Source organism: Paenibacillus arenilitoris (assembly GCF_014705655.1).
GTDB classification, from domain to species: Bacteria; Bacillota; Bacilli; order Paenibacillales; family Paenibacillaceae; genus Pristimantibacillus; species Pristimantibacillus arenilitoris.
In genome coordinates this window covers 1-114,659 of the sequence record NZ_JACXIY010000028.1, presented here as the reverse complement: position 1 = coordinate 114,659, position 114,659 = coordinate 1, and the positions used below count along the sequence as shown (strand labels likewise).

The 114,659-nt window shown below is 57.3% G+C and carries 95 protein-coding genes, 3 pseudogenes and 1 other annotated feature; of the genes and pseudogenes, 71 read left to right on the top strand and 27 right to left on the bottom strand.

The window, feature by feature from the left end; translation table 11 throughout:
* Positions 1-498 precede the first annotated feature (498 nt).
* Positions 499-708: pseudogene (locus IDH41_RS22235) on the bottom strand (DMT family transporter); the annotation flags it as partial.
* A 15-nt stretch (positions 709-723) separates the two neighbouring features.
* The gene (locus IDH41_RS22230; RefSeq protein ID WP_190864973.1) at positions 724-1,506 is read right to left on the bottom strand and encodes a 3'-5' exonuclease; all 783 of its coding nucleotides are present in this window, start codon (positions 1,504-1,506) and stop codon (positions 724-726) included.
* Positions 1,507-1,713: 207 nt separating this feature from the next.
* On the opposite strand from IDH41_RS22230, the gene IDH41_RS22225 reads away from it, so the two are divergent.
* The 8 genes from IDH41_RS22225 to IDH41_RS22190 all read left to right on the top strand — a co-directional run bounded on the left by IDH41_RS22225 (position 1,714) and on the right by IDH41_RS22190 (position 7,625).
* Positions 1,714-2,538 carry a sugar phosphate isomerase/epimerase family protein gene (locus tag IDH41_RS22225; protein WP_190864971.1) on the top strand — a complete coding sequence of 275 codons (825 nt, stop codon included), beginning with the start codon at positions 1,714-1,716 and terminating at the stop codon, positions 2,536-2,538.
* Positions 2,535-3,662 (top strand): Gfo/Idh/MocA family protein, encoded by a 1,128-nt coding sequence (locus IDH41_RS22220; protein ID WP_190864969.1) that lies wholly within the window; start codon positions 2,535-2,537, stop codon positions 3,660-3,662. Before IDH41_RS22225 ends, IDH41_RS22220 begins: the two co-directional genes overlap by 4 nt.
* A gap of 57 nt (positions 3,663-3,719) precedes the next feature.
* A complete protein-coding gene (locus IDH41_RS22215) occupies positions 3,720-4,916 on the top strand; it encodes an MFS transporter (RefSeq protein ID WP_190864967.1) in 1,197 nt (398 codons plus the stop codon).
* 77 nt (positions 4,917-4,993) lie between these two features.
* Positions 4,994-5,674, top strand: coding sequence for an S-layer homology domain-containing protein (locus IDH41_RS22210; protein WP_190864965.1), 681 nt, complete (start codon positions 4,994-4,996; stop codon positions 5,672-5,674).
* Between the two features lie 107 nt (positions 5,675-5,781).
* Complete coding sequence (locus IDH41_RS22205; RefSeq protein ID WP_190864963.1) at positions 5,782-6,138, top strand: ArsR/SmtB family transcription factor; 357 nt, start codon at positions 5,782-5,784, stop codon at positions 6,136-6,138.
* Positions 6,135-6,632 carry an SRPBCC family protein gene (locus IDH41_RS22200; protein WP_190864961.1) on the top strand — a complete coding sequence of 166 codons (498 nt, stop codon included), beginning with the start codon at positions 6,135-6,137 and terminating at the stop codon, positions 6,630-6,632. The genes IDH41_RS22205 and IDH41_RS22200 overlap by 4 nt, the downstream gene beginning before the upstream one ends.
* 12 nt (positions 6,633-6,644) lie before the next feature.
* Positions 6,645-7,193 (top strand): hypothetical protein, encoded by a 549-nt coding sequence (locus IDH41_RS22195; RefSeq protein ID WP_223829954.1) that lies wholly within the window; start codon positions 6,645-6,647, stop codon positions 7,191-7,193.
* Between the two features lie 36 nt (positions 7,194-7,229).
* Positions 7,230-7,625 carry a VOC family protein gene (locus tag IDH41_RS22190; protein ID WP_190864959.1) on the top strand — a complete coding sequence of 132 codons (396 nt, stop codon included), beginning with the start codon at positions 7,230-7,232 and terminating at the stop codon, positions 7,623-7,625.
* 293 nt (positions 7,626-7,918) lie between these two features.
* Here IDH41_RS22190 and IDH41_RS22180 read toward each other — a convergent pair whose 3' ends face one another.
* On the bottom strand, positions 7,919-8,884 hold the full coding sequence (locus IDH41_RS22180; RefSeq protein ID WP_190864958.1) for a helix-turn-helix transcriptional regulator: 966 nt from the start codon (positions 8,882-8,884) through the stop codon (positions 7,919-7,921).
* A gap of 153 nt (positions 8,885-9,037) precedes the next feature.
* Here IDH41_RS22180 and IDH41_RS22175 point away from each other — a divergent pair, with 153 nt between their 5' ends.
* A complete protein-coding gene (locus IDH41_RS22175; RefSeq protein WP_190864956.1) occupies positions 9,038-9,622 on the top strand; it encodes a type 1 glutamine amidotransferase family protein in 585 nt (194 codons plus the stop codon).
* Between the two features lie 544 nt (positions 9,623-10,166).
* On the opposite strand, the gene IDH41_RS22170 is transcribed toward IDH41_RS22175, so the two are convergent.
* Complete coding sequence (locus tag IDH41_RS22170; protein ID WP_190864954.1) at positions 10,167-10,844, bottom strand: class I SAM-dependent methyltransferase; 678 nt, start codon at positions 10,842-10,844, stop codon at positions 10,167-10,169.
* A 213-nt stretch (positions 10,845-11,057) separates the two neighbouring features.
* On the opposite strand from IDH41_RS22170, the gene IDH41_RS22165 reads away from it, so the two are divergent.
* Both IDH41_RS22165 and IDH41_RS22160 read left to right on the top strand, forming a co-directional pair.
* Positions 11,058-11,513, top strand: a complete 456-nt coding sequence (locus tag IDH41_RS22165; protein ID WP_190864952.1) for a RidA family protein — start codon at positions 11,058-11,060, stop codon at positions 11,511-11,513.
* 1 nt (position 11,514) lies between these two features.
* Positions 11,515-11,752 (top strand) — a binding site (T-box leader).
* A gap of 45 nt (positions 11,753-11,797) precedes the next feature.
* Positions 11,798-12,982, top strand: a complete 1,185-nt coding sequence (locus IDH41_RS22160) for an aminotransferase class I/II-fold pyridoxal phosphate-dependent enzyme (protein WP_317890798.1) — start codon at positions 11,798-11,800, stop codon at positions 12,980-12,982.
* A 199-nt stretch (positions 12,983-13,181) separates the two neighbouring features.
* Here IDH41_RS22160 and IDH41_RS22155 read toward each other — a convergent pair whose 3' ends face one another.
* Entirely contained in the window at positions 13,182-14,315 is a 1,134-nt protein-coding gene (locus IDH41_RS22155; protein ID WP_190864950.1) for a winged helix DNA-binding domain-containing protein, read from the bottom strand.
* A gap of 217 nt (positions 14,316-14,532) precedes the next feature.
* Here IDH41_RS22155 and IDH41_RS22150 point away from each other — a divergent pair, with 217 nt between their 5' ends.
* The 5 genes from IDH41_RS22150 to IDH41_RS22130 all read left to right on the top strand — a co-directional run bounded on the left by IDH41_RS22150 (position 14,533) and on the right by IDH41_RS22130 (position 20,114).
* Positions 14,533-14,850 (top strand): Dabb family protein, encoded by a 318-nt coding sequence (locus IDH41_RS22150; RefSeq protein ID WP_190864948.1) that lies wholly within the window; start codon positions 14,533-14,535, stop codon positions 14,848-14,850.
* Positions 14,851-14,936: 86 nt separating this feature from the next.
* A complete protein-coding gene (locus tag IDH41_RS22145; protein WP_190864946.1) occupies positions 14,937-15,605 on the top strand; it encodes a bifunctional 2-keto-4-hydroxyglutarate aldolase/2-keto-3-deoxy-6-phosphogluconate aldolase in 669 nt (222 codons plus the stop codon).
* Positions 15,606-15,892: 287 nt separating this feature from the next.
* Positions 15,893-17,278: a class II fumarate hydratase gene (fumC, locus tag IDH41_RS22140; RefSeq protein ID WP_190864944.1), complete on the top strand. Its 1,386-nt coding sequence runs from the start codon at positions 15,893-15,895 to the stop codon at positions 17,276-17,278.
* 201 nt (positions 17,279-17,479) lie between these two features.
* Positions 17,480-19,423: an ABC-F family ATP-binding cassette domain-containing protein gene (locus IDH41_RS22135; protein ID WP_190864942.1), complete on the top strand. Its 1,944-nt coding sequence runs from the start codon at positions 17,480-17,482 to the stop codon at positions 19,421-19,423.
* Positions 19,424-19,481: 58 nt separating this feature from the next.
* Positions 19,482-20,114, top strand: coding sequence for a fumarylacetoacetate hydrolase family protein (locus IDH41_RS22130; RefSeq protein ID WP_190864940.1), 633 nt, complete (start codon positions 19,482-19,484; stop codon positions 20,112-20,114).
* 91 nt (positions 20,115-20,205) lie between these two features.
* Here the strand turns inward: IDH41_RS22130 and IDH41_RS22125 are convergent, their stop codons facing one another.
* The 3 genes from IDH41_RS22125 to IDH41_RS22115 form a co-directional block, all read right to left on the bottom strand.
* A complete protein-coding gene (locus tag IDH41_RS22125) occupies positions 20,206-20,649 on the bottom strand; it encodes a Dps family protein (RefSeq protein ID WP_397328401.1) in 444 nt (147 codons plus the stop codon).
* A 339-nt stretch (positions 20,650-20,988) separates the two neighbouring features.
* Positions 20,989-22,932 (bottom strand): glycoside hydrolase family 15 protein, encoded by a 1,944-nt coding sequence (locus tag IDH41_RS22120; RefSeq protein ID WP_190864937.1) that lies wholly within the window; start codon positions 22,930-22,932, stop codon positions 20,989-20,991.
* A gap of 9 nt (positions 22,933-22,941) precedes the next feature.
* Entirely contained in the window at positions 22,942-23,970 is a 1,029-nt protein-coding gene (locus IDH41_RS22115) for a LacI family DNA-binding transcriptional regulator (protein WP_190864935.1), read from the bottom strand.
* Between the two features lie 130 nt (positions 23,971-24,100).
* On the opposite strand from IDH41_RS22115, the gene IDH41_RS22110 reads away from it, so the two are divergent.
* The 5 genes from IDH41_RS22110 to IDH41_RS22090 all read left to right on the top strand — a co-directional run bounded on the left by IDH41_RS22110 (position 24,101) and on the right by IDH41_RS22090 (position 29,725).
* Positions 24,101-24,325: a hypothetical protein gene (locus IDH41_RS22110; RefSeq protein ID WP_190864933.1), complete on the top strand. Its 225-nt coding sequence runs from the start codon at positions 24,101-24,103 to the stop codon at positions 24,323-24,325.
* A gap of 136 nt (positions 24,326-24,461) precedes the next feature.
* A complete protein-coding gene (locus IDH41_RS22105; RefSeq protein WP_190864931.1) occupies positions 24,462-25,781 on the top strand; it encodes a sugar ABC transporter substrate-binding protein in 1,320 nt (439 codons plus the stop codon).
* Between the two features lie 130 nt (positions 25,782-25,911).
* Positions 25,912-27,225, top strand: a complete 1,314-nt coding sequence (locus tag IDH41_RS22100) for a carbohydrate ABC transporter permease (protein WP_190864930.1) — start codon at positions 25,912-25,914, stop codon at positions 27,223-27,225.
* A gap of 2 nt (positions 27,226-27,227) precedes the next feature.
* On the top strand, positions 27,228-28,067 hold the full coding sequence (locus IDH41_RS22095) for a sugar ABC transporter permease (protein WP_397328409.1): 840 nt from the start codon (positions 27,228-27,230) through the stop codon (positions 28,065-28,067).
* Positions 28,068-28,072: 5 nt separating this feature from the next.
* Positions 28,073-29,725 (top strand): alpha-amylase family glycosyl hydrolase, encoded by a 1,653-nt coding sequence (locus IDH41_RS22090; protein ID WP_317890797.1) that lies wholly within the window; start codon positions 28,073-28,075, stop codon positions 29,723-29,725.
* An 85-nt stretch (positions 29,726-29,810) separates the two neighbouring features.
* Here IDH41_RS22090 and IDH41_RS22085 read toward each other — a convergent pair whose 3' ends face one another.
* Both IDH41_RS22085 and IDH41_RS22080 read right to left on the bottom strand, forming a co-directional pair.
* Positions 29,811-31,064 (bottom strand): MFS transporter, encoded by a 1,254-nt coding sequence (locus IDH41_RS22085; protein WP_190864924.1) that lies wholly within the window; start codon positions 31,062-31,064, stop codon positions 29,811-29,813.
* 318 nt (positions 31,065-31,382) lie between these two features.
* Positions 31,383-32,306 (bottom strand): LacI family DNA-binding transcriptional regulator, encoded by a 924-nt coding sequence (locus IDH41_RS22080; RefSeq protein WP_190864922.1) that lies wholly within the window; start codon positions 32,304-32,306, stop codon positions 31,383-31,385.
* Between the two features lie 431 nt (positions 32,307-32,737).
* On the opposite strand from IDH41_RS22080, the gene IDH41_RS22075 reads away from it, so the two are divergent.
* The gene (locus tag IDH41_RS22075) at positions 32,738-33,295 is read left to right on the top strand and encodes a GNAT family N-acetyltransferase (protein ID WP_190864920.1); all 558 of its coding nucleotides are present in this window, start codon (positions 32,738-32,740) and stop codon (positions 33,293-33,295) included.
* A 133-nt stretch (positions 33,296-33,428) separates the two neighbouring features.
* Here IDH41_RS22075 and IDH41_RS22070 read toward each other — a convergent pair whose 3' ends face one another.
* The 4 genes from IDH41_RS22070 to IDH41_RS22055 form a co-directional block, all read right to left on the bottom strand.
* On the bottom strand, positions 33,429-33,944 hold the full coding sequence (locus IDH41_RS22070; RefSeq protein ID WP_190864918.1) for a GrpB family protein: 516 nt from the start codon (positions 33,942-33,944) through the stop codon (positions 33,429-33,431).
* Between the two features lie 133 nt (positions 33,945-34,077).
* Complete coding sequence (locus IDH41_RS22065) at positions 34,078-34,980, bottom strand: dihydrodipicolinate synthase family protein (protein ID WP_190864916.1); 903 nt, start codon at positions 34,978-34,980, stop codon at positions 34,078-34,080.
* Positions 34,981-35,043: 63 nt separating this feature from the next.
* Positions 35,044-35,562: a GNAT family N-acetyltransferase gene (locus IDH41_RS22060; protein ID WP_190864914.1), complete on the bottom strand. Its 519-nt coding sequence runs from the start codon at positions 35,560-35,562 to the stop codon at positions 35,044-35,046.
* 26 nt (positions 35,563-35,588) lie between these two features.
* Positions 35,589-36,041 carry a MarR family winged helix-turn-helix transcriptional regulator gene (locus tag IDH41_RS22055; protein ID WP_190864912.1) on the bottom strand — a complete coding sequence of 151 codons (453 nt, stop codon included), beginning with the start codon at positions 36,039-36,041 and terminating at the stop codon, positions 35,589-35,591.
* 288 nt (positions 36,042-36,329) lie between these two features.
* Between IDH41_RS22055 and arfA the strand changes: the two genes are divergently transcribed.
* A complete protein-coding gene (gene arfA / locus IDH41_RS22050) occupies positions 36,330-37,868 on the top strand; it encodes an arabinosylfuranosidase ArfA (protein ID WP_317890796.1) in 1,539 nt (512 codons plus the stop codon).
* A gap of 128 nt (positions 37,869-37,996) precedes the next feature.
* Here the strand turns inward: arfA and IDH41_RS22045 are convergent, their stop codons facing one another.
* On the bottom strand, positions 37,997-38,380 hold the full coding sequence (locus IDH41_RS22045) for a hypothetical protein (protein WP_223829953.1): 384 nt from the start codon (positions 38,378-38,380) through the stop codon (positions 37,997-37,999).
* Between the two features lie 387 nt (positions 38,381-38,767).
* On the opposite strand from IDH41_RS22045, the gene IDH41_RS22040 reads away from it, so the two are divergent.
* Positions 38,768-39,244 carry a DinB family protein gene (locus tag IDH41_RS22040; protein ID WP_190864910.1) on the top strand — a complete coding sequence of 159 codons (477 nt, stop codon included), beginning with the start codon at positions 38,768-38,770 and terminating at the stop codon, positions 39,242-39,244.
* A 588-nt stretch (positions 39,245-39,832) separates the two neighbouring features.
* Here IDH41_RS22040 and pepT read toward each other — a convergent pair.
* Positions 39,833-41,065: a peptidase T gene (gene pepT, locus IDH41_RS22035; RefSeq protein WP_190864908.1), complete on the bottom strand. Its 1,233-nt coding sequence runs from the start codon at positions 41,063-41,065 to the stop codon at positions 39,833-39,835.
* Between the two features lie 171 nt (positions 41,066-41,236).
* Between pepT and IDH41_RS22030 the strand changes: the two genes are divergently transcribed.
* The 8 genes from IDH41_RS22030 to IDH41_RS21995 all read left to right on the top strand — a co-directional run bounded on the left by IDH41_RS22030 (position 41,237) and on the right by IDH41_RS21995 (position 48,936).
* On the top strand, positions 41,237-41,890 hold the full coding sequence (locus IDH41_RS22030; protein WP_190864906.1) for a response regulator: 654 nt from the start codon (positions 41,237-41,239) through the stop codon (positions 41,888-41,890).
* Positions 41,891-41,965: 75 nt separating this feature from the next.
* Positions 41,966-43,018: a sensor histidine kinase gene (locus tag IDH41_RS22025; RefSeq protein WP_190864993.1), complete on the top strand. Its 1,053-nt coding sequence runs from the start codon at positions 41,966-41,968 to the stop codon at positions 43,016-43,018.
* A gap of 119 nt (positions 43,019-43,137) precedes the next feature.
* Positions 43,138-44,073: an ABC transporter ATP-binding protein gene (locus tag IDH41_RS22020; protein ID WP_190864904.1), complete on the top strand. Its 936-nt coding sequence runs from the start codon at positions 43,138-43,140 to the stop codon at positions 44,071-44,073.
* A 37-nt stretch (positions 44,074-44,110) separates the two neighbouring features.
* Positions 44,111-45,223 carry an ABC transporter permease gene (locus IDH41_RS22015; protein WP_223829961.1) on the top strand — a complete coding sequence of 371 codons (1,113 nt, stop codon included), beginning with the start codon at positions 44,111-44,113 and terminating at the stop codon, positions 45,221-45,223.
* On the top strand, positions 45,224-46,372 hold the full coding sequence (locus IDH41_RS22010; protein WP_190864900.1) for an ABC transporter permease: 1,149 nt from the start codon (positions 45,224-45,226) through the stop codon (positions 46,370-46,372).
* 219 nt (positions 46,373-46,591) lie between these two features.
* Positions 46,592-46,966, top strand: a complete 375-nt coding sequence (locus tag IDH41_RS22005) for an ArsR/SmtB family transcription factor (RefSeq protein WP_190864898.1) — start codon at positions 46,592-46,594, stop codon at positions 46,964-46,966.
* A 53-nt stretch (positions 46,967-47,019) separates the two neighbouring features.
* Complete coding sequence (locus IDH41_RS22000) at positions 47,020-47,532, top strand: SRPBCC domain-containing protein (RefSeq protein ID WP_223829952.1); 513 nt, start codon at positions 47,020-47,022, stop codon at positions 47,530-47,532.
* A gap of 174 nt (positions 47,533-47,706) precedes the next feature.
* On the top strand, positions 47,707-48,936 hold the full coding sequence (locus tag IDH41_RS21995; RefSeq protein ID WP_190864989.1) for an aminopeptidase: 1,230 nt from the start codon (positions 47,707-47,709) through the stop codon (positions 48,934-48,936).
* A 97-nt stretch (positions 48,937-49,033) separates the two neighbouring features.
* Here the strand turns inward: IDH41_RS21995 and IDH41_RS21990 are convergent, their stop codons facing one another.
* The 3 genes and pseudogenes from IDH41_RS21990 to trxB all read right to left on the bottom strand — a co-directional run bounded on the left by IDH41_RS21990 (position 49,034) and on the right by trxB (position 53,918).
* Entirely contained in the window at positions 49,034-50,122 is a 1,089-nt protein-coding gene (locus IDH41_RS21990; protein ID WP_223829951.1) for a nitric oxide synthase oxygenase, read from the bottom strand.
* Between the two features lie 998 nt (positions 50,123-51,120).
* Positions 51,121-52,740, bottom strand: a pseudogene (locus tag IDH41_RS21985) (glycoside hydrolase family 13 protein); the annotation flags it as partial.
* Between the two features lie 233 nt (positions 52,741-52,973).
* On the bottom strand, positions 52,974-53,918 hold the full coding sequence (gene trxB / locus IDH41_RS21980; protein WP_190864894.1) for a thioredoxin-disulfide reductase: 945 nt from the start codon (positions 53,916-53,918) through the stop codon (positions 52,974-52,976).
* A gap of 159 nt (positions 53,919-54,077) precedes the next feature.
* On the opposite strand from trxB, the gene IDH41_RS21975 reads away from it, so the two are divergent.
* From IDH41_RS21975 to IDH41_RS21940, 8 genes are all read left to right on the top strand, one after another.
* Positions 54,078-54,752: a response regulator transcription factor gene (locus tag IDH41_RS21975; protein WP_190864892.1), complete on the top strand. Its 675-nt coding sequence runs from the start codon at positions 54,078-54,080 to the stop codon at positions 54,750-54,752.
* Complete coding sequence (locus IDH41_RS21970; RefSeq protein WP_190864890.1) at positions 54,749-56,146, top strand: sensor histidine kinase; 1,398 nt, start codon at positions 54,749-54,751, stop codon at positions 56,144-56,146. The genes IDH41_RS21975 and IDH41_RS21970 overlap by 4 nt, the downstream gene beginning before the upstream one ends.
* Positions 56,147-56,234: 88 nt before the next feature.
* Complete coding sequence (gene galU, locus IDH41_RS21965) at positions 56,235-57,113, top strand: UTP--glucose-1-phosphate uridylyltransferase GalU (RefSeq protein ID WP_190864888.1); 879 nt, start codon at positions 56,235-56,237, stop codon at positions 57,111-57,113.
* A gap of 857 nt (positions 57,114-57,970) precedes the next feature.
* Entirely contained in the window at positions 57,971-59,080 is a 1,110-nt protein-coding gene (locus IDH41_RS21960; protein ID WP_190864886.1) for a GntR family transcriptional regulator, read from the top strand.
* A 167-nt stretch (positions 59,081-59,247) separates the two neighbouring features.
* Positions 59,248-59,943: an L-ribulose-5-phosphate 4-epimerase gene (gene araD, locus IDH41_RS21955; RefSeq protein ID WP_317890794.1), complete on the top strand. Its 696-nt coding sequence runs from the start codon at positions 59,248-59,250 to the stop codon at positions 59,941-59,943.
* Positions 59,944-59,959: 16 nt separating this feature from the next.
* The gene (locus IDH41_RS21950) at positions 59,960-61,630 is read left to right on the top strand and encodes a ribulokinase (protein ID WP_190864884.1); all 1,671 of its coding nucleotides are present in this window, start codon (positions 59,960-59,962) and stop codon (positions 61,628-61,630) included.
* A 622-nt stretch (positions 61,631-62,252) separates the two neighbouring features.
* A complete protein-coding gene (locus IDH41_RS32010; RefSeq protein WP_190864882.1) occupies positions 62,253-63,494 on the top strand; it encodes an FxLYD domain-containing protein in 1,242 nt (413 codons plus the stop codon).
* A 12-nt stretch (positions 63,495-63,506) separates the two neighbouring features.
* Positions 63,507-64,625, top strand: a complete 1,119-nt coding sequence (locus tag IDH41_RS21940; protein WP_190864881.1) for a S1C family serine protease — start codon at positions 63,507-63,509, stop codon at positions 64,623-64,625.
* Between the two features lie 381 nt (positions 64,626-65,006).
* On the opposite strand, the gene IDH41_RS21935 is transcribed toward IDH41_RS21940, so the two are convergent.
* The gene (locus tag IDH41_RS21935) at positions 65,007-65,219 is read right to left on the bottom strand and encodes a hypothetical protein (protein ID WP_190864879.1); all 213 of its coding nucleotides are present in this window, start codon (positions 65,217-65,219) and stop codon (positions 65,007-65,009) included.
* A 55-nt stretch (positions 65,220-65,274) separates the two neighbouring features.
* Here IDH41_RS21935 and IDH41_RS21930 point away from each other — a divergent pair, with 55 nt between their 5' ends.
* Positions 65,275-65,832 (top strand): hypothetical protein, encoded by a 558-nt coding sequence (locus tag IDH41_RS21930; protein ID WP_190864877.1) that lies wholly within the window; start codon positions 65,275-65,277, stop codon positions 65,830-65,832.
* A gap of 170 nt (positions 65,833-66,002) precedes the next feature.
* Here the strand turns inward: IDH41_RS21930 and IDH41_RS21925 are convergent, their stop codons facing one another.
* Complete coding sequence (locus IDH41_RS21925; RefSeq protein ID WP_190864875.1) at positions 66,003-66,614, bottom strand: superoxide dismutase; 612 nt, start codon at positions 66,612-66,614, stop codon at positions 66,003-66,005.
* 354 nt (positions 66,615-66,968) lie between these two features.
* Here IDH41_RS21925 and IDH41_RS21920 point away from each other — a divergent pair, with 354 nt between their 5' ends.
* The 7 genes and pseudogenes from IDH41_RS21920 (at position 66,969) to folE (ending at position 71,235) form a co-directional block, all read left to right on the top strand.
* Positions 66,969-67,391 carry a GNAT family N-acetyltransferase gene (locus tag IDH41_RS21920; RefSeq protein ID WP_190864873.1) on the top strand — a complete coding sequence of 141 codons (423 nt, stop codon included), beginning with the start codon at positions 66,969-66,971 and terminating at the stop codon, positions 67,389-67,391.
* A gap of 119 nt (positions 67,392-67,510) precedes the next feature.
* Entirely contained in the window at positions 67,511-68,068 is a 558-nt protein-coding gene (locus tag IDH41_RS21915) for a DUF402 domain-containing protein (RefSeq protein ID WP_190864871.1), read from the top strand.
* A 2-nt stretch (positions 68,069-68,070) separates the two neighbouring features.
* The gene (lepB, locus tag IDH41_RS21910; protein ID WP_223829950.1) at positions 68,071-68,664 is read left to right on the top strand and encodes a signal peptidase I; all 594 of its coding nucleotides are present in this window, start codon (positions 68,071-68,073) and stop codon (positions 68,662-68,664) included.
* Positions 68,661-69,101, top strand: a complete 441-nt coding sequence (gene rnhA / locus IDH41_RS21905; protein ID WP_190864868.1) for a ribonuclease HI — start codon at positions 68,661-68,663, stop codon at positions 69,099-69,101. Before lepB ends, rnhA begins: the two co-directional genes overlap by 4 nt.
* A pseudogene (gene queG / locus IDH41_RS21900) lies at positions 69,098-70,291 on the top strand (tRNA epoxyqueuosine(34) reductase QueG); the annotation flags it as partial. The gene rnhA and the pseudogene queG, both read left to right, overlap by 4 nt.
* An 89-nt stretch (positions 70,292-70,380) precedes the next feature.
* The gene (locus tag IDH41_RS21895) at positions 70,381-70,602 is read left to right on the top strand and encodes a YneF family protein (RefSeq protein ID WP_190864983.1); all 222 of its coding nucleotides are present in this window, start codon (positions 70,381-70,383) and stop codon (positions 70,600-70,602) included.
* A 39-nt stretch (positions 70,603-70,641) separates the two neighbouring features.
* Positions 70,642-71,235 carry a GTP cyclohydrolase I FolE gene (gene folE, locus IDH41_RS21890; RefSeq protein ID WP_190864865.1) on the top strand — a complete coding sequence of 198 codons (594 nt, stop codon included), beginning with the start codon at positions 70,642-70,644 and terminating at the stop codon, positions 71,233-71,235.
* A 60-nt stretch (positions 71,236-71,295) separates the two neighbouring features.
* Here folE and IDH41_RS21885 read toward each other — a convergent pair whose 3' ends face one another.
* Entirely contained in the window at positions 71,296-72,384 is a 1,089-nt protein-coding gene (locus IDH41_RS21885) for a Fe-Mn family superoxide dismutase (protein WP_190864862.1), read from the bottom strand.
* Positions 72,385-72,651: 267 nt separating this feature from the next.
* Complete coding sequence (locus IDH41_RS21880; RefSeq protein ID WP_190864861.1) at positions 72,652-73,692, bottom strand: alpha/beta hydrolase; 1,041 nt, start codon at positions 73,690-73,692, stop codon at positions 72,652-72,654.
* A gap of 216 nt (positions 73,693-73,908) precedes the next feature.
* On the opposite strand from IDH41_RS21880, the gene IDH41_RS21875 reads away from it, so the two are divergent.
* The gene (locus IDH41_RS21875; RefSeq protein WP_190864859.1) at positions 73,909-74,652 is read left to right on the top strand and encodes an IclR family transcriptional regulator; all 744 of its coding nucleotides are present in this window, start codon (positions 73,909-73,911) and stop codon (positions 74,650-74,652) included.
* Positions 74,653-74,723: 71 nt separating this feature from the next.
* Here the strand turns inward: IDH41_RS21875 and acnA are convergent, their stop codons facing one another.
* Positions 74,724-77,435 (bottom strand): aconitate hydratase AcnA, encoded by a 2,712-nt coding sequence (gene acnA, locus IDH41_RS21870; protein ID WP_190864857.1) that lies wholly within the window; start codon positions 77,433-77,435, stop codon positions 74,724-74,726.
* 262 nt (positions 77,436-77,697) lie between these two features.
* Here acnA and IDH41_RS21865 point away from each other — a divergent pair, with 262 nt between their 5' ends.
* The 7 genes from IDH41_RS21865 (at position 77,698) to IDH41_RS21835 (ending at position 85,635) form a co-directional block, all read left to right on the top strand.
* The gene (locus tag IDH41_RS21865) at positions 77,698-79,008 is read left to right on the top strand and encodes an amidase domain-containing protein (RefSeq protein WP_190864855.1); all 1,311 of its coding nucleotides are present in this window, start codon (positions 77,698-77,700) and stop codon (positions 79,006-79,008) included.
* 24 nt (positions 79,009-79,032) lie between these two features.
* Positions 79,033-80,151, top strand: coding sequence for a D-alanine--D-alanine ligase (locus tag IDH41_RS21860; RefSeq protein ID WP_190864853.1), 1,119 nt, complete (start codon positions 79,033-79,035; stop codon positions 80,149-80,151).
* Between the two features lie 1,010 nt (positions 80,152-81,161).
* A complete protein-coding gene (locus IDH41_RS21855; RefSeq protein WP_190864852.1) occupies positions 81,162-81,479 on the top strand; it encodes a hypothetical protein in 318 nt (105 codons plus the stop codon).
* A gap of 3 nt (positions 81,480-81,482) precedes the next feature.
* Complete coding sequence (uvsE, locus tag IDH41_RS21850) at positions 81,483-82,502, top strand: UV DNA damage repair endonuclease UvsE (protein WP_190864850.1); 1,020 nt, start codon at positions 81,483-81,485, stop codon at positions 82,500-82,502.
* A 120-nt stretch (positions 82,503-82,622) separates the two neighbouring features.
* Positions 82,623-83,441 (top strand): sulfite exporter TauE/SafE family protein, encoded by an 819-nt coding sequence (locus IDH41_RS21845; protein WP_190864848.1) that lies wholly within the window; start codon positions 82,623-82,625, stop codon positions 83,439-83,441.
* A gap of 109 nt (positions 83,442-83,550) precedes the next feature.
* Positions 83,551-84,405, top strand: coding sequence for an inositol monophosphatase family protein (locus tag IDH41_RS21840; RefSeq protein WP_190864846.1), 855 nt, complete (start codon positions 83,551-83,553; stop codon positions 84,403-84,405).
* A gap of 78 nt (positions 84,406-84,483) precedes the next feature.
* Positions 84,484-85,635: a PQQ-dependent sugar dehydrogenase gene (locus tag IDH41_RS21835; protein ID WP_223829955.1), complete on the top strand. Its 1,152-nt coding sequence runs from the start codon at positions 84,484-84,486 to the stop codon at positions 85,633-85,635.
* Positions 85,636-85,780: 145 nt separating this feature from the next.
* Here IDH41_RS21835 and IDH41_RS21830 read toward each other — a convergent pair whose 3' ends face one another.
* Positions 85,781-87,091 (bottom strand): glutamate-1-semialdehyde 2,1-aminomutase, encoded by a 1,311-nt coding sequence (locus tag IDH41_RS21830; RefSeq protein WP_190864844.1) that lies wholly within the window; start codon positions 87,089-87,091, stop codon positions 85,781-85,783.
* Between the two features lie 291 nt (positions 87,092-87,382).
* Positions 87,383-88,474, bottom strand: a complete 1,092-nt coding sequence (locus IDH41_RS21825) for an LCP family protein (RefSeq protein WP_190864839.1) — start codon at positions 88,472-88,474, stop codon at positions 87,383-87,385.
* A gap of 358 nt (positions 88,475-88,832) precedes the next feature.
* Between IDH41_RS21825 and IDH41_RS21820 the strand changes: the two genes are divergently transcribed.
* The 11 genes from IDH41_RS21820 to IDH41_RS32205 all read left to right on the top strand — a co-directional run bounded on the left by IDH41_RS21820 (position 88,833) and on the right by IDH41_RS32205 (position 104,667).
* Positions 88,833-89,861: an ABC transporter ATP-binding protein gene (locus tag IDH41_RS21820; RefSeq protein ID WP_190864837.1), complete on the top strand. Its 1,029-nt coding sequence runs from the start codon at positions 88,833-88,835 to the stop codon at positions 89,859-89,861.
* Positions 89,858-90,652, top strand: coding sequence for an ABC transporter permease (locus tag IDH41_RS21815; RefSeq protein WP_190864834.1), 795 nt, complete (start codon positions 89,858-89,860; stop codon positions 90,650-90,652). Before IDH41_RS21820 ends, IDH41_RS21815 begins: the two co-directional genes overlap by 4 nt.
* A 5-nt stretch (positions 90,653-90,657) precedes the next feature.
* Positions 90,658-91,449, top strand: coding sequence for an ABC transporter permease (locus IDH41_RS21810; protein WP_190864832.1), 792 nt, complete (start codon positions 90,658-90,660; stop codon positions 91,447-91,449).
* A 33-nt stretch (positions 91,450-91,482) separates the two neighbouring features.
* Entirely contained in the window at positions 91,483-92,046 is a 564-nt protein-coding gene (gene bcp, locus IDH41_RS21805) for a thioredoxin-dependent thiol peroxidase (RefSeq protein ID WP_190864830.1), read from the top strand.
* 327 nt (positions 92,047-92,373) lie between these two features.
* Complete coding sequence (locus IDH41_RS21800; protein WP_190864979.1) at positions 92,374-93,375, top strand: methionine ABC transporter ATP-binding protein; 1,002 nt, start codon at positions 92,374-92,376, stop codon at positions 93,373-93,375.
* On the top strand, positions 93,375-94,034 hold the full coding sequence (locus tag IDH41_RS21795; protein ID WP_190864827.1) for a methionine ABC transporter permease: 660 nt from the start codon (positions 93,375-93,377) through the stop codon (positions 94,032-94,034). The genes IDH41_RS21800 and IDH41_RS21795 overlap by 1 nt, the downstream gene beginning before the upstream one ends.
* 54 nt (positions 94,035-94,088) lie before the next feature.
* Positions 94,089-94,937 carry a MetQ/NlpA family ABC transporter substrate-binding protein gene (locus IDH41_RS21790; RefSeq protein WP_190864823.1) on the top strand — a complete coding sequence of 283 codons (849 nt, stop codon included), beginning with the start codon at positions 94,089-94,091 and terminating at the stop codon, positions 94,935-94,937.
* Positions 94,938-95,284: 347 nt separating this feature from the next.
* Positions 95,285-97,597, top strand: a complete 2,313-nt coding sequence (locus IDH41_RS21785; protein ID WP_223829948.1) for an RCC1-like domain-containing protein — start codon at positions 95,285-95,287, stop codon at positions 97,595-97,597.
* 14 nt (positions 97,598-97,611) lie between these two features.
* Positions 97,612-103,833 (top strand): RHS repeat domain-containing protein, encoded by a 6,222-nt coding sequence (locus tag IDH41_RS21780; protein ID WP_190864821.1) that lies wholly within the window; start codon positions 97,612-97,614, stop codon positions 103,831-103,833.
* A gap of 12 nt (positions 103,834-103,845) precedes the next feature.
* Positions 103,846-104,154: a hypothetical protein gene (locus tag IDH41_RS21775; RefSeq protein WP_190864820.1), complete on the top strand. Its 309-nt coding sequence runs from the start codon at positions 103,846-103,848 to the stop codon at positions 104,152-104,154.
* Between the two features lie 159 nt (positions 104,155-104,313).
* Entirely contained in the window at positions 104,314-104,667 is a 354-nt protein-coding gene (locus IDH41_RS32205) for an RNA 2'-phosphotransferase (RefSeq protein ID WP_190864819.1), read from the top strand.
* 367 nt (positions 104,668-105,034) lie between these two features.
* On the opposite strand, the gene IDH41_RS21765 is transcribed toward IDH41_RS32205, so the two are convergent.
* Positions 105,035-108,022, bottom strand: coding sequence for a S8 family serine peptidase (locus IDH41_RS21765; protein ID WP_190864817.1), 2,988 nt, complete (start codon positions 108,020-108,022; stop codon positions 105,035-105,037).
* Between the two features lie 432 nt (positions 108,023-108,454).
* Between IDH41_RS21765 and IDH41_RS21760 the strand changes: the two genes are divergently transcribed.
* The 4 genes from IDH41_RS21760 to IDH41_RS21745 all read left to right on the top strand — a co-directional run.
* Entirely contained in the window at positions 108,455-109,759 is a 1,305-nt protein-coding gene (locus IDH41_RS21760; RefSeq protein ID WP_190864815.1) for a polysaccharide deacetylase family protein, read from the top strand.
* Positions 109,760-109,847: 88 nt separating this feature from the next.
* Positions 109,848-110,879, top strand: coding sequence for an AAA family ATPase (locus IDH41_RS21755; RefSeq protein ID WP_190864814.1), 1,032 nt, complete (start codon positions 109,848-109,850; stop codon positions 110,877-110,879).
* A complete protein-coding gene (locus tag IDH41_RS21750; protein ID WP_190864812.1) occupies positions 110,876-112,354 on the top strand; it encodes a DUF58 domain-containing protein in 1,479 nt (492 codons plus the stop codon). The genes IDH41_RS21755 and IDH41_RS21750 overlap by 4 nt, the downstream gene beginning before the upstream one ends.
* Positions 112,341-114,659: transglutaminase-like domain-containing protein (locus tag IDH41_RS21745; RefSeq protein WP_223829947.1), on the top strand; the 2,319-nt coding region annotated here is incomplete at its 3' end. The genes IDH41_RS21750 and IDH41_RS21745, both read left to right, overlap by 14 nt.

The window sequence follows — 114,659 nt, the reverse complement described above, 5'->3', positions numbered from 1 at the left end:
TGAATGGGAGAGGGGGACTGAATTTGTTTAACGGCATGATGGGCGGTGGGTTAGAGGGGGATAGAACTTGCTAGGCGGATGGAGATAGGCTGGAGAGGATGGGCTAGTTAAAGGGGCTGTTACGGGAGATCGCGACGGGAGATCACCGTTTGAATGGATTTCATCCAGTCAAATGGCTGGCTAGTCGACGTAGGAGCAGGTTTGGGTGGAAAAAATCCAATCAAAATAGCCATTTCCGGCCAAAAGGCGGGGAAATGGCCGATTTGATTGGATAAACTCCAATCAAACGGGAGTGCGGCACGGTGCGTGGCACTTTTGACTGTATGAAATACAGTCAAATCGTTCTCGGCGGGAGTCGTCCGGCCCCGGCCCCCCGGTGCCTCGCAGCGCCCCGCCTCGCAGCGGCCAGCGGCCCCCCGCCCTCGGCCACCGCGCCTCGCAGGACGCCGGCGTCCTGCGAGGCGCCGCCTTCCGGCCTCGCCGCCGCCTTCCGGCGCGCCACTGCCGCGCCGTAAGGCGGAACAGCTCCTCGCGGTGCTTCCATACGAGCGGCAGCATGAGCAGATTCGTCAAGTAGAGCCGGTACATGGCGATCACGGCGACGTCGGCGCTGGACCAGCGGATGAAGATCGACGAGAACGAGATCGCGATAATGCCGACGATATAGAGCAGCTCGTAGGTCGGAAGCGAATTCGGATTCCGGTTCATCGCGGCGGGCTTGTCCTAGCCCGTCTGTCCGGAGGAGGAAGCCTTCCCGGCGGCTTTCGCCAGCTCGGCTTCGAACACTTGCTGGAGCTCGGCCACTTTGCGGACGTCCTCGAACGTCGCTTTGCCCGCCAAATATTTCTCGGCGAACGTTTCCCACTTCGGCACTTGCTTCTGCTGCGTCATCGTCCGAATCGCGTTTTTCACCATTCGGCGTTCCTTCGCGTTCGTGTAGCTGTCCTTGAACTGCTGCTTCAGCCCAAGGTCGAGCTCCTTGAAAATTTTGCGGAACACCTCGGCCGTCATGATCGCGTCGTCCAGCGCGCGGTGCGCCGAGCCTTCGGCCGGTATTTCGAGGTCGGCGAGCGCGGCTTCGACGCTGACGTCGTTCGTGACGTTTTTGTAGCGGATATAGCCCTTGAGCAGGTCGAAATAGTCCGCGGCCAGCCAGAAGCCGTCGTCCAGCTTATGCATTCTCGTATCGAATACGATTCGCTTCAAATCCTCGCCGCCCCATGTAATAAGCAGGAACGATTCGCTCTTCCCCAGCCAGGCGACGAAGTCGGCGATCACCTTCGGGAAGCGGCTCGCCCGGTCGATGTCCTCCTGCGGGATGCCGGTTTTTTTCTTAATGAAGCTGTTCAGCTTGGCGAAGTAGACCGGCTTGATGAGGGCGGTGAACACGTCCGTCTGCTCCAGCTCGCTATTTAAGCGGACGGCGCCGATCTCGATCACTTCCATCGGCAGCTCGCTCGCGAATTTGCGTCCGTTAAACTCGATGTCCAGTACGATGTAATCCAATTGCGTAACCTCCGTGTATAGGCATGTGTTTACCATTCTATCAGAAAACGGGCCAAGCCGTGGCATACAATTTTGGAAAAGCGAACGGGCCCTTATAGTAGAAATTTCCCCCTGCCGCAAGAAGATCATTCACCGCATTTCGCCGGAGGGGTGGATTATAATGAAGTCGGGACGGCTATTCCAATGACGAAGGAGAGGGAACAAGCGATGAACATTTCAATCGGGGGCTATTCTTTCAACAACACGTATTTGGATGGGAAAATGGACGTATTCGGCTATTTGGAAACGGTAAAGTACCGTTACCGCCTGGATTCGGTCGACTTATGGAACGGATTTTTCGTCGACAGGGAGAGCAAGCCCGTCATGAAATTGGCCGACCGGAGCTATATCCGGAAAATTCGCGAAGCGCTGGACGAGAAGGGGATGCGGGTCGCGAACATCGCGATCGACGGCGCGCATCTATGGGATGCCGACGCGGAGATGAGGCGCCACCTGTACAATAACGCGCTCGAGCATCTGGAGGCGTCGGTTGTACTGGGAGCGGAAACGGTGCGCATCGATACCGGCGGGAGCTATTCGAATTGGGAGGCGATGGGGGAGGAGCAGTTCGGGTATACGGTGCGGATCTACCGGGAATTCGCCGCGTTCGCTGCGGACAACGGCTTCCGGATCGGGCCCGAGAACCATATGGGCGCGTCGCTGAACCCGCGCGAAATGAAGCGCCTGGCGGAAGCGGTCGACCATCCGTCCTTCGGCTTCCTCGTCCACTTGGGGCGCTGGAAAACGGATCAAGAGGAAGGCGACCGCCTCGTCGCGCCGTGGGCGTACCATACGCATTTCGACGAGAAGACGGCGGACGGCGAGAAGGGGATCGAGACGATCCAAACGATGCGCGCCGCAGGCTACCGGGGCTACTGGGGCGTGGAATACAACGCGCCGCGCAATCAATACGCGGAGACGGAGCTTCTGATCGCGAAGGTAAGGAGGCTGCTGCTGGAAGCGGATCGGCTGGAGGCGGGAGACGCGCAATGAACATGATCAGAATCGGGATTATCGGGACCGGGCAAATCGGCAAAATGCACATCGAAAAATATAAGCCGATCGCCGGCGCGGAAGTCGTCGCGGTGTGCGACGTCAATGAAGCGGAGGCGGCCCGCGTCGCGGCCGCGCACGGCATTCCGCACGCGCACGCAGACTTCAGGGAGCTGCTGAAGCGGGACGATCTGGACGCCGTGGACGTATGCCTGCATAATCACTTTCACGCGCCGGCGACGATCGCGGCGCTCGAGGCGGGCAAGCACGTCTACTGCGAGAAGCCGATCGCCGGCACGTACGCGGACGGGAAAGCGATGGCCGATGCGGCTGCGAATTTCGGGAAGCGGTTGCATGTCCAGCTGTTTACGCTGTATGGTAAGGATACGAAGGCGGCCAAGGCGTTAATCGACGGCGGCATGCTCGGCAACATCTACCATGCGCGCTCGACGGGCTTTCGCAGACGGAACCGCCCGTTCGTCGACGGCTACGGCACGCCGCATTTTACGCGGAAGGAGACGGCGGCGGGAGGGGCGCTGCTCGATATGGGCGTCTATCATATCGCCCAGCTCCTCTATTTGCTCGGCAATCCGAAGGTGGAGAGGATGACGGGCAAGCTTTACCAGGAAACGGAGATGCTGCCGGAGAGGCGCGAGGCGAGCGGCTTCGACGTCGAAGAGCTGGCGACGGGCTTCGTCCGGTTGGCGGGCGGCGCGACGCTCGATTTGATCGAAGCGTGGGCCATTCATCTCGGCGGCTTCGAGGGGAGCAGCATCGCGGGCTCGAAGGGCGGCATCCGGCTGCCGAACGAGCTGCCGGGCACCGGGGCCCGTCCGTTCAGCTTCCACAGCACCGTATGCGACATGGATTTGGACAGCACGATCGATCTCGACGCGATGGACCTGCGCAGACGGCGGCTGTACGAGAACGAGGACGCCTACGACTCTTCGCAGCATCACTGGATCGCTGCGCTGCAAGGGAGAGTGCCGCTGCTCCCGACGGCGGAATTGGCGCTAAATACGATGCTGATCAGCGAGGGCATTTACTTGTCTCATGAGCTTGGACGGGAAGTCGGCGCGGAGGAGGTTATACTGCGCTCCCGCCCGGCGGCCGCCCGGCTCTGACGCGGCAAACGCCCGGCCGCCGCGGCCTCGCTGACGGCAGGATGAAGGACGGAAGAGATGAATAACGAGAGATCTTTGCATTTCGTCAAAGCGTTTAACTTTTTCGTATACGGCTCCATCGCCGTATACAGCACCTTCTTCGCCCTCTATTTGCAGTCGGTCGGCATGACGACGCTCGAGATCGGCGCCTTGATGGCGGGCGGGCCGGTCGTTTCCATCTTCGCGAACCCGCTGTGGGGGTATCTGAGCGACCGCTTCCGCAACGTGAGGCTCATTCTGATCGTCATGCTGGCGGGCAGCATGCTCGCGATGCAGGTCGTTTTTCTGTTTCAGTCGTATACGGTCATTTATGCGTGCATGCTGTTCTTTTTCTTCTTCCAAATGCCGCTCTTCTCGCAGAGCAACAGCCTCATTCTGAACAGCATCGAAGGGACGAAGCACAAATTCGGCGCGTTCCGGCTGTTCGGCTCGCTCGGGTGGGCGCTGATGGCGGTCGCCGCCGGGCCCGTCATCGGGCAGATCGGCATCAAGCGGCTATGGCTCGTTTATACGGTTATGATGCTGATTACGCTCGCTTTCGCGTTCACGCTGCCGAGGGGCGAATCGAAGGGGACGTCGTCGGCGGGCAAAGTCCGCTACCGCTCGATGTTCGCGAACCGCTCTTTTCTGCTGTTCTTAATCGTGGGTCTGGTCATCTCCATCCCGAACTCGATGAACACGACCTTCATTTCGCTGTACATTACCGAGCTCGGCGGCCATGCGTCGCTTATCGGGTGGTCGGCCTTCTGGTCGTCGATCTTCGAAATTCCCGTTTTTCTGCTGCTGGACCGGTATTTGAAAAAGAACGCGACGACGATGACGCTGTGCGTCGTCGTCATCAGCGCGCTCTTCTCGCTGCGCTGGTTCCTCATGTCGGCGGCGGCCGGGCCGGAGCAAATTATTTTCATCCAGGTCCTTCATTGCTTGACGTTCGGGGGCTACTATTACATCGGCACGCAGCTGACGGTGCTGCTCGTGCCGGCCGAATTCCGGGCATCCGGCCAAGCGGTATACGCGCTTACGTGGGGCGGGCTGTCCGGCATCGCGGCCGGCGTGCTCGGCGGCTGGCTGTTCGAGCAAGCCGGTCCCGACGCGATGTACCGCGTCGGCGGCTTCTTAGCGGCTGCGGGAATCGCCGGCTTCTCGCTGCTGTACGCGCATTTGCGCAGAAGCAAGCCGGCCAGGAGCAAGGACGAGGCGCTAGGCGCCCTGTGACGCCCGCCGCTGCAACCTTTTGCGCCGTCCGAGCGTTCAAGGGGTAGAACACATGAAGGAAGAAGAGGTGGACGACCATGAAGAAACGTATTCGAACGGCGGTTGCGGCGACCGTCGTCATGCTGACCGCGTCGTTAGGGTCGCAGGCGCTCGCGGCCGACGCATTCGGGGATATCGCGAGCTCGCCGAACAAGGCGCAGATCGAGGCTTTGCAGGAGAAGGGCATCGTCAAAGGCGTTAGCGCCGCGGCTTTCCATCCGGAGGACAGCCTGACGGCTGCGCAAGGCATCTCGCTGATCGTCCGAACGACGCAAATCAGCCTTGCGGCCATCAGTTTCATGGAGGCGCCGACGGCCGAGGGCATCTTTTTGAAGGTGAGCAACGACGCTTGGTATGCCGAGGATTTCATCATCGCCCATTTCAACGGGCTTGGCATTCCGGCGGACATCGACCCGCAGGCGCCGCTGACCAAGGAGCAGTTCGTTCATTACTTGATTCAAGCCGTCGAGCTGACCGGCGAATATCCGCTCGTGAAGATGTACGTCCCGATCGCGGACGAGGCGGACATCAACGTCGATTATCAAGGCACGATCCAGCGCGCGCTGCTGTACAAAATCGCGTCCCTGGACGAGGAAGGCAACTTCGATCCGGCGCATGTCCTGACGAGAGCGGAAGCGGCCGGCATGCTGTACGAAGCGTACGAGTTCATCGAAGCGCATCGGGACAACGCGGTGATGGAGCCCGAGCCGGAAGCTTGACCATGAAACGAGCAGCTGGGCATAGCGTTTGCAGGCTGCTTTTTTATCATGCAAATATTCAACCAAATGGTTGACAATTGGAAGGCCTATCCTTTATACTCAACCACATGGTTGAATGTAGCGAAGAATCATTAAACAATATTTTTCATGCGCTGGCGGACCCGACCCGGCGGGCGATGATCGGCCAGCTGGCCGCAGGGGAGCGCACCGTGGCGGAGCTGGCCGAGCCTTATCCGGTGTCGCTGGCGGCCGCTTCCAAGCATATTAAGGTGCTCGAGAAGGCGGGTCTGCTGAGGCGCCGGGTGCAAGGCCGCACGCATATTTGCCGCCTCGATCCGGCGACGCTGTCGGCCGCCAACGCCTGGATTCGCTTCTACGAGCGGTTCTGGGACGATCAATTGGACATGCTGGAGAGGGAGCTTAATCGGCTTAACGAAAACGGAAGCGAGGAGGAAAGGGAATGAACGAGGAGAACCGTTATGCGTACGTAACGGCTCGGGTGACGCGGCAATTCAACGCCTCGCCCGAGCAGGTTTTCGACGCATGGCTCAATCCCGAGCGGATGCGCGGATGGCTGTTCACCTCCGCAACGAGCGATCCCGCCGGGCGGACCGTCGTGAACGACGCGCGGATCGGAGGCAAGTGGAGCATATCGGACCGGCGGAACGGCAACGACTACAGCGGAGACGGGGAATACGTCGAGATCGACCGGCCGAGGCGGCTCGTGTTCACGTTCCGGATGCTGCAGTTCAGTCCGACCGTCGATCGGGTCGTCATTGAGATCGCGCCGCTGGAATCGGGCTGCGAGCTGACGCTGACGCAAGAAATTACCGTTCCTCGCGACGATCGCATGACGCCGGCGGATATCGAACGCATGCTGGAGGAGTACAGAAGAGGCACCGAGCACGGCTGGAACGAAATGTTCGATTTGCTTGCGGCAACGATTTTGGAACGATAAGGAGCTTGCACCATGGAGGATCAAACGATGGCGGCCAGCATGAGCAACCTGCAATCGAATGACCGCTCCTTGACGAGCGAGGCGTTTCACCATTTGCATCAATTAACGGACGACCAAGTAAATTGGGCCTATGAAATCTGGGACCGCCTGAGGGACGATCTCCGCCATAAGGACAATCTCCGGCGCGTGCATGCCGCGCAGCTTCTGTGCAATCTGGCCAAGAGCGATCCCGAAGGGCGAATCGTCGGCGACCTTCCCCTGCTGTGGGAGATCACGAAGGACGAACGCTTCGTAACGGCCAGGCACTGCATTCAGGCGATTTGGAAAATCGGGCTCGCGGGCCCGAAGCAGAAGGAAAAGCTTCTGCAAGGCTTAACCGAAAGGTTCCGCGATTGCAGGGAGGAGAAGAATTGGTCGTTGATCCGGTACGACCTGATCGTCGATCTTCGCAAGCTGTACGATCACGAGCAAGACGAAGCCGTCAAGCGGCTGGCCCTTGACCTGATTGAATCGGAAGAGGATTTGAAATACCGTAAAAAATACGCGTCGGTTTGGAAATAAGCCCGACCGCGACCAAACGTGAAGGAGCCTGCGGAAATGACAAAGGTTACGCCGTTTTTGATGTTCCAAGGAAAAGCGGAGGAAGCGATGAATTATTACGTCTCGCTGATCGAAGACTCGGAAATCACGAGCATTACGCGCTACGGCGCGAACGAAGCGGGAGCGGAAGGGAGCGTCATGCAAGCTGCCTTCTCCCTCAAGGGACAAGAATTTATGTGCATAGACAGCAACGTGAAGCACGACTTTACGTTTACCCCGTCGTTCTCCATCTTCCTCACCTGCGACACGGAAGAGGAGATCGACCGTCTATACGCGGCTCTGATCGAGGGCGGCGGAGCGCTCATGCCGATCGGCGACTACGGCTTCAGCCGGAAGTTCGGCTGGCTCGTCGATCAGTTCGGCGTCTCCTGGCAGCTTACTCTTCCGGCGTAATGGATCTGAAACAAAGATAGGCCTTCCGGCGGCAGCCACGGACGCGATATTCGCGCTCATGGCTGCCGCCTTTTCGTTACGGGTCGGCTTCGGGCGGGAAAGGCTAGCATTTGCAGATCATGAGCAGGTTCCCGTCCGGGTCTTTGAAATTAAACCAGTGGCCGTTCTCGATCGCGGTAACCGGCTCGGCGCCTAGCCGCTTAAACGTCATTCGGATGAGGCATTGCATGGCCGCCAGTCCGGCACGTCTGGCCGAGGCGCATCACAAGCAGGATCCTTCGCCACGCGAAAGATTAAGCGCCATAAATAGCCGCGAGCGCCCGCGCCGCTTTACTAACTTCCCGCACCAGCTCCGGCGGCTCCGCCGCGCGGACGGACGGACCGCAGCTCAGCAGCAGCGACGGCAAATGCTTCAGCATCGTATCTTCGTCGATCCGCAATTCGAGCGAGCCGGCGTCGCGCTTCAGGACGCAGCCGCGCAAATACCAATGGCCGGCCAGGCGGTCCAGGCTTGCGTCGTCTCCTTCGATGCGCGCGAGACGGGCGTTGACGTCGTTGATCGCCTTTTGCACGGAAGCAGCCTGATCGAAATGGGCTTTCGCGGAAAAATCGTCCGGGATGGCGAACGTCTCCCCGGCGAGCGCAAGCCCCTCGAACCGGTCGACGCGGAACGTGCGGACGGCCTGCCGCAGGTGGCAATAAGCGGCCGCGTACCAGCGGTTCGAACGGTAGGCTAGCCCGTACGGGTCGAGCTTCCGAAGCTCGGGTTCGTCCTCCGGATTTTTGGCATAGCGTACATTGACCGTCAGTCCTTCCGCGACGCAGCGCTCGAGCTGCCGCAGCACGGGCGCAAGCGCCCGGTGCGCCTCGCTCGGTATGACGTCCATTCCCCGCGTCCTGCTCTCCCAATCCTCCTGCTGGTCACCGCTGTGGTAAAGCTGGATTTTGTCCAGCGCCCGCCGCAAATCGTCCTCGAACGGATAACCCGCGCCTTGCGCGAACAAGGCGGCATGCAGCACGGCTTTCAGCTCGGCCGGGTCGAAAAAGAGCGGCGCCTGCTTGAACGTGCCCGGCAGCGAATAACCGCCGTCATGCCCGGGCTCCGCGATAATCGGCACGCCGCTCGCGCACAGCGCGTCGATATAGCGGTACACGGTCCGCACGCTCGTCTCCAGTTCCTCGGCAAGACGCTCGGCGGTCATGACGGTTCCGGATCGCAGGAGCCATACGATTTTCAGCATATTGTCCCACTTGGCCATGCTTGATCACCTCTGCTGCCAGTATAACGCATGGAACCGACGGTCGGCTCGCCGAATTTTTTGGCGTACGCCCGCTCAACTGACAGCCTTTGTCAGGGGACATGAATTATGCTTGGTACATAACGAACTACACGAACTTAGGAGGAGATAAAGATGAAGCAAGTACTTGTATTTTTGACGGACGGATTCGCGGATTGGGAAGCCAGTTACGTAAGCGCGGAGCTGAACAACCCGCAGTCGGGCTACGAGGTGAAGACGATCGCGGTCGATCTGGAGCCGAAGACGTCGATGGGCGGCTTCAAGGTGCTGCCGGATTACGCCGCGGGCGGCGAGGAGTGGACGAAGCTGGACGTCGCGATGCTGATCGTCCCGGGCGGAACGAACTGGAGCGATCCGGTCAACCTGCCTGCGAAGGAGGTTATCGCGAGCTGCCTCGATCGGCAGGCGGGGGTGGCGGCGATCTGCGACGCGACGACGTTCCTCGGCCGGCACGGCTTCCTGGAGCGGCATAAGCATACCGGCAATATGCTGGCCAATCTGAAGCAGGGCGCGCCGGAGTATCGGGGCGAGGCGAACTACGTGGAGGCGCAGGCGGTCGCCGACGGCCCGCTCATTACGGCCAACGGCAGCGCCGCCGTGGAGTTCTCGAAGCTGATCTTGGAGAAGCTGGGCGTGTACGAGGGAGAAGCGCTTGAGGAATGGTATGGCATATTCAAAAAAGGGTATCTCGGCGCTTAGGGGAAGAACAAACCGATGGATGACGATCAGGATTCGTTTGTGCTCGCTTGATGGACAGTTCGCCTTACTGCCTGCTTGCACGGACAATGCGTCTCGTGCCTAAGCCGCCGAACACCGCGCGATCTGCCCGCTGGCAGCGGTGCTGGCGTCCTAAGCCGCCGTTCGCGTAATTTGGCCACCAAGCGTCGCGTCCCCTGACTAAGCCTGCGAATGTGCAGGCTTTAAGTCGTTCTATGCGTTCTGGGAAGCAAATGTCTGCGAATGTGCATCTTTTCTCGCTCGGTAAGCATAAAATGGGGCCTACGTCCCCGAAATGCCTGTACTTCCGCAGGCTTCCCATCCGGCTTCCTGTCGATGGTGTAAAGGCTGCACAATCGCAGGCTTGGCGCTTGGCTGGCCGTGCGGATGCGCAGCCTTGTGGCAGGTGGTTGGAAGGCCCCTCCAACTACCGAGGAACGTTTCCTGGGGAGAAGGAGCCTCCTTCCGCCATCCAGCGATGTCTTCCGGGACAGTCCCTTGCCCGAAGGGAGGCAAGGGAGTCCTCTCAGCGCTTGATAGCGACAAATACGGCGAACCCGTTGTGCTTGTACACGCAGTCGCAATCCGCGAAGCCGGCCTCGCGCAGCCACTGCAGCTGATCGAACGCGCCGGCGTTGATATCGAGCTTCCTGCGCTCGATCGAGGCGTCGATCGCTTGCGCGGGCAGGCCGCTCTTCCGGATCTCCTCCCGCCACCTCGCCATGTACGATTCGTCGAAATACGGCGTCGCTCCGGCCGCCTGGTCGGCGTTGACGAAGACGCCGCCGTCCGCGAGCAAGCCGTGCACGGTGCGGAACAGCGCCCGCTTGGCTTCGTGGGGCAGATGGTGGATGGAGAGCGAGGAGACGACCGCGTCGTACCGCTCCTCATAGGGATATGCCGTATAGTCGCCCGCGACGTACCGCACGTTCGGATCGTCCTTGAACCTTGCGCGCGCCTCCTTCAGCATCTCATCGCTCAAGTCGATCAAAGTGAGCGCGGCATCCGGGAATTTATCGCGCATGAATGCGGACAGAAGGCCGGTGCCCGCCCCCAGATCCAGGATGCGCGGAGTCGTGCCGCCGAACCGGACCCAGTCGGCCGCCGTGCCGTAAAAATCGTCGAAGCAGGGGATCAGCTGCCGCCGCTGCCGGTCGTAGTCCCGCGCGGCCGCGTCGAATTGTTTTTTCACCGTGTCGCTCATTTCAAAGCCCTCCTCGTCAGGTCCATATCGGTTTAGCCGTATCCTATCACCTCTTCGCCAGTGAAGGAAATATATAAAACAAATAACTTTTATAGGTTCATCCTATCGAAGAGACGAGCCGGCGCGTTCCTGAAAATGGGTATTGCGCAACCGGGCCAATGGTGTTATTATTGGTAAAATTTTAAAAAGCGCTCGCGCCGAAAGGGGAAGCTTATGGCGGCAACCGGAATAGAGAGCAGGCTTGAAGGGCTGGGCATCGCGCTTCCCGCCGCAAGCGATCCGGCGGCGAAATACGCGAATTGCGTAATCGCTAACGGCTTTCTGTACGTCTCGGGCAAAGGGCCCGGGGGCAAGCCGAAGGGCAAGCTCGGCCGCGACTTTACGACGGAGGAAGGCTACGCCTACGCGCGGCTGGCCGGCATCGAGGTGCTGGCGGTGGTCAAGGAGGCGCTCGGCTCGCTCGATCTCGTCAAGCGGGTCGTGAAGGTGCAGGGCTTCGTCAACGCGGTACCGGAATTCGAGGAGCATCACAAAGTATTGAACGGGTATTCCGATCTGATGCTGGACGTCTTCGGCGAGAAGGGCGTGCACGCGCGGTCGGTGCTCGGGGCAATCTCCTTGCGGGATAACTTGCCCATTATCGTGGATTCGATTTTTCAAGTGGAATAGCATACATTCGATGACGAGAAAGAGTACGTTAGACGCCTGATCGGACAGAGAGTTGGGGCAGCTGAAAACCAACGTTCGGGCGCTTGCGGAAAGCCATCTCCGAGAAGCAGGCTGAAGCGAGAGTAAGCCCTGCCGCAGGTCCAGCGTTAACGGGAACGCGTATTGACGGATACGTAGCGGAGTGTCGCGCTTTGGCGCGGAACTAGGGTGGTAACACGGGTATGAGACTCGTCCCTTTTACAGGGGCGGGTCTTTTTTTGTTTGATAACAGAGGAGGAGAACCAATGAGCAAATCGTCAATGAGCGACAAGCTGTCGCCGGCCGTCAGGCAAATTCCGCCTTCGGGCATCCGCGCTTTTTTCAGCTTGGCGGAGGGCAATAAAGACATTATTTCGCTTGGCGTCGGGGAACCGGATTTCGTGACGCCGGAGCCGGTCAGGGCGGCCTGCGTACGCGCTCTTGAGCTCGGCCGCACGACCTACACGCCGAACGCGGGGCTGCTCGAGCTGCGCGAGGAAATCGCGAAGTACTTGAAAGATAGCTTCGAGATCGAATACGAGCCTGCGGACGAAATGATGGTGACGGTAGGCGGAAGCGAAGCGATCGACGCGGCGCTCCGGGCTTTGATCGCGGAGGGCGACGAAATATTGATGCCGGTTCCAAGCTATATCGCGTATTCGCCGATCGCCCAGCTGAACGGAGGAACGGTCGTCGAGATCGAAACGTTCGCGAAGGACGATTTCAAGCTGAAGGCGGAAGCGCTGGAGGCGCATATTACGCCCCGCTCCAAGGTGCTGATCGTGAACTATCCGAACAATCCGACCGGGGCGATCATGACGCGCGAGGATTGGCTGCCGATCGCGAAGCTGGCGGAGAAGCACGACCTGATCGTCCTGTCGGACGAAATTTACGCGGAGCTGACTTACGGCCGGAAGCATGCGAGCTTCGCCGCGCTGCCGGGAATGAAGGAGAGGACGCTGCTCATAAGCGGATTTTCCAAAGCGTTCGCCATGACGGGCTGGCGGGTCGGGTACGTATGCGGCCACCCGGAGCTGATCGCGGCGATGCTGAAAATCCACCAGTACACCGTCATGTGCGCGCCGATCCTCGGGCAGGTCGCGGCGATCGAATCGCTGCGTAACGGATTAGGGGAGAAGGACGCGATGATCGAGTCCTACGCCCAGCGGAGAAGGATGTTCGTGAAGGGCCTGCGGGACATCGGGCTGCCCTGCCACGAGCCGCAGGGAGCGTTCTACGCCTTCCCGTCCGTCGCGCATACGGGGGTGACCTCGGACGCCTTCGCCCGCATGCTGCTCAACGAAGCGAAGGTCGCCGGCGTGCCGGGGCATGTATTCGGCAAAGGCGGCGAAGGCTTCATCCGCTGCTCCTACGCCTCCTCCGTGGCCAGACTGACGGAAGCGCTGGAGCGGATGGACCGCTGTCTGCGAAGCTTCCCGGGGGGAAGCTAAGGGACGCTGGCGGATGGCTCCCCTCACCGGAAGCCGCTATCGCGGCGGGGAAATCGTGATTCACCGCCCCTCGAGCCGAGCTCGTTCCGCCCGCCGCGCGCTTCGGCCATTATTTCGGCCGGCAGTGCTCCAGCCGAGATCGTCGCCGGCGGCCGATACGGCCCGCATCGACGAAACGGGCCATTCGGGGATGGGTTCGTTAAATCCCGTTGACGAGTCGGATATCGTGCGCGCTGCCGGCGGCCGCGAAGCGAAGCAGGCCGCTGCCCTCCTCGGCCAGAGCCGACTGTTCCGCTTGGGTTAACGGCTCGAACGGCGCAAGGAAGAGCGTCGCCGAGCCGCGCGATTTTTCGATCCGCCAAAGGCCGCGCACGAAGCCGTCGACGAGGAAGGTCGCGCGAATGATGCCGTTGACGGTGAAGATGAGCGGTTTGTACCGCTCGTCCATGATACGGCTCCGGTCCGCGTAGGAGAGCAGCATGTTGTCGAATTCGGACAGGAAGCGCGGCGGCGCGATGGTGTCCGGATCCGGCAGCGGCGCATCCGGCAGGTCGAGCAGCTCGGCGCCGTGTTCGTCCGTGAACGAACGGAGCCGAGGACGAAGGCGTTCCGCCGCTTCCCGCAGCCCGGTGAGCCCGGACCACACCTGTATGTCGCGGACCGAGGCCGGTCCGAAGGCGACCAGATAACGGAGAAGCAGGCCGTCCGGCGCGGCGTTGTCCGCCAGTGGGGAGCCCAGCCAATTCTCGGCGGTTGTGTGCGCGGCTTGGCCGCCGGAGCCCCATATGCCGCGCGGCGGCACTTGGACGAGCGGCAGCAGGCTGCGGGCGGCGTTTGTAAGCGCGGCCGCGGCGCGTCCGGGCCAATGGCCGGCGAGCTGCTTGCCCAGCTCGTCGAACGTAAGCGGCTCCTCCTCGACGAGCGCGCGGCTGACGTCCGCGAGCCGCGCGAGGTCGACGCCTTCGAGCTGCCGGCCGTAGGCGCTTCGAAGGGCGCGGTCAAGCCCGGCCTGCAGCATGGGGCGGAAGGCGAGGCAGTCGCGCGCGGACACGAGGTGAATGGTCGAACGCATGAGCGCGAGCCGAACCGCCTCGCGGCTCTCGAGCAGCTCGGACAGCTGCTCCTGCCGGAAGCCCTCGAGCCTCGTCCATAGGCCGAAATACGGCGGATTCGGCGCTTGCGCCTGCATGCCCGCCAGCCGCTCGATCGCTTCAAGCGCCGGCAGCGTCGAGCGGCGCAGCAGCAGCTGGCGTTCGAGCAGGGCGCGGTTAAGCGCCCGCTTGCTAAGAAGCGGCGCCGTGCCGCCGATCGGCAAGTACCGGGATTTGGTCATGCGCTGCAGCCTCCTCGGAAATGTATGCTTTTCCCTATTATACCGGCTTCCTCCTGACAACTCTATGTCAGTGACGTTCAGGTTCGTCGAAGGTGAAATGCAGCATCCGGTTGCGCCAATCTGCGGCGCCGACAATAATCCGCAGGCCATTTCAATCGCCTGCAACAATATGTTATTTTAAAAACAAACCATTTTCATAGAATAGGGAGCGATGTACATGTCAGCGCAGTCGAAGGAATGGATTTTGCATTCGGTTATTTTCAGCTTGAAGCACGAGCGGGGTTCGGAGGAGGAGCGACGGTTTCTGGAGGACGGGAAGCGCATTCTGACGTCCATTCCGACCGTAATGAACTTTCAAGTCTATAAGCAGGTTAGCGCCAAAAACGAATACGATCACGGCTTCGCCATGGAATTCGCCAGCCAGGCCGACTATGACGCCTACAACGAGCATCCTCTCCATGTCCAGTTCGTGAACGAGCGCTGGAAGACGGAAGTCGAGAAATTTCTGGAGATCGATTATACGAAGAACGATTGAAGATTCGCAAGATAGCGCATATAATGAGCGTAATAGATAGAACATTTTCGCACCGAAATGAACAAAATAGGAAGAGGGACTGACGAATGAAAAAGCTTAAAGTGCTTCAGCAGCTGACGGAAGCGGGCGTCGTCGCGGTGCTGCGCGCCGATTCGCCGGAGGAAGTGGCGGAGATGGCCCGCCGCGCCATCAAGGGAGGCATCAAGGCGATCGAAATTACGATGACCGTTCCCTTCGCCCTGCGCGCGATCGAGCAGCTGTCGAAGGAATATTCCAGCTCGGCGGCGCCGGACGCCGACGATTACGCGATCATCGGCGTCGGCACGGTGCTCGATCCGGAAACGGCGCGGGCCGCGATTATGGCGGGAGCCGAGTATGTGGTAGCTCCGGCGCTGAATGCCGATACGATCAAGCTGTGCAACCGCTACGCGATTCCGGTCATGCCGGGCACGATGACGGTCCAGGAGATCCAAACCGCGCTCGAGCTCGGCGTCGACGTCGTGAAGCTGTTCCCGGGCAACCTGTATTCCCCGAGCGTCATTCCTTCCATTAAAGGACCGCTCCCGCAGGCGAACATTATGCCGACGGGCGGCGTCTCGCTCGACAATTTGAAGGAATGGGTCAAAGCGGGCGCGGTAGCGGTCGGCATCGGCTCGGACCTGACGAAGGATGCCGTGAAGACGGGCGATTTCTCGCTGATCGAACAAAAGGCGGCAGCCTATATCGCGGCGTACCGCGAAGCGAAAGGCCTGTAACGCGGGTGCCCTGATGGAGTTTCTCCGTCGGGGCTTTTTTTACGAAAAAAGGTGAACGACCAACGATGCTTCGCCGCGTCCGCGATCCGTTCGAGCCGGTCAGCGGTGGGCCGGCCGCCAGCGGACTGTGAACATAAAAAAGCCACCTTAAGAGGTGACTTCTTGTTTATCTGGTACTATCTTCAAAGCTTGACGGGCGGTTAACTTGCTTCCGGGCCGGAATAGCGTTATAACAGAAACAGAGCGAGTAATAGACAAATCAATAGGATGAAGGAGACGTTCAATTCATGGATTATCGCATTGAGAAGGACACGATGGGTGAAATCAAGGTTCCCGCGGACAAGCTGTGGGGCGCCCAAACGCAGCGAAGCCTGCAAAATTTCAAAATCAGCGGCGAGCGGATGCCGATCGAAGTCGTCTACGGCATGGCTTATATCAAGAAAGCGGCCGCGCAGGCGAACGAGAAGCTGGGCGTGCTGGATGCCGCGAAATCGGCCGTTATCGGCGAGGTCGTCGACGAGATCGTAGCCGGCAAGTGGGATGAGCACTTCCCGCTCGTCGTATGGCAGACGGGCAGCGGCACGCAGACGAACATGAACGTCAACGAAGTGATCGCGAACCGCGCGAACGCGCTGCTTGCGGAGCGCGGAAGCGACGTGCGCATCCATCCGAACGACGACGTGAACCGGTCGCAAAGCTCGAACGATACGTTCCCGGCGGCCATGCACATCGCGGGCGTCATTGCGCTGGAGGAGCGGCTGCTGCCGGCGCTGGACCTGCTGAACGGCACGCTGCGCGCGAAGGCCGAGAAGTTCAACGATATCGTCAAAATCGGCCGCACGCATCTGCAGGACGCGACGCCGATCACGCTTGGCCAGGAAATCAGCGGCTGGTATTCGATGCTGGACAGGACGCGAGCCATGCTCGTGCAGAGCGTCGAAGAGATGCGCGACCTTGCGCTCGGCGGAACCGCGGTAGGCACGGGGCTTAACGCGCATCCCGACTTCGCGGTGAAGGTGGCCGAGGAGGTGTCGGCTTTGACGGGCAAACGGTTCGTGACGGCGGCGAACAAGTTCCACTCGCTGACGAGCCACGACCAAATCGTGTACACGCACGGCGCGATCAAAGCGCTCGCGGCCGACTTGATGAAAATCGCCAACGACGTCAGATGGCTCGCCAGCGGTCCGCGCTGCGGCATCGGCGAGATTACGATTCCGGAGAACGAGCCGGGCAGCTCGATCATGCCGGGCAAGGTCAATCCGACGCAGAGCGAAGCGCTGACGATGGCCGTCTGCCAAGTCATCGGCAACGACACGGCGATCGGAATGGCGGCAAGCCAAGGCAACTTCGAGCTGAACGTGTTCAAGCCGGTCATCATCTATAATTTCCTGCAATCGGTCGCGCTTATGGCCGACGGCATGGTATCGTTCAATGACAACTGCGCGGTCGGCATCGAGCCGAACGAAGCGGCGATCAAGCGCAACCTGGAGCAATCGCTCATGCTCGTAACGGCGCTTAACCCGCATATCGGCTATGAGAACGCCGCTGCGATTGCGAAGAACGCGCACAAGAACGGGCTGACGCTCAGAGAGTCGGCCATCGCCAGCGGCTTGCTCACTTCGGAGCAATTCGACGAATTCGTACGTCCGGAGAAAATGATCGGCAAAAAATAATGCGATCGCATGCGGGGAGGCCGGCGCCAAGTCATCGGAATGACGGGGCGCCGGCCCTTTTTTTTGCGGCATGACGGCTTCACGGGCGGGTGCGGACTCGCGCATGGACGGTGAAGCGGGCGTTTGTTTTGTGGTATGATACGAGTGGTGCCAATGCCATGTCGGCGGCGCCATCATTCTAGAAAAAAGTAGGTTTGTCCCATGCACTTATTATCGGTTGAGCATATAACGAAAAGCTATGGCGAGAAGCTGCTGTTCGAGGACGTCACGTTCGGCGTGGAGGACGGCGACAAAATCGGCATTATCGGCGTGAACGGAACGGGCAAATCGACCTTCCTGAAGGTGATCGCGGGCCTTGCGCCGGCCGATTCGGGCACGGTCTCGGTCGGCGGCAGCGTGACCGTGCGCATGCTGGCGCAGGACCCGGCATTCGCGCCCGGCGAGACGGCGCTCGAGCATGTGCTCGGCGGCGATTCGCCGCAGCTTCGCGCCGTGCGCGGCTATGCCGCCGCGCTGGAAGCGATCGAGCTGAAGCCGAATGAAGCGGCGCTTCAGGAGCGGTTGATCAAGGCGAATCAGCGGATGGACGAGCTGGATGCCTGGCAGCTGGAAAGCGAAGCGAAGACGGCGCTGTCGAAGCTTGGTATCAACGATTACGACGCGAAGGTAGAGACGATGTCGGGCGGCCAGCGCAAGCGGGTCGCCATGGCGGCGGCGCTGCTGCTGCCGTCGGACGTCCTTATTCTCGACGAGCCGACGAACCATATCGACAACGACTCGGTCGCCTGGCTCGAAGGAATGCTGCAGAAGCGGAGAGGGGCGCTGCTCATGATTACGCATGACCGCTACTTCCTCGACCGGGTCAGCAACCGCGTCATCGAGCTTGATAGAGGCCGAGCTTACTTCTACCAGGCGAATTACAGCCGCTTCCTCGAGCTGAAGCTCGAACGCGAGGAGAGGGAGGCCGCGTCGGAGGCGAAGCGGCAAAATCTGCTGCGGAATGAGCTGGCGTGGATCCGCCGCGGCGCGAAGGCGCGCACGACGAAGCAGAAGGCGCGGATCGACCGGTTCGAATCGCTTAAGGCCGATGCGCCGAAGCAAGCGTCCGGCAAGCTGGACGTATCGGTAGCCTCCAGCAGGCTGGGCCGAAAAATCGTGGAGCTCGAAGGGGTGACGAAGCGGTTCGGCGACCGGACGCTTATCCGCGACTTTAGCTATATCGCCGTACCGGAGGATCGCGTGGGTATCGTCGGCCGCAACGGCAGCGGGAAGTCGACGCTGCTGAAGCTGATCGCCGGCAGGCTGGCGCCGGACGAAGGAACGGTCGAGCTTGGCGCGACGGTGAAGCTCGGCTGGTTCTCGCAGGAGCATGAGGAGATGGATCAGAGCCTGCGCGTCATCGAATACATCCGCGAAGGGGCGGAGCAGGTGAAGACGGCGGACGGGACGACCGTCTCGGCCGGCCAAATGCTCGAGCGGTTCCTGTTCTCGCCGGCGATGCAGTGGACGCCGATCTCGAAGCTGTCCGGAGGCGAGAAGCGCCGGCTGCAATTGCTGCGCGTCCTTATGGATGCGCCGAACGTCCTGCTCCTCGACGAGCCGACGAACGACCTCGACATTGCGACGCTGACGGTGCTCGAGGATTATTTGGACGACTTCCCCGGCGTCGTCTTCGTCGTCTCCCATGACCGTTACTTCCTGGACCGGACGGTCGAGAAGGTGATCGGGTTTGAAGGAAACGGCATTATCACCCACCATACGGGCAACTATTCCGATTATCAGGCTTTCGTCGAGAAGCTGGGCGGAGGAGACGGAGCCGGCGCCGCGCCGGCATCCGCCGTCAAAGCTGCGGCTAGTCAGCCGGGCGGGACCGTTGCCGGCGCCAAGCCCGCCGGCCGGGAACGCGCCCTCAAGATGTCGTACAAGGACCAGAAGGATTTCGAGCAAATCGACGGGTGGATCGCGGATGCCGAAGCGGAGCTGCAGGCGATCGCGGAGCGCATGGAGGAAGCGAGCAGCGACTCGGCGCGGCTGCAGGAGCTGGCCGCCGAGCAGCAGCGGCTGGAGGAGAAGCTCGAGAAGCTGATGGACCGCTGGACGGAGCTGAACGAATTGGCGGAGCAGATCGCCGCGCAGAAGCAATAGATCCCATTGCAGACCTTGACGGTAAACGGGATGAACGATTAAGGAGGTTGAATAACGGATGAACGGAAGCGATATTCGGAACATTTATTGCATCGGCCGGAATTACCGGCTGCATGCGCTGGAGCTCGGCAACGAGGTGCCGGACGAACCGCTCGTATTCACGAAGCCGACCCATGCGATCGCGCCGATGAACGGCAACGTCATCGAGCTGCCCGGCGATGTCGGCGAAGTGCACTTCGAGCTTGAGATCGTGCTTCGCATCGGCCGCGCATACGAGCCCGGCATGGATGCCGACCTATGCGTCGACGGCATGACGCTTGGCCTTGATTTGACGCTGCGCGACGTGCAATCGAAGCTGAAGGCGAAGGGCCAGCCTTGGCTGGCGGCCAAAGGCTTCAAGGGCTCGGCGCCGCTCGGCAATTGGCTGCCTTACCCGGGCGCCGCGGCGCTTGCGGAGAAGGAGTTCGTGCTCGTGCGCAGCGGCTCCGAAGCGCAGCGCGGCAACGCCCGGGACATGCTGTTCGGCGTGTCCGAATTGATCCGGTACGTCGGGGAACGTTACGGGCTTGGCGCGGGCGACATCCTGTACACGGGAACGCCGGCCGGCGTGGCCGCGCTGAAGGACGAAGACCGGCTGCTCGCGATATGGGGAGACGATGTCGTGGGAAGCTGTTCGGTTAAGCTCGTTTGATCGTTTGATATGGAACGGAAATAACCCGCCGGTGACGAAGAAGGTGTCTTCGCAACCCGGCGGGTTATTTTTTTTGATTGCGACCAGGTCCTTATCGGCCGTTGAACGCGCTCAGCATCCACACGTGCTTCTCGAGCGACGTATGAATCGCGAGCAGCATATCGGCCGTCGTCTCGTCACCTTCCGCTTGGGCGGCCTCCATGCCGTCCCTCAGCTCCCCGATGACGATGGTGAAGTCGGCGATCAGCTGATCGACCATTTGCTCGGCGTTCTCGATGCCGGAAGCTTCTTTAATGCTCGAGGTCGACAAATAGTCCTTCATCGTCGCGATCGGCTTGCCCTTCAGCGCCAGCAGCCGCTCGGCGATTTCATCCACGTGAAGCGCGGCTTCCTCGTAAAATTCCTGGAACTTGGCATGCAGCGTGAAAAACTGGGTGCCCTTGACGTACCAATGGAAGTTGTGCAGCTTAATATAAAGAACGCTCCAGTTCGCAATTTGCAAGTTGAGATGATCTTGAACAGTCGGCATTGTCATCATCCTTTCTGAGTGGTAGTCTGCGCCATAAACGAACCGTAAATACGCTTGAAGCGGAAAATAACGGAATGTTTAATTATTAGACTAATTCCTTGTTTATAATTATTACAAATAAGAGCGGGATTGTCAAGCGAATCGGCCGGAGGTTGGGTGGATAAGTGCGATATCGCACTTATTGTGCCTAGAAGGCGAGTTAGCGGAGGCGATAAGAGCGAATTCGCACTTATTGCATCATGAGGCGGTGGAATCGGAGGCGGTGAAAAGGGGGGCGAGGATCGCCGACCGGCGCCGAAATAAAAAGCAGCAGTCCCCGGAAGCTCCGGACGGCTGCTGCCAGTATTAGGCGCTCTCCGCTTCGGCGAGCATGAAGACGGTCAGGACGAACATCGCGTGCGACCAGGTCAGCGGCACGACCCATGCCGTCCCGCCCGTCGTTTTGTCCACTTGCTCCGGCAGCAGGCCGGTCTCCGTGCGGTGCGCCATCGCCCACTTCAGCAGCCGCTTCGCCTCGTCAATGCTGCCGGTCCGGATGCGGTAATGGGCGAGCCACAGCGTCGTCAAAATCCACGGATTGCCGCCGACGTAGGTGTCGTCCTCGTACCGTTTGATGCCGCCGACTCCGGGAACGGTCAACGCCTGCTCCACGGCATCCGCCGTGCGGCGCATATAGTCGTGATCGGCGGGAACCGCACCGAACGGGACCGCGAGGCCAAGCAGGCTGATATCCAGCACGGCATCATGCTTCAGCACATGCTTTTTGTACCCTTTGGCAAGCTCCGCGACATAGCCTTCCGCGCCCGCAGCCACCGCTTGCTCATATTTGGCGGGCTTAACCGTCAGATTCACTCCACGATAAAAGCTGCCCGCCTGACCGTTCCAGCAATCGTCCACGATCGCGGCCGATATCCGTTCGGCGGCAGCCGTCCAATCCGCGGCCAGATCCGCGCGGCCGGCCAGCCCGGCGAAGCTCGCCGCCGCCGTCAGCCCGCCATATACGGCGGCGGACGAATAGGTGTGCGAGGCTTCGCGCTCTTCCCACAGATCGATGCTCGGCCTTGGCAGCCCGCTCTCCGGATCGAGGAACCCGATCAGGAAAGAAGCGCCTTGCTCGACGGCCGGCCATACCTTCTCGGCGAAGCTCCCGTCCCTCTTCTCCAAATAATGCTGCCACATCCCCCACAGAATGGATGAGCCTTCGTCGATCTGCAGCCCCCATGACGGCGCCAGGCTGCCGTCGTGGTAATGGCGCTGCTGCCACGAGCCGTCCGGCGACTGCGCCGTAAGCGTCCAGGCATAGAAGCGGTCGGACAGCTCGCCAAGTCCCGCTTTATCGAGCGCGGCCGTAATGAACGCGGCATCCCGGCCCCAGCAGTAGGAATAGCCGCCGCAACGGGAGAAGTTTTCGTCGAATTCAGGCGCGGCGATAATGCTGCCCGTCGCTTCATCGGACATGAGCTTGAACATGAGCAGCGATCGTTCGTAAAGCACGGCGATTTCCGCATCGTCCAGCGGGCACGGCGTCGCGGCCGCGAGAAACGTCCGCCAATAATTTTCCGTCGCCGTCCTCCACTCGGAGCTCGGCTTGCGCTTCGCCGCCCGCATTTGCCGCAGGACGCCGGCCTCGTCATGGCCGGCCGCGATATAGACGGGAATCGTGGCGGAAGCGCCGGGCGCAAGCCCGTCGATCTTCCATTTCAAAGCGCCGTCCGGCCTCATATCGATAACCGAGCCGCCAAGCTCGCCGCCTTGCGCGTCCTCCCATGCCAGTCCCGCTTGATAGCCTGCGCACACGTTTGCACTCGAAAGCGCAAAATAATAGCGATGGCGAAAATGAACCAAAGCGTCTTCGGCTTCGTTGAACATCGTCGTATTGTACAGCTTGTTCTCGCCGATCCGGAACGACGAATGCATAATAAACGAGAACGAAACCGCCTCGTCACTTTCATTCGTGAACGTATACTCGCGCACGATAAGGTCTTCGCCCGGCACGGCGAAGTGCAGGCTGCTCACCTTCACCGGATCGGCCGCAGACCGAGCCTGCACGCGCAAAATATTCGTCGCGGGCACATAGGCCGCTTCATGCGTCCAGCCCCCGCCTTCCTCGTCGAACCAGGCGACGGAACCTCCTTCCCGCTGCAGCCCCGTCCGAACCGCATCGACATGCTGCGGGAAATCGATGTTCGGCCACCACAGGCGATACATCCGGCCGGTGCGGCCAAGCGAGGCGAGAAATTTGGAATTGCCGATGATGGCATCGACCAAATACGGTTTTTTGTTCGTCATGCTATAGGGTCAGCTCCTTTTGGGTAAGGCTTGAATCGAAGATTCGCGCACGATCAGCCGGTGCGGGATGATGATGCGGCTTTGATGAACGGTCTCTTCCTGAATGAGCCGGATCAGCATTTGCGAGGCGGTGTACCCGAGCTGATACGTGCCGATGTCGATGGAGCTGATCGGCGGCGTGGCAAGCTCGGATAACGCGATGTTATTGAAGCTGACGATGCTCAGATCGTCCGGCACGCTGTAGCCGAGCTCGGTCAAGCCGCGCAGCACGCCGAAGCCGACGACGTCGTCGATGACGACGAGGCCGCTCGGCCGCTCGGGCAGGCTCATCATGAACGACATCGCCCGGTAGCCGCTTTGCTGCAAAAACTCGCCCTCCACGATCCATTCGGAACGGGCCTGCAAGCCCGCTTCACGCAGCGCTCTGCGATAGCCCTTCATCCGGTCCTGCGCGACCGTGAGGGAAGGCGGCCCGCTGACGAAGCCGATGCGCTCGTGCCCCTGAAGAATCAAATGATGCGTCGCGTCATAGGCAGCCTGCTCGTTGTTATTGTCGACGGACAAAATATTCGGGTGATCGTCCGTGCGCCCGATCAGCACGGTTGGAAAATCGTGCTTGCTCAGCATGTCGATGAGCGGATCGTTGACACGGGACGACAGCAGAATGACGCCGTCGACCCGGCGTCCGAGCACGAGGCGGGATACCGTCTCGATCTCGTCGCCGGGCGAGGTGGCGGCCGTCAGCAGCATATCGTAGCCGGCCCGGGTCGATTGCGTCAGTATGCCGCGCAGCAGCTCGCCGAAGAAGAAATCCTGGAACAGCTCCTCGGCCGGCCGCGGCAGCATAATCGATAGCGTCTGTGTCGTTTTGGAGACGAGGCTTTTGGCCATCATATTCGGGTGGTAGCCCATCTCTTCCATAATCCGTTTTACCTTCTGCGAAGTCGCTTTGCTGATTCTAGGGTGGTTGGATACGACTCTGGACACGGTAGAAGGAGAGACGCCGGCGGCTTTCGCAATATCTTTAATGGTAACCATAATCATTGAGCCCCCATCGCGCAATCGTGTGTGCATGCTATGCTTCATCCTAATGCAACTGTTGTCTAAATGTAAATATATAATGCGGCAAAGCGTTTCACAAATGTTAAAAAACTGAAGCAGAGCGAGAATGACGGCGGAAATCGAAGAGAAGCCATTATTTTTATTAAGCAATGAACTGTGCAAACGTTTTAACAAACTCTTGCCCTTGTTGTATGATGAGAACACGATTAGAAACGCTTACATCATTACATTAGCCGTTAAAAAACGCAAAAAAACGGCTGAAAATGCGATTTCAAAGCACTTCCCGATGCTTGTTGCACAAACGTTTGCGCATGCTTGTCCGGAGGCATGAAACGCCATTCTGCCAATCGTCAAGCATAGCGTGCGCGGCAAGCGGCATTTCGATGCAGGGAGCGCGGAATTCGCGAAAAGCGGCGTTATTTTCGGTCAAAAGAGCAGGTAACACCATTACGGAAGGGGATCCAAGCATGAAAAAGTGGTTTGTCATGTCTTTAGTCGCGGCTTTGTTTATCGTATCGGCATGCGGCGGCGGCAACGGAGGAAGCAATACGGAGAACGCGGGCAACGCCGCAACGAACGCGCCGACAAATAATGCCTCGGGCAACGCGAACGAGGGCGCGGCCGAAGGCGAGGATATCGCGCCGGAGGAAGGCGCGTCGCTGCTCGTATGGGAGAGCAAGGAGGAGCGTCCGTTCGTCGAAGCGATCGCCAAGGAATTCACCGAGAAATACGGCATCGAGGTTCGTTTCGAAGAGGTAGGCGCGGCGGACCAGGTGACGAAGCTGACGACCGACGGCCCGGCCGGCCTTGGCGCGGACGTCGTCGTGTTCCCGCACGACAATCTCGGACGCGCGATTACGGCGGGACTCGTCCTTCCGAACGATTTCTACGAGGAGCAATCCAAAACCGAGAACTCCGAAATCGCCGTCAACGCGGTTTCGTACGACGGCACGCTGTACGGCTATCCGCGTTCGGTCGAAACGTATGCGTTGTTCTACAACAAAGCGCTGATCAAGGAAGCGCCGAAGACGTTCGACGAAATCGTCGAATTCGCCAAAACGTACAACGACCCGGCCAGCAACAAGTTCGCCCTGATGTGGGAAATCGGCAACTTCTACTTCAACTATCCGTTCATCTCCACGGGCGGCTACGTCTACGGCGACAACGGCCAGAACAAAGACGATATCGGCCTGAACAACGAAGGCGCGGTTAACGGCGTGAAATACTACGGTTCCTTGAAGGACGGCATCCTTCCGATGAATACCGGCGACGTCACGTACGATATCAAAAAAGGCTTGTTCACAAGCGGAACGCTGGCAATGGACATCAACGGTCCATGGACGATCGGCGATTACCGGAACGCGGGCATCGATTTCGGCGTAGCGCCGCTGCCCAGCATCAACGGCCAGCCGGCTTCTTCCTTCTCCGGCGTCAAAGCGTGGTACGTGAACAGCTTCTCGGAATACCCGCAGGCGGCGCGTCTGTTCGCACGCTTCGCGTCGACGAAGGAAGCGCAGCTGAAGGACTTCGAGATCACAGGCGCGATTCCGGCGAACACGGAAGCGACGAACGATCCGGCCGTGCAGAACGACGAGATCGTCAAAGGGTTCGTCGCCCAGTTCAACCAATCGACGCCGATGCCTTCCATCCCGGAAATGGCGAACGTATGGAGCCCGATCGCGGCGGCCTTCTCCGACGTTTGGAACGCCGGCAAGGACGCGAAGGAAGCGCTCGACAACGCGGTGCAGCAAATCAAAGACGCCAATAACGGCGCGGCCGCGCAATAACGGTTCACCGCTCATCCACCGGAATCACCCGCCGAAGCAGGTTCGGCGGGTGAACCGACGTTTATTCCGAAAGATGCGACAGCGCGACAACGATCCGTTTTTTTAGATGAAAGGAAGGGAGCCGGGCGGCATGAATCGTCATCGCAGCACCGCGGCCGTTTTGTCCGTACTCTTCATGGGGCTTGGGCAATGGTATAACCGCCAGTTTACAAAAGGACTCATTCTACTCGCCGTCGAAGCGGCGGCGCTTTTCTATTTTATTCCGAATTTAGGCAAGGCGATCTGGGGCGTCGTCACGCTCGGCGAGAAGACGCAAGGACTTCAGAAAGTGGGTAAAATCACGGTCCGCGTCGCAGGGGATCATTCCATCAACCTGCTGATCGGCGGAATTATTACGCTATTGGTGTTTGCCGTATTTTTGATTATTTACGCGATGAATATCCGCGATGCATACCGGACGGGCGCCCTGCGGGAGCAAGGCGTCCCCCCGGCGAATTTCAAGCAGACATGGGCGCATGTGACGGACAAAAATTTTCCGCATCTCATGCTGTCGCTGCCGGCGCTGGGCGTGCTGTTCCTGACGATCATGCCGATCATTTTCATGATTTTGCTTGCCTTCACCAACTATGCGTCGCCTAATCATATTCCGCCGAAGTCGCTTGTCGACTGGGTCGGCTTCGAGACGTTCACGAACCTGCTGACGCTCAAAACATGGAGCAAAACGTTTTTCGGCGTATTTACGTGGACGATTATATGGGCGGTCATCGCGACGTTCACGACTTACTTCGGCGGCATGCTCGTCGCGCTGCTGATCGAGTCGAAGGGCGTTCGGTTCAAAAAGCTGTGGCGGACGCTGTTCATTATTCCTTACGCGATTCCGCAGCTTATTTCCCTGCTCGTCATGCGCAACCTGTTCAATGGCCAATTCGGCCCGATCAACCAGTACCTGGGCTATTTCGGCCTCGGCAAGCTGCCCTGGCTGACCGATCCGTTCATGGCGAAGGTGACGGTCATTCTCGTCAATATGTGGGTCGGCATCCCCGTGTCGATGGTTCTCATTATGGGCGTGCTGACGGCCATTCCGAAGGATTTGTACGAGGCGGCGGACGTGGACGGCGCGACGGGCTTCCAGAAGTTCAAAATCATTACGGTGCCGTTCATCCTGTTCTCGACCGCGCCGATTCTCATTATGCAGTTCGCCGGCAACATCAACAACTTCAACGTCATCTTCCTTCTGACGAATGGCGATCCGGTCAAGGGCGACTACCAGTTCGCGGGCAGCACCGACCTGCTCGTGACGTGGCTGTATAAGCTGACGCTGAACAACAGCCAGTTCAATATGGCTTCGGCGATCGGCATCATTATTTTCTTGATCGTGGCGTCGTTCTCCATCTGGAACTATCGCCGCTCGCGGTCATTCAAAGAGGAGGATATGATCCAATGAAAATGGGACGCAAACCCGGAACCTTCCTTCGCTTGACGTTAAGCTACGCCGTCCTGATCGCGATCGCCGTCTGCGCGGTCTATCCCGCTCTTTGGGTGGTGCTGTCCTCGCTGCGGCCGGGCGCTTCGCTCTACAGCGAAAGCCTCATTCCGGAGTCGTTCACGCTGGCGCACTACAAGGAGCTGTTCACGAGCCAGAGCTTCCGCTACGGTCTCTGGTATGTGAATACGCTCAAGATCGCGACGCTGACGATGATCTTCTCGACGATTCTGACGACGCTCAGCATGTACGCGCTGTCGCGCTTCCGCTTCCGCGGGCGCAAGAACGCTCTTACCGTCATGCTCGTTCTCGGCATGTTCCCGGGCTTCATGAGCATGATCGCGATATTTATTTTCCTGCTGCAGCTTAATTTGCTCGACACGCACGCCGCCCTGATTATCGTATACTCTGCAGGCTCGGTGCTCGGCGGCTTCGTCGTCAAGGGGTTCTACGACACGATTCCGCGCAGCCTCGACGAAGCGGCCCGGATCGACGGCGCGACGCATTTGCAGGTGTTCATCCGCATCATGCTGCCGCTGTCCCGTCCGATGCTGACTTACGTCGCGCTTACGACGTTTACGGGCTCGTGGGTCGACTTTATTTTCGCAAGGCTGGTGCTTCGCTCCAAGGAGAACTACACGCTGGCCGTCGGCATGTGGGAGCTCGTCAATTCGTATCAGAACAGCAATTTTACGCTGTTCGCGGCGGGCGCCGTGCTCATCGCCATTCCGATCACGCTGCTGTTCGTCTTCCTCCAGCGCTTCCTCGTGCAGGGGCTTACATCGGGCGCTTCGAAGGGATGATCGCCATGGGACGGAAGCGGCTGGGGGCGCTGCTGTGCGCGTTGACGCTATTGGGAACGACGGCTTGCTCTTCTGCGGAAGAGGCGGATAACCGAGGGGACGAGCCGGCCGTTCAAGATGCGGCGGCCGGCGGAACGGCCGGGGAAGGAACGCCGCAGACGGCGGCTTATGCGGTCGACGAACAGCCGGGCACGGTATTTTACGAAATATTCGTCCGGTCGTTCTACGATACGGACGGCGACGGAATCGGCGATCTGAACGGCGTCACGGCTAAGCTCGATTATTTGGAGGAGCTTGGCGTCGGCGGCATCTGGCTCATGCCGATTAATGCGTCGCCCAGCTATCACGGCTACGATACGACCGATTACTACGCGGTGAATCCGGATTACGGCACGCTGGACGACCTGAAGCGGCTGCTGGACGAAGCGCATAAACGCGGCATCAAGGTCATTATGGATCTCGTCGTGAACCATTCGAGCAGCGAGCATCCTTGGTTCAAGGAGGCGATCGCCGATGCCGGAAGCCCGTACCGGAGCTGGTACACGATCGTGCCTTCGGACGAGAAGGTGGACGCGGGCGGCGCGGTGGACGGCAATCCGTGGCATGCGGCCGGCGGCTCGAAGTATTTGGGCGTTTTCTGGAGCGGCATGCCCGACTTTAATTTCGACGAGCCGAAGGTGCGCGAGGAAATGATCAAGATCGGGCAGTATTGGCTGAAGCAGGGGGTGGACGGCTTCCGGCTCGACGCCGCCAAGCATATTTACGGCGACTTTAAGTCGACCGTCGCCTCGCCCGAGGTGCAGGCCGCCAATAAGACATGGTGGCAGGAGTTCCGCGCGGGGATGCGCGAGGTCCGCCCCGAGGCCTACTTGATCGGCGAGGTGTGGGATTCGCTCGCCGTCATCGCGCCGTATTTCGATAACGCCCTGGATTCGGCGTTCCACTTCGATCTCGCCGACCGGCTGCTAAGCGCGGCGGACGGCGAACGCGACCCGGATCTCGCGTTCTCGCTCGGGCGGGCGTACGGCGTCTATGAGCAATCGTCGGGCGGGAATTTCGTGGACGCTCCGTTCCTGAGCAATCACGACCAGAACCGCGTCATGACGGCGCTTGGCGGCAATGCCGAGCATGCGCGGATGGCGGCGGCGCTGCTGCTTACGCTGCCGGGCACGCCGTATTTGTATTACGGCGAGGAGATCGGCATGCAGGGCGCGAAGCCGGACGAGTACATCCGCGAGCCGATGATCTGGTACCGCGACCCGAACGGCGAGGGCCAGACGACCTGGGAGCGCTCGCGCCATAACGCGGGGGCGGGCGCGGTATCCGTCGAAGCGCAGACGGACGATGAGGCGTCGCTGCTGAATCATTACCGCCGTCTGATCAAGTGGCGCGGCGAGGAGCCGGCCTTGCGTGACGGAGGCATCGCCGAATACAAGCTGGAGCCCGCGAATCCGAAGCTGAGCGTCTACGTCCGCATGACGAAGACGGAGCGCGTGCTCGTCGTCCATAACTTGTCGGGCGAGGAACAGACGGCGGATTTGCAGGCGCCTGCGACGTTCGGCGCGTTCGCGGAGATTGCCCGTGCGACGGACGGCGCCGCCGCGCTGGACGGCAGCCGGCTGACCGTGCCGGCATACAGCACGGTCATATTGAGGTAGAGGGGAACCGCCGGGGATGGCGGTTCTTTTTTTTCTGCATGCTGTGGTGGCGGGCAGGCGCAGGGCCAAATGACTTGGAATCCGGCTAATCATATTCTCGCATCGTCTTCATGCGGATGAACGCGATTCCGCACAATAGCAGCATCGCGGCTCCGCTTATCGTCATGACGTCGGCCGGCCCGTACTTGTCGGACAGCGAAGCGAACAGGGCGAGGCCGACCGGCGGCGCGACGCCGGTCAAGGCGCCGAGCAGGCCGAATACTCTGCCCTGCAGCGCGGGATCGATCGCGACGCGGAGCCGGGTGAAGACGATCGTCGTGCTGAACGAGAAGAGGAAGCCGACGAGCAGGACGAGCGGCAAGGCGGGGAGAGCCGACGGCATTTGGGCGATCGCGACGAAGAGCGGCCCCATGCCGATCACGCTGCCCATCGTCCATATGCCTCTTCGCTTCAAGCGCCTGTCGAAGCGCATGATGAGGATGGCGCCCGCCACGTAGCCGAGAGGGATGCACGCTTCCAGCAAGCCGAAGACGAAAGGCCTCGCCTGCCACACCTGCACGGCCATAACCTGGACGAGCATGAACGTTGACAGGAAGAAGAACATGACGAGCGGCAGCAGCGTAACCGCGGCTCTGGCGAATTCGTTGCGCCGGACGTAACGGAACCCTTCCGCCAGATCCTGCTTGAAGGAGGTTTTGCTCGCCTCTGCGCGCTTATCCGCGGCGTAGGGGAATTTCCCCGCGAACAGGAGCAGGCACGCCGACAGCAGGAACGTCGCGGCGTCGATCGCGATCGCGGCCGCGCCGCCGAAGGAGGCGACGGCGATGCCGCCGATGGCGAAGCCCGCGATCCGGATCGCGTTGTCCGCGATGCTGATGGCGCCGACCGCCTGCGTCAGCTGCTCTTTGCCTGCGATTTCAACGAGAGAGGCCTGAAAGGCTGGGGTGCGGAAGGTGCCGGCGAAAGCGACCAGACCGGTCAGCAGGAGGATGGCGGAGAACGGCACACTCGGCAAATAGACCAGAACGGCGATGGCGGCGACGAGCGCGAAACGGATCAGGTCGGTCGCCCACATTAACGTGCGGCGGTTGACGCGGTCCGCGATCGTGCCGGCGAACGGGCCGAACAGCATGCCGACGATCAGATGGGCGATCAGAACGGCCGACATCAGCTTCGCGCTGCCCGTCGTCTGCAGCACCCACAGGTTCAGGGCGATGCTATGGAAGGTGTTGCCGAGCAGCGAGACGCCGTAGCTGGTGAACACGGCCAGAAAGGCGCGGCTGCGCCAGATGGAAGCGGGGGCGGGCGGGGCGCTGGTTTCTTTTGCGAATGGAAGCATGGCGATTCCTCCTTAAAATGATATAACTTAAACGTTTAAGTAACGAAAGATTGAGGCGAACCTTAGTGTCGGTTCGCCGAGTCGGTCGGATGCTATAGTGGATTTTATCCAGCATAGGCGCGGGATTTGGGCAAGAACGTCGGTAATATTGGATTTCATCCAGCAAAAGCAGCTTCAAAAGGGCGGAGAAGCTCGAAAGCGCCTATTATTTCTGCAATAATCCAGTATAGCGCACGATTTTGACTGGGCATGGGCAAATTAGTGGATAGAATCCAATATATCGCCGCCCGGGGCTGCTGCGGCGCGCGAATAGCGCCATTAATCGTTAACGGTCTTAACCCTCACGTATTGATCCGACGGGCCGCTCCGCGGATCGCGAAGCAGACGGAGCATGAGCTCGAACGCGGCCTCCGCCTTGCGGCTGCCGAACGCGATACGGACGGCGGCGGCCGGCACGATCTCGGGGCAGCCTGCGGTGCAGATGACGGCCAGCTTGGCGGGGTCGGCATAGTTGCAGGCAACGGCGGCCGCGAATTCGCCAAGCACGATGCCGGTTCGGTCGGCGTTGCCGCTCAGAAACGCGTGTAACCGCGCCTCGTTCTCCATGACATGAACGCGTTCCGCCGGAACGCCCGAGCTCTGCGCAATCGATGCGGCCAACTCGGCATTGTTGACGTTTTCCGCGATCAGGTAGCTCTGTTCGGGCCCGAAGGAGGCGCTCAGCTTCGCGAAGGCATCCTCGTAATCGTAGTTCAGCTTATAGAACAGCGGATCGTCGATGAGGCCGTCGACCGCGATAAGCGGCACGCCTTCCGAGAAGCGGCTCGAGATCAGGTGGAAGCTTTCCTTCTTCGCGTCGACGACGAATACGCCGTCCAGCTTGCGCTCCGAGATGATGTCGAGCTTCGGGTTGGCCGCGTCTAGGCTGGATAATACGACGTGGTAGCCGCGCTCCGTCAGCAGCCGTTCAAGCCCGTCGACAAAGGGGGCATGACGAAGTCGGCTCCAGGAGCCGCCGGATGCGGGGCGGTTGATCAGGATGCCGATCAGGCCGGATTTTTGCATCACGAGCGATCTGGCGTTCAGATTCGGCACGTAGTTGAGTCGCTTAGCCTCGTCAAGCACCCTGCTCCTCGTCTCGTCCGGTATCGTCTGATTCGGCGCGTCGTTGAGCACGTAGCTGACGGTAGCGACCGATACGCCGGCGGCTTTGGCGATATCCTTGAGCGTAGCTTTCTTCATGGCGCATGGCTCCTTCCGCGCTTGCTGCGGCAATGGACATCGATTGCTCGTTCAGCAATGGTTCGATTGAACTTAATCGTTTAAGTCATTATCTCATGAACAGGATTCGGATGTCTAGGGGCCAATTTTGCAATTGGCTCCCAACAGAATCGTTCGGAACGATTCGGATATTTCACGGTTGTAAACGCCTTTTTGATAACCGGTAATATGGATTCCATTGGATTTTGTGTATGCTTATCATTATCCGATATAAATGTATGTTTTCTCAATATGGAGAGCGTTGTATCGGTCGATCGGGAACATGCGCGGTGAGCACGGCGGAGGCGGGGGTGAATTAATTAAGAAGAGCGGCATGACCTATCAGGCTGCTAAGGAGTAGAAGGATGCTCACGTTCGGAAGTGATGTTAAAATACGTTCAGGAGGGAGAATGATGAAGATGACGTTTCCGGTTCTAACGACCGACCGGCTCGTATTAAGAAAAATGGCCGCCGTCGACAGCAGGGACATGTTGACCTACCTGTCGGACGAGCGGGTCATGAAGCATTACGGCATGAGTCCGTTCGAGTCCGAGCAGGACGCGCTGGATGAGATCGGGTGGTATGACAAGATTTTCGAGACGGAGGCAGGTATCCGCTGGGCGCTGCAGACGAAGGAAGGCCAAGTGATCGGCTCCTGCGGCTTCCATAACCGGGACCATCGCCATCACCGGGCGGAACTCGGCTTCGAGCTGTCCGCCGTGCACTGGGGTCAAGGGCTCATGCGCGAAGCGCTAGCCGCCGTGATCGCTTACGGATTCGAGGCCATGTCACTGAACCGTATTCAGGCGCTCGTCGAGCCGGCCAACGCGCAATGCGTGCGGCTGCTCGAGAAGGCGGGCTTCCGACGGGAAGGACTGCTCGCCCAATATGAATTTACGCTGGGGAAGTACGACGATCTGTTCATGTACGCCCTGGTCAAATCGGAGTACGCGAACCGGCGTCCGCTATGACGGGCTGACGAGCAAGCGAAAGGTGTCAGCAGAAAATAGTTTTAGACTGGCCTTAGAAATTGGAACAGCGACAGCTGCGGACGAGAAAACAAAGTCCTAGACTGACGCTGTTCCATTGAACTAACGTTCTCCGTTAGGTTAATCCTAACTTCTCCATAATCTTGTTTATAAAGTCCGTTTTTGCGTGGGAATAAGTAATTTTGTCGGTTTGATGTGTTCTGGAAAGCGTCTCTTTTAGAGTCTGGTATTCATCCAATGCCTCATTGTCATTCAATAAATAATCCCGGAAAGCAAGTTGCTTTTTCAGATATATATTGCCCGTTTGGAACATGTGTATCTGATGAGTTCTTGGCTCTCCTTTACTAAAGTAATGTCTTTCTGGTAGTATATCTGTTCCTTTATATTCATAACCAAGTCGTTCTAAGCCCTGAACACAATGGTTGCCGAGTTGAAAATCGTTCAGTTCGATTGCGATATCGATTATTGGCTTAGCAGATAAGTTTTTAACCGCTGTACTCCCAATATGGTGAACTGCTAGGATAAGTTCACCGAGTTCAGATGTTATCTTCTCACTCTCATTTGTAAATTCTTTTACCCACTCATTCGTCCAAGGAATAAGAAAAACTTCCCCTTTCGGTAGACCAAGCATTGCTTCATCCTCCTAGAGTATATTCTGTTCAATTATAACAGTTATTAGAACAAATCTGCCCGTTACTTCAACGGACAGCGGCATCCGATCATGTAGCCGGCTGCCGCTGTTGATTGTTGAGCTATAGTGCCCGTTAGTTTAATGAAAACTCATTTTGCAACCTTATTAGAATACTCCCTAGCTCTTGACGAACCGTCTCATCTAAGCTTTGTAGTGGTAACGGAAGGCTCGGTTCATCAATGAGTCCCTGCATTTCTGCAATTGTAGCAACTACGCGAAGACTACCATACCTTTGAAACATCTCCCAAAGGGGTTTAAGACGTGTTGATTGGCTTTCAGCTTCGTCCGATAACCCGGCAATTGCGGCTCGTGCTAATCCTGCACATACATTAGGATACAAACCACCAAGTACAGAGTACCATGTTTCGCATCCGGCATTTAAGCCAACTGCAGCATAAGGATCACCACTAACACCTATAGTTACATCGCTCGGAATATGAGCACGTAACTGTTTCACTCTCTCCTTAGCAATATCTAACCCCTGTGGTACCCCAGGTATCTTAATTGAACAGACGTATGGTAGCCGAGCAATATTCCCATGTAATTCATCGCTGAAATGAAAGTGAGTTGTACTTGGATTGTCATATACACAAAGCGGTATAGAAAGTGATTTAGTCACCATTTCATATAACGAATACACCTCAGCACCAGTTAATTGCTGATAGGAAACCGGTGCAAGAAGTACACTGCTAGCTCCAGCCCTTTGAGCATCTTCGGCTAATTGGAGTACATCTCGAGTTCGCAAAGCACTAATTCCAATCATAACAGGGATTCCCTCAGCATTTTCGACTGCAAGTTGAGTGACACGCAAACGTTCCTCACGACTGAGATAAGCATAGCAACCAGTCGAGCCTAATACTCCAATCGAATCAACCTTTGCTGATACCAGACGTTTAAACAGCTTTGTAAACGCTACTTCATCTATTGCAGTCTCACTCATGGGCGTTAGTGGAAATGCAGATAGACCTTTTAACATTAGAATCACGCATCCTTACATATAGATTAATTTTAATAGTTATTACTGTACCAATATGTCATATTAAATCAGTGTCTTGGTCATTATGAGATCAATTTGTTCTTCATCACCCATATAAAAAGAGTGAGCTCCAGTTTGAACAAAACCCATTTTTTTGTAAAAGGCAATTGCGTTCTCATTCTTTTCCCAAACGCCTAGCCAAATCGTATTTTTGTTTTTTCTAATAGCTATTTCCACCGCTTTGTTTTGCAGGTATTTTCCAAGCCCTTTTCCTTGAAATTTGTTTCTAATATAAATCCTCTCAATTTCGAGTGACTCATCACCCATTTTTTCGGATAGTGCATCATTAATATTGACCTTTAAATATCCAGCAAGGACTTCATTAAAACAGATTAAAAAAAATTCCGAAGAGATATTGGACAATTCCTTTTCCAACTGTTTAGAGTTAAATGCTTTTTCCAAATAGACTTTTAAATTTTCAGGTGAATTCTGATCTTTAAATGTATCGTTGAATGTTTCAATACTTATTTCTTGGAGTGTTTGTATATCTTCAAGGCTGCACTTTTTTATTTTAACAGTCATTTTAAATATAGCTCCTTTTTATAAAATCAATAATTTCTCTTGTTTCCCTTTTTTACAAATTCCCAATCAATTTCAATATTTTTCCTAATTTTTTGAAGCAGATGAAAAATGGTTTCTGCTTCACTTTCGGATAATCCCGCTAATGCGACACTATTCGAATGATCATTTTCTCTTTTTATAAATGGAGATACACTTTCTCCTTTCTCTGTTGGAAACAGTTTTTTTATTTTTTTGTTATGTTCATCATCTCTCTTTTCAATAAAGCCATTAATCTCAAGATTTTTTATTGCACGAGCTGCGGTTGTTCGGTCTACTTTAATCATCTCAGCTAACTTTTCTTGAATTATTCCTGGGTTCTCACATATTCGGACAAGGTATAAATACTGCCCTTTTGTTAGGTCATATTCTTTAAATTCTATATTACTTATAGAGTCTAAAGCCCTGGCAATCATTCCAATTTCGCGTAGGATTTCCTTCATATTTGCAACTCCACTAATATTGTTTTTTTCAAATGTGGTAAGACAATATTAGATCACTTTTATTGTATTTGCAACAAAAAACCTAAAGGCTTCTCCATACTATTCTGCCCGTTAGCTTAATAATATGAGGCTTCCCAGCAGAATCCGGTCGAACTTGCGGGGCCTCTTATTTGTTCGACTATGTTAGAACATTTCAAGGAGCATTACGGATGCCGCCGCAGGATTATCGAATGATCGGGCCGCAGGAAGCATACACTTTCAGAAAGTTTGTGCATAGGCGGTGAAAAAATGCCGGACTACCCTATTCACGCAGCTGGTCCGATGAAGGCCAAGATGATTCTGGATAAAAATTTGATTATCGCAAACGTCGATAAACGCATGTTCGGTTCATTTATCGAGCACCTCGGGAGAGCGATCTATGGCGGGATCTATGAGCCCGGTCACCCATCGGCAGATGAGATGGGGTTTCGCCAAGATGTCATCCATCTGGTGAAGCATTTACAAGTACCGATTGTCCGATACCCCGGAGGAAACTTCGTTTCCGGCTATAATTGGGAAGATGGGATCGGTCCCCGGGAAAGCAGGCCGCGCCGTTTGGATTTGGCTTGGAGGACCGTTGAGCCGAATGAAATCGGGACGAACGAATTCGCGGAATGGGCTAAACGAGTTAATGCCGAAGTATATATGGCCATCAATCTGGGAACCCGTGGAATCGATGCTGCGCGGAATCTGGTCGAATATTGCAATCATCCGTCCGGTTCGTATTGGAGCGACCTGAGAATTTCTCACGGTTATCAAAAACCTCACAACATCAAAACCTGGTGTCTCGGCAATGAAATGGACGGCCCGTGGCAAATCGGCGCGAAAACGGCTTACGAATACGGACGTTTGGCGACCGAAGCAGCCAAGGTTATGAAGTGGGTAGATCCCGAGATTGAATTGGTTGCTTGCGGCAGTTCCAACAGCAGCATGCCTACATTCGGCCAATGGGAAGCCACCGTGCTCGATCTGGCTTACGATCATGTAGACTATTTATCGCTACACAGCTATTATGGGAACCCGGAGAACGACTTTTCTAATTATTTGGCGAAATCGCTGGACATGGATTCTTTTATCAAAACCGTAGCATCCATTTGCGATTATATAAAAGGAAAAAAACATGGTAAAAAAACCATCCATCTTGCATTTGACGAGTGGAACGTCTGGTACCATTCCCGAGAACAAGATAAAAAAATTAAACCTTGGTCTATCGCGCCGCCACTCCTCCAAGACGTTTATAATTTTGAAGACGCTTTATTGGTCGGATGCTTGCTCATTACTTTATTAAAGCATTCGGACCGAGTGAAAATCGCCTGTCTGGCACAGCTTGTGAATGTCATTGCGCCTATTATGACCTCTGATAGAGGCACCGCTTGGGCTCAAACCATTTTTTATCCTTTCGCTCACGTTTCGCATTACGGAAGAGGGGCTGCATTGCATGCCGTGATTTCTTCCCCTGTGTATGACAGCAAGGACTTCACGGATGTTCCATATCTCGAATCGATTGCCGTCTATAACGAAGGAAATGAGGAATTGACGATATTCGCGGTGAACCGGAATCCAGCAGAGCCTCTGCTGTTTGAATGTGATATCCGCAGCTTTACAGATTATCGAATCATTCAGCATCTTGTTTTGGAGCACGAGGATATTAAAGCGGTCAACACGGCGATTTTTCCGAACAGGGTAGTTCCCCACAACGGGGGCAACGCTCAAGTGCAGGACGAAGAAGTAACCGCATTGTTGAGTAAACGGTCATGGAATGTAATTCGATTGAAGAAGTACGGGTAGTGTATCGTTATCCGAGGGAGCGTAATCACTAACAATCAAGCCTGGCCATTTCGCAAATCTGCCCGTTCGCTTAATGAAAATGGAATAGTTGCCGCTGGGCAAACCACTAAAAACACCAGTCAGACTCTTTAATTTTTTTGAAGCTGGTTTTGAATCGGAAGTACCCAGTCCGGGATTCCAGAACTTTGATATTTAATCCATCCGTTTTCAGCCTCGAGTACGAATTCACCATCCAATGAGCTGTTGTCAATGACAAGCAAATAATGGATCAAATCTAGATGTTTAAGCAGATTTTGCACGGAAGTGGCTGTCTGCATAAGTCTAGTAGCATTTCCGCCAGACAGGGTAGTTTCAATCGAAAAGTCGCGTTGATGATTAATACAATCACGGGCTAATCGTATGGCCTCCTTACCAGCAGAAACCCGTGCCTTTTCAGGCTCCATGGAATTAATACGTCTGGCTAGTGCATCCGGATCTATGTTCACTTTTTCCGCTGCCATTATTTCCGGCAAAAACATACATCATGGCTTTAGGTTCAACCATGCTCTTGGTCCTCGTCTTTCAGGAGTTCCTTTATTCCATTGAAATACTCCTTGATCATATTGCCATTCGAATCTATATATACAACGTAGGACTGGTTCGCCTTAGCGTCGAGTTTAGCTCGTTCGCCTGTAAGTTTGATTAATTTCTGCAGCTCATTTCGTTGTACCATTACAGCACCCCCATTTTCTTCAAGGATACCATGAAACAAAATTATTTTCATTCGATCATTCAAGGTCTCTGTAATTCCAATGGGAAGGATCACTCACTACGCAAATCTGCCCGTTAGCTTATTGAAGCATCGGCAATCAAACAATTTACTTTATACTCTTCAGACAAAAGGGAGAGAGTGGAAAAGGATGAGTAAGAACCGGGTAGATTTGCTCGCGCTCCAAAAATCGAATACATGGGACCAGGTGGAATGGATTGTGCCGCTTGTCGCCGCGCTGGACGGCGGCGGCAATTCGACCTGGCAGACGGTTAACCACGTCAATTACTATAACGAGCGGATGCTTAACCGACTAACGGGCAAGTCCGTCGGCTCGGGCGCAAGCAGCAACGAAGCAACGTTCGGCGAGCCTGATGCAGGGGGGGGGGACGAGCGCGAATGGCGGGAAAACGATGCTAGGACGCATGCGATTGCATCCGAGTTGAGCGCGGCGATTGCCGCCTTGACCGATGCGGATCTCGATAAGCCGTACGGCTCGTCGACGCTCGGCGAGAAGCTGGCCAGGTGGATGCTGCACGGCGCCTATTATAGCGTCCAAATCGTGCTGATCCGCAAGCAGCACGAGATCGATTATTTGAACGGCGTTTTGTTCGTCGATCGCTTTTAGGAGAAGTGGCTGTATCACGAACATACGCAGCACAAGATCGATCTCCTGCACGTTATCCGGATAACGAATCAACACCTTCCATGATTAATTCTTAGTAATCTTATATGATTTAAATCATTCGCGGTTTTTTCCTCTTTTTTTACATTTCTTTCATGTTTAGGCGAATATATAGATCAACGGATTACCGGCGTACGTATACTATCCCGAAATTAACGACATGGAGGGGTAGACGTAACGGTGAAAAAAAGAAAGCACAAGAAGCATAACTGCTGTATTCCGCCAATTAAACCGTACAAACGTTGTTTCAAAAAGTATAAGGGTACCGTCACTTACGTCACTATCAAGTATATTCCTAAAGTAAAAAAATGCACGGTTCCATTTAAGGGCTGCGAAGAGATTCCGTGCAAGGATATTCCTTGTAAACCACGGAAGCGGAAGTGCAAAGGGCGGCATAAATAAAAGACGGAAATTGCTCCGTTGGGGAGGGGAGCGGACGGTCCTTGGCCGGATGTCCGCTCCCCTATCTTTTGTGGATGAACGACGAAGATTTTTCGTTAACTTGCACGCGGAACGATTCCGCGAATTAAGCTACTTCTTATCCCCGTACAGCTTGACGATCTCGACGATCGTCAGGACGGCTTTCTCCATATTATCGACCGACACGTACTCGTAGCGGCCGTGATAGTTCTCTCCGCCGGTGAAGATGTTCGGCGTCGGCAGCCCTTTGTAGGACAGCTGGGAGCCGTCCGTGCCGCCGCGGATCGGCTCGACGACCGGCTTGATGCCGAGATTTTCCATGGCCCGGCGGGCCGTTTCCACGATGTCGATGACCGGCTCGATTTTTTCCCTCATATTGAAATATTGATCCTTCAGCGAAAGCGAGATCCGCTCCGCGCCGTACTTCGCGTTAAGCTCCTCCACGATGCGGGATAGCTCATCCTTTCTGGCGGCGAACCGCTCGCGGTCGAAGTCCCGGATAATGTAGCGCAGCCGCGTCTCCTCGACGTCCCCTTCGATTTCGATCAAATGATAGAAGCCCTCATAGCCTTCGGTATGTTCTGGCGCTTCGTTCGCGGGCAGCATGCCGTGCAGCTCCATGGCGATTTTGGCGGAATGGACCATCTTGTTCTTGGCCGTGCCCGGGTGCACGTTTTTCCCTTTGACCGTAATGGCAGCCGCCGCGGCGTTGAAGCTCTCGTATTGAAGCTCGCCGAGCGGGCCGCCGTCCATCGTATAGGCGTAATCCGCGCCGAAGGCGGCGACGTCGAACCGGTGCGCGCCGCGGCCGATTTCCTCGTCGGGGGTGAAGGCGACGCGCACATTGCCGTGCTTGATCTCCGGATGGGCGATCAGGTAGGCCATGGCGGTCATGATCTCGGCAATGCCGGCCTTATCGTCGGCGCCGAGCAGCGTCGTGCCGTCGGTCGTGATCAGCGTATGCCCCTTGTAGCCGGGAAGCGCGGGGAAGTCGCGCGCGGATAGCACGATCCGCTGCTCCTCGTTCAGGACGATGTCGTTCCCGTCGTAGTCGTCCACGACCTGCGGATTGACGCCTTCGCCGGTGAAGTCGGTGGCGGTATCCATATGGGCCAGGAAGCCGATGGTCGGGACGGCCGCGTCCGTATTGGCCGGAAGCGTCGCCATGACGTAACCGTTCTCGTCCATCGACGCCTCCCGCATCCCGATCGCCGTCAGCTCATCCACAAGCAGGCGGGCCAGGTTCAGCTGCCCCGGCGTGGAAGGGCAGGACTCGCTTGCCTCGTCGGATTGCGTGGCGACCTTGGCGTAGCGGACGAATCTTTCGATGATTTCCTGTTTCATGATCTATGGTCAACTCCTCTTCGTCCTTTTTGTCCCTTCTATCTTAGGGTATAACCTTCCCGCTAGCAACTTATGCGGACGATCGACCGGCTGCTTCGAACATCGGATTTCCGCCGTTGTGCATCTCCCGTCGCAATTGTATAGTAGGAGTGAATAGGAGCGTGAGATGCCGTGAAGATCAAGGTCATTATTGCCGACGACAATTCCTTCGTCCGCGAAGGGATGAAGATTATACTCGGGACGTTCCCGGAGTTCGAGGTGCTGGCGACCGTCGAGGATGGGCGGGCGGCGGTGGAGTTCTGCCGCAGCAACGAGGTGGACGTGGCGCTGCTCGACATCCAGATGCCGAACATGAACGGAGTGGAGGCGACCCGGCTGCTCGCGGAGGAGACGGCGACGAAGCCGCTCATTCTGACGACGTTCGACGACGACCGCTTCATCCAGGACGCGATCGCGTACGGGGCGAAAGGCTATTTGCTCAAAAACAACGATCCGGACCGGATTCGCGACGCGATCCGAACGGTCCATAACGGCCATCACGTCCTGCAGGACGTCGTGCTCGACAAGCTGAAGCCGGGGCTGGCCCAGCCGAAGGAGGGGCAGGCGGCGGAGGCGGGCGGCAAGATCGACCGGTCGCTGTTCACGGAACGGGAGCTGGACGTCATGGCGCTCATCGGCAAGGGGTTGTCCAACCGGGAAATATCGGGCAAGCTCTATTTGTCGGAGGGGACCGTCGCTAACCATATTACGTCGATCCTGAGCAAAACCGGGCTGTCGCACCGCACCCAGATCGCGATCTATTATTTGACGGGAGAAGTCAACTAAGTGGTCGCGCGCGGATTAAAAGCGGAGCTTTGGACGATCGGCTGCAAAGCGCTTCTGTTAACGTACGTCTCGGTCATGGCCTACCTCGCGCCTCAGGCCGTTCCGGCGTGGTACACGACTCTTCTTTTACTGTATATTTGCTTCAATCTATCCGCCTACTTGCTGCAGGAGAGCGGGCTGAAGCCGCTGTTTCCGGCGTTGTCGGCCCTTTTCATCGGCATCGTCGCCTATGGCGGCTACCCGTTGTTCGCGCTGCTGCTCCCCATGAATTTGTACGAGCTTGCTTCCTCCTTCTTGAGGAACAAATGGCCGATCTTTCTTGCCATGCTCGTTCCGCTGCCCTTTCTTCCTCCGGATCATATGGCCTTATACGGATTTATCGCGACGTTTTGTTTTCTGTACAACGCGATGCTCGCGGATTATGCGGGCAAGCTCGCGGCCAGCAGAGATGCGGGGGAGGCGATGCGCGCCGACGTGCACCGGCTGACGAAGAGCTTAAGCGAGAACAACGAATATATCCGGCAGTCCGAATATACGTTCAAGCTGGAGGAGCGGAGCCGGCTCTCGCAAGAAATTCACGACAAGATCGGCCATTCCATGACCGGCGCGCTCATTCAGATGGAGGCGGCCAAGCGGCTCATGGCCTCGGATCCGGACAAGTCTTCCGAGCTGCTGCAGAATGCGATCCGCATTTCGAAGGACGGCATCGAGAGCATCCGGCTCGTGCTCAAAGACATGAAGCCGCTGACGGAGCAGCTGGGCGTGGGCCGGATGAGATTGTTCATCGACGAGTTCGCCGCGTCGCACCCGGTCCAGGCCTCGCTCACCTACGACGGCGATCTCGACCGGATAACGCCGCTTCATTGGAAAATCATTCAGCAGAACGTGACCGAAGCGCTCACCAACGCGATGAAATACGCGAGGGCCTCGGCCGTCTCGGTCCATATTCAGGTGCTGAACGGCTATATCAAGGCGACCGTCACGGATAACGGCGTCGGCTCGCCGAAGGTCATTAAGGGTCTCGGCCTGATCGGCATGGAGGAGAGAACGGCGGCCGTGAACGGCACCGTCGTCGTCGACGGCTCTCGCGGCTTCACGGTTACGACGCTCATGCCGTACGCGACGTGAAAAACCGGGGAAGCCCGGCATGAAATTTCTCATGGTCAAAGGATGAACTTGTGCACTACGCAGGTTCATCTTTTTTTCGTACGATGGTTGTAGATCGAAACGAAACGGGAGGATGAGGAATGAACGTACTTCAAATCAATCAGCTTACGAAAAAATTCGGCGATTTCGTCGCGGTGGACCGCTTGTCGCTCACGATCAAGGAAGGCGAGATTTTCGGACTGCTCGGCGCGAACGGCGCCGGCAAAAGCACGGTCATTAACATGGTGGCCTCGCTACTGCGGGTCACGGGCGGCGAAATCGAGCTGCTCGGCAAAAATATCGCGAAGCACACCAAGTTCGCCAAATCTAATATCGGAATCGTGCCGCAGGAGCTGGCGATTTACGAGGACATGACGGCCTGCGAGAACGTCAAGTTTTTTGCCGGACTGTACGGATTAAGAGGGAAGGAGCTGCGAAGCCGGGCCGAGGAAGCGCTGGCTTTCACCGGGCTCAGCGACAAGCGCGACAGCTACCCGAGGTCGTTCTCCGGGGGCATGAAACGGCGCCTCAACATCGCTTGCGCGATCGCCCATCGGCCGAAGCTGATCATTATGGACGAACCGACGGTCGGCATCGACCCGCAGTCCCGCAATTACATTTTGAATTCCGTGAAGAAGCTGAACGAGATGGGCAGCACGATCATTTACACGAGCCACTACATGGAGGAAGTGGAGGAGCTGTGCACGCGGATCGCGATTATCGACCACGGCAAGATCATTGCCGAAGGAACGAAAGCGCAGCTGAAGGCGATCATTACGAACCAGAAGGATATCGGCATCGAGCTGCGATCGGCCGAAGGGCTGCAGGCGGAGAAGCTGAAGCGGATCGCGGGCGTCAATACGGTCATGCTGGAAGGCAACGTGCTCAGCATCGGTTCGGACGCGGAAGTAAACAACTTGAGCAGCATCTTGCAGGAGCTGATGGCGAGCGGCATGGAGATTCGCTCGATGGCGGCGAACGAGCCGAACCTGGAGACGGTGTTCCTGACGCTGACCGGACGCAGCCTGCGGGATTAATGAAGCGAAGCGCTAGAAGGGGGCGGTAAGATTGAATATGTGGCGAATTGCAATCAAGGAATGGGCGACGCTTCGCGACGTTAAAATGATCATCATGATGCTGGCGACGCCGGTCTTGCTTATTTTGATCATGGGCACGGCCTTTACGAACAGCTTCAACGGCAGCGCGACCGTCGGGGAAATCCGGGTGCTCTACGAAGCGCCGGACGGAGAAGGCGCGCTGGCCGAAGCCTGGGGACGATTCATCCGGGACGCGGAAGCGGGCGGTGTCCGCTTCGAGCGGGGATCCGGCGCGGAGGACGGCAAGCTCGGCGTGCAAAATAAAGCGTACACCGGCTACGTCGAAGTAACCGAAGCGGGTCTGCGCTATTACGGCAACAACCGCAGCGGCATCGAGGATGGCATCGTGCAGGGGTTGCTCGCGGCGTTCGCGGACCGCTACAAGCTGGCCGCCGAGGCGGCGAAGGATCCGTCCGGCCCGCAAATTCCGGCATGGCCCGGCGGCGCCGGCGCCGATTACGTGCAGGAGACGGCGATTGACGCGCCGATGCAGCCGAGAGCGATCGATTATTACGCGATCGCGATGACGACGCTGATCGTCATGTACATCGCATTATCGGCGGGACTGTTCATCGAAGACGAACGGAAACGAAATACGGCCGTTCGCCTGCTCGCGGCGCCGATTTCGAAGATGGACATCTTCGCGGGCAAAATACTCGGCATGCTGCTCGCGAATACGGCATCGATTATCGCGGTCGTCCTGATCAGCAAGTACATGTTCGGAGCGAACTGGGGCGACAACTTGTGGATGGTGTTCCTGGTGCTGACGACGCAGATCGCATTCGCGCTCAGCCTGGGGATCGGCGTCAGCTATATGCTGAAAAGCAGCGCAGCGGGAGCGGTTACGATGACGATCATCCAGCTGGTCGCTTTATTCGGGGGGTCTTACCATCGAATCGCCGACGACGGCACATGGTTCAGCGAAGTCGCCCGCTATTCGCCGCTTCGCTGGACCAATGACGGGCTCGTGCATTTGATTTACTCGGACAGCTATGCGACGGCGTCGATCGCGATGCTGATCAATATCGGATTTTCCGTATTGCTGCTGGCGGTCGCCGTCGCAGCGTTGCGGAGACGGGAGGGATTGTAAGTGACGGATACGATATGGTTAATCCGCAAGACGCTGCTGAATACGTTCAGAAACTATAAAAACGTGCTGATGTATATCGTGCTGCCCATCCTTGGCATCGTGCTCTCCATGCTCATTAACGGCGGCGCGGGAGATGCTGCGCTGAAGATCGGGATCGTCAATCAGGACGGAGACGAGGCGGTTACCCGGGACGCGGCCTTGTTCGTGAGCGGGCTTGCGCATATGGAGGCGACGGAGACGAGCGAGGCGGAAGCAAGCGAGCTGGTCGCCTCGGGCAAGCTCGATGCGGCGGTCATCTTCCCGCAAGGTTTCGCGGACGGCTTGAAGAAGGGCGAGCCCGAGGCCGTCCGGATCGCGGCGGTGAAGGACTCGCAGGTTGCGCCTTACGTCACGATGTATTTGAATCCGTACGTGGGCAATCTCGCCTCCATCGGCCAGGCGGCAAGCGGAGACGACGCGGCGTTCGATGCGCTCTATGCCGGCTACCGGGAGGCGGATTTCCGCTACGAGGCAAGCGAGGTCGAGGACCTTGCGACCGATTATTCGACGGCCAACCGGAGCATGGGCTATCTGATCGTCTTCATGATGTTCTCCGCCATCAGCCTGTCCGGCATCATGATCAAGGAGAGGGAGAACCGGACCTATTACCGCATACAATCCACTCCGGTCTCGGCAAGGGCGTACGTCATATCGAACGTTATCGTCAATATCGTCATGCTGATGATCCAAAGCGCGGTTACGTTGCTCGTTATGGTATGGCTGTTCAAAATCGATACGGGCATTCCGCTGTGGCAAATGCTGGTCTACCTGCTGCTGTTCGCCCTGGTGGCCGTCAGCCTGTCCCTAGTCATCGTCGCATTCTCCAGCAGCTCGATGTTTGCCAACACGCTGCAAAGCACCCTTATTATCCCGACTTGTCTGCTGGCCGGATGCATGTTCCCGATCGAGCTCATGCCGGAGACGTTCCATTTGATCGCCGACTTCCTGCCCCAGCATTGGCTGCTCGACGCGTTCGGCAAGCTGCAGCAGGGCGAAGGGATCGCCGGCATTGTCCGGAACCTGTCGACGCTGCTTGCGTTCGCGCTGACGCTGACGTTGATCGCAATTTACAAGTTCGGAAGAAACAAGGACACGAGAAGCTATTATTAATAGCTTCTCGGGGCGAGGCGCCCTCTTCGGGGGCGTTCTTTTCTTTGCCCGGAAAGTTTTTTTGAATATTCATTGACAGGAATATTCTCTAAGTGGTATATTGTAGTCAAGGATACGGTACGATCTACGAAACGAGGTGATTCGAGATGAGTAATTCCGCAACAAATGGCTGCGCCGTATTCCAAGGAGCAACGGATTTGTTAGAGGAGCTTACGAGCGATGGACGCCGCGACGTTTAGCGCGCTGGCCGAGCAGAACCGCTTGCGGATCGTCGAGCTGCTGCTGGATGGACCGCTTACCGTCGGAGAAATCGCCGACCGCCTCGGTCTCCGCCAGCCGCAGGCATCGAAGCACCTGAAGGTGTTGCTCGAGGCGGGACTGGTCGAAGTGCACGCGGACGCCAACCGGCGCCATTACAAGCTGCTGCTCGAGCCGCTTCGGGCACTGGACGGCTGGCTTGAAACGTTCCGCCACTTGTGGAACGTACGGTTCGATAACTTGGAGAATTACCTGCAAAACCTGAAACGGCAAAACCAGCAGGACGGACATGACGGACATGACGGACAGGAAGGGCAAGATCGGGAACGGGATTAACCTTATCGTTTTTCAATTACAAATTATAAACCATTATTAGGAGGAATTTAATTATGGCAAGCCAGATGATTACGAAGGTAGACGGAAATGTCATTACGCTGGAGCGGGTGTTCGATGCGCCGCGGGAGCTCGTGTTCAAGGTGTTCTCCGATGCCGAGCATTTGAAGAAGTGGTGGGGACCGCGCGGCTGGGAAGTTACCGTATCGAACATGGATTTTCGTCCGGGCGGCTTCTGGCACTACTGCATGAAGTGCGTCGACAAGAACCAGGGGGATTTTTTCGGCTACGAATCGTGGGGCAAGTCGGTCTATCAAGAGATCGACCAGCCGAATCAAATCGTCTACACCGACTATTTCTCGGATGCCGAAGGGACGGAATCGGACGAGATGCCTGCGACCGAAGTGACGATGTCCTTCATCGAGGAGGACGGCAAGACGAAGATCGTCAACCGCGGCGTGTACGTTTCCGAAGAAGCGCTCAAATCCGTCATCGAGATGGGGATGGAGCAAGGGATTGCCGAAACTTGGGACCGTCTTGGCGAGTACCTGCAGGCGCAGCAGCAATAAGCGCATACGAATGGAGACGAAGGCCTTCCGGCAGCGGAAGGTCTTTTTCGTATATTCGGGTCAGCCGGATCGCAGGCCGATCGGACCATCAATCTGCTACGCTCATTTCATGAAAGCGGCCATCGGTGGTACACTGGTACGGTACCGTTTAAACCGGAATGGAGGCATGGAATGATGGACGGATTTAAGGAACTGCTGGCGAAATACGCGAATCTGGTCGTCAAAGTCGGCGTTAACGTGCAGCCCGGACAGGTGCTGACCGTGCACTCGCCGCTGGAATTGGCGGAATTCACCCGTCTCGTCGTGGCCAAGGCGTACGAAGCGGGCGCCAAGCTGGTGCTGGTCGATTGGGAGGACGAAGCGGTTACGCGCATTCGGTTCGAGAAGGCGCCGGAGGATTCCTTCGGCTATTATCCGCAGTGGCAGGCCGACGCGCTGGAGCGGATGGCCGAAGAGGGCGGCGCGATTTTGCATATCAAAGTGCCGGATCCCGCGCTGTTCGAAGGCATCGATTCGAAGAAGGTCGCGACAGCGGTGAAGGCGGCCGCCGTCGCCCGCAAAAACTATCAGGCGTATACCCGCAACCACCGCATCAGCTGGTCGCTGATCAAAGCGCCGACGCGTGCGTGGGCGGATAAAGTATTCGCCGATCTGCCCGAAGAGCGCCGCGCGGACGCGATGTGGGAAGCGGTGTTCCGGATGAACCGGGTGCACGCCGACGACCCCGTCCAGGCTTGGCGGGATCATATCGCGCATCTGAAAAAAGCGCAAGAGCGGATGAACGCCAAGCGGTACCGCAGCTTGCATTACCGCGCGCCGGGCACCGATCTCCGCGTGGAGCTGCCGGAAGGCCATCTGTGGCGCGGCGGCGGCGGAGAGAACGAGCGGGGCGTTTATTTCGTCCCCAATATGCCGACGGAAGAGGTCTACTCGATGCCCCGCCGCGAAGGGGTGAACGGGACGGTGTCCAGCACGATGCCGCTTAACCTGAACGGACGGCTCGTCGAAGGCCTCAAGCTTACGTTCAAGGACGGCAAGGTTGTCGAATACGACGCGGCTTCGGGCCGTGAGCATATGACCTCGCTGCTGGAGACGGACGAAGGCGCATCCTATTTGGGCGAGGTGGCGCTGGTTCCGCATGATTCGCCGATCTCGCGCATGAAGCGGATTTTCTACAATACGGGCATCGACGAGAACGCTTCCTGCCATCTGGCGCTCGGCAGCGCGTATCCCTCCAACCTGGAGGGCGGGACGAAGCTGGGGCAGGACGAGCTGCTCGCACGCGGCGCCAATGTCAGCCTGACTCATGTCGATTTCATGATCGGCTCCGCCGAGCTGGACATTGACGGCGAATTGCCGGACGGTACGATCGAGCCCGTCTTTCGGGCAGGGAACTGGGCATAGCCTTGAGGTTCGTTCGGCCTAACAAAGCGACGCAAAAACGGTGGTCGTCTTCTTGCGTTCTTGCGCAAGGAAACCGAATCTCGGTTTCCTTGTACGGTCATTCAAAGGGCGGTTCCTGGTAAAAGAAATTGGGGCGGGCCCGCGCGTCGTCGTAGGATTTATGGAAAATGTGCGTGGCAGCGGGAGAGACGGGCGGAATCAGCCAGGACCAGTCGCCGGTTACTTGGCGTCCGCATGCCGCCTCCTTCTCTTCGAACCGCCCGAATTGCGCGGCCGCCGTATGATGGTCGACGATGCTGACGCCGGCCGTTTTGAACGAATGCAGCACCGCGATGTTCAGCTCGATCAGCGCCCGGTCTTTCCAAAGCGTCGCATTGCTGCGCGAATCGAGCCCGAGAAGGGCGGCGGTCCGCGGGAGCAGGTTATAGCGGTCCTGGTCGGCCAAGTTCCGCGCGCCGATCTCCGTTCCCATGTACCAGCCGTTGAACGGCGCGGCCGTGTACGCAATGCCTCCGATTTCAAGCCGCATATCCGCGATGATCGGAACGGCGTACCATTTGAGCCGGAGCTCGTCCAGGGCAGGATGGCTCGGATGGGAAATGGGCACCTCGAGCACGAGCTCCTCCGGGATATCAAACCATTTCGGCTTGCGGGATCCGTGCTGTATGACGAGCGGCAATACATCGAAAGGGGTGCCCGGTCCGGACCATCCCATCTCCATGCATGCTTTCGTAAAGGATACGGATGCCGGGTCTCCGATGATGCCGTGTTCCGTTTCGTATCCGGCGTAGCGGATCAGCTGATGATTCCAGATGCGAACCTGCTGCCGCTGCCGGACGGCCGGCTTCAGCACCGTAATGGTCGGTTTGACGGCGCCGTTGTTCGTTGCCGTTCGGATGTGGCGCAGGAGGGCGCCGCAGATGTCCTCTTCCGTCGCAAGATGCCTGGCGTCGATGACGTCCAGCGATTGCCAGAATAATCTCCCGATGCAGCGATTGCTGTTTCTCCATGCCATTTTTGCCCCGTAAGTCAGTTCTTCCTCCGTATGCTCATAATAGCCGGATTGCTCGATGTCGGCTTGAATTTGCCTCAGTCTGCCCTCGATAAGTTCCGCCTTGCCTGTTTCCGTATAGCAAGTTTCTATGAATGCTCTCGCTTCGTGGTAAAGTGCCTGTGCCGTATGCAAGCTTATCCCTCTTTTAACAGAAGTTTTGTAGTTGTGCTTAGTATAACCGACGGGCGGGGCCATCGTGTCGCTGTTCAACATTCCGACACAGGAGATGTGGACAAAATAAGGCGGTCACAGGGCGAACGCGAGGCATGCGAGGCTGCTTCGGTTCGTCATTCTTAGCTAGCGGAGGTTGCCGTTCAGCGTTTGGGATTCGGGAGGCAGTTGGAATGGAATAGGTTAGTGTAGAGGCGGATCGAGCGGAAGTTGGGGGAATTGGAGGGCTGCTGGAGCGGTGTTGCTATAACCAGTCGATAGGCCGCGCATCCGACTTGCCCGGGCAATGGCTAGTATCAAAAATTGAAAATATTCTGCGAGTTCCTCCTCTTGGCTTTCGAATAGTCTCAATATTTGAAACTGTTCACGCCTAACCTGTCGCTCACCACCTGATATCCATTGATTTATTTCAAAATTTGAGACTATAACCGATTTTGATAGCTCCCGAAGTCGATTAGTTTCAAATTTTGATACTATATGCCCCGGAAAAAAGGGCGGCCCCGCAGGAGGGCCGCCCTTATGAGCGCTTAAGCGATAACTTGCTGCAGCACGACGAAGCCGTATGCCGGCAGCGCGATCAGCAACTCGCCTGCGGAATCGCTCGTCAGCGTCGCGCCGTCGACGCCGCCGCTTGCGAGCAGCGGCGACCAGGACGAGACGCCGCCCATCGGCGCCGCCGCCACAGGAGCAGCCGGGGCAATGGCCGATGCTGAACCGGCCGCTGTCGCAGAGGCAGCCGCGGTTGCGGCAGCGACAACCGAACCGGCGTCTGACGCATCGGCCTCAGCAGCGGCGCCTGTCGTAGGGACTGCCGCGGCTTCGGCGCGATCAGCGGAACCTGCGCCTGCCGCATCGCCTGCCGGTCCGCCTGCGCCGTCGCCGGCTGCGGCGAAGCCCGCGAAGCCGACCGCGTGCGGCGCGCCTTCGTCCGCCGCAGGCGCCGCGTCGACGGCGAAGCGGAGCTCCGCCGCTTCGCCGCGCGCGTTCAGCGCGACGAGCAGCCGCTGGCCGCCGCCGCGCCGCTCGTACGCGAGCGTGCCGTCCGCCTCGCCGACGTGCACGAAGCGGATATCCGCGCTGCGCAGCGCGCGGTTGCCATGGCGAAGCGCGATCGCTGCCGTGTAGAACTGCAGCAGCTCCGCATTTTGCTCCGCCGGGTCCCACACCATGCACTTGCGGCAGCCCGGATCGCCGCCGCCGTCCAGGCCGACTTCGTCGCCGTAATAAATGCACGGCGTTCCCGGATAAGTGAGCTGGAACAGCGAGGCCAGCTTCATCGCGTCGGCATTGCCGCCGCAAATCGTCAGCAGGCGCGGCGTATCGTGGCTGTCCAGCAGGTTGAACGCCGATTCCGTCACCTGCTGGGGATAGGCGGCAAGCTGCGCGCCGATCGCGTCGGCGAACGCCTGCGCGCCGATCTTCCGATAGGCGAAGAAGTCGAGCACCGCGTTCGTGAACGGGTAGTTCATGACCGCGTCGAACTGATCGCCCTGCAGCCACATCATCGAATCATGCCAAATTTCGCCGAGAATGTACGCCTCGGGATTGACGGCCTTCACCGTCTGCCGGAATTCGCGCCAAAACTGGTGATCGACCTCGTTGGCGACGTCAAGCCGCCAGCCGTCGATGCCGATCTCCTCGATCCAGTAGCGGGCGACCTCAAGCAAATACTGCTTCACTTCGGGGTGCTCCGTATTCAGCTTCGGCATGAGGGGCTCGAACGCGAACGTCTCGTAGCTAGGCACGCCGTCCACGACCTGAAGCGGCCATTCCCGGACGTGGAACCAGTCCGCATACTTCGATTGGCGGCCGTTCTTCTGCGCGTCGACGAACGGCGGGAACGTACGGCCCGAATGGTTGAACACCGCATCGAGCAGGACGCGGATGCCGCGGGCGTGGCAGGCGTCCACCAGCTCCTTCAGCTTCTCGTTCGTGCCGAAATGCGGATCGACCTTCATGTAATCCTGCGTATCGTATTTATGGTTCGTCGTCGCTTCGAAGATCGGCGTAAAGTACACCGCGTTAATGCCGAGCGAAGCGATATGGTCGAGATGGTCGAGGACGCCCTGCAGGTCGCCGCCGAAGAAGTTTCGCGGCGTCGGCTCGCCGCCCCAAGGCTCCACGTTCTCGGGGTTAATCGACGGATCGCCGTTCGCGAACCGCTCGGGGAAGATTTGATAGAAGACGGCATCCTTCACCCAAGCCGGCGGCTCGAAGACGTCGACGGGGTTCAGGTAAGGGAAGTCGAAGAACGAATTCGGATTGTCCGGCAGCTCCGGGACGAAGCCTTGCTCCGTCATGTACAGCGTCTCCTCGCCGCTGGTCAGACGGAACGCGTAGCGCAGCCTGCGGAAGGGCGGGATCACCGTCGTCTCCCAGTAATCGAACAGGGCGTCGGATGCAAAAATGCGCATGGGCGCGGTCGTGACCGTCTGCGCCCACGCGTATTTGTCGCCGACGACGGCCTCTACGGTTAACGCGTCGCCTTTTTTCGCGCGCAGACGGAGGTGCAGCGTCTTGCCGTCGTAGGCGTACGCCCAGTTCTGCTTCGGCCTGTGATAAATCGCTTCTAATAACATCGGATGATCGCTCCTTCTGGACATATGATGGAATTGCGTAAAAACAAGAAAAAGGCACAACCTCCGCTCATTCCAGCCGAGGTTGTACCTTTTCCATAAACTTGTTCAGGCGCCGCTCGTGCGAAGCATGGAGAACAAATGGTTGCGGTAGCATTGCCTTTCTATTGTATCTCTCAACAAAGTAATTATACATAATTTGCACTTTTTGTACCAGTACGTTTACAAAAAAAGAATTAAGCGTGTACCGCCTCATGCGCCAGCGATTCCAAGAAGCGTTCGCAGTCCAGCGCCGCCATGCAGCCGCTGCCCGCGGCCGTAATCGCCTGCCGGTACTGGCGGTCCTGCACGTCGCCGCATGCGAATACGCCCGGAATATTCGTCTCCGTCGTGCCCGGCTTGACGACGATGTAGCCTTGCTCGTCGGTGTCGACCTGGCCGCCGAGGAAGCCGGTGTTCGGGGTGTGGCCGATCGTCACGAACAGGCCGTCCGTCTCGAGCAGCTCCTCCTCGCCCGTCTCGTTGTTGCGTACTTTGAGTCCTTGAAGGCCCATGCCCGTAGCCGCGACCTCAAGCGGCGTACGATTCAGGCTCCATACGATTTTGTCGTTCTGGCGCGCGCGGTCCTGCATGATTTTCGAGGCGCGCAGCTCCTCGCGGCGATGGACGAGGCGCACCTCGGAGGCGAAGCGGGTAAGGAACACCGCTTCCTCCATCGCGGAGTCGCCGCCGCCGACGACGATGATTTTTTTGCCGCGGAAGAAGAAGCCGTCGCATGTCGCGCAAGTGCTTACGCCGCGGCCGATGTTGTCCTGTTCGCCCGGAATGCCGAGGTACTTGGCCGAAGCGCCGGTCGAGATGATGATCGATTCCGCCTGCAGCTGGCCGAGCCCTTCCACGTCAAGCGTGTAAGGACGATTGCTGAAGTCGACGCTCTTCACCGAGCCGGTCTTGAACGTGGCGCCGAAGCGCTGCGCCTGCTTGCGCATGTTGGACATGAGCTCGCTGCCGAGGATGCCGTCCGGGAAGCCGGGGAAGTTCTCGACCTCCGTCGTCGTCGTCAATTGGCCGCCCGGCTGCCAGCCCTCGATCACGAGAGGCTCCATGTTCGCGCGCGCCAAGTAAATGGCCGAGGTCAGTCCCGCGGGACCGGTGCCGATAATAATCGTTTTGTATGCCATATCTATTTCCTCCATTCGGGAACTTGCGTGAAATAATGAGTACTACTTTAAAATTATTATAATCAACTAGCCATGTCAATATCGTTCATGTAACGTTCATGTTGGTGGTGTATCATTAAGCTTAGTGACTTCATAAGGACGACTGGAGGCGTATGATAGATGGCAAAAATCGTAGTGGCGGACGACGATTCGAACATCCGGGAGCTGGTCAGCCTCTTTCTGCGCAGGGAAGGGTACCAGATTATCGAAGCGACAGACGGCGTCGACGCGTTGGACAAGCTGGAGGCCGTCAAGCCGGACCTTGCCGTCATCGACGTGATGATGCCCCGCATGGACGGCTGGGCGCTGTGCGCCGCTCTGCGGGCAAGCTACGACATGCCGCTGCTCATGCTGACGGCGAAGGGGGAGACGAGCCAGAAGGTGAAAGGCTTCGAGCTCGGGGCGGACGATTACATGGTGAAGCCGTTCGACCCGCCGGAGCTGATCGCGCGCGTCAAAGCGCTGCTCAAGCGATACCGGATCGCCTCGTCGCAGACGGTGGAATTCGGCGATATCCGGATGAACCGGACGGATTTTCATATGACGGCGTGCGGCGAGAAGGTGACGCTTCCGCCGAAGGAGTTCGAGCTGCTCTTCAAGCTGGCAAGCTACCCGGGCAAGACGTTCTCTCGCGACCAGCTCATCGAGCAGATATGGGGCATGGATTACGAAGGCGATGAGCGCACGGTCGACGTACATATCAAACGGCTGCGCGACCGCTTTCCGGAAGAGACTTACCGCTTCCGAATCGCGACGATCCGCGGGCTCGGCTACCGGCTGGAGGAGTGGGCATGATCCGCAGCCTGTATGTCCGGATAACGGCGACGTTCCTGATCATCGTACTGGTCAGCATCGGCGTCGCGTTCCTGTTCACGAACCAGCTGTTCAAGCGCGATGCCAGAGGGCAGCTCCCGGAACAGCTGGACAAAGCGATCGACCGCATCGAGCAGCTGTACGCGGTGTCGGAGCCTTCCTCGATCGGGGAGTTTCTGGAGGAAATGTCGTCGCTCCAAGGACTTTCGATCGTTGCGGTGAACCATGCCAACCGGCTCGTCACGGTAGGCGAGCGGGGCGACGCGCTTGCCCGGCGCCTTACGTACGAGCAGCTCGTCAACGCGTTCGCGGGCCATAACGTGAGGGTGAACACGTACGATCAGGGGAGCAACGCCCCGCCGTCGCCGCCCGCGTTCGGCAAGCGCGTCCTGCTCGGCAACGAGAGCTGGGCGCTGTTCGTCCAGCCGGACCGGTTCCCGCAGGCCAGCAATTTCATTTGGACGGCGGTCACGCTGCTCGTCACGATTCTGGTCGTCGGGGGCGTGCTGATCCTGGTGGCTGCCCGATATTTGGTGAAGCCGCTCAAAATGATGACGAACGCGGCGACCCGGATGGCCGAAGGGGATTTCACCGTCCGACTGCCGGTCAGCCGCGGCGACGAGCTCGGCGAGCTGGCCGGGAGCATGAACCGGATGGCGCTCAGCCTGTCGCAGCTCGAGACGATGCGGCAGGACTTCGTGGCGAACGTGTCGCACGAGATTCAGTCTCCGCTGACGTCGATCAAAGGCTTCGCCGAAGCGCTGCGGAGCGAGGAAGTGACCGAAGCGGAGCGGGAGCGCTACGTGAACATCATTAAGCAGGAGAGTACCAGACTGTCCCGGCTGAGCGAAAATTTGCTGAATCTCGCGTCGCTCGATTCGCAGCAGCATCCCTTTCACCCGGAGACGTACCGGCTGGACCGCCAACTGCGCGACGTCGTGCTTGTCTGCGAGCCGCATTGGCTGGCCAAGCGGCAGACCGTCGAGCTGCTGATGGAGGAGACGGTCATTCGGGCGGATCGCGACCAGCTGAGCCAGGTATGGATGAACCTGCTGTCCAACAGCATGAAGTTCACGCCGGAAGGCGGCAAAATCGCTTTTACGCTGACGGAGCAGGAAGGGTTCGCGGTCGTGCGGATCGCCGATACCGGCATCGGCATTCGCGAGGAGGACCGAGACCGCCTGTTCGAACGGTTCTACAAAGGGGATGCTTCGAGGGACCGGAGCCAGGGCGGCAGCGGTCTCGGCCTGTCGATCGCGCACCGGATCGTCGCCATTCACGGCGGGACGATCATGCTGGATCCCGCATTCGACCAGCGGGCGGGCGCGGGCTTTATCGTCCGGCTCCCGCTTAAGCCGGCTTCATCCGATGGATAATTAGGCTCGGAAGGGTTATGATGGATGAAGTGAAGTCCTGTTGTTTTCAGTTTCAGGCGCATAACGAAGTTATGGGGGCGATGAGCGAATGGAGAAGCGGATACGGAAAGCGATAATCCCGGCCGGCGGTCTCGGCACGCGGTTCCTGCCGGCAACGAAGGCGCAGCCGAAGGAAATGCTGCCGATCATCGATAAGCCGGCGATTCAATATATCGTGGAGGAAGCCGTCGAGTCCGGCATCGAGAGCATCGTAATCGTCAGCGGTCGGCATAAACGGGCGATCGAGGATCATTTTGACAAATCGGTCGAGCTGGAGATGGAGTTGGAGGCGCGGCATAACGAAGAAATGCTGAAGCTGGTGCGCGGCATTTCGAAGCTTGCGGATATTTATTACGTGCGCCAGAAGGAGCCGCTCGGCCTCGGGCACGCCGTCTTGTGCGCCCGCCGGTTCATCGCGGACGAACCGTTCGCGGTTCTGCTCGGCGACGACATTCTGACCTCTGAACCGCCGTGCCTCCGCCGGATGATGGACGTGTACGAGCAGCAGCAATCGTCCGTCGTGGCGGTCATGGAGGTGCCTTGGGACCAGACGCATAAATACGGCATCGTCGATATCGAAGAGGGGCGTCAGGTTGCGCGCGTCCGCGATATCGTGGAGAAGCCGGCGCCGGGCGAGGCGCCTTCCAACCTTGCCGTGGTCGGCCGCTACGTGCTGGACCCGGCCATATTCGGCCTGCTCGAGCGGGCGAAGCCGGGGAAGGCGGGCGAGATTCAGCTGACCGACAGCCTGCAGCAGCTGAACCGCGTCGCCTCGCTCTCGGCATACCGCTTCGACGGACGCAGGCATGACGTGGGCGACAAGCTCGGCTTCGTGCAGGCGACGATCGATTTCGCCCTCGAGAGGGCCGATCTTGGCGCGGACGTGCGGCAATACTTGATTGAGCGGCTGAAGGAAACGGACGCCTAGTCGCCGCATAGCGGGAAGGCCGCCCTCCGGGGCGGCCTATTTTGCTTGCCCGCTGCGAGCGGCAGGGTGGGAAGCGGGGGGCACAGGCTGAATCAGGTCTAATAATTAGACCTGATCGCTGGAATTGGTTTAGTTTGTGCGGATCAGATCTAAAAATTAGATCTGATTGCAGAAAAGTAGCGCGAATGAGTTCATTTAGCGGGCTGCAGGCTGAATCAGGTCTAAAAATTAGACCTGATGGCCGGAATTGGGTTAGTTTGAGCGGATCAGATCTAGAAATTAGATCTGATTGCAGAAAAGTAGCGCGAATGAGTTCATTTAGCGGGCTGCAAGCTGAATCAGGTCTAACAATTAGACCTGATGGCCGGAATTGGGTTAGTTTGTGCGGATCAGATCTAAAAATTAGATCTGATTGCAGAAAAGTAGCGCGAATGAGTTCATTTAGCGGGCTGCAGGCTGAATCAGGTCTAACAATTAGACCTGATGGCCGGAATTTGGTTAGTTTGAGCGGATCAAATCTAAAAATTAGATCTGATTGCAGAAAAGTAGCGCGAATGAGTTCATTTAGCGGGCTGCAGGCTGAATTAGGTCTAACAATTAGACCTGATCGCTGGAATTGGGTTAGTTTGTGCGGATCAGATCTAGAAATTAGATCTGATTGACACTTTTGCGGGAGTCGTGCGGAGAACGGAACGTCGGCGCAGTGATGGGGCTAGCGGAAGTTGCGCGAAGCCAGCGTGCGGCTTCGACCAGCGTGCGGCCTCGGAAGCCAGCGTGATTCATTTTCAAACGATGTACGTACAAGTACCCCTTGTGCTATACTACAAGGCATACAACTAACCAAGCCGAGGTGCGAAGTGAAGGAACAGCAAACGCCCAAATATATGCAATTGAAGCAGCAAATTTTATCGTGGATCGTTACCGCGCAGTTCAAGCCGCATGACAGGCTGCCGTCGGAGAACGAGCTCGGGCGGCAGTTCGAGCTGAGCCGGCAGACGGTGCGGCAGGCGCTCGGCGATTTGGAGCAGGAGGGCTGGCTGTACCGAGTCCAAGGCAAAGGGACGTTCGTCTCCGATCAGTCGCACACGGAGAGGCGCGGGCCGTCGCAAGGGATGACGATCGGGATGATTACGACCTATATCTCGGATTACATTTTTCCGACGATCGTCCGGGGGGTGGAGTCAAGCCTGCGCGCGGTAGGCGCGCGGCTGCTGCTGGCCAGCACGGATAACGAGAAGAAGAAGGAAAAGGACAGCCTCGAGTCGATGCTCCGCGAGCCGCTAACCGGCCTTATCATCGAGCCGACGAAGAGCGCGGAGGGAAATCCGAATTTCAATTATTTTATGGCGCTGGACGCGCTCAAAATTCCTTATATTATGCTGAACGAACGGTACAGCGACGTCGACGCGCCCTGCTTGCGCGTCGACGACGAGCTTGGCGGCTACCGCGCGGCGGAGCACTTGATTGCGCTCGGACACAGCCGGATCGCCGGCTTCTTCAAAACCGACGATTTCCAGGGCGTGCACCGGATGCGCGGCTTCCTGAGGGCGCATCGCGAGCATGGCTTGTCGGTCCAGGCGGATTATCTGCACCGGTACGCGTCCGAGGAGAAGCAATCGAAGCCGGCGGAAGCGTTATTCGCTCTGCTGCAGCGGGAGCCGGCCCGGCGGCCGACGGCCATCGTCTGCTACAACGACGAGCTGGCCGTGCGGATGCTGGATGTCATCCGGCAGATCGGGCTTGCCGTGCCCGAGGATTTGTCGATCGTCGGGTTCGATGACGCGGTGCTCGCGATCGCGACGGAAGTGAAGCTGACGACCGTCGCCCATCCGAAGACCGGGATGGGGGCGGACGCGGTCGAGCTGCTGCTCGGCCTCGTGGAGAACCGGCAGCGCAATCGGGCGCAGGATATCGTGTACGACCCGCAGCTGGTCATCCGGGAGTCGACGCAAGCTCCGAAGCAATAGCCTGCGAATTTGCCAACGCCGCCAAAGGCGTCGATGCCGGAAAAAAATACGTGACACACTTGTACGTACAACTTATAATATTAACAAGTTGATTTCCTATTATTGTCCGTATAAGTCTATCCGGTCCTCCCGGATGGACGCGAGCTTGAAAGGAGCGAACGAGTCACATGTTGGAAGCGTTAAAGCATGCCGTATGGGCTGCGAATATGGATTTGCCGAAATACGGCCTGGTCACCTTCACCTGGGGCAACGTCAGCGGCGTCGACCGGGAATCCGGCTACGCGGTTATTAAGCCGAGCGGCGTTCCGTACGAGGAATTGAAAGAAGAGCATATGGTCGTCGTCGATCTGGACGGCAATGTCGTCGAGGGCAATCTGCGCCCGTCGTCGGACACGGCCACGCATGTGTTATTGTACAAAGCGTTCCCGTCAATCGGCGGCATCGTGCATACCCACTCGCCTTGGGCGACAAGCTGGGCGCAGGCGGGGCGCGGCATTCCGGCGCTCGGCACGACGCACGGGGACTACTTCTACGGCGAGGTGCCCTGCACCCGCGCGATGACGGAGGCGGAAATTAAAGGCGCCTACGAGCTTGAGACGGGCAACGTGATCGTCGAGACATTCAAGACGCAGGGCATCGACCCGAACCAGGTGCCGTCGGTGCTGGTGAACAGCCACGCTCCGTTCTGCTGGGGCAAGGACCCGCATAACGCGGTCCATAATGCCGTCGTGCTCGAGGAAGTGGCGAAGATGGCGCTGCACACGTTCCAGCTGAACCCGAACGTTCAGCCGATGGATCAGCATTTGCTGGACCGGCACTATTTGCGCAAACACGGGGCGAACGCCTACTATGGCCAAAAATAAGGAGGAACCAGGCAAAATGAGCAGCAAATACGCAATCGGCGTCGACTACGGCACGCAGTCCGGACGCGCGGTTTTGATCGACTTGTCTAACGGCAGCGAGGTTGCCGAGCATGTGACGCCTTATACGCACCATGTCATCGACGAGAAGCTCCCGGTGTCCGGCATCAAGCTGGAGCATGACTGGGCGCTGCAGCATCCGCTCGATTACATTGAGGTGCTCGAGAAATCGGTGCCCGCGGTCATGAAGGAATCCGGTGTCAATCCCGCCGACGTTATCGGGCTCGGCATCGATTTTACGGCGTGCACGATGCTGCCGATTGACGAGGCCGGCCAGCCGCTGTGCGTGCAGGACGCTTACAAGGACAATCCGCACAGCTGGGTCAAGCTGTGGAAGCATCACGCGGCGCAGGACGAGGCGAATCTGATCAACGAGCTGGCGGAGAAGCGCGGGGAGAAGTGGCTTCCGCGCTACGGCGGCAAAATTTCGTCCGAATGGATGATGGCGAAGGCTTGGCAAATTTTGAACGAGGCGCCTGAAATCTACGACACGGCGGATAAATTCGTCGAGGCGACCGACTGGGTCATCGGCCAGCTGACCGGCAACATCGTGCGCAACAGCTGCACGGCCGGCTACAAAGGGATGTGGCATAAGCAGAACGGTTACCCGAGCAAGGCGTTCTTCAAAGCGCTTGATCCGCGTCTGGAAAATCTGACCGAAACGAAGCTGCGCGGCGAGGTCGTCCCGCTCGGCTCCAAGGCCGGCGAATTGACGCCGGATATGGCGGCCCGCATCGGCCTGGCGGCCGGTACGGCGATCGCCGTCGGCAACGTGGACGCGCATGCGGCCGTGCCGGGCGTCGGCGTCGTGACGCCGGGCAAGCTCGTCATGGCGATGGGCACGTCGATCTGCCATATGCTGCTCGGAGAGACGGAGAAGGAAGTCGAGGGCATGTGCGGCGTCGTCGAGGACGGCATCATTCCGGGCTATTATGGCTATGAAGCGGGACAGTCGGCGGTCGGCGATATTTTCGAATGGTTCGTCGAGGAAGCGGTTCCGGCGTACGCGCACAAGGAAGCGGAGGAGGCGGGCGAGAATATCCACGTCTACCTGACCCGCAAAGCGCAGGAGCTGAAGGTCGGCGAATCCGGCTTGCTGGCGCTCGACTGGTGGAACGGCAACCGTTCCGTCCTCGTCGATACGGATTTGACGGGCACGATCGTCGGCCTTACGCTGCTGACGAAGCCGTGGGAAATTTACCGCGCGCTGCTTGAAGCGACCGCGTTCGGCACCCGCAAAATCGTCGATGCCTTCCACGGCAGCGGCGTCGAGGTAAACGAGCTGTACGCGTGCGGCGGCCTGCCGCAGAAGAACGCGCTGCTCATGCAAATTTACGCCGACGTGACGAACCGCGAGATCAAGGTGGCGGCATCGAAGCAGACGCCGGCGCTCGGCGCGGCGATGTTCGGCGCGGTAGCGGCCGGCTCGGCGAAGGGCGGCTTCGACAGCATCGTGGAGGCGGCGCGGAAGATGGCGCGCGTGCGCGAGGAGACGTTCAAGCCGATTCCGGAGAACGTGGCCGTATACGAGAAGCTGTTCGCGGAGTACAACCAGCTGCACGACTACTACGGCCGCGGCGCGAACGACGTCATGAAGCGGCTCAAGGCGATTAAGGAAGAGCAGGCCTGAATGTCATAATTTTAATTTCATAGACCCGTTTACGCAAAGAGGGGCGTCCGAAAAGCCGTCGTAAGATGATGGAAGAACGCTCCTCTTTCCTTATAAAACAACCTTTCTCCAGGAAATGGAGGCAACCTCCGCCCCCTGCGCAAAGGCTTCGCGTCAGCACGGCTAGGCAAGCGAAGCCTGCGAATGCGCAGCCTTTGCGCGCTATCGATAAGACGGCCGAACGGAATGCCTGCGCACGTGCAGGCATTCCGGGTCGTGCGCCGCTTTTGGCGTCTATAAACCGTAAGAAGATGCACAATCGCAGGCATTTGCTGCGCCTCACGCATGAAGCGATCAAGAGCCTGCACTTTTGCAGGCTTCGGTACAACACAGGCTCACGCATACGTTCAACAAAATAGAAGGGCGCAAGCGGATGGCGGAGCCGGCGCACGGACCGACCGTCGGGTAAGGATTGCGGGTACGGTCCGGCTGACGCGCAAGGCTAGTAAGCCGTCTCTATCATCTATCGGATTAGGGGCGGCTTATTTGCGATCCCATCATTTTTGAATGGAGATCATTTACTTTTTCATATAGAATAGATAAAGATATGCGTCAGAGAATGCAGGCTGGGGGATGAACGTAAGTGTATTGCCATCATTGCGGGAAGAAACGGACGGACGACGCCGTCTATTGCAGCCAGTGCGGCAGGCTGCTCGCTGCGGGGGAAGACGAGGAAGAAGCGGCAAGCGCCGAGCTGGCCGCGGGTTTGCAGGAATCGATTTCGACGAATTCGGCCGAAGCGCCGTTAAATAGATTGCTGGAAAAGAAGGACCAGGGCAGGCGGTCGGCATGGGTTTGGGTAGCGCCGTCGCTGCTTGCCGTCGTTTCGGCGGCGGCCGTGTTTACCTATTATATGTACCAGGAGGGAATTAACGATAAGGTGCTCCGTCTCCAAAACGAGGCGAAGGCGGAGGCGCTCTCCGGCAAGTACGCGGAGGCGCTCGCGAAGCTGGAGGAAGCGGCCGAAGCGCGTCCCGGCTTCGCCGCGGTGCGGGCGGACCTCGAAATCGTAAGCGAGGTCGCCGGTCTCGAGCAATCGCTGTCGGCGATCGGCAAGCAGCTGGACGAGAAGAAGCTGGACGAAGCGGAGCAGTCGCTGCAGCAGGCGAAGGAAGCTTTGGCGGGGCGCGACGAGCCGGTCTACGCCAAAGCGAAGGAGCGGCTGGAGACGTACCGGACGAGGCATGGCGTGATGAAAATATCCGCCGAGCTAGGCGAGCTGCTCACCGTCGACGAGCTGGAGGCGAAGCTTAATGCCGCCAAACATTTGGACGGCGAACAATCGGATACCCTCCGGAAGGATATCGTCGCGAGAATCGTGGAGCTCTGTTACGAGGACGCGATGGCGCTGCTGAACGACAAAAATTACAACGACGCGCTGGCCGTGACGGCGAGGGCGCTTGCTTTCTCCAAAGACGACGAGCGCCTGACGGAGCTCGAGAAGCGCATCGAGAAGGAGCAGAAGCAGTACGAGCAGGCGGAGCGGCAGCGGCTCGAGCAGGCGATGCAGAAGGCGGCGGAGGAGGATTTGAAAAATCAGACGGCCGCCGTGGAAGTCGTCAATATCGTGACGACGCTGGACGAGTTCGGCGATTTGTATATCGAAGGCGAGCTGAAGAACGCCGCGACGAGGCCGATTTATTCGATCTCGGTTCAGTATACGGTGTATGGCGCCGAAGGGAGCGTGCTCGGCACGGGCAGCGCGCTGGCGACGCCCGATTACGTGGAGCCGGGCGAGACGATGGGCTTTACGGGCACGGTGTACGGCGTGTACGAGGAAGGCGCGACCGTCGTCGTCGATCACGCGACTTGGTATTTGGATTGAGGAGGCGATGAGATGAGGAAACGGGTTTGGGCGAGCGTCATCGCGTCGGCCTTGATCCTGTGCGGCGGGATGGGCGCGGCGTATGCCGTTCATACGGAGGTGCCGAAGCGGCTTGGCGGCAAGCCGCTGCTCGCGGCGTCCCCGGCGGGAGGGGCAAAGACGCTGAAGGATATTATTTTCGAAACGCAAAAGCTGGTCGTGATGATCAAGACGGAGAACGGCTCGCAAGGGTCCGGGTTTCTCTATAACCTCGACGGGGATTTGATCACCAACGCGCATGTCGTGTCAGGTGCCCGCAAGGTGACAATAAAAACGGCCGACGCCCGCGAGCTGGACGGCGAAGTGATCGGTATCAGCACGGAGACGGACGTGGCCGTCGTGCGCGTGCCCGATCTGGCCGGCACGGAGCCGCTGCGGCTCGTCCGCGAGGAGGAGGCGGAGGTCGGAGACGAGGTGCTTGCCGTCGGCAGCCCGCTCGGCTTCCAGAACACGGTGACGACCGGCATCATCAGCGGGCTTGGACGAAGCTTCGAAATCGAGCCGTATCTCTATTCGGATCTGTATCAAATCTCGGCGCCGATCGCGCCCGGCAACAGCGGCGGACCGCTCGTCGACCGGAAGACCGGCGAGGTGATCGGCATCAACTCCGCGGGATACGAGCAAGGGTCGATCGGGTTCAGCATTCCGATCGCGAACGTGATCGGGCTTGCGGAAGGCTGGTCGGAGGAGCCGATGGCCGAGCTGCCGGAAGCCGAGGCTTCGGACGATTCGTCGGAACTGGCGGAGGAGTCGGCCATCGACGAGATGGCGGGTTATCTGGTAAGCCATTTCTACGATAGCCTGAACAACGCGGATTACGTCTATGCTTATTCGCTGCTGGGCGGCAACTGGAAGGAAGGGACGAGCTACGAGAAGTTCCGCGAAGGCTATCTCGGCACCCGCAACGTCGTCATCGACGACATGCACGTAAGCGGGGGGGAGGACGACCGGGCGACCGTCATCGCGGTCCTTTCGGTCGACGAGCGGGTCGAAGGCGAATATGTACTCAGCAAATACCAGGTCACGTACGAGGTCGGCTACGAGAACGACCAGCTGAAGCTGCTCAGCGGCAAAGGCAAAGCGATCAAGTAGGATGGCCGCGCGGCGGTAAGCCTCCCGCCGGTACGCGGGCGCGTCTGTAAGGCGGTGTCGTCGCTATACTGGATAGTTGCAGTAACCTTTGACGTTCAGGCTACCCATTGCACTCTATACTGGATATTTGCAGTAAAATGAGGTCATAGGGACGGTTAATGGAGAATTTAGGCTGAACTTACTGGATGAAATCCAGTTTAGCTGCAGCGATTCGCGGAAAGCTTCGCTTATCCTGGATGAAATCCATTGTAGCCGAGCCGTAGAAAGTGGTAGGGGCAAAATCCTGCTGCCGCGCGCCGTTAGCGAGCAGACAGAAATAGAAGCGAAAGAGCCGGCAAGGTCCGTCCATAGTGGCGGAGCCAAGCCGGCTCTTATTCGTCGCTACTGGGCCCCTTCGCTTTCATCCTCGCGAGGGAACGGCGAGTAAATCAGCAACAGACCGACGGTGTCATGGCGCCGAACCGGGAAGCTCAGCAGCGTCGACGGGATAACGCGGCCGTTCAGCTGCAGCTGGTAACGAATGCTGTCGCCGATCGGAATGCCGCTGACCGATACGATTTGCCCGCGCGCATTGAATCGAACGGCCCCCGTCAAGGCAAGCGCTCCTCCAACCGTCAGCCCAAGATAAAAAGGAACGCGGTAGGCACGCGTGACGTTAGGGAACGTCCGGCCGCCATTGATGAGAACCGTTACGAAGTTTTGCGGCCCCGGTCCCGGCGGGAAAGGAATCGGAAACGGAATCGGGATCGGGAATGGGAACGGCGGGAACGGCGGCGGCGGGGGCGGAAAAGGCCCCGGCCCTGGCGGGAACGGCGGCGGGAAAGGTCCCGGCCCCGGTCCTGGTCCCGGCCCTGGCGGGAATGGCGGCGGCGGCGGCGGGAACGGCCCGGGTCCCGGTCCTGGTCCCGGCCCCGGCGGGAACGGCGGCGGTGGCGGCGGGAACGGCCCGGGTCCCGGTCCTGGTCCCGGCCCTGGCGGGAATGGCGGCGGCGGCGGCGGGAACGGCCCGGGTCCCGGTCCTGGTCCCGGCCCTGGCGGGAATGGCGGCGGCGGCGGGAACGGCCCGGGTCCCGGTCCTGGTCCCGGCCCCGGTCCTGGTCCCGGCCCCGGCGGGAACGGCGGCGGTGGCGGCGGGAAAATCGTGCGCGGCCCGCCGCAGCCGCAACCGCCGCCGCCAGCCGCAGCCGGCCGCGGCGGCGCCACATAATAATAACGCGGCCCGTTAGCGTAAGTATTCTCCATGCAAGCACTCCATCTCCTTCGCGAAACGGATTAGGCGATTATCCTCCTGTATCGTATGCGGCATCCGCCTATCCGGTGTTCGGAAGCAAAAAAGACGCCGCCCTCATAGAGAGGACGGCGTCTTGTCCGCGGTTATTATTTCGCAGCGGCTTCGTAGCGTTTGCCGACTTCGGCCCAGTTCACGACGTTCCAGAACGCGGCGATGTAGTCGGGGCGTTTGTTTTGGTATTTCAGGTAGTAAGCGTGCTCCCATACGTCCAGGCCAAGGATCGGCGTTTCGCCTTCCATGATCGGGCTGTCCTGATTAGGCAGGCTGTATACTTTCAATTTGCCGTTAGCTACCGCCAGGAAAGCCCAGCCGGAGCCGAAACGGGTCGTAGCCGCTTTGGCGAACTCGGCTTTGAAAGCCTCGAAGCCGCCCAGTTCGCTCTCGATCGCAGCCGCAAGAGCGCCTGTAGGAGCGCCGCCGGCGTCTGGTCCGATCGTCTCCCAGAACAGGCTGTGGTTCGCGTGTCCGCCGCCGTTGTTGCGAACGGCCGTGCGGATTGCTTCCGGTACGCTTGCAAGATCGCCGATCAGTTCTTCGAGCGATTTGCTTTGCAGTTCGGGAGCGGACTCCAGAGCCGCGTTCAGGTTCGTCACGTAAGTGTTATGGTGACGGCCGTGGTGAATTTCCATCGTCGTCGCATCGATGTGCGGCTCAAGTGCGTTGTGCGCGTAAGGCAGTGCGGGTAGTTGATGTGCCATTGATTACAACCTCCTAAATATATGTAGTTGTTCAACTCCATTATCCCTTAACCGATCGAATAAATCAATATTATTGTTTCAAAAGTCGAAAGGGACGAGTACTCCTATATAACCCCAAATAGGGTGTCTCGAACCATCCCGAAATATGCGGTTTTGAAAGAAAACGAAAGCAAATTTTACATACAACACGATAAAATGGATGTAAGCGCTTAATATTAAGCGTTTTCAAGAGTAAATCGATGATTTCTTCAAATTTTTTAAGAAATATTAAAGAAATAAGCAGGATTTCATTAAATTTTGTCGTAATATAAACTAGATGAAGTACTATGACATGGTATAGAAGGTGTAAATGTAATGAATGTACGTTCCTTCCAGCTGTCCGATTATCGACCGCTTACGGCACTTCTTGAGGAAGTTCTTACCGAAGAGTGCTACGAACAAACGATGGAAGCTTTTGCCCGCCAATTGTCATGGGATAGCGATCTGGTCTTGGTCGCTGTCGAAGATTCGGAAATTGTCGGCATGATCATCGGCACGATCGACAATAACAAAGGTTACTATTACCGTATTGCCGTATCGCCGCTTCATCAGCGACAAGGAATCGGCAAAGCGCTCGTTCAGGCACTCCGCCTGCGATTCGAGCAGCGTCATGTCACAAAGATACTCATTACGGCGGATGAGCACAATGAGCCGGTACTGCCTCTGTACGAATCGTTAGGGTTCGCTTCGAACGATTTCTTCCGGTCCTTTCAGAAGCTGGCCATTGTTGCCGGTTAACCGCGATTATCCTTTTTACTGCATGGAATTTTGCGCGCAGGGCATATCTTCATCGTCATTGATTTTGGCGGTGAGATATGCTTTTCTTATTAATATATACTTAAAACAAGGAGAACGGGATGGAGAGTTATCGGCACTGCGTCATCAAAAGCTTCAAACATAACGGGCATATCCACCGGATCTGGCAGCAGAACTGGCTTGTCCCGGATGATCTTCTGGCTCCCGAGCACAAGGCGGAGTCGATGACCGTTCTCATTAACCGTCAAACGCCGATTCAAGAATCCGACGGCAAAACGTGGATCAGCCGCGTGCCGGCCGTATCCTTTTTTATACCCGGCGAGTGGTTCAACGTCGTCGCGCTGCTGGAGGAAGGCGGCATCCGCTATTATTGCAACGTGGCTTCCCCTCCTTATTTGCAGGGCGGCGTGCTTACGTATATCGATTACGACCTCGACGTGATCCGAACGCCGGACGGCGGACGATTCGTCGTGGATCAGGATGAGTACGAGATGCATAAAGCGGCCTATCATTACCCGAAAATGGTGGATGACAAGGTGCGGGAAGGGCTGGAGGCGCTGCTTGCCCGGATCGACCGCGGGCTGTCCCCTTTTCGGGACGGCGACGCGGCGCGCTATTACGAGGAATGGCTGAAACGAGGGGGCGGGGAGGAGAATTGAGCTTGCTGGAGCAGGATAGAGAGCCGGGCACGGAACGGTCGTCCTCGGCCGCGCCGTCACGGACGGTGCCGGAATGGCGCAAGGAGCTGTACGACTGGCTGAAAACGCTGGTGATCGCTTTTGCGGTCGTCATGGCTTTGCATTATTTCGTGTTTAACCTGTCGACGGTCGAAGGCCACTCGATGGAGCCGACGTTAACGGACGACGAGTGGCTGTTCGTCAATAAGTTCGTCTATCTGGCAGGCGAGCCGAAGCTGGGCGACATCGTCATCCTGACCGAACCGAACGCGACCGGCAAGAAGAGGAAGTTTCTCGTCAAAAGGGTAGTCGGGCTTCCGGGCGACCGGATCGAAATTTACAATCAACGGCTGTACCGGAACGGGGAGCTGATGGACGAGCCCTATACCGACTCCTTGATCGAAGACAGCAGCTACGGTCCGGAAGTGATCGGCGAAGGGCATTATTTCGTGATGGGCGACAACCGCCGTTCCCGCGCGAGCATGGACAGCAGATCGTTCCGCGCGGTGCCGGCCAACCTGATTCGCGGACGGGCGGATTTTATTTTATGGCCATATAAGGAGATTAGAGCGCTATGAAGGAAGTTATGATCTATACGGACGGTGCGTGCTCCGGCAATCCGGGACCCGGCGGCTGGGGAGCGATCTTGTTCTTCGGCGCGCACCGGAAGGAAATTTCCGGCGGGGAGAAGCATACGACGAACAACCGGATGGAAATCCAGGCCGTCATCGAAGGGCTCAAGCTGCTGAAGGAATCTTGCCAGGTGAAGGTGTACAGCGACTCGGCCTACGTCGTGAACTGCTTTCAGAAGGGCTGGATTCACGGCTGGCTGCGGGGCGGCTGGAAGAACAGCAAGAAGGAGCCGGTCGAGAACCAGGAGCTGTGGAAGGAGCTGTGGGCGCTTATGAACAAGCATAAGGTCGAATACGTGAAGGTCAAAGGCCATAGCGATAACGAATGGAACAATCGCTGCGACGAGCTGGCGCGCGAAGCGATCAAGCGGCTGCAGCGATGACGGACCGTTGGACGAGGCTGAAGCAGGAGATGAAGGAGGCCGCGCCGAGCCTTGGCATCGACAAGATCGGCGTCGCCTCGGCCGACCCGTTCACGAGCCTGAAGCAAGTGCTGATCCGCCACCGCGAGCTCGGCCGTGAGTCGGGCTTCGAGGAGCCGGATCTGGACAAAAGAACGAATCCCGCGCTGCTGTTCGAAGATCCGCAGTCGATCATCGCCATCGCCGTCGCTTATCCGGCGAAGCTGCAAAATCCGCCGAAATCGGAGCCGGGCGCGCGGCGCGGCATTTTGTCGCGGTCGGCTTGGGGCGAAGATTATCATAAGGTGCTGAGGGATCGGCTTGCGAGGCTGGAGGCGTGGCTGCGGGAGCGGGTCCCGGAGCTTTGCGTCGAGAGCATGGTCGATACCGGCGCGTTGTCGGACCGTGCCGTGGCGGAGCGGGCGGGACTCGGCTGGAGCGCCAAGAACTGCGCGATCATCTCCCCCGAGCTCGGTTCATGGATTTACCTTGGCGAGATGATTACGAATTTGCCTCTGGAGCCGGACGAGCCGGTTACCGAAGGATGCGGCTCGTGCACGAAATGCATCGACGCCTGCCCGACGGACGCGCTCGTCGGACCGGGGCAGCTGAATTCGAGCCGGTGCATCTCGTTCGTCACGCAGTCGAAGGGGATGCTGACGGACGAATTCATGCGCAAGATCGGCAACCGGCTGTACGGCTGCGACACGTGCCAGACGGTCTGCCCGGAGAACCGGGGCAAGAATTGGACGCATCAGTCGGAGCTGCAGCCGGATCCGGAGGTCGTGAAGCCGCTGCTCGTGCCGCTGCTGACGATCGGCAACAAAGCGTTCAAGGAGAGATACGGCCACACCTCGTCGGCATGGCGCGGCAAAAAGCCGATCCAGCGCAACGCCGTCATCGCGCTCGGCAATTTCAAGGAGGCGAGCGCGGTGCCGGATCTCATTGCCGTTCTGGAGAAGGACGAGCGGCCGGTGCTTCGCGGGACGGCCGCGTGGGCATTGTCGCGGATCGGCGGAGAGCGGGCGGAAGAGGCGCTGCGGGCCGCCGCCGGGAAGGAAACCGACGAGGAGGCGCTGGCCGCCATCGCGTCCGCGATCGAGCGGATCGGCATGGCCGAAGGCGAAGGGCGGAACCGGGCGGAGACAGGCGGCGAAGCGGCGGATTCGCCTTGAACGATTCATTGCGAACGCGAGGCGAACATGCTATCATGGGAACAATATACACAGCTGGAGATTGGAAAGGATTGGGTGACTTTTTTATGTCATGGGTCAACATCGCAGTACCTATCGTAACTTTGCTGGTCGGTGCGGTAGGCGGATTTTTTATCGGCGTTTTCTACTTGCGCAAGCAGCTTGAGAAGATGCAGAACGATCCGGAAATGATTCAGAAGATGGCCAAGCAGATGGGCTATAACCTGAATAAGCAGCAAATGCAGAAAGCCCAGAATATGATGAAAAATCAAAAATTCCCTCGCAGATAAGCGCGAGCGGACAGGTGGGGTCGGAAGGAGAAATGAGAGATGGCGGGACGGAAGGACTACGTGAATACGAAGGTGACGAGCAACCGCGAGCAGATCGAGCACCATATTAAAGAGATTTTGAAGCTCGTGGGCGAGAACGTGGAGCGGGAAGGCTTGCTGGAGACGCCGGCGCGCGTTACCCGCATGTACGAGGAGATTTTTGCCGGGTACGAGGTCGACCCCCGCGAGGTGCTTGGCGTTACGTTCGACGAGCAGCACGAGGAGCTCGTCATCGTGAAGGACATCGTCTACTACAGCCAGTGCGAGCATCACATGGCGCCCTTCTTCGGCAAGGCGCATATCGGCTATATCCCGAGCGGCAAAATCGCGGGGCTCAGCAAGCTCGCGAGGCTCGTCGAAGCGATTACTCGGCGCTTGCAGGTGCAGGAGCGCATCACTTCGCAGATCGCGGACATTCTTGACGAGGAACTGAAGCCTCACGGGGTGATGGTCGTCGTAGAGGGCGAGCATCTGTGCATGTGCGCCCGCGGCGTGAAGAAGCCGGGAAGCAAGACGGTCACGTCCGCCGTGCGCGGCGAATTCCGCAGCAGCTCCGCGCTTCGCTCGGAGTTTCTGGGATTGATCAAACAATAAGTCGGAACGAACCGCCGCGAGCCCTATGCGCTCGCGGCGGTTTTCTTTTTTGCCGCTCCGTCAATACGGCATCCATACGAGCTTGCGCGCCTCCTCGAACCGGTCGTTCACGTACGGCCAGTTGACGACGTTCCACCAGTCCGCGATATAGTCGGGCCGCTTGCTCTGATGCTTCAAATAATAGGCGTGCTCCCATACGTCTAGCGGCAGCAGCGGCACGACGTCCCACTGCGACAGGTTCTGATGCTTCTCGGCGGTCAGAATCTCAAGCCGGCGGCTCCGCGGGCTCCAGACGAGAATGGCCCATCCGCTTCCTTCGACCTTTGCTGCTGCTTCGCTGAATTGTTTTTTGAAGGCGGCATAGCTGCCGAAGTCGTGAATGATCTGGTTGCCGATCGCCCCCGTCGCATCGCCTCCGCCGTACGGCGACATGACGTTCCAGAACAGCGTGTGCAAATAATGCCCGGCCCCGTTGAAGGCGAGCTCCCTCTCCCAATGCTTCACGAGATCGAAATTGCCGCTGAAGCGCGCCTGCTGAAGCTCCTTCTCCGCTTTGTTCAGGCCGTCGACATACGATTGATGGTGGATGTCGTGATGGATTCTCATCGTCATCTCGTCGATATGGGGCTCCAGCGCGTCATACGGATAAGGAAGCGGAGGGAGCGTATGGCCGCCGATCGGCACTTGCTGCATGGGCGCCCGATATTCGAAGCCGCCCGGGCTAATCGCCGCCTGGCGATAGGCGCTCATTAGTCCGAGGTAGTAGTTGGATTCGCGGATCGAATGGGAGATGACGGTTCGGAACGTGGAGGGCCGGTCCGGCGCCGTCGTCCGCTCGAGCAGCTGCGTCAGCTGATCGACGTAGGTGCGCGTTTGTTCCGCGGCGGCTTCGACAAGAGAATCGAGCGTCTGATCGATATGCGCGGGGAGCCGGTAGGAGTAGGGCAGCCATTCATCGAGCCATTGCGAGGCATATTGGGCGGTATGGGAAAATACCGGCTCCCACGATTGAAGCAGCTGGGTGTAGCGCTCGTCTAATTCCGGTTCGGCTTGCAGGATGACGGCGTTATGCTCGAGCTCCTGCATTTTCCAATGGCGGACCAGCTCCATTACTCTGACGGGCATGAGCGTTCCGTAAACAAAAAGCACGGCCTTCGCCTCCTCTAAGTCGCAACATGTGCATCTATGCTAGATTATTCGCGGCTTCGGAGGCGTATGTCGCTCACGAGAAATAGGACCGAGCCTTGCAGCGGGCGCGCCCTGAGGAGGCATTCTGTTGCCCAAAATACATCGTAGCGGGCGAGGCGTGTCTAGCGGTCGGCGAGCGATAGTTGGAGATAGGTAGGCGAGTCCGGACTTACGATCGATTAAATAAAAAAAGCCCGTTCCTCCTTCCGGATCGAACAGGCTCGATTATTACGCCTTCTCCGCCTGCAGCTGCTGATCGACCTGGCTCAGGAACAGCGCGGCGCGTTGGATGTACTCGCTTGGATGGGCCCGGAACAGCAGCTCGTGCTGTCCGTCCTGCACGATCCACGTGCGGGAGAGGACGTTGCCCTGCCCTTCCGCTACCGCTTCCGCCGTCTGGTACGGCGCCTTCACGTCGTTCGTGCCGTGCATGATGAACAGCGGAATGTCATAGACGTTCGAGATGACTTCCTCCGCAGGGATGTTGCCGAAGCTCGTTCCCGTCCAAAGCGGAATGAGCGATTGGATGAGCGGCAGCGAGAAGCGCGGCAGCGATACGAATTGGTTTAAATTATCGAACAGAGCCTCGGGGCTCGGAATAAACAGGCTGTCGAGGATCATGGCGTCGATCGCGTCCGTCTGCAGACCGGCCTGCAGCGCCGTGCCCGCGCCCATGGAGAAGCCCCAGACGACGATATCTTCGGCGCCGCGGGATTTCACGTAGTCGACGGCGGCAAGCAGCTGCTGCGCTTCCTCGAGGCCGCCCGTGGCCGGCGCCTTGTACTGCTTCGAGGCGTAGCCGTAATCGAACAGCAGAATGTTGTAATTCAGGCCGTGCAGCATCTCCGAGAGCTCATACATCGGCACCCAGGATTCCTCGCGGTTGGCGCCGTAGCCGTGACTGAAAATAACGGTGCGGGTCGACGACTCCGCGTCGGCCGAATCGGAGCCGGCCGGGATAAACCAGCCGCTTACGGTCGTGTCGCCGCTTCTGCTCGGGAAGACGACGTCCTCGTATTCAACGCCGATGGCGTCTTTCGGATTGGAGGCGAGCGGAGCGACGAACGGATAAGCAAGCATCCATGCGACGTATCCGTGAAAAATAACGACGGCAAGCAAGCACATCGCGGTAAGCGACGCGATCGATGCGACAAGCAAATGCTTGCCCCTGCTTCTTGTTTTGCGAAGAGCCAGGAGGTTGTCGCCGCCCGGTATCGGAAACGGCTGAAGGCTGTCCATCGGCATCGGTGTCATCGTCGTCGTGCTCATGTCGTCATCTCCTTGATTTGAAAGCGCTTTTCGGTGGTAGTACTTTTATCGTAGTCCGGTCCTAAGGGCCTGTCAATTGATGTCGATTAATTGTTAATCGATTGTAATGAACCTGTAATGTAAACAACTTTTCTTTACGTTGTCGCAAAGAATGAGTTATACTGAATGAGAATAAGTTTCATTTGGTGAAACCTTGCGATCAGGAGGTGCGGCTGCATGGAGGAAGGGAAATCGACGGTTCGTGCAGTGGACCGGGCGCTTGATATATTGCTATGCTTTACTTCGAAGACGGACTGGGCGATGACCGAAATCGCCGAGCAGGTCGGCCTGCACAAAAGCACGGTGCACCGCATGCTCGCCACGCTCGAGGAGAAAGGCTTCATCGAGCGGGACCGCTCGACCGACCGTTATCATCTCGGCCTCAAGGTGTGGGAGCTGTCCGCCAACCTGTCCAGAACGGACGATCAGGCCACGATCTGGCTGCCGGTGCTCGAGCGGCTGCGCGACCAGCTCGGGGAGACGGTCAGCATCTACGTCAGGGACGGGATCGAGCGGATCCGTATTCAAGCCGTGCAGAGCAATCAGGCCGTAAGGCGGGTGGCGCCCGTCGGCGTGAGGCTGCCGCTGTACGCCGGCGCGTCGAGCAAGGTGCTGATCGCTTACGCGGAGCAGGACGTCCGGCAAAGCATCTTCGAGAACCCGGCCTGGCTGAACGCGATCGATCTGGAGCCGTATAAGAAGCAGCTGGAGGAAATCCGCGCGAGCGGGTACGCCACGAGCTTCGAGGAGCGGGAACCCGGCGTGGCGGCGGTCTCCGCGCCGGTCTTCGACCGCGCGGGGAAAATAGCGGCGGCATTGTCCGTATCGGGACCGGCCAGCCGGCTGACGATTCAGACGATGACGGAATACGCGCCGGTCGTCATGGAATCGGCGAAGCGGATGGGCATCATGATTTTGTAGGAGCGGATCGCAATAATTAAGAAGAGCCTCGCCGTCTGGTAACGGCGAGGCTCTTTTGTTGCAATAGCAGCTTACATGTTCGCGATCATTTGGCGAAGCACCGTTTGAAGGATGCCGCCGTTGCGGTAGTAGTCGACGTCAACCATCGAGTCCAGGCGCACGATCGCCGGGAATTCGAACGTCGTGCCGTCTTCGCGCGTCGCCTTCACGGTCACTTGCGAGCCGGGCATTACGTCGTTGGACAAGCCGACGATGTCGAACGTCTCGCGGCCGGTAAGGTTCAGCGTCTTCCAGCTTTGGCCTTCCGTGAACTGCAGCGGCAGAACGCCCATGCCCACGAGGTTGGAGCGGTGGATCCGCTCGAAGCTTTCCGCGATAACCGCTTTGACGCCGAGCAGGTACGTGCCTTTGGCCGCCCAGTCGCGGGAGCTTCCCGTGCCGTACTCTTTGCCGGCGATAACGACGAGGTTTTTGCCATCCTTCTGGTATTTCATCGAAGCGTCGTAGATCGACATCACTTCTTCGGTCGGCAGGTAAGTCGTTACGCCGCCCTCCGTGCCCGGAGCCACTTGGTTGCGGATCCGGATGTTCGCGAACGTGCCGCGCATCATGACTTCATGGTTGCCGCGGCGGGAGCCGTAGGAGTTGAAGTCTTTGCGTTCGACGCCGTTAGCAATCAAGTATTGGCCGCCCGGGCTGTTCACCGTAATGTTGCCCGCAGGGGAGATATGGTCCGTCGTAACGGAATCGCCCATAAGCGCAAGCACGTTAGCCGAGCGAATATCGGCGATGTCGGCCAGCTCGGAGCCAAGGTTCTCGAAGAACGGCGGGTTTTGAATGTAAGTCGATTTCGCATCCCACTCGTAGCTTTCGCCTTGCGGCACCGAAATGGCGTTCCAACGCTCATTCTGCGTAAAGACGTTCTCGTATTTGTCGCGGAACATTTGAGCGTTCAAAGCCGCCGCCATCGTCTCGCTCACTTCCTGGGAAGTCGGCCAGATGTCCTTCAGATATACCGGCTTGTTGTCTTCCGTGTAACCGATCGGATCGTTCGTCAGGTCGATGTTCGTCGTGCCGGCTAGCGCGTATGCGATAACGAGCGGCGGCGAAGCCAGGTAGTTCGCTTTGACCTGCGCGTGCACGCGGCCTTCGAAGTTCCGGTTGCCGGACAGAACGGCGGAGACGGTCATGTCGTTGTCCGCAATCGCTTTGCTCACTTCGTCAGGCAGCGGCCCGGAGTTGCCGATGCAAGTCGCGCAGCCGTAACCGGCAACGTGGAAGCCTAGCGATTCGAGCGGCTCGATGAGGCCGGCATTCGTCAAATATTCCGTAACGACGAGCGAGCCCGGCGTCAGGGAGCTTTTCACGTAAGCAGGCTTCTTCAGGCCAAGCGCTACCGCTTTCTTCGCAACAAGTCCGGCGCCGACCATAACGCTCGGGTTGGACGTGTTCGTGCAGCTCGTGATCGCGGCGATAACAACGGCGCCGGTGCCCATTTTGCTCACTTGGCCGTCATTGTGCTTAACCGTAACGAACTGCTCGATTTTCTCGTCGCTCAGGCCGTAACCGCCTTTGTCGATCGGCGTGCGAATGATGTTGTTGAACGATTCCTTCATCGCCGACAGCTCGACGCGGTCCTGCGGACGCTTCGGTCCTGCCAAGGAAGGAACGACGGTCGAAAGGTCCAGCTCGATGATGTCGGAGAATACCGGATCCGGCGTCTCGTCCGTGCGGAACATGCCTTGCGCTTTGTAATAAGCGTCGACAAGCTCGATTTGGTCTTCGTTGCGGCCGGTTTGGCGCAGGTAGTTGAGCGTTTCGCCGTCGACCGGGAAGAAGCCGATCGTCGCGCCGTATTCCGGAGCCATGTTGGCAACCGTCGCGCGGTCCGCAAGGCTGATGTTCGAGAGGCCCGGGCCGTAGAACTCGACAAATTTGCCGACAACGCCTTTTTTGCGCAAAATTTGAGTAACGGTAAGAGCAAGGTCGGTCGCCGTGGAACCTTCCGCCAGCTTGCCCGTCAGCTTGAAGCCGATAACTTCCGGCATAACGAAGTAAAGCGGCTGTCCGAGCATGCCCGCTTCCGCTTCGATGCCGCCTACGCCCCAGCCTACGACGCCAAGGCCGTTGATCATCGTCGTATGGGAGTCCGTGCCGACGAGGGAGTCAGGATATACGACGGTTTCGCCGTCAACGGTTTTGGTAGCGGCAACGGATGCCAAGTATTCCAGGTTAACCTGGTGAACGATACCCGTTCCCGGAGGTACGGCGCGGAAGTTATCGAACGCCGTTTGGGCCCAGCGGAGGAAACGGTAACGCTCCTCGTTGCGCTCGAACTCGACCTTCGTGTTGTATTCCAGCGCTTCGGGAGTACCGAATGCGTCAACCATGACCGAGTGGTCGATAACGAGGTCGACCGGCACGAGCGGATTGATCTTCTTAGGGTCTCCGCCTGCGCGTTTGACGGTGTCGCGCATCGCCGCAAGGTCGACGACGACCGGTACGCCGGTGAAGTCCTGCAAAACGATGCGGGCAGGGATGAAAGGAATTTCTTTGTCTTCGCGTCCGTCGGCCCAAGTGGCCAGTTGCTTCACGTGTTCAGGGGTGATCGCGCGTCCGTCGAACTGGCGAACGGCAGCCTCGAGCAATACTTTGATGGAGAAAGGCAGCTTCGAAACGTCGCCGAGCCCTTGCTCCTCCAGTCCGCCCAGACGATAGTACGCATACGACTTGCCGCCTGCTTCCAGCGTGGAGCGAACCGAGTAATGATTTTGAGTGGACATCTTCATTCTCCTCTTTTGAATAAACTTTGTGCTCCCTGTATAGTTTCATACAATGAAACACAATTTCAAATTCGCTATACTTCTAGTATATCGTCAAAAAGGCGGTTACGTAAAGTCCAATTATGACCTAAAAAACATGTAAATTCGTTGAAAACGAATGCGGCGAATGTTACATGAAACGCCGGTAGCCCTCATATAATGAAGCAGTTATTCTGTGTGCATCATGCACCTGCTTCTTATCTTCCGCACGGGAGGGATTGGGATGCCGCGAACGGGCAACCGGGGACCGGGCAGTCAGGTTCAAAAGCGTAATCAAACGCCGTCGAAGCCGTTAACTTCCATTCGAAAGCAACCGCAGCAGAAGGCCGTTGCCCAGCCGGAGCCGGGCGGGACGGCGGCCGCGAAGCGGCAGGAGGCATTGCCGGCCGCGGCGGCGCGGGCGTCGGGGCGTCCGGGCGGGACATCGAAGTCCTCTCTGCAGCCGCAGCCGAAGCTTCAATCGCTGCTTCGCTCGTCGGATTACGATAAGAACCGGCAGCAAGGGGCGCAGCAGGGCTGGAAATCGTCCGTCCACCGCTACGTCGGCTTGTACAACCAGGCCGAAACGGATCAGCATGCCTCGGTGCTGACCGATTACGTGACGGACCGGGATCATTGCGACCGGCTTCGCCACCGGCTCGAGCGGCTGCGCGAACGCGACCTGCTGAGAGGCGCGCTGCCGGCCGGGAGCGAGACGAAGGCCGAGCTTGTGCGCGTGAACGAATCGGCAACGGAAGTATCGGTAATGGTCCGGCTTCATATCAAAAGAAGGATGGAGCAGTCGGGACGCTACTACATAGAGGAGCGGTCCGAGTACGAGCGGCTCTGGCTCGGATTGTCCGGCGGCGCCTGGGAAGTGCTCCGGGTCGAGCCGATTATCGCGGAGCGCAGGCCGCGCTACGGGACGTCGATCGACAATTGGATGACCGTCGACGATTATTCCGAGCCGGACGGCCAATTCTCGTCGCCGTCTACGCCATATTTAAATTATGACCTAATCCCGCAATTCAAACACCGTCCCTCCGGCATCCGGTACAGGAGAGATTTGGCTGCCGCGTACGCGGACCGATGGTGGAACGAAGGGAATCCGTCCTATGAGCTTTTCGAAGTCAATTGCACCCACTACGTGTCCCAGTGTCTCTTTGCAGGCAATGCCCCGATGAACTATACTGGTAAAAGGGAAACGGGCTGGTGGTACAAAGGCCGCAACAAAGGAAGCGAATGGTGGAGCTACAGCTGGGCCGTATCGAACGCCTTGACCAATTATTTGACGGCCGCAAGAACGAGCGGCCTGCGCGCGGAGGTCGTCCGCTCGGCGGATGAGCTTCAGCTCGGCGACGTCATCACCTACGATTGGAACGGCGATCACCGGTTCCAGCACAGCACGATCGTGACCGCCTTCGATTCGCAGGGCATGCCGCTGGTTAATGCGAATACCGTGGCCAGCCGCCACCGTTATTGGGATTACCGCGATTCTTACGCGTGGACGGAACAGACGAAATATCGTTTTTTTCATATTAACGATCTTTTATAATTTAATCGTACCGGAGGATATGACATGGGGAGCAAAATTCGGGTTGGTCTTGTTTACGGGGGGAAATCGGGAGAGCACGAGGTCTCTTTGCAAACGGCTTTTGCCGTGATGGGGGAATTCGATTACGGCAAATACGAAATCAAGCCTTTTTATATAACGAAGAAGGGCCAGTGGAAGACGGGCGACGTTCTCCATGCCCGTCCTAGCAGCGTCCGGGAGCTTCAATTCGAGTCGGGCGAGGCGACGCAGACGGGCTTGGCGCTCGCTCCGCTATTTGCGGGCTTGAACGGAGGCATGACCGAAACGGAAGGCGAGCGGCGCATCGACGTCGTCTTTCCGCTGCTGCACGGGACGTTCGGCGAAGACGGCACGATCCAGGGCTTGTTCGAAATGGCCGACATTCCGTACGTCGGAGCGGGCGTTCTGGCATCCGCCGTCGGGATGGACAAGATTCTGATGAAAAAAGTGTTCGCGCAGGAAGGGCTTCCGCAATGCGTCTACCGCTATTTCAACCGCACGCAATGGGAGAAGGACGCCGCCTTCTTCATCATGGAATGCGAAGTGTCGCTCGGCTATCCGTGCTTCGTCAAGCCGGCCAACCTCGGCTCGAGCGTCGGCATATCCAAAGCGAAAAACCGCGAGGAGCTCATCGCGGCCGTCAACTACGCGTTCCGCTTCGACCGCAAGGTTATCGTCGAGGAGTTCGTCGACGCCCGCGAGATCGAGGTAAGCGTGCTGGGCAATGACGAGGCCAAAGCGTCCGTTCCGGGCGAGATCGCCCCGTCGAACGAGTTCTACGATTATAAGGCCAAATACATCGACGGCAAATCGACGATGCAAATTCCGGCCATGCTGCCGGCCGACACGACGGAGGCCGTGCGCGAAATGGCGGTCCGCGCGTTCCAGGCGATCGACGGCTCGGGCTTGTCCCGCGTCGACTTCTTCCTGCGGAAGAGCGATAACCAGCTGTTCATCAACGAATTGAACACGATGCCGGGCTTCACGCCGTTCAGCATGTATCCGCTCATGTGGAAGGAGACCGGCCTTTCCTATAAAGAGCTGCTCGACACGCTTATCAACCTGGCCGCGGCCCGCCACGCCGACAAGCAGCGCATCGACTTCACCGGCGGGTCGGTGGAGTAAAGGGCGATCGCTTCACCCGTCTATGCTCCGTTCGAGGCTTATGGCGGGTGAAGGTCGCTGCGCACGGTTGAGCCGTGCGTGTGATCGGGGGGCTATATTGGAATTGATCCAGTATAGACCATGTCACACTGCGAGAAAGGGATCTAAACTGGATTTCGTCCAGTAAATCGTCCCGATTTCGGCGAAGTAGAGTGAAATCATCCAAAGTTACTGGGTAGAATACAGGATAGCTGGTCTCAGGCGTATGAAATGATGAAAGTTACTGCGAAAACCAAGATAGCACCACGCCATGATGAAAGTAACCGTATTGCAATATTGCACCGAAAGTAAAGCGTGTCCCGCAAGGGACGAAAGCGCTGGTCGCTCCAAGCTGTCTCACACCCGCCTCAGGAACACATTCGTTCCTCAGGCCCTTGGCAGGTGACTCGAGCGTACCGCAGTAAAGCGTGTCCCAAAGGGACGGTAGCGCTGGCCGCTCCAAAGTGACTCACACCCGACTCAGGAACTCATACGTTCCTCAGGCCCTTAACAGGGGACTCGGGCGCGCCGCAGCAAAGCGTGTCCCGCAAGGGACGAAAGCGCTGGTTGCTCCAAAGTGTCTTACACCCGCCTCAGGGACACATTCGTTCCTCAGGCCCTTGGCAGGTGACTCGAGCGTGCCGCAGTAAAGCGTGTCCCAAAGGGACGAAAGCGCTGGTTGCTCCAAAAGTGTCTCACACCCGCCTCAGGAACACATTCGTTCCTCAGGCCCTTAGCAGGTGACTCGAGCGTGCCGCAGTAAAGCGTGTCCCAAAGGGACGAAAGCGCTGGTTGCTCCAAAGTGTCTCACACCCGCCTCTGTATGTAATATCGTTCGTCCAGTTGCAGGTGTCCAGAGGACGCAGTCCTTGGGGCCCTCCCTTGGAAGGGAGGGTTTGGGAGGGTTCGAAATGGGTTAGAAATAGGCTCGAAAATGGTTTGAATACTCCTATGTAGGCCGGGTAGAAAGCTCAAAGAAAGGAGGAAATCCTATGGGTTTCGCAACCGAATTCAATTCCGTGTGCAAGTTCAAGTCCGAGCAGGAGCTATATGAATTGTTGGAGTACGGCCGGGGCAAAATGGTAAAGAGCGGCTTTCGCGTATTTCCGACGGGCCAGAAGGTCATTGCGTACACGCCGGCCAACGAAGCGATCGCGATCGTCCGCATTTTGGCTTCCATCGCCGAAATTAATTTTCAGGGCGAGGAAGTAACGGAAGTGGAGATGGAGCTCGTGAGAAAGCTGACGGAAGAAGAAGCGAGAGTGCAAACGGCGCTTGCTTATGAAATGTTTTTCGGAGACCGGGCGTAGCCGATGATCGTCCGATTCGGCTTTGTCGCCATGAGCCTGCGGCTCGAGAACGCGTCTCCGTCCAAAACGATGACCTATACGACGTTCGCGAAGCTGGCCGACCGCGAGGCGGGCCTCCGCAAGCTGGAACGAATAGCCGAGGAGAACCTGCACAATACGCTGCGGATTTTAAAGCTTTGCAAGACGGACCGCATTCAAATGTACCGGTTCTCCTCCAAGCTGATCCCGCTGGCAACGCATGAGGCGGTGACCGATTGGGATCCGTTTCAGGCGCTGAAGCCGGGCTTCGAGGAGATCGGCCGGTTCGTCCGCGACAACCGGATGCGGGTGTCCTTCCACCCCGACCACTTCTGCGTGTTCAGCACGCCGAGGCCCGAGGTGCTGGCGAAGTCCGAGCAGGACCTGCGGAATCACGTCCGCATGCTCGAAGCGATGGGGCTGGACGAGACGGCCAAATGCAACATCCATATCGGGGGCGCATACGGCGACAAGGCAGCGTCCGGCGAGCGCTTCGTCCGTCAGTTCGAAGCGCTGCCGGACCGTCTGAAGCGCCGGGTCACGCTCGAGAACGACGACAAAACGTTCACAGCACGCGAGACGCTCGAAGCGGCGGAGCGGACAAGCGTGCCGATGGTGCTCGATATCCACCACTACGCGGTGAATCCTGGCGATACCGACGAGGACGAACTGCACCGAGAGCTGTGGCCGCGCGTGGAGCGGACATGGCGGAAGGAGCGCGAACGGCTGGGCTATACCGATGCGCAGCAGCTTCCCGCCAAGATCCACGCATCCAGCCCGAAGAGCGCGGCAGATCCGCGCAGCCACGCCGACCTCGTGGAACCGGAGCCGCTGCTGCGCTTCCTGAAGCAAGCCGCCCGCTGCACGACGCATCTGGACTGCATGCTGGAAGCGAAGAGCAAGGATGTCGCGCTGGTGCGGCTGATCGACGATTTCAGGCAGATGGAAGCGCAAGGCGTCAAGGTGAGGGATGACGGAAGCGTGGAAATCGAAGCGCTGGAATGATCGTCCAATCGTCTAATAGGCACCGTCAGGACCGAACCTGACGGTGTTCCTTTTGCCGCGGAGGCCAGCCGGCGGATAATCGACAGACGGAAATACAGAAACGAAAAGAGGTTTACCCGCATGGAGTGGTTGTTACTCGTACTGCTCGGCGTCGTCGCCGCGATGTTCGGCAGCATCGTCGGTCTCGGCGGCGGCGTGATCATCGTTCCGGCGCTTATGCTGCTTGGTCCGGCCATCACGGGGAACGCGATCGGCCATGCCGAGGCCGTAGGCATTTCGCTAACGGTGCTGGTCGTGACCGCGCTCGCTTCGACGCTGTCGTACGCGAAGCGGAAGATCGTCGATTTCCGCAGCGGATGGTTGTTCTTCATCACGAGCGGTCCCGCCGCTCTACTGGGCTCCGCTCTGACGGGAAGGCTGCCGGCCGGCTTATTCCAGCTCGTCTTCGGGGTGTTCATGCTTCTAATGGCGGCGCTGCTCATCGCGCGGGACTACATGAAACCGTTTACGAAAGAGTGGCCGATCGTGCGCGCGATAACGGATAATACCGGACAAACGCATACGTACAGCTACGGCATCGTTCCCGCGCTTGCCATCGGCTTCGGCGTCGGGCTTATATCGGGCTTGTTCGGCATCGGCGGCGGATCGCTGTTCGTGCCGCTGATGGTGCTGCTGTTCCGGTTTCCTCCTCACGTGGCAACGGCGACGTCGATGTTCGTTATTTTTTTATCGTCGATTCTCGGCAGCGGCATGCACGCCTATCTCGGGGATACGATCTGGCTGATCGTCCTGGCGCTTGCGCCCGGGGCGTGGATCGGCGGCAAGCTGGGCGCCGCCGTCGCGGTGAGGATGAGCGGGAAGGGGCTGCTGTGGCTGCTTCGGATCACGTTATTTTTGCTTGCGGCGCAATTAATCATTGAAGGAATCGGAGCAATTTGATACTTTGGTAATAACGTCCAATCGAAACTTCGACCGGTCGCCATACGTAACAAGATAGAACGCGGGCGCTTCGCCCGGCGATTATACATAAAGGGAAGAGGGATAGACCGTGAGTGAGCAGAATAATGCTTCCGTCGTAGGCGGGAAGAGCTTTACCGCCGTCGCGATCAATTGCGCTTCGAAAGCAGGAGAATGGATCAAGACGAAGCTTGGGAACTACGCAAGCCTTGACATAAAATATTCCTCGCACGACCTTGTCACGGAAGTCGACAAAGGATCGGAGAGATTAATCCGCAATTTGATCATGACGCATTTTCCGCAGCATTCCTTCTTGGGGGAGGAAGGGGTCGAGCCGGGTCCGGCCGCGTCGACGCAGGCGCTCGAGGACGTGCGCGAGGCGGAATACCTATGGATCGTCGATCCGATCGACGGGACGACGAATTTCGTGCACGGCTTTCCGTTCTTCTGCGTGTCCATCGCGCTGGCGCATAACGGACAGGTGATCGTGGGCGTCGTGTACGACCCGATGAAGGATGAGCTGTTCGTCGCCGAGAGGGGCAAGGGAGCATACGTGCACGGCAAAAGAATGCAGGTGTCCGGCGAAGAAACGCTGCGCGGCAGTCTCGTGGCGACGGGCTTGCCGGCCGATCATCAATACGCGCTGCCGCTCAATTTGAAGGGCATCGAGGCGGTCGCGCCGAAGGTGCGCAACCTTCGAATCGCCGGTTCCGCGGCCATGCACATGGCTTACGTCGCGGCCGGACGGCTGAGCGGCTTCTGGGAGATCGGGCTGAGCAGCTGGGACATCGCGGCAGGCTCTCTGCTCGTGCAGGAATCCGGCGGCGTCGTCACCGATACAAACGGCAATCCGTATCAATTGGGCGTGCGCAACGTCGTCGCGTCGAACGGACTTATTCAGCGGGAGCTTATTGCTTCGCTTGCCGAGGCGAAGGCAGATAAATAACGGACGAAGGACAGCGAACTTGACGGAGCAAGGGCGTTGTCCTTTTTCGATTCGAAGAGTCGGGAGGAATGGATCGTGATGAAAGGTTCGAAAAAAGCCGCCGCGGCCCTCATGCTGTCCGTATGGCTGGGCGCGCTGGCCGCTTGCGAGCAGGACGAGCAGCCGGAGGTTACGCCGGCGTCCACGCCGGCCGCCACCGCCCCCGCGGAGGAGCCAAGCGCGGAGACGGCAGTGCCCGCCGAATCGGACGCGCCCGAGACTGCGTACGAGGTGCTCGCCGAGAAGCTGCGCGTGCCTTGGGTGATCGAGTTTGACGGCGACGTCGTTTATTTGAGCGAGCGGGAAGGCAACGTCGTGAAGGTCGACGGCGCCGAGATGACGCGCCAGAAAGTGAATTTGCGCAAAAACGTCCACGGCCGGGGCGAAGGCGGCTTTCTCGGCTTCTTGCTGGCGCCGGATTTCGAGCAATCGAGGACGGCCTACGCGTACCATACGTACGAGGAGAACGGCGAGACGCTGAACCGGATCGTGCGGCTTAAGGAGAACGGCGATCAATGGGACGAGACCGGCGTCTTGCTCGAGGACATTCCGGGAGCGGCCAACCATGACGGCGGCCGGATGGCTTTCGGTCCGGACAAGATGCTTTACGTGACGACGGGAGACGCCCAGCGGCGGGAGCTGGCGCAGGACCTCGATAGTTTAGCGGGTAAAATATTAAGGATGACGCCGGACGGCAAAGTGCCGGAGGATAACCCTTTCCCGGGCTCGTACGTCTATTCCTACGGTCACCGCAATCCGCAAGGCATCGCCTGGACGGGCGACGGCACGATGTACAACACGGAGCACGGCCCTTCGGGCACGCCGGGCGGCCATGACGAGATTAACGTCATTAAGCCGGGGAGCAACTACGGCTGGCCGGATATATACGGCGGCGCGAAGAAGGACGGCATGGAGACGCCGATCTTCCACACGGGGGAGAAAGCGATCGCGCCATCGGGCATGACGATCGACGAGCAGGGCCGCCTGCTGATCGCGACGTTGTTAGGCAGCGCGCTCTATCGATACGATCCGGCGACGGGCGATATGTCCGTCGCGTTCGAGGGCGAGGGCAGGCTGCGCGACGTGAAGATCAAAGACGGCAAGGTGTACGTCATTACGAACAATACCGACGGCCGAGGCATTCCGGGCGAGAACGACGACCGGCTGCTCGTGTTGAACAAGGTGGAGTGATCGCGGCGTTTCGCTTTAAACGCAAATCGTCGACGCTCGCCGGGTCTAAGGCGGCTAGGGCCGGACGGAAGAGGTGCGCCGCAAATAAAACGAGCAGACCATCACGGTCTGCTCGCTTATTTTTGTGCTGCGTATGCAGCGGACGTTACAGCCGGGCGAACGCGTACTCGGCGGCGCGAATCGTTGCGTCGATGTCGGCCTCGGTATGCGCCGTTGTCATGAACCAGGCTTCGTATTTGGACGGGGCGAGGTTAATGCCTTGCTCCAGCATGAGCTTGAAGAACCGGCCGAAAATTTCGCCGTCGGTATCCTGCGCCTCGTCGTAATTCGTGACCGGATGGCCGCAGAAGTGGGCCGAGAACGAGCCGCGGATTTGATTGACCGTAAGCGGAATGCCGTTCTGCGCAGCCGCGGCTTTGAGGCCTGCGGCAAGCTTGGCGGCGAGCGCGTCCATTCGGTCGTAGATGCCGGGCTCCTGCAGCAGCTCCAGGCAGGCGATGCCCGCGCTGATGGACGCGGGGTTGCCGGCCATCGTGCCCGCCTGGTATGCGGGGCCGAGCGGGGCGACCTGCTCCATGATCGCGCGGCGTCCGCCGTAAGCGCCGATCGGAAGGCCGCCGCCGATGATTTTGCCGAGCGCCGTCAGGTCGGGCTCGATCGCCGCGTGATCCGGGAAAGCGGCATACGTCTGCGCCGCGCCGTAGTGGAAGCGGAAGGCGCTGATGACCTCGTCGTAGATGACGAGCGCGCCGGCTTCGCGGGCCAGCTTGCACAGCCCTTCGAGGAAGCCCTCGTGCGGCATGACCATGCCGAAGTTGCCGACGATCGGCTCGACCATGACGGCTGCCGTCTCGTCGCCCCACCGTTCCAGCGCTTCCTTCAAGGCCGGCAAGTCGTTGAACGGAACGGTAATGACCTCGGTGGCGATGCTGGAAGGCACGCCCGCGCTGTCGGGGATGCCGAGCGTGGACGGTCCGGAGCCCGCCGCGACGAGGACGAGATCGGAATGGCCGTGGTAGCAGCCGGCGAATTTAATGATTTTGGTCCGCTTCGTATAAGCGCGCGCGACGCGGATCGTCGTCATGACCGCCTCGGTGCCGGAATTGACGAATCGTACCTTGTCGAGCGAGGGGATCGCCTGCTTCAGCATCCGGGCAAGCGTAATCTCGAGCTCCGTCGGCGTGCCGTACAGCGTGCCGTTCTGCGCGGCGCGGACGATGGCATCCGTAATATGCGGGTGGGCGTGTCCGGTAATAATCGGCCCGTAAGCGGCGAGATAGTCGATGTAGCGGTTATCGTCAACGTCCCAGAAATAGGCGCCTTCGCCGCGTTTCATAAATACGGGCGCGCCTCCGCCGACCGCCTTGTAGGAACGGGAAGGGCTGTTCACGCCGCCGACGATGTGCCGGAGCGCCTCCTCGTAAAGCTTGGCGGATTGCGGTCGTTGCATAGTCATAGTTTTATGGCCTCCTGTATGTAATAGCTGATAAAGAATGATTTGACACCAGGCTAACACTCGTGGGGTATAGTCAAAGCCGACCGAGGTCGATCGCAGCCGATCGAGATCGTGGTCGATTGCAACTGAATGCAGTTGATCTTAATCGAGTGACGTTCGGCTTGTCGTTCATTCTTCGAACGGAAGGGCAGGCGTGCAATAAATGGATTTGACGTAAATGGGCCCGGTGTCAACTACGCCCAACAAAATACACGCAAGCAGCAAAGGCTGCCTGCGTGTATCGTAGCGCGGTTACTGCCGCGAAGCGCCGCCGGACGACGAGGAATCGGACGAAGCCGACGTGCTCTCGCCGTCCTCCGTGCCGCTGGCCGCGCCGTCTTCCGGCGAGCCGGACGGCGGGGGATCGGGAATCGTGTCGTCCTGCTGCAGCGTCAGCTCGACGTATGCCTTAAGCTCCTCCTCGTCGCTGATCGCGATGACGGAAGCGCCGCTGACCTTCTCGTCGGAGATCAATTCCATCGGCGGAATCTGCGTCGTGCCGGCCACGTGGCTCTTGACGCCAAGCTGGCCGAGCTTCAGCATATCGTTGACGCTGATGTTCATGTCGACGTACGGCTCGACGCTTTCGAGTATTTTTTTCATCCGGATGATGTTCCAGGTCGATTGCAGCTCCTTGGCCACGGCCTGGAGGAAGTTGCGCTGGCGTTCGGTACGGGTGAAATCACTCATCGCGTCGTGGCGGAAGCGCACGTACTGAAGCGCCTTGTCGCCGTCGAGGAGCTGGTAGCCCTTCTCCAGATCGATGTCGTACCGGTTGCCGTCGGCGTTGTCGGTGTAATGCATGTCCTTCTCGACGTCGAAGTAAATGCCGCCGATCGTGTCGATGAGCGCCTTGAAGCCTTCAAAGTCGGTATATACGTAGTACTGAATGTCGAGCCCGAGCAGATCGCCGACCGTCTTCATCGCGAGCGGGTAGCCGCCGAGCGTCAGAGCGGAGTTGATCCGTCCGCGCCCGTGGCCTTCGATGTCGACGTACGTGTCGCGAAGCACGGAGAACAGATGCGCCTTCTTCGTCACCGGGTCGAACGAGGCGACGAGGATGGAGTCGGACCGAGCGGTCTGACCTTCGTCGAGGCCGCGGGCGTCGCCGCCGAGCAGCAAAATGTTGACGCGCTCCGTGCCTTCCCATTCCGGTATGGGAACCGGGGTAGCCTCCGGATTATCGGCTGCGGGCGCCGTTTCTTCCGGCTCGCTGAAATTATCCAACGCATTATATACGCCTACGCTCCAATAGATCGCGAACGCGAGCGCCGCGCCGAGAACGACTGACAGGCTGATAAAAAACCATTTCCATTTTTTCTTCTTATTCGACTGTTTGCGCATTTCGTTAGAAGTGCTCCTTTCGAGGGCTGTTGGATCGTTTAAGAAAACGTGCAAGACATGCCCTTATTTGAAAATATAACCATTTATAAGCGCTGTACTTATAAAATCGCTTATATTTCACAGCGGTACGAGCTTATGCCGCCAAAGGCCTGCGTTAGCCGCTTACGCTTAACTGTTTATAAAAAAGACAGTTTGAATACCGCTCAAGCCGTTTACGCTACGCGTGAACTGCGATATGATTACATATCATAAAATTATAAAGCTGAACGACATGCGGACGCAAGTTTTATCGTTTTAGATAAAAGAAAGGCGCTATTTCCTGGGAAATGTCGAAGCGAAAGGAGCTTTAAACGACCAAATGTTAGCCATAGACGTCAAAGATCTGCGCAAAACGTTCAATGTCCAGAAAAACCGGGAAGGCTTATCCGGCGCGCTCAAAGACCTGTTCAAGCGCGAATACAACGAAGTAACGGCAGTCAAAGATATTTCTTTTCAAATTCCGCAAGGCGAAATTTGCGGCTACATCGGCGAGAACGGGGCCGGCAAATCGACAACGATCAAAATGCTGACCGGCATCCTTGTCCCGACGGCGGGCGACATCCGGGTGAACGGCTACGTGCCGTACAAGGACCGAGAGAAATTCGTGAACGGCATCGGCGTCGTGTTCGGCCAACGCTCCCAGCTGTGGTGGGACATCGGCGTCATCGAGTCGTTCCAGCTGCTGCGCAAGGTGTACCGCGTCTCGGAGCAGGACTTCCGCAAGAGGCTCGACGAGCTCGTCGAGAGGCTCCATCTCGGCGATCTGCTCAACCGCCCGGTGCGCAAGCTCAGCCTCGGGCAGCGGATGCGCTGCGAGCTGGTCGCCTCGCTGCTCCATAACCCGTCCATCCTGTTTCTGGACGAGCCGACGATCGGCCTCGACATCGTCGTCAAGACGGAGATCCGCGACTTCCTCCTGCAGATGAACAAGGAGCAGGGGACGACGATTTTGCTGACGACGCATGATCTGCAGGACATCGAAGCGCTCTGCTCGCGCGTCATCATGCTCGACGACGGGCGCATCATTTACGATGGCGGCCTGGACGAGCTGAAGAGCCGGTGGAGCAAGGGGCGCGAGATCCAGTTCCAATTCGCGTCGCATACGCCGATCGCCAGGCTGAAGCAGCTGACCGATCCGCTGGAGGTGACCTGGACGCTGGAGAACGACGTGACGGCCAAAATGTGGCTGCCCCATTCGGTCAGCGTCTCGGACGCGCTAGCCCGCGTCGTCGGCGGCGCCGAAATCCGCGACATTAAAATTTTCGAGACGAACACCGACGACATCGTCCGCGGCATTTACCAATCCGGCTCGGCCGCGGCCGAGGCCAAGGAGACCGTCATGTCATGATGAGCGCGTATATCGATTTTATCCGCATCCGGTTTCTCATGATGCTCGCTTACCGGGTTAACTATTATAGCGGGATCATTATTTATGCCATTAACATCGGCGCGTACTATTTCCTGTGGCAAGCGATCTACGGCGATCAAGAGACTCTGGCCGGCTTTACGGTGAACCAGATGACGACGTACGTTGCGGTATCGTGGATGGCGCGAGCTTTTTACTTCAATAATCTGGACCGAGAGATCGCGAATGAAATCCGCGACGGGAGCGTGGCGGTGCAGCTTATTAGACCTTATTCGTATTTGTTCGTAAAAATGATGCAAGGCTTCGGCGAAGGGCTGTTTCGCCTGCTGCTGTTCATGGTGCCGGGCATGATCGTCGTCTGCCTCATCTTCCCGGTGACGCTGCCGACCGATCCGATGACGTGGCTTATCTATCTTGTGATGCTGTTCTTCAGCTTCCTGATCAATTCGCAAATTAATATTTTGACCGGGCTGTTCGCCTTCTTCGTGGAAAATAACGAGGGCATGATGCGCATGAAGCGCGTCATGGTCGACCTGTTCTCGGGCGTCGTCGTGCCGATCGCCTTCTTCCCGGGCTGGCTGTCCGCCATTATGCAGTGGCTGCCGTTCCAGGCGATCACTTACTTGCCGAGCTCCGTCTTCACCGGCCGGACGCCGAGCGGCGAGACGCTGCACGTATTCTTGCTGCAGGTTGTCTGGTTCGTCGGACTGCTCGTGCCGATCTGGCTGACGTGGCGCGCCGCCCGCAAGCGGCTGTTCGTGCAAGGAGGGTAATCGAGATGAGATACGCGACATTATTTTGGGAATATATTAAGAACTACGCCAAGACTAGGCTCACGTACCGGGCCGACTTCTGGATCGAAGTGCTGTCCGACCTGCTGTTCCAAGGGATGAACCTGATCTTCATCCTGATCGTGTTCCAGCATACGCCGTCGCTTGGCGGCTGGTCGGAGGCGGAGGTCGTGTTCGTCTACGGCTTCTTCATGATTCCGTACGGCTTGTTCAGCACGTTCTTCGGCATATGGAACTTCAGCGAGCGCTATATCGTCAAGGGCGAGATGGACCGGGTGCTGACGCGGCCGGCGCACAGCCTATATCAGGTGCTGCTTGAAAACGTCGACCCGCCGTCGCTGATCGGCTCCCTCGTGGGCGCGATCATCATGGTCATGTGCTGGACGCAGCTTGACTTGCCGTTCCACGTATGGGATCTCGTCATCATGGCGCTGCTCGTGCTGGGGGCGGTGCTGATCTATGCCGGCCTGTACACGGCGCTCAGCTCGATTTCCTTCTTCTCCGACGCGCCGACGGGCATCGTGCCCCTCATGTACAATATTCAGAACTACGGCCGCTATCCGGTCAATATTTACAATAAAGTGATCCGTTTCGTCCTGACGTGGCTGCTGCCGTTCGCTTTCGTCGGCGTCATTCCGGCTTCCTATTTCCTGGAGAAAAAGACGGACGACCTGTCGCAGCTGGCGCTGCTGACGCCGGTGATGGGGCTCATCGTCTTCTCGCTCGGCCTGTTCATGTGGAACCATGGCGTGAAGCGTTACCGCGGCGCGGGATCGTAAAGCAGCGAAGACCGGAACTTGGAGGTGAGGGAGATGGCAAGAACGAAAGCGAAGGCGAAGGTTGGCAAACCTGCGCCGGACTTCGAGCTGCCGGGATCGAACGGCGAGAACGTGCGCTTGAGCGATTTTCGCGGAAGGAACGTCGTGCTCTATTTTTACCCGAAGGACCTGACGGCGACGTGCACGCAGCAATCATGCGACTTCCGCGACGCGAACGCGGAGATGCTGGCGCTGAACACCGTCATTATCGGCATCAGCATCGATCCGGTCAAGACGCATTTGCGGTTTATCGAGAAGCATGAGCTTCCGTTCCTGCTGCTGGCCGATACCGAGCATGCCGTGTGCGAGCTGTACGGCGTCTGGCAGCTGAAGAAGCTGTACGGCCGGGAGTATATGGGCATCGTCCGCTCGACGTTCCTGATTGATGAGGGCGGCAAGCTGGTCCGGGAATGGCGCAAGGTGCTGATCAAGGGCCATACGGAGAAGGTGCTCGAAGCGGTGAAGGAGCTGCGGGAGGGCAAGAAGAAGGCGGCGGTCAAGAAAAAGCCGGCTGCGAGGAAAAAGCCGGCTGCGAAGAAAAAGCCATCGGAAGGTTAGGCTTGGCTCGGGCGGACGTCCGGTCGTAAGGCAGTTGCAGTCATCGCCGCTCGAATGACGATTGGGCTATCGATTAAGCGTATTCGGCTATCTCGTCCGGGTACGCTTCTTTTTGCCCCGGCAAGGCGTGCGTTTATATGCCCCGGCAAGGTGCGTTTCCCCTTGGAGTAAATTGCCGTTCGAAGGAAACAATAACAGCAGCATTGGTGCCTATTCTCCATGGACGATCGGACCAGGGATGCTGGCGAGTGGTAGGTCTTGCTCATTGACATCATCCGGTCCCGGTAATATAATTTGGTTTTGTTTGTCCGATAGGAGGGTATTCAACTGATCAAGCTGCATAACATCAGAAAATCGTACCGGGTCGGCGGGTTGTCCGTCGAAGCCGTCCGGGACGTTAGCCTAACGGTGCATAAAGGGGAAATATTCGGCATTATCGGCCATTCGGGCGCGGGCAAGAGCACGCTGCTCCGCTGCGTCAACCTGCTTGAGAAGCCGACGTCGGGGACGGTGACGGTTGGCGACATGGAGCTGACCGGGCTGTCCGAAGGGCAGCTGCAGCGGCAGCGCAGGCGGATCGGGATGATTTTTCAGCATTTCAACCTGCTGTCCATGTCGACGGTTCGCGACAATATCGCATTCCCGCTGACGCTGGCCAAGCTGTCGAAGGCCGAGATCAATAAGCGGGTGGACGAGCTGCTGAAGCTCGTTCAGCTGGAGCAGCACGCGGACAAATATCCGGCGCAGCTGTCCGGCGGGCAGAAGCAGCGCGTCGGCATCGCGCGAGCGCTCGCGAACAATCCCGACGTGCTGCTGTGCGACGAGGCGACCTCGGCGCTCGACCCGCAGACGACGAACTCGATCTTATCGCTTCTGCTGGATATTAACGCGAAGCTGGGCATCACGATTCTGCTGATCACGCACGAGATGAACGTGATCCGCTCGATCTGCGATCGCGTCGCCGTCATCGACAAGGGCGAGATCGTGGAGATGGGCGACGTGCTACATGTCTTCCTGAAGCCGGAGCATCCGGTGACCCGCGATTTCGTCGACCAGGTAGCGGACAGCGGCGCGAATGGGCAGCTGCTGCGAGGCCGCAAGGGCCGGCTGCTGCGCATGACGTATATCGGCGACCTGACGTATGAGCCGATATTGTATAACGCGGTGAAGCCGACGGGAGTCGAATTCGCGATTTTGCAAGGCACGGTGTCGCGCATGAAGGAGACGCCGTACGGCCAGCTCATCGTGGAGCTGATCGGCAGCGACGCGGAGGTTGAGCGCGTCATCGGCGCGCTGCGCGCGGAAGGGCTGGAGGTGGAGGCGGTATGATGAGCTTCGAGAACGTCCGCTGGCCGGAAATTTGGGAAGCGTCGAAGGACACGCTGTACATGATGGCGGCATCGCTGTTGTTTACGGTTATCCTCGGGCTGATGCTCGGCATTATCCTATTTCTGACGTCCCGCCGGCAGCTGCTGGAGCAGCCCGTCGTGTACGGGATACTATCATTCGTCGTAAACGTACTGCGCTCCGTTCCGTTCGTCATTCTTATGATCATGATCATGCCGGTGACGAAGCTCATTACGGGCACGACGCTCGGCGTCGAAGGCTCGATCCCGCCGCTCGTCGTGGCGGCGACGCCGTTCTTCGCGCGGCTCGTCGAGACGTCGCTGCGCGAGGTCGACCGCGGCGTCATCGAAGCAGCGCAGGCGATGGGCGCGTCCAATTGGGACATCGTCCGGCGCGTGCTGCTGCGCGAATCGAGTCCGGGCCTGCTAGCGGCGGTCACGATCACGGCGGTGACGCTCGTCTCCTACACGGCGATGTCCGGCGTCATCGGCGGCGGTGGCCTCGGCGACTTGGCGCTCCGATACGGCTATCAGCGGTTTCAGACCGATGTCATGCTCGTGACCGTCGCGCTGCTCATCGTGCTCGTGCAGGTGCTGCAGTCGATTGGCGATGCACTCGTAAGGCGTTTCAGCAGGAAATAGGCTTTTATATATATTTTCAGCTTAGATAGCAATTACAGCAATGGAGGTAGGAAAATGAAGAAGACAAGCTTTGCGGTCGTCGCGCTCATGCTGATGTTCGCGCTGGCGGCTTGCGGCCAGGAGAAGGCGCCCGAGAACAACGGCGCGGAAGTGAACCAAGGGGCAGGGGAAGAGACGCCTGCCGAAGTGACCTTGAAGGTAGGGGCATCGCCGGTGCCTCACGCTAAAATACTGGAATACGTGAAGCCGATGCTGAAGGAGCAGGGCGTGAACCTGGAAATTATCGAGTTCAACGACTACGTTCAGCCGAATACGCAGCTGTACGAGAAGCAAATCGACGCGAACTTTTTCCAGCATACGCCGTACCTCGAGCAGTTCAACGCGGACAAGGGCTACGATCTCGTCAACGTAGCGGGCGTTCACATCGAGCCGTTCGGCGCATATTCGAAGAAGGTTAAGACAACCGAGGAGCTGAAGGAAGGCGCCAAGGTCGTCATCCCGAACGATCCGTCCAACGGCGGACGCGCGCTTGCGCTCATGGCCGCGAACGGCCTGATCACGCTGAAGGAAGGCGTCGGCGTTAACGGCACCGTGGCCGACATCGTTGATAATTCGAAGAAGCTCGACATCCGCGAAGTCGAAGCAGCGACGCTGCCGCGCGTACTGGATGAGGTCGATCTCGCCCTCATTAACACGAACTACGCGCTCGAAGCCGGCCTCGTGCCGACGACGGATGCCTTGTTCATCGAGGGCAACGACTCCCCTTACGTGAACATCCTCGTGTCCCGCCCGGACAACAAGGATTCCGAAGCGATGCAGAAGCTTGCGAATGCGCTGCGTACCGAAGAAGTGAAGCAGTTTATCGAGGAAGAGTATAAAGGCGCGATTGTTGCTGCGTTTTAAATAGTGGATGGGACGTCCCTGCCGGGTGGTGGGGGCGTTTTTTGTTGCCAAAATATAGTTTGACGATTGTTGAAGCGTTAGGTAATAAGGGTAGGAGTTAAAAAACTATGGCTCGTGTAATAGCGACAGCAGTCGACAATAAAAGAAAGTCTTCGCTATATACAAAAATATACAGTAAATAATATAATTTACATGCTATGATTTGTATTTTTTTCTATCATTTTGTAGTTTCTTGTTTGTCAATGAAAGGTAGTTCTGGAGGTGGTCGGAGTACATGTGACGATTTTCTTATAACGTAGTTCTGTCGTGTATGTAGAAACGTTCTAGAGAGTGAGGATGGCTAATCTATGAAACCTAGATTGTTAATTAGTGCTGTAGTTGCGATTTCGATGCTATGTGGTGCTTCAAGTCTCAGTGCGGATTCTGCCAATGTTAATCTATCAACGGCTCAGGTATCTGCAGGCGATAGCCACACACTGGCTTTAAAGAAGAATGGAACAGTATGGTCATGGGGATTCAATCAATACGGACAACTAGGCGACGGCACGACATTGGATAATGGTTCACCGATTCAGGTGAATGGTATTTCTGATGTGATAGAAGTATCTGCAGGTGAACAACACTCAGTAGCAGTTAAACGAGATGGTACGGTATGGACTTGGGGAAATAATAATAATGGGCAGTTAGGGGATGGAACTACTGTTTTTAAAACAGTTCCTACAGTGGTTCCGGGATTATCTGACATTATCGAAGTAGAAGCTGGCAGCTATTATACATTAGCTTTAAAACAAGACGGGACGGTTTGGGCGTGGGGGAATAACGCTAACGGACAATTGGGCGATGGGACTACTATCCAGCGATCTGTTCCTACTCGAGTGAATGGATTAACCAACGTAAAAGCAATTTCAGCCGGCGGCAGCCATTCTATTGTTGTTAAACAAGATGGAAGCGTGTGGACTTGGGGGAACAACACGAATGGACAACTCGGAAACGGAACAACCACAATCTCACTAGTTCCGGTTCAAATTAGCGGATTGTCTAATATGAAAACGGTATCTGCGGGAGGCAGCTTCTCGTTGGCGTTAAGCCAGAATGGGGAAGTGTTTTCATGGGGGCATAATCCATCCGGTCAACTTGGGATTAATTCAACCGCTCAGCAAGTGAGTCCCAATCTAGTCACAGGCCTTGAAAATATAACCGTAATATCGGCTGGAAAAAGTCATTCGATTGCGATAATGGACAACGGCACGGTATGGGTGTGGGGAGATAATTATAGCGGGCGTCTTGGAGATGGGACGATGACGCGTAGATTGGTAGCCACAAAGTTAAATAGTGTAACAAGTGTTGAGGCTATTTCGGCGGGAGGAAGTCATACTGTAGTTGTCAAAAAGGACGGGACGCTACGCTCCTGGGGATTAAACTACTATGGTCAGCTGGGGATTGGCGTTGTAGGCTTCCGCAGTACGGAATACGAGCAAGTGAACGGTTTATCGGAAATTAAAGCTTTGTCGGCAGGGGAGAGCCACACTTTAGCTGTTCATCAAGACGGTACAGTTTCAGGTTGGGGTGGAAATTCTTACGGAAAATTAGGGGATGGCACAACGTTCACTCAGATATATCCCACAGCAGTAAAAAACTTAAACAGTGTGGCGTCCGTATATGCTGGCATCAATCATTCAATGGCTATTAAAGAAGATGGAACGCTTTGGGCATGGGGACGCAATACGAACGGACAATTAGGCGATGGAACCACGACGCAAAGAGGCACTGCGATACAAGTAAACGGATTAATAGATGTGGTGGCTGTTTCCGCAGGAGCTAATCATTCCATAGCTCTGAAGAACGACGGCACGGTTTGGACTTGGGGAGATAATACAAATGGTCAACTTGGAAATGGAACTTCGACAGCAAGATCAATTCCTGCGCAAGTGGGCGGATTAACTAATGTGACGGCAGTTGCTGCTAATGGCAATTACTCCATTGTATTAAAGGATGATGGGACGGTATGGTCTTGGGGGCAAAACCAAAGCGGGCAGCTTGGGAATGGAACAACTACTGACAGCAGTACGCCGGTACAAGTCAGCGGGCTGACTAATGCTACTTCAATATCAGCGGGACTAACGCATGTGCTAGCTTTAATGCTAGATGGGACAATTCGCTCTTGGGGGCAGAATCTTTATGGCCAACTTGGCGACGGAGCAGGGGGAGTCAGAAATACGCCTGTTCAAGCAAGCAACATAACAAATGTGAAATCTATATTTGCCGGTTCTTATTACTCAGTTGCAATTAAACACGACGGAACCGTTTGGACTTGGGGGATTAATACTAAAGGTCAGTTAGGCGACGGCTCGTTAATCCTTAAAAGAACGCCGAACCAAGTTTATGAGATACCTCACATCCTTTCTTTAGCGGTCGGAGGAGAGCATACTGTTTTTGTTAAAAATGACGGGACCGTATGGGGCTGGGGATCCAATCAATACGATCAACTCGGTAACGGGTCAAGATATAAGTTAAATCCAATGTCAGTCGTTTTAAACAATGCGATCGTCTATGTGTACGATGCTGCAGGCCGGATTGATTATGTTCAATTTGACGGCGTGAAGTACAAATATGTCTATGATGATAACGGCAATCTAAAAACGATTCAGAGAGTTGTATAAAGGGAGCGATTGAATTGTTGACTTATAGGAGACTAATACGACATATTTCCATAGTTTTAATAATCACATTTTTCATCGGATTAATGACACCTTATGGACAGCAGACGATTAAAGCGGAAGGGGAAACGAATTCAAATTCAAATCCTTCACTCACGATAGAGACCGTTATAAATCGCTTCTCCGTCACCGAACAATTTATTCAACAATATATGGATTCAAGTTATACGCTTAGTCAGATCTATTCGGCTCTTTTCAAAGCGGAGATCGATGGTATTCCTTTCGAGGATGCGCTGCAAATTATATTTGCGCGAGAAGTTAATTTATCCTCAACGGTAACCGGAGAGGTTTACAATGAGTTGTCCTCGCCTGCACTTCGCGATCTGGTTATTGTTGAATTTGAGGATTCAACCGTGAGCGGACAAGTATACGAACCGATTGAAACCGAACAACCGATTGAATCCCCACCGCCGTCAGAGGAGCCGACAGCGTCTCCTGCACCTACGAACGAACCCGCCGAATCGCCTGCACCAACTGATATAACGCCTGAATCCCCGGCACCAACGGAAGAACCGACTACAGCCCCAACGGATCAAGCAACCGAAGAGTCTGAATCAACCGAGGAGATAGCCGAATCGTCTGTACCGACACAAGAAGCGACAAACTCGCCTATTTCAACGGAGGAACCGCAAGAGACTCCCGAGCCAACCGAAAAACCGGTAGAATCACCTTTACCAACGGACGAGGTCCTTGAGGGTATAGAGGTACCAAATATGAATGCGTTGGCTGATGAACCGGTGCTTGAGACTGCTCCGGTTTACGATAAAACGACGATAAATGAAGCTCCCTATTCGGTTGGGATAAACAATGAATCGATTTCAAGTTTATCTGGGAGTCTCTCGACGAGATATACGGATATGACTCTACCAGGCAGAGGTGGCCTATCTTTCTCTCTGGTTCGTCAATACAATTCAAGCGAATCCCAATTCTATGATATGGAGTATGGATCTCAGACCTACTCTTATGGGGTTTATCATTACTATGTGCAATATAATGCGGTAAGAAAAAGAATCATGCATCAATATCAAGTGAAATACAACGAAGCAAAGTGGGTGCAGGAAGATTACGATGGTAACGGATCGGTAGATTATAACACTTTTATTATTGACACGGTTCCGAAGACTAGAGGTACGTATTCGACTCAAGCTCAAGCGGAACAAGTCAAGAACCAGCCGCTGACATTTAATATTCCAGCAGACTCTATAACGCGTACAGACACACGAAGCAAACCAAGTTCGAATGATTTTGCGAGTAGCGTTATGTATTCGCAAAACGGATACAGCGGTGCTCTTTATAAGACAGGTGCGCCTTATGTGACAGCTGGAAGTTATACACCTGCTGACTCGAAAACAGCGACTAGTTCATGCGAAAATTCTATTGTTGGAAGATATAATCAATCGGGAATTTGGGAAGCAATAAGTTCTGGTACTTCTTGCCCTTCATCAATAAATTACAGCGGTAGTGGATATACCGGCACTTTAAGTAGAACAACTACAGATGTAATTAAGGCTTGCCCGACGAATGGCCAATATCCTTATCAATGTACAAAGTCTTGGCGAGCAAACTATTCGGGAACAGTAACAAAACCAGCTGTAGACACCCGTACCTGGACACAAAACTACAGAGGAACGGTAACGAAACCAGGTTATACCAGCTCGGTAAACTATGGCCCGTGGCAATCTAATGGCAGCGGTAGATGGAGATATGCTTATCAAATTAGCGGTTCACAATGGGTTGAGGCCCTCCCATATGAAGCAGAAAGCACAACTGTCCAGCTGGTTACGCCTCTTTATGAATATTCCAGCGATGCTACTACAGTTAGGAACGAGATTAATAGCAGCCCCGGAGCAAGCTTAGGGAGCGAGAACGGATACAATTATTACGTGTCCAACAGTCCAAACGCGGAAGTTAGGAGTTACCAAGTCGGCACGGGAACGGGTGTTACCTATTTCAACGACACCGCTATGCCTTTGAACGAAAAATTATATCCAATCGGCAAAGGCTGGTCTTGGAGTCTCCCGCATGTTGAGTCCGAGGACGGCAAACGATACGTGAACCTGGCAGACGGCGGTCGGTATGAAGTGGAAGGCAACAAGCTGAAAGGCTACAAATGGGAAGGTTTGTCATTCACGACCGACACTTCGGTAACCGTAAACGGAGAAGTCTCCAGCCATGTATTAACAACAGTAGACGGCAGAACGAAACAATACTTTGCGCAAGACGGGCGCATCCTCCAAATTTCCGATGCCTATGACAATACCATACAGTTTTTCTATACTCAAAATGCTGCTTACGGCAGAAAGCTTCTTAGCCAGATCAAGGACGCGATCGGGAATACGATACAGATCACTTACACTAATGCGGAAGTAACTATCAGCAATGGTACCGAAACGATAACGTATAAGAAGCATACCGAAGAAGGAATCGAGCTTCTGGATTCGGTTACCGATGCCGAAGGAAGACTGACTTCTTATTCCTATAAGTTAGCTTCCGCTAAATTTAACCTGATGACTTCGTATCCGGAACGCGCCAAAACAAATCCGTATGCTCTGCTTTGGAAAATCCAGCATCCGACAGGCGCAAAGACAGAATATACGTACGAGCAGCAGCCGGTTACGAGACGAATCGGAACGAATTCCGTTCAAGAAGCGTATAGAGTGGTTTCCCGTTTGGATCAGTTAGTTTATGAAACAGGCGAAACGAGAGACTTTAACCGTCATACCATGAACTATAATAGCAGCGATGTCGGACAAAGCTACGGACAAGATCATTCGTTCTCCACATCGATCGATAATGGGCTTACGCAAACGACGTATCGTTACAAAAAGGATTACATTGATGACCAAACGCCTTCGGTAATTCTATTAGAAGAACAAACCGAGCGTGCGCGTGAAATTGAGAAGAAAACAACATATGCCTATGACAAAAAAGTAGGCAGCCGTACTTATCCGGTTTCCGTACCGACAACAACGACACAAAGCAATAATCAGAATAGCGATATTTTTACCTCAAGCGCCCAATATGATGATTACGGGAATGTTTTGCAGTCTACAAACGCAAATGGGATTACGACAACTTATACGTATGACCCTGTTAAAAAGTGGATGCTTAGCGAGCGTATGCAGGTAGATGCAAACCGATTCACGTACACGTCGCATACGCGAAATACGCAAGGAGATATTACACAAACAACGATTAGGAATGACAATGAATCCGGTGCTATCCTGCAGCAAATTAGCTATAACAACTTCGATAGCCATGGAAATGTAACAAGCATTACCGTTCTGAATGGAGATAAGAGCACGCATAAGGTTGTTGAATACGATGCCAGCTACTTGAATGCATTCCCGACCAGTCAGAGCGTGACGGTGACGAACGCGGATAACGAAACCTCTACCATAACGACTCGTGCCGAGTATGACAGATTAACCGGTAACGTGACCGCTTCAATCGACGGCAATAATAACAGAACGGAATACAAGTACGATAAACTTGGACGTATCAAGCAGGTACTCCATCCGGATGGCAAAATTTTAAGCGCAGCCTATGACGATACCCTTAACACAGTTACCATTACGGACGTAGCTGGAAATCGAACGTTAACGCGTTGGAACGGCCTTGGATGGAAAGAAGAGGAAGGCGTAATTGATAACGAAGGTTATCAGAGAAGAGTTCAACTGGTTTACGATCCTCACGGACGTGTCATCGAAAGTAAGGATGCGCTGGATAATCGGGTCCAAATGGAGTACGACGCTTGGAGCCGACCGACAAAGACCATTGAAGCGGATAATTCAGAATCGATAACGACGTACAATGATGCCCTTCGGATTGTGACTCGTACGGATGCAGTTGGTTATACGCAGCACGAAACCTACGACAAGTTCGGCAGGCTGGAAAAAGTAGAAGAGCAATCTATCGCAAGCGGTGGAATCAGGCTCATATCACAGAACGTCTACGACCCTGTGAATGGCTTAGTCGTTCAGCAGACAGATGCCAACAATGAAACGACTACTTTTGCTTATGACCAATTAGGCCAATTGAGCAAAGTAACGAATGCGATGCTTGAATCGACGAGCTACGCCTACGATATGGCCGGTAATCTAATTGAAACAACCTATCCCGATGGAAACAAGCAACTGAAGGAGTACGATGAGTTGGGCAGGCTGATCCGGAGCACGGATCCTTTGCAAAAGAGCGACACGATCTACTATGACGCTAACGGGAACCGGATCAGGCTCGTAGATAAAGCGGGACAAGTATTCCACTACACTTACAATAACAGAAACTATCTTATGAGCAAGCAAGGACCGAGCGAGACCATTTCCTTCACCTTTACGGATAACGGATCCCGTGAGACGATGACAGATGGAACGGGTACAACGCAGTATACCTATAAGCCGCATACAGCCGAATTGGAATCGGTGATTTATCCAGACGGTAAAACGATAGCTTATTCGTATGATGATCAAAGCGGCCGACTATTGCAGATGACGACACCTTTCTCTGATACCGTAGGATATACTTACAATAATAGGAATCAACTGGAGAACGTGTCATGGAATGATGTAGTTCAGGAAAACTATAATTATTATGCTAACGGACAATTATCCTTCCAGCAGCAAGCGAACGGCATGCAAACGGAGTACAGCTATACGGACAATAGTCTAACAAACCTGAAATTTAAGACAACAAGTGGCGAAGTTGAGAGGGAATATGGTTATGGCTATGACTCGAATCGAAACATTACATCATTAAACGAATCCAACCATGGACTACTTACTTCGAGCGATACGTTCAGCTATGATCCATTAAGCCGTATAAGCACTTCATCGGAATATAACGAAGCGTATGCCTACGATAATCGCGGAAACCGACAAACGATGTCCACAGATAGCGATATCGGATTCCCGAAAGCAATGACTTATGAATACGATGAATGGGACCGATTGAAAAAAGTAACGAACGAGAACGGTGAAACTGTTACTTATCGCTATAACGGGGATAATCTTCTTGTTGAACGGCAAGAAAATGGGGTTATCACTCGTTATTACTATGACGGTCAACTAATCGTATCGGAAGGTATTGTGCAGCCCAACGGAGAAGTTATCGAGAAGGTCAGCTATCTGCGAGGGAACGGAGGCTTGACGCTTCAAGAAAACGGTGCAGGAGAGAAGGGCTACTATCTCCACAATGGGCACGGCGACGTAGTTGGTATTCGTGACGAAGCAGGAGCGGTGCTGAACGAGTACGATTACGATATTTGGGGCAATACGCTTGAGGCTCAAGAACAAGTGGATAACTCCTTCCGCTATTCTGGCGAGCTTTGGGACGAAACGACTGAACTGCAGTATCTTCGTGCTCGCTGGTACGATCCAAGTGTGGGAAGGTTTATTAATGAGGATACGTATGAGGGGGAACTCTCCAATCCGTTGAGTCAGAATCTTTATACGTATGTGCATAATAATCCGTTGATTTATGTTGATCCGACAGGCAATTACTGTGTTTCTAAAAATGGTAATTGGGCACATGGCGGTAGTTGCAATTCTTCTTCTTCGGTATATATGGGAAGTGATAATGAGTTTTCCGGCCATCCGATTATAGAAAATGGTAAACGTGTTGGATATTTAGGGACGTTTGGTCCATATTTACCTGCAACAGCAAACTATTGGTCTTCCAAACAATATGTCGACTATAATTTAACAAGAGCCAACAACATGGTTGCTGTTCAACAGATGTATGAAATGCAGATGTTTATGGAGGACATCACGGGCGTTTCATCAATGAAGGCGCTAGTGGATCCCAATACAACTCCGCTAATAGCGCTCATGTCCTTGTATGATTTAGTAGGTCCCGGTCCGAATGCTAACGTAAAGTGGACAAATCACGGTTATAAACACTTTGCTCAAAAAAACCTTTCATGGAAAGCAGTAATCAAGTCAACTAAAAACGGTGGCCCTGCCAGATATCTTCATGGTACTGATATAGAAGCAGTAGAGAGATTTGTTTGGGCCAATGGGACTCCTGTAACTAACGGGAAAGACTGGAAGGTTTTCAAATTCGACCAAGTTGTTGGAGCGAGTGATGGAAAAGAAACGCAATACATTCGTGTAGAACATAGCGGTGGAACTATTCACGGTCACCCAATAACAGTAGCTGAATATAAAAAACTTACGAAGTGAAGGAGACTGTTTGTGATTAACGACTTATCAATTGGTTCTGGAAAAATTGTATTTAATAATTTCCCGGAAAATGTCGAATTTAATACGCCAGAAGCATATGAAGAATTAAAAGAGGATTTAATTCAGATAGTGTACAGCAATCGTTTTCTAATTGATGTAGGCTGGTATCCGTCATTCCAAGAAAATGGTCAGTTTACTTTGTTTTTAATTGAAAATAATGATTGGGAAAAACCGGTGTTTAAAAAGAGGACAAGAAGTATTAAGGTAGTTAGGGAAATTATTGAGGAATATGCGGCATACATTGACTCGCAGTTGAAATAATTATACAAAATTTGCGCCACATGCGAGTGTAACAACTCCATGTGGTTTTCTTTTCCTAGCCCCATCCATCAACAATTGGACAAGCCAAAGACGGTATATAGTTTAGCGTACCAACAGGATGAAATCCGCTCGTATTGTTAGGAGCAACGATGGAAATTAATGGAGGATAGGTATGAAGGTGAATTGACGAATCCACTTACGTTGAATCTTTGTTTAAATTTGGATTATCAAAAGTTAAGTAAAAAGGTCTCATACGCGCTAAGGCATGCACCCTGGGAATATGAATTAGTAATGGATTCAGAAGGCTGGGTTGCTATTGAACGGTTAATGCAAGCATTACGCTCAAAAGAGCAATGGGACGGGCAATCTGTACCAATTAAAGACGAAGGGGAGGAACCTATCGAGGAAATCGAGGTAGGTGACAAAGTCCTAGCCTTAATACTGTCAGATACCATCAATTTTACGGTTGCGGACTACCAAAGGTATTATGTAACGGATATTGGATTCGGGTGAGCATAATACAAAATGTTTTGATACGGCAGGATTTGAAAAGCGGTTATCAACCTTCACTTTTTTATTCTTACTGCAATAACTAGTTAATGAATCCAACCTCACTAATTATGAATCAAACCTCACAATCCACCGGCTAAGTTAGAGCAAGTGTACGATTAATGAGGCAAACCTCACTCGCCATGAAGACAGGTTCACGGGGAGTGAGGTTTGCCTCATTGTTTTGGAGCGGGACCGGTATTCAGCGAAAATTAGTGAGGTTAAGGGTACAAATTACTGAGTCTTCCTCATAGCCTGCTGCCGCAGACAGAAAGAGAGCCCCGCAAAGGGACTCTCTTTCGTTAATAACGGCGAACACACTTCCGCTTCTTCACTCAAGCTCGCCTTTCGGCTTGTTAGGCTTCCCTTTTTTAATTTTCACGGTATGGGCCGGTTCCAGCGTGCCGTTGCCGGCTAGATCGTAGACGTAGACTTCGACCGGCTTAAGTCCTGGCTTATACGGGACCTGGATGCTGAAGCTGCCGTCCGGCGCGATCACGCCATCGGCTTGCACCCAGCCTTTATTCTTGTATAGTGCGGCAACGCCAACAGCCGAATAATCGCCGAACAGGTCAATCATATAATCGCTTTTGATTTGCCCGGTAATGGTCGCCATGCCTTTCTGGACTGTATAAGCAGGCTTATCGAGTGCCGAGACCGGCGGACTCACGTCGATGACAAATGGCGATGCCTGTGCCTCGAGCGGCGCGGCGGATGCCGCATCATTGCCGGCCCATGGGAGGATGACGTATAAGCCTTCCTCTAACGGGGCCGAACCCGACGGATTCGTTACCTGGCCATCCCAGCCTTCAATGATATAGCTGCCGGGGGCGATGCCGTCCGCAGTCTCCAGAATGGTTCCTTTCCACTCCGCGGTAACGGCATCGTACACATCCAGAGAGAAATACGGAGAAGCCAAATTCACGTTAAAGGCAATATTGGCCGTATCCGTTACGCCGTCGCCATTCGGAGAGAAGATGGGCGGTTCCAAGGCTACATGGGATATCGCATCCGGGATATCGACATCGCCGACGTAGACTACGAATGGAAGGTGCAGGGTATGCCCGCCTCCTTCGGCCAAAATGACTTTCCCCTCGTAACGGCCGTCGGCCGCATAGGGATCCACTTGCAGCGCAATATCGAAAAGTGCGGAGCCTCCCGCGCTTACGGCTACGTTCGTTTTGCTGGTGGTGAGGGTGCCGGCGGCTTCGCCGTGCCATACCGTGGCGATCGAATAGGCGGAAGCGGTCCCTGCAATATCTTTTAAGGTAACAGTTCTCTTGTCGGCCGCCCCGGCCTCCTTCTGTCCGAAGGAGATGCTGCCGGTCAAATACGGCATGCTCTCGCCGCCCGGTACCGCGCTCGTTGCTTGTTCGACCATGGCTACAGCCTTCGCTTCAATCGTCGGCCCGAGGTCCGCCCGGCCTGCTCCTTGCGCCATGGACGAATACCGCTGGCCTTCGCGGTCGGCCAATTCGAATGCGTTGTTCATCAGCAAGGACTTCACCTCGAACGGTTCCATCGTGCCGTATTTCTGCAATAACAGCGCGGCGGCTCCGGCGATATGAGGGCTGGCCATGCTCGTTCCTTGCAAATCGGCGTAGGCATTCTCGTAATTTCCGTCAAAAGCGGGAACGGAGGAGCGGATCGCCACGCCCGGCGCCGAAAGATCCGGCTTGATCGTCAGTCCGGGCAAGGTGGGACCAATCGAACTGAATTCGCCGATGAAGTCCTGCTCCAGCTCGATCCCGAACGTAACGAGGTACGACTCGTTCGCATCGGCCTGCGCTTTGAGGGCCAAGCCGACTTCTTGCGAAAGGCTCATCGTAGGGATATAGTCGCCTTCCGAGCCCAGCGTACCGCCGAAGTTTCCGGGTTCATTGTTGTAGATAACGGCCGCGGCGGCTCCGGCTGCTTGCGCGTTTAATGATTTTTCGGTAAAAGAAATCGAACCGCGGGCGATTAACGCCGCCTTCCCGCTCAAATCTTTTCCTTCGAAATCCGCGGCAGTGCCGAGTCCCGCATCGACTAGCTCCAAAGGCTGGCCTTGCAAATCCCCTAATTCCGGGGAATAGGCCATCATGCTCGCGTAAGCCTTATCGATACCGTCTGCTTGAATCGTAGGGATGTTAAGCGGCGGCGAGGAAGCGCCGACCGAAATCGCTATGTCCGCCGTTCCCGGAGAACCGACCGTATAGTCGTCGGGGCCGTCGTTCCCGTTCGCGGTTACGGCGACGACCCCGTCCAGCATCGCGTTGTTCAGCGCGATAGCGGTTGCGTCATATTGATCGTTCACGCTGCTCCCTAACGATAAGTTGATGATATCCATATCGTCGAGAACCGACCGTTCGATGGCCGCTAGCACATCCTCCGTCGAGCCGGTGCCGCCGGGTCCCAGAACGCGGTAGGCATATAGATCGGAGCCATAGGCAACGCCGCGTACCCAGCCGGTGCCGCTATCGGGATTAAGCGGATCGCCGCGGCCGGCAATCGTTCCCGAGACATGGGTACCGTGATCGGTAGCCGCTTCCGGATCGTTCGGATCGGGAGGCGTCTCCATCGGGTCGGCATCGTCGTCGACAAAGTCGTATCCCCCTTTATAGGCCGGGGCCAAGCTTGGATGACGGTAATCAATGCCGGTATCCAATACGCCGACCTTGATGCCGGTTCCGTCGAACCCAAGATCCCACAAGTAGCCGGCTCCCATAAAAGGGGCGCTTTCATCCATATTCGGCGTGAAGCTGTCGATGGGCGACACTTTTAATTCCAGATCGGGGTAGACGGCTTTCACGCCCGGCAGCAATAACAAGCCCTCGACTTGATTGCCTGGAATCGTTAAGGAGTAGCCGTTAAAGACTTGCTTATATTGTCTTTTCGGTTTGGCGCTTAATTTGGCCAAAGACGCCTCGAATGCGGTTTGTTCGGCCGATAGCTCGCTTTGATGCAAATCATCGGACTTCATAAGGCCTTTCTTCGTTTTTGTGCGATGGACGGATACGGGGTCCGTCTTCAGCTCGACAATGACGTCGACGGGCTCCGGGCTGTCCGAAGCCGGGACGAAATTTCGAGGTTCGATGATTTTGCTTAAAAGGGAATGGTTCGAGCTGACGGCTCCTTGCTTCAGCGCTTCCCGTTTCAAGGAATGATCGAACGTCGAGGCTATTTTTGCCGAAGGCGGCGTGAATTGGTCCGCATCCAGGGAAGAGTGAAGGCGTTTCGCTTCGGCTGCCGATCCTGCCGCAGGGGAGGCGAGCGAAACTGCGAAAGCCAAAAGAATGGAAAGGGTTAACCATCTTTTTCGAAAACTGGTTCGGTGCATAATCTCCCTCCGATATCGTTTTTTGAAAAACAGGCAACACCGTTCGACCTTTTCTTATCCGGTCCGAATCCACCTCCTTCGCGCGGTCGGTTTGTCACGCCGTTAGTTTAAAGGATGAAATTTAAATTTTTTGTTGAATTTTCTGTAAACTTAAAAAATAAGTAGATTTTCCTATGAAGATTTAAAGTAGGATTTGACAGACGAGAGATACCCTGCGGCGGGGGACGGGAAATTTGCGTCAATTCGTAAGGTTCAGGGTATTAAATAGTGAGTCTTCCTCATCGTAAACGCCTGCCGCCGCGGAAAGCTCAACACTCTATTAGCGCACCGGGAACGAGAACTAGCCGGCTCAGTCATTTCGTAGAAATGGCGCTCATATAATCTACCAGGACGAGATTCTATTCATAGCTGGGAGAAGGGTGGCAGATGGGGATGCGGCGATTGGTACAGGCAGCGATTTGCGTGATGGCGGCGTGGTTTGGGTTGTTCGAGCTGGGGGGCTTGGCGGTGTATAGAGGGGAAGCGGCGATGGAGTCGGCGGCCGTGCAAGTACTGGCGGCGGCGAAGGCTGTGGCGGTGGAAGGTCAAGGCGCGGCGAAGCCCGCGACGGTGACTTATTATGAAGAGCTGCCGCTGCTCGTAGAGCCCGCTGCGCAAGAGACGGGCGAGCAGGCGGACAAGCAAGCGGCAAGCGGGAAAATCGTCTATTTGACCTTTGACGACGGGCCGAGCCGCAACACGGAGCAGGTGCTGGCGATTTTGCGGGAAGCGGGCGTGAAGGCGACGTTTTTCGTGCTGGGCGAGCATGTGAAGCAGCACCCGTCCCTGGCGAAGCGGATCGCGAAGGAAGGCCATTCGATCGGCAATCATACGTTTAATCATAGATATGACAGCTTATACGGCAGCTTTGCGGAATTCGCAAGCCAGGTGACGAAGACCGACGAGCTGATCTATAAAACGACCGGCGTTCGGTCGACGCTGTTCCGCGCGCCGGGCGGGACGTACGGCAATTTTGACAAAGGCTATTTCGAGGCGATGGAGGCGGCCGGCTACCGGGTGCATGACTGGAACGTGGACAGCGGCGATTCGAAGCGGCTCGGCGTGCCGAGCGACGAGATCCTCGCCGCGATCAGAGGCTCCAAGCTGGCGGATAAGCTCGTCGTGCTGCTGCATGACAGCGCGGGCCATGAGGAGTCGGTCAAGGCTTTGCCGGAAATCATCGCCTACTACAAGGAGAAAGGGTATTCGTTCGCGCCGATTACGGAGGAGACGGAGCCGATTCGTTTTGCGCTCGCAAGCAAGGCGAAGTGGAGCCGGGCCAAGGTGACGCAGGCGGAGGCGAAGAAGCTGGCGCAATTCTCGGAAGCGCTCGGACGCGAGGCGCGGCAGGAGCAGGAGGCGATGAAGGAGCCTGTGCTCATTGTGCATCGGGGCGAGGAGAAGCTGGAGCTGACGCCGGAGGAGTACGGGATGCGCAAGGGCTCGATTGAACTGTCGTTGACGAAGCTGATGGATTTTATCGGCGGCAGCACGGTGCTGGATTTGGAGAACGGCGTGGTCGAGGCGAGCAAGGACAATGTGCACGTCATCTGGATGTGCAATCCCGCCGGAGATGCCGAAGCGGTGCAGGAGGAGCGGATCGCGGTTCCCGTGCGCTCGACGCTGCAAAAATTCGGCGTCGGCATTGCCAGCTTCGTCTATGACGACGAGCGGCGCGAAGTATGGTTGACGGAATAATAGAGGGCGCTCTAGCAGGTCTAAAGAGAGTGGAAGCTGGGGAAACTGAAAAGTAGATAGATTTATTTTTCAGGAGGCGAACGTTGATATGCTATCTCCCCAATTTTCCGAGGAACCGAAAGAGGACCGCTTTCGCCATTGGCCGGAGGCGCCGCAGGTGCTGCTGCACCGGCTGCTAGTCAAAGTAGAGGGCGTATTGCTAGGCAAACAGGAAGTCATTAAACATACATTAACCGCGCTGCTCGCCGGCGGCCACGTGCTGCTGGAGGACGTGCCGGGCGTCGGCAAGACGCTGCTGGCGCAGGCGTTCGCGCGAGCGGTCGGCGGCGATTTCAAACGGATCCAATTTACCTCCGACATGCTGCCGGCCGACGTGGTCGGGGGCGTCGTGCTCGATGCGCGCACGGGCGAGCTTGTCTATCGCCCGGGGCCGATCATGGGCAACGTCGTCCTGGCGGACGAAATCAACCGGACGTCGCCGCGCACGCAGTCCGCGCTGCTCGAGGCGATGGAGGAGCGGCGCGTTACGGTGGAGGGCAAAACCCGCCGGCTGCCCGTTCCGTTCATGCTGATCGCCACGCAAAATCCGCTCAGCTTCGAAGGGACGAACACGCTGCCGGAGGCGCAATTGGACCGGTTCATGATGCGGCTTACGATCGGCTATCCCGGCTCCGCGGAGGAGAAGCGGATGCTCGAGCAATACGCGGGCGGAAGCCGGGTCGAGCCGGAGCGGCTGCGCCCGGTCATCGCGACCGAGGAGTGGCTCCAGATGCAGGCGGAGGCCCGTCAGACGCATATGCACCCGGCGCTCCTCGATTATATGGTGCAGGTGGCGGACGCGACGCGCCGCTCGCCGGAGGTCGCGCTCGGCTTAAGCCCGCGCGCCCTGCGCGACTGGCTGCGCGCCTCGCAGGCGATCGCCTACATGGAAGGCCGGGGTTACGCGGTGCCCGACGACTTGCTGGCAACGGCCGACGCCGTGCTGCCGCATCGCTTGTCGCTGCGGCACGGAGCGGCGGCATCCGGCGCAAGCGCGGCGGCCGTCATTCGGCGCGCGGTCCGCGAATGCCCGCTGCCGGCCGCGGCGGGCATCGGCCACGGAGGCGGGAGACGCCGATGAATACGCACGCGACGGAGGATCGGATGCGGCAGGAGGGCTTCGGCGGCGAAGCTGCGTTTCGGCATGCGGGAGCTCCGGAGCCGGAGCGGCGGCAGCCGGAAGAGGCGGTGCGAAAGGACGTCATAGCCGAACCATTGAAGAGGGAGCCGGAAGGCGGCGAATACCGGACGAGATGGCTCGCTTGGACGATCATCGCGGCCGGGTGGGCCGGAAGCTTGGCGGCCATTGTGCTGCGCGGCGGCGCAGCGGAATGGTTTCTAGCTGCGGTTCTTGGCCTCGTCATCATCGTCAGCGGCTTGGCGCCGATTATGGCCGCCGCAGGCTTAAGGGCGGAACGGACGGTTATGAAGCAAGAGGTGCGGGAGGGAGGAAGGCAAGCGGTCCGTTTAACGGTGGGACGCTCCTATTTCGTCCCTTTCGTCTGGTTCGCCGTGCGGGATGCGGCGGTGAACGAGACTTCCCCTTCGAGCCGGGCGATCGGTTACCAGACGGTCGTCGCGCCGCTTGGACGGAAAGAGATCAGCGTTCATTATTTTTTGCATAAATTAAGGCGGGGACGGCATCCGTACGGTCCCGTATCCGTCACGGTCGGGGATTGGCTCGGCCTCACCGCGGTTCACAAAAAAATCGAGGCGGCTTCCGAGTTTATCGTGCTGCCCGGCCTTCCCGCCGAGGAGAGGCTGGACGACGCCGGGCAAGCCGGCATCGCGGCGGCAGGCGAAGCAAGGCGGACGCTTGCCGGAGCGCCCATCGATCCGAGAGGGGAGATGGGCCGCGAGGAGGTGTACGCCGCCGTGCGCGCGGCCGGCATCGGTCCGGACAGCCGGCCTTACCGGGAAGGCGATTCGCTTCGCCATTTGGACTGGCGCAGCGCGGCGAAGGGACGCGGCCTGCAGACGAAGCTGTTCCCGCAGGAGCGGCCCGTCCAAACCTATATCGCGATCGATACGGCGGCGGCCGGTTACGACAAGGACGACCTCTTGTTCGACGCCTGCGTCGGCTGGGCGGCGCTGGCGGTGCGGCAGGCAGTCGCCAGCGGCAATGCCGTCACGCTGTTGACGGGGCAGGGCGCGGCGACTGCGGGCTCTGACGTGAAGGATTGGAGCCGGCAGAACGGCGAAGCGGAGCTGCTGCGCGAGATGGCTTTGCTGCGGGCGGACGGCCAACGTTCTTTGGCCGGCTCGCTTGCGAGCGGGGAGAAGGCGCTGGCGCGCGGCGGCGCGGTGCTCGTCTTCACCGCGGATTGGCAGGGCGGAAGAAGCTGGGGCGAGCTGGCCGGGTACGCGGCGGAGCAGGGCTGCCGGATGGAGCTTTTTATCGTGACGCGCCATCATGCGCCGACCTTCGCCATGCGCGAGCAGCAACAATGGCTGGCGCGCGGCGGCGTGAAGGTCACCTGGCTGAACGTGCCGGACGCCATGGGCGAGCTGCCGTACGCTTCCGGGGAAGGGGGCGAAGCTCATGTCGATGTCTAACGGCGGCCGGACGGAGACGGGACGCGATGCCAGGCCGACCGGCGGCGATGGCGGAGACGGGCCGTTCCTTTACCGGCTTTTGACGAGCGCCCTGCTATTCGGGCTTTTGGCGGAGTGGCTGCTCCCTTGGGCGAACGCCAAGGAATGGGGAATCGCGTATCATCCCGAGCCGCTCTTGCTCGTGATCGGCTGCGTGCTCGGGCTCGGGCTGTTCCGATTGCCGATGGCGTTCACGCTGCCCTTCAACGTCGTTTTATGCGTGCTCAGCCTCATGTGGCTTTATAAAGGAACGAATCAGAACAGCGTGGAGTGGCTGCTCGGTTTTCCCGGCATGATCAAGGAGCATGCCGGCCTGATCTTCCGGCACGGCTTGTGGGCGATGTCCGGGGAGCTGCGAACGATTCTGCTGTTCGTGGGCTGGGCGATGCTCGCGCCGGCGCTGCAGGCGCTCATCTGGATGCGCCAGACGGCGCTCGGCCTTGCCGCCCTTACGGCGGCGTATTTGCTCGCGCTGCATGTGTGGCTTGGCTTCGACATTATGGGCGGCTTGCTGCGGACGGTGCTGGAAGGGCTGCTGCTCGGCGCGGTCGTCTGCGTGCCGAGAGTGAGGCGGATGGTTGCGGGCGGGACCGGGAAGCTCACGAAGCTGGATTTGCGCTGGCTGACGGGAGCGGGCTTCGTCGCGCTTACGATCGTCGGCTGCGGCCTTCTGTTCGCCAGCGGCAAGGAGGCGGAGATGCCGCCCGCCGGTTGGGCGAGCTCGCTTACCGACCGGCTGGAGAACGCCGTCAACTCGATCGGCGGAGGCGACGGCTCCTCCATTACGGTCAGCGGGCAGCCGGCGCTGGAAAGGCTCGGCGGCGCTTTTACCGGCTACGGCTTTGACGACCGCGAGCTCGGCGCGCCGGTCCGGAAGGACGACCGCGTTATTTTCACGGGAAGCTCGCCGGTCAAGGCATATTGGCGCGGGGAAGCGCTGCGGCTGTACGACGGGCGCGGCTGGAGCGGGGAATGGAGCGCCCCGGTGCTGCGCCCGATTCGCGGCGCCGGAGGAACGGCCTCCGTCGAAACGGGAAGCGGAGCGGAGCGGCTGCAGACGGGCCCCGTTGTCCGCCAAACGGTCGTCTATGCGGAGCCTGCGGCGGCGATGCCGTTATTCAGCTCCGGCCTGTCCGGGCGAGTGTCCGAATTAATCGCGGCCGACCCGAGGCGCAAGCTGAACAGCTACGTTGCGGACGAGGAGTCGGGCGCTCTGTTCGCGCAGTCGGAGACGGCGAAGATCGAGCGGTATACGGTGGAGAGCGTGCTAGCGGTGACGGACGCGGAGCAGCTGCGCGCCTTGGGCAGCACCTCGGATAACGGGAAGCTGGCGGAGCGGGATTCGGCGGGCGGCAACGCCGTGGCGGATCAAGATGCCGCGCGGCCGACATCGGCCGATCCGGATTCGGCTTCGGCGGATAGGGGCGGACCGTGGGAGACGGATGCGGAAGAGGGGAAACCGGAAGAGACCGAGTCGGCCTCTGTGGATGATGGAAGACCTGAAGGCGCATCCGTCGCCGATACGGTTGAGGGGAATCCGGAAAACCTAATCGATGCCGATGCGGTTGAGGGGAATCCGGAAAACCTAATTTCCGCCGAGGCGGCTTGGCAGGAGCTGCCGGCCGAGCTGCGGGCGGAGCTTGAGCCTTATTTGCAGCTGCCGGATTCGCTGCCCGGGCGGGTATCCGCCTTGGCGTCGGAAGTCGCGGGCGGCGGCGTGACGAACCGGTACGATCAGGTGAAGGCGATCGAACAGTTTTTGAAACGAAGCTATGCGTACACGCTGGAGGACAGCGCGGTGCCGCCGAAGGGCAGCGACTTCGTCGACTATTTCTTGTTCGAGCAGCGGCAAGGCTACTGCGTCCACTTCTCGTCGGCGATGGTCGTGCTGCTCCGGACGCAGGGCATTCCCGCCCGGTGGGTGAAGGGCTTCACGCCCGGCACGCCGGTCGGCGAGCCCGCCGGGGCAAGCGATGGCGGCGCCAAGCTGGTCGATTACGCGGTGCGCGGCTCGGACGCGCATGCCTGGGTAGAAGTGTACTTCCCTGGCGCGGGCTGGGTGCCGTTCGACCCGACGCCGGGATTCGGCGGCGTCGCCAGCGTCGCGTCCGCCCCTCCGGCGGGCGGCGCTGATGCGGCATCGGCCGATGAGACCTCGGCCGACGAAGGCGTCGCGGCCGGCTGGCTCGCGGCCGCAGTTGCGCGAGCGGCAGACGCGCTCGCGCAGGCGGCGCAAAGCGCCGCCAAGGGCGCGGCGGCGGCATCG

Bases quoted from the DNA above. Each gene is read 5' to 3' on its own strand.
- IDH41_RS21860 (WP_190864853.1), top strand. From the start codon at position 79,033: ATGGGGAGCAAAATTCGGGTTGGTCTTGTTTACGGGGGGAAATCGGGA.
- IDH41_RS22060 (WP_190864914.1), bottom strand. From the start codon at position 35,562: ATGACTGTTAAAATAAAAAAGTGCAGCCTTGAAGATATACAAACACTC.
- fumC (WP_190864944.1), top strand. From the start codon at position 15,893: ATGGATTATCGCATTGAGAAGGACACGATGGGTGAAATCAAGGTTCCC.
- IDH41_RS22055 (WP_190864912.1), bottom strand. From the start codon at position 36,041: ATGAAGGAAATCCTACGCGAAATTGGAATGATTGCCAGGGCTTTAGAC.
- arfA (WP_317890796.1), top strand. From the start codon at position 36,330: ATGCCGGACTACCCTATTCACGCAGCTGGTCCGATGAAGGCCAAGATG.
- IDH41_RS22180 (WP_190864958.1), bottom strand. From the start codon at position 8,884: ATGGCCAAGTGGGACAATATGCTGAAAATCGTATGGCTCCTGCGATCC.
- IDH41_RS22025 (WP_190864993.1), top strand. From the start codon at position 41,966: ATGGCCTACCTCGCGCCTCAGGCCGTTCCGGCGTGGTACACGACTCTT.
- IDH41_RS22080 (WP_190864922.1), bottom strand. From the start codon at position 32,306: ATGAAGAAAGCTACGCTCAAGGATATCGCCAAAGCCGCCGGCGTATCG.
- IDH41_RS21925 (WP_190864875.1), bottom strand. From the start codon at position 66,614: ATGGCACATCAACTACCCGCACTGCCTTACGCGCACAACGCACTTGAG.
- IDH41_RS22135 (WP_190864942.1), top strand. From the start codon at position 17,480: ATGCACTTATTATCGGTTGAGCATATAACGAAAAGCTATGGCGAGAAG.
- IDH41_RS22200 (WP_190864961.1), top strand. From the start codon at position 6,135: ATGAACGAGGAGAACCGTTATGCGTACGTAACGGCTCGGGTGACGCGG.
- IDH41_RS21880 (WP_190864861.1), bottom strand. From the start codon at position 73,692: ATGAGCACGACGACGATGACACCGATGCCGATGGACAGCCTTCAGCCG.
- IDH41_RS21970 (WP_190864890.1), top strand. From the start codon at position 54,749: ATGATCCGCAGCCTGTATGTCCGGATAACGGCGACGTTCCTGATCATC.
- IDH41_RS21790 (WP_190864823.1), top strand. From the start codon at position 94,089: ATGAAGAAGACAAGCTTTGCGGTCGTCGCGCTCATGCTGATGTTCGCG.
- IDH41_RS22005 (WP_190864898.1), top strand. From the start codon at position 46,592: ATGGACGCCGCGACGTTTAGCGCGCTGGCCGAGCAGAACCGCTTGCGG.
- IDH41_RS22020 (WP_190864904.1), top strand. From the start codon at position 43,138: ATGAACGTACTTCAAATCAATCAGCTTACGAAAAAATTCGGCGATTTC.
- IDH41_RS21915 (WP_190864871.1), top strand. From the start codon at position 67,511: ATGGAGAGTTATCGGCACTGCGTCATCAAAAGCTTCAAACATAACGGG.
- IDH41_RS22120 (WP_190864937.1), bottom strand. From the start codon at position 22,932: ATGACGAACAAAAAACCGTATTTGGTCGATGCCATCATCGGCAATTCC.
- IDH41_RS22105 (WP_190864931.1), top strand. From the start codon at position 24,462: ATGAAAAAGTGGTTTGTCATGTCTTTAGTCGCGGCTTTGTTTATCGTA.
- bcp (WP_190864830.1), top strand. From the start codon at position 91,483: ATGGCAAGAACGAAAGCGAAGGCGAAGGTTGGCAAACCTGCGCCGGAC.
- galU (WP_190864888.1), top strand. From the start codon at position 56,235: ATGGAGAAGCGGATACGGAAAGCGATAATCCCGGCCGGCGGTCTCGGC.
- IDH41_RS22075 (WP_190864920.1), top strand. From the start codon at position 32,738: ATGAAGATGACGTTTCCGGTTCTAACGACCGACCGGCTCGTATTAAGA.
- rnhA (WP_190864868.1), top strand. From the start codon at position 68,661: ATGAAGGAAGTTATGATCTATACGGACGGTGCGTGCTCCGGCAATCCG.
- IDH41_RS22090 (WP_317890797.1), top strand. From the start codon at position 28,073: ATGGGACGGAAGCGGCTGGGGGCGCTGCTGTGCGCGTTGACGCTATTG.
- uvsE (WP_190864850.1), top strand. From the start codon at position 81,483: ATGATCGTCCGATTCGGCTTTGTCGCCATGAGCCTGCGGCTCGAGAAC.
- pepT (WP_190864908.1), bottom strand. From the start codon at position 41,065: ATGAAACAGGAAATCATCGAAAGATTCGTCCGCTACGCCAAGGTCGCC.
- IDH41_RS21995 (WP_190864989.1), top strand. From the start codon at position 47,707: ATGGACGGATTTAAGGAACTGCTGGCGAAATACGCGAATCTGGTCGTC.
- IDH41_RS22160 (WP_317890798.1), top strand. From the start codon at position 11,798: ATGAGCAAATCGTCAATGAGCGACAAGCTGTCGCCGGCCGTCAGGCAA.
- IDH41_RS21825 (WP_190864839.1), bottom strand. From the start codon at position 88,474: ATGCGCAAACAGTCGAATAAGAAGAAAAAATGGAAATGGTTTTTTATC.
- IDH41_RS21795 (WP_190864827.1), top strand. From the start codon at position 93,375: ATGAGCTTCGAGAACGTCCGCTGGCCGGAAATTTGGGAAGCGTCGAAG.
- IDH41_RS22095 (WP_397328409.1), top strand. From the start codon at position 27,228: ATGGGACGCAAACCCGGAACCTTCCTTCGCTTGACGTTAAGCTACGCC.
- IDH41_RS21875 (WP_190864859.1), top strand. From the start codon at position 73,909: ATGGAGGAAGGGAAATCGACGGTTCGTGCAGTGGACCGGGCGCTTGAT.
- IDH41_RS22065 (WP_190864916.1), bottom strand. From the start codon at position 34,980: ATGTTAAAAGGTCTATCTGCATTTCCACTAACGCCCATGAGTGAGACT.
- IDH41_RS22195 (WP_223829954.1), top strand. From the start codon at position 6,645: ATGGAGGATCAAACGATGGCGGCCAGCATGAGCAACCTGCAATCGAAT.
- IDH41_RS22130 (WP_190864940.1), top strand. From the start codon at position 19,482: ATGAACGGAAGCGATATTCGGAACATTTATTGCATCGGCCGGAATTAC.
- IDH41_RS21755 (WP_190864814.1), top strand. From the start codon at position 109,848: ATGCTATCTCCCCAATTTTCCGAGGAACCGAAAGAGGACCGCTTTCGC.
- IDH41_RS22165 (WP_190864952.1), top strand. From the start codon at position 11,058: ATGGCGGCAACCGGAATAGAGAGCAGGCTTGAAGGGCTGGGCATCGCG.
- IDH41_RS22155 (WP_190864950.1), bottom strand. From the start codon at position 14,315: ATGACCAAATCCCGGTACTTGCCGATCGGCGGCACGGCGCCGCTTCTT.
- IDH41_RS22220 (WP_190864969.1), top strand. From the start codon at position 2,535: ATGAACATGATCAGAATCGGGATTATCGGGACCGGGCAAATCGGCAAA.
- IDH41_RS21750 (WP_190864812.1), top strand. From the start codon at position 110,876: ATGAATACGCACGCGACGGAGGATCGGATGCGGCAGGAGGGCTTCGGC.
- IDH41_RS21855 (WP_190864852.1), top strand. From the start codon at position 81,162: ATGGGTTTCGCAACCGAATTCAATTCCGTGTGCAAGTTCAAGTCCGAG.
- IDH41_RS32205 (WP_190864819.1), top strand. From the start codon at position 104,314: ATGGAGGATAGGTATGAAGGTGAATTGACGAATCCACTTACGTTGAAT.
- IDH41_RS22110 (WP_190864933.1), top strand. From the start codon at position 24,101: ATGACGGCGGAAATCGAAGAGAAGCCATTATTTTTATTAAGCAATGAA.
- IDH41_RS22210 (WP_190864965.1), top strand. From the start codon at position 4,994: ATGAAGAAACGTATTCGAACGGCGGTTGCGGCGACCGTCGTCATGCTG.
- IDH41_RS22170 (WP_190864954.1), bottom strand. From the start codon at position 10,844: ATGAGCGACACGGTGAAAAAACAATTCGACGCGGCCGCGCGGGACTAC.
- IDH41_RS22150 (WP_190864948.1), top strand. From the start codon at position 14,533: ATGTCAGCGCAGTCGAAGGAATGGATTTTGCATTCGGTTATTTTCAGC.
- IDH41_RS21830 (WP_190864844.1), bottom strand. From the start codon at position 87,091: ATGACTATGCAACGACCGCAATCCGCCAAGCTTTACGAGGAGGCGCTC.
- IDH41_RS21815 (WP_190864834.1), top strand. From the start codon at position 89,858: ATGATGAGCGCGTATATCGATTTTATCCGCATCCGGTTTCTCATGATG.
- IDH41_RS21810 (WP_190864832.1), top strand. From the start codon at position 90,658: ATGAGATACGCGACATTATTTTGGGAATATATTAAGAACTACGCCAAG.
- folE (WP_190864865.1), top strand. From the start codon at position 70,642: ATGGCGGGACGGAAGGACTACGTGAATACGAAGGTGACGAGCAACCGC.
- IDH41_RS22145 (WP_190864946.1), top strand. From the start codon at position 14,937: ATGAAAAAGCTTAAAGTGCTTCAGCAGCTGACGGAAGCGGGCGTCGTC.
- IDH41_RS21845 (WP_190864848.1), top strand. From the start codon at position 82,623: ATGGAGTGGTTGTTACTCGTACTGCTCGGCGTCGTCGCCGCGATGTTC.
- IDH41_RS21820 (WP_190864837.1), top strand. From the start codon at position 88,833: ATGTTAGCCATAGACGTCAAAGATCTGCGCAAAACGTTCAATGTCCAG.
- IDH41_RS22100 (WP_190864930.1), top strand. From the start codon at position 25,912: ATGAATCGTCATCGCAGCACCGCGGCCGTTTTGTCCGTACTCTTCATG.
- IDH41_RS21920 (WP_190864873.1), top strand. From the start codon at position 66,969: ATGAATGTACGTTCCTTCCAGCTGTCCGATTATCGACCGCTTACGGCA.
- trxB (WP_190864894.1), bottom strand. From the start codon at position 53,918: ATGGCATACAAAACGATTATTATCGGCACCGGTCCCGCGGGACTGACC.
- IDH41_RS22115 (WP_190864935.1), bottom strand. From the start codon at position 23,970: ATGGTTACCATTAAAGATATTGCGAAAGCCGCCGGCGTCTCTCCTTCT.
- araD (WP_317890794.1), top strand. From the start codon at position 59,248: ATGTTGGAAGCGTTAAAGCATGCCGTATGGGCTGCGAATATGGATTTG.
- IDH41_RS21765 (WP_190864817.1), bottom strand. From the start codon at position 108,022: ATGCACCGAACCAGTTTTCGAAAAAGATGGTTAACCCTTTCCATTCTT.
- IDH41_RS21975 (WP_190864892.1), top strand. From the start codon at position 54,078: ATGGCAAAAATCGTAGTGGCGGACGACGATTCGAACATCCGGGAGCTG.
- IDH41_RS21950 (WP_190864884.1), top strand. From the start codon at position 59,960: ATGAGCAGCAAATACGCAATCGGCGTCGACTACGGCACGCAGTCCGGA.
- IDH41_RS22040 (WP_190864910.1), top strand. From the start codon at position 38,768: ATGAGTAAGAACCGGGTAGATTTGCTCGCGCTCCAAAAATCGAATACA.
- IDH41_RS22190 (WP_190864959.1), top strand. From the start codon at position 7,230: ATGACAAAGGTTACGCCGTTTTTGATGTTCCAAGGAAAAGCGGAGGAA.
- IDH41_RS22125 (WP_397328401.1), bottom strand. From the start codon at position 20,649: ATGACAATGCCGACTGTTCAAGATCATCTCAACTTGCAAATTGCGAAC.
- IDH41_RS21865 (WP_190864855.1), top strand. From the start codon at position 77,698: ATGCCGCGAACGGGCAACCGGGGACCGGGCAGTCAGGTTCAAAAGCGT.
- IDH41_RS21835 (WP_223829955.1), top strand. From the start codon at position 84,484: ATGAAAGGTTCGAAAAAAGCCGCCGCGGCCCTCATGCTGTCCGTATGG.
- IDH41_RS22000 (WP_223829952.1), top strand. From the start codon at position 47,020: ATGGCAAGCCAGATGATTACGAAGGTAGACGGAAATGTCATTACGCTG.
- IDH41_RS21760 (WP_190864815.1), top strand. From the start codon at position 108,455: ATGCGGCGATTGGTACAGGCAGCGATTTGCGTGATGGCGGCGTGGTTT.
- IDH41_RS22205 (WP_190864963.1), top strand. From the start codon at position 5,782: ATGGTTGAATGTAGCGAAGAATCATTAAACAATATTTTTCATGCGCTG.
- IDH41_RS21895 (WP_190864983.1), top strand. From the start codon at position 70,381: ATGTCATGGGTCAACATCGCAGTACCTATCGTAACTTTGCTGGTCGGT.
- IDH41_RS21785 (WP_223829948.1), top strand. From the start codon at position 95,285: ATGAAACCTAGATTGTTAATTAGTGCTGTAGTTGCGATTTCGATGCTA.
- IDH41_RS22085 (WP_190864924.1), bottom strand. From the start codon at position 31,064: ATGCTTCCATTCGCAAAAGAAACCAGCGCCCCGCCCGCCCCCGCTTCC.
- IDH41_RS22070 (WP_190864918.1), bottom strand. From the start codon at position 33,944: ATGCTTGGTCTACCGAAAGGGGAAGTTTTTCTTATTCCTTGGACGAAT.
- IDH41_RS22215 (WP_190864967.1), top strand. From the start codon at position 3,720: ATGAATAACGAGAGATCTTTGCATTTCGTCAAAGCGTTTAACTTTTTC.
- IDH41_RS22175 (WP_190864956.1), top strand. From the start codon at position 9,038: ATGAAGCAAGTACTTGTATTTTTGACGGACGGATTCGCGGATTGGGAA.
- acnA (WP_190864857.1), bottom strand. From the start codon at position 77,435: ATGTCCACTCAAAATCATTACTCGGTTCGCTCCACGCTGGAAGCAGGC.
- IDH41_RS21940 (WP_190864881.1), top strand. From the start codon at position 63,507: ATGAGGAAACGGGTTTGGGCGAGCGTCATCGCGTCGGCCTTGATCCTG.
- IDH41_RS22015 (WP_223829961.1), top strand. From the start codon at position 44,111: ATGTGGCGAATTGCAATCAAGGAATGGGCGACGCTTCGCGACGTTAAA.
- IDH41_RS22225 (WP_190864971.1), top strand. From the start codon at position 1,714: ATGAACATTTCAATCGGGGGCTATTCTTTCAACAACACGTATTTGGAT.